The sequence below is a fragment of the Psychrobacter sp. AOP7-C1-14 genome, from assembly GCF_052376135.1.
Taxonomy (GTDB): domain Bacteria; phylum Pseudomonadota; class Gammaproteobacteria; order Pseudomonadales; family Moraxellaceae; genus Psychrobacter.
In genome coordinates, this window is record NZ_JBQSVH010000013.1 from 1 (window position 1) to 86779 (window position 86779).

The following is an 86779-nucleotide window of genomic DNA, read 5'->3' on the forward strand; positions in this document are numbered from 1 at the left end:
TGGTTGCTGCTCTAAATTATGCGGTGTATGCTCTTGTTGAGTCATTATCTAGCTCCAATTATGCTATTGCACTATGGTGGGCAACAGTTCATAGATAGAGCATAATAGAATAAATTGCTAATCGCAGACCTTGAGCATCTATAGTGTCATTTTACTAAGTAAAGTGATAAAACTAATCTTTAAACTGCTGTTTTCTATGTAAACTAATATGCTTAGATAGAGAACGTACTTCATAGCCTAAGTCTTCTTTTTCCTGTTTAAAATGATCAATAATTTTTTCTGATGCTTTGTCATTTGAGTAAATAAACTTCCCGTCCTCATTTTTTTTGCTGAAATGTTGGTCATGGTACTCTAATGCTTTCTCTTTTGGTTTGCTATAGTTGGCGCCTTTCTGTGCACCTCCCTTTGCTCCAATGGTTTTATAGTTACGTGATAGAACTTCATCTTCTCTAAGATATTGTTCAACATCGATTTTAGTAGTTATATTTAGTCCCCCATAAATTAACATTGCTACTTCATGTTGCTTGCAGGATATATGATAGAACCCTATATCATAAGCCAAAATTGCCAACTGCCTATGTAGTATTACTCTAAAAATTTCTACTAAATCGTAATTTAGTAATCTGGCTCTTTCTTCTATCTTATTTTCGTCTAGAGCATCATTTAATAGAGGGTTGGTATCTATATCTGATGCAAATTTCCTATGTATATTTTTAAAGGCAGACATAGCAAACATATTAAGACTACACTCACAATCATAGTCACATTCGCATTGGAATCTATGGTCAAAGTCATTATCTGCTTTGTAGTCTAGTTGGGTGTAGGCGTGATATACATAGTCATAGATAGCAATTTCTACTTTACTCAGGAAATAGAGGTTGTTTTGAGACTGGACTTCACTACAGGATTTCTGTAAGAAAATTTGGCTAGCAATCATATCAATTGTAGGCATTGCTAAGTTGTTCTTAAAGGCTGTATCTAATAATTCATATTGACGCATCTCATCTTCTTCATAAGACATAACCATACCTCTACACGCTTAATTCAAATTAAATGCAATGCTTGCTTAAAAAATACTGAGTTACTATCGTTCGTGTAATCAACGTCAGCTTTACTCAAAGGCCTAATATTTCTTTAATCATCATACAATCACCCACCAAATTTAGCACAAAAAAAGCCAACCATTGAAAACAATGATTGGCTTTTCTCTATTGCTACTATGTTTGGTCGGAACGGCAGGATTTGAACCTGCGACCACTACACCCCCAGTGTAGTGCGCTACCAGACTGCGCTACGCCCCGAGTGACTGACTATTTTACGCAAAATTATGCATATTGCAAGGGCTATTTATATTAGCCAAAATCTACCACATTATTCTACGCATCACAGCCAGTATCTCAATTGCATAAGCTGCTTTAACCCAACAATTCTTTTAGAATTTGGTTCACTTGCTGCGGGTTAGCACTGCCGCGACTGGCTTTCATGACCTGACCGACCAGACCGTTAAAGGCTTTTTCTTTACCGCCGCGATATTCTTCTACCATGGCTTCGTTTTTTGCGATAACTTCTTCTACCATCGCTTTGATAGCGCCAGTATCGGTTTCTTGCTTGAGGCCTTTGTCTTTGATGATTTTATCTGCTGCATCATCACCATCGCCGCCTTCGCGCTCATATAGAGCACTAAAGACTTTCTTAGCCAATTTGCCGGATAGTGTGTCATCTTTGATACGCTTGAGCATACCAGCCAATTGCTTGGCACTGATAGGGGAGTCGACGATGTCTTTGTCATCTTTATTCAGTGCGCCGAGCAAGTCGCCCATGACCCAGTTGCCAGCCATTTTGGCATCTTGCTGACCGATTTCAACCACTACATCTTCGAAGTAGTCAGCAATTTGACGACTACCAGTCAAGATACGCGCATCATACTCTGATAGACCAAGCGCTTCTTCAAAGCGTGCGCGACGAGCCACAGGTAGCTCTGGCATCGCTGCTTTGATTGCATCGACCGTATGCTGCTCGATACGGACAGGTAGCAAGTCAGGATCAGGGAAATAGCGATAGTCGTTGGCGTCTTCTTTGGTACGCATGGTACGCGTTTCATCACGCTCTGGATCATATAGCATGGTTGCTTGTACGACCTTGCCACCATCTTCAATGATATCGATTTGACGCTCGATTTCACGGTTGATAGCACGTTCGATGAAACGGAACGAGTTGAGGTTTTTGAGCTCCGTACGTGTACCGAGATCAGCATCTGGCTTGCGTACAGAGACGTTACAGTCACAGCGGAATGAGCCTTCAGCCATTACGGCATCCGAGATACCTAGCCATGTCACTAGCTGATGGATGGCTTTAATATAAGCTAATGCTTCGTGAGCTGAGCGCATATCAGGCTCAGAGACGATTTCGATCAGTGGTGTACCTGCACGGTTCAAATCCACACCAGTCATACCATCGACTGCGTCATGTACTGATTTACCAGCATCTTCTTCTAAATGCGCGCGAGTAATACCCATACGTTTAGGATATTCGTTCTTTTCACCTTCGTTGACCACGACATCGATGTAACCCTCACCGACGATAGGGTTGGCCATCTGAGTGATTTGATAGCCTTTTGGCAGGTCAGGGTAAAAGTAGTTTTTACGGTCAAACGTGTTAAACAAACCCAGCTCAGCATTGACACCGATACCGAATTTTAGCGCGCGATCGACCACGCCAGCATTTAGCACTGGCAATACGCCAGGTAGACCTAAGTCAACGATACTGGCTTGGCTGTTTGGCTCATGACCAAAGTCAGTTGGCGCACCTGAGAAAATCTTACTTTCCGTATTTAGCTGACAGTGAATCTCGATACCGATGACCACTTCATAACCATCGACGAATAGCTCTTTACGGACGGCATTGTTATCAGTAGTAGCTGTACTCATTATACCGTCTCCTTTGCGACGAGTGATTGTTGTAGGTGATGGTCGGTATGCTGCTGGAACAGATGTGCAGTCGTGAGCAGTTGACTCTCTTGCCAGTGCTTACCGATTAATTGCAAGCCAATAGGTAGTCCTTCTTTCGTCAAACCAACTGGCTGACTGAGTGCAGGTAAACCTGCTAGGTTGACCGCGATGGTATACACGTCACCTAAATACATCGTTGCAGGATCTAGGTCTTCACTAAGCTTATAAGCTGCCGTTGGTGCAGTTGGGCTAGCAATCACATCACAGCTAGCAAACGCTTCATCGAAGTCTTTAACGATTAAGCGGCGGATTTTCTGTGCTTTGGTATAGTACGCATCGAAGTAACCAGCTGATAGGGCGTAAGTCCCTGTCAAGATACGGCGCTGTACTTCAGGGCCAAAGCCTTCAGAACGTGAGCGAGTATAGAGGTCGATCAGGTCGGTTGGGTTCTCACAGCGATAGCCAAAACGTACACCGTCGAAACGTGATAGGTTCGATGATGCTTCGGCAGGCGCTAGCATGTAGTAAGTGGCAAGTGTGATCTCAGGATCAGTGATGTTCACTTCTACGATTGTTGCGCCTAGCTCTTCGTATTTTTTGAGCGCAGAACGTGCTGCTTGCTCAACCTCGCTATCGAGCCCTGTACTAAAGTATTCTTTGGCCACACCAATACGAAGACCATCAAATGGCTTGTCACCAGCCGCAGCTTCGGCATCATTGATATCTTGTACGTAGTCAGGCATCTCATATTTAATAGAAGTTGCATCGCGTGGATCATGACCAATCATTGGCTGGAGCAGATAAGCACAATCTTTGGCGCTGCGTCCCATGCTACCCGCTTGGTCAAGACTTGAAGCGTAAGCAATCATACCAAAGCGTGACACACGGCCATAAGTAGGTTTGATACCCGTTAGGCCACAGAATGAAGCAGGCTGACGAATAGAGCCACCCGTATCACTACCAGTCGCAACAGGGACAAAACCAGCGGCAACGGCAGCAGCACTACCACCTGACGAGCCGCCAGGGACACGCTCTAGGTTCCAAGGGTTCTGTACGGTGCCGTAGTGTGAGCTACTATTGTCTGAGCCCATCGCAAACTCATCCATGTTGAGCTTGCCTAAGCTAATCATGCCTGCTTTGTCGATATTAGAGACGATGGTCGCGTCGTATGGTGAGACAAAATTATGTAGCATCTTTGAGCCACAAGTGGTCAGTACGCCTTGGGTGCAAAAGATGTCTTTGTGCGCCATTGGTACGCCAAGTAGCGGACGCTTGTCGCCTTGAGCACGCATCTCGTCTGCTGCTTTTGCTTGTGCGCGTGCTGTCTCAGAAGTATGAGTGATAAAGCTGTTTATCTTGCCGTCTAGCGCGTCGATACGCTTGATATAATGTTCGGTTAATTCCGCGCTGCTAAATTGTTTGTCTTGCAAGCCAGTAATGAGCTGCTCGGTACTTAATAAATGAAGTTCAGACATAAGGTGTCGTCCGTCAAAATGTTAATAGCATAAAATAAAATAGGGTAATGACAAATACGTGATAGTGTTATTTAAACACTATTATTCAATTACCTGCGGCACCAGATACAAACCTTCTTCTACGGCAGGTGCGACTGACTGATTACGCTCGCGATTGATATCGTGTTTTGCCACATCAGCACGCAATTCTTGGCATGCCTCATGGATATTCGCTAATGGCTTGATGTCTGTGGTATCAACGTTAGATAGCGTATTCATCAGTTTTAATACTTTACTGATATCATCAGCATAGCTATCGGCTGTGCTTTCATCGACACCTAAGCGCGCAAGGTTGGCAACTTCTAGGATTTCTTCACGGCTGACGTTGCTATCAGACGTTGTTGGCTGCTGAGACATAGTTTCTCCAGTTAAGGACAGTTTTTTAGAGTAGTTGGTTACGAAAACGAAAATACGTAAGCGCTAAAATAGAAACAAATAGTAAGTGGGCTTATTATAAAGCATCTGACTCAAGTTTACAGAGTATGACGCTTGATTGATGCACAATCCTAACCAAGCGGCTTAATTGACAAAGAAGTAGTATTAAATAGGATATAGTGCCAGCCAAGTCATAATGCCAATTAAAGTACAGTGTTTTACGTAGATATTTACATAGAATTGCAAAACTGACCCCTAATTCATCATTGTTCCTCAATTGCTCTCCAATTGGGCGTCAAAATACGTTACAGTATGCATCTGCTGTTAAGCAAAACATTCCTCTGCCTGTAGAGCTTTGTTAGTTATCAAATTAAACGTTATTTCATTGAGTTGAATGATATTTATTACTAATTCAAACTTTGTAACAACTTTTGGCGTCTAATACGAAAATCCTTACTTACTGATGCAAATATCTATGTTTTTTTTGAGCTAAATCGGTATAATTTAGCCCAGTTTTTCATTTCATCGCTATTGTTTGGATTTTAACTTGTTGGGATGATAACTGTTGCCACAAGTAATGTTTAACGACGACCTGCTCAATACTGACGAGTAACACCTCAGTCAATCTCATTCGCCTCATTCGTAAGACGCTGGATATATTAGTCATGAACCTGTTTGGATTTTTATCAAATAATATCGCTATCGACCTCGGTACTGCGAACACCCTAATTTTTATTCCTAATAAAGGCGTCGTACTTGACGAGCCTACGGTGGTCGCATTACGAAGCAATCGTACTCAAAACCCGACCGTCGCTGCTGTTGGTATTGATGCCAAGCAGATGCTAGGGCGTACGCCTGCGAACATCACAGCAATTCGCCCATTGAAAGACGGTGTGATTGCTGATTTTGAAGTGACGCAAAAAATGCTTAAGCACTTTATCGCTAAAGTAAAAGCCAAGCGTTTTATGGCGCAGCCTAACGTCGTGGTTTGTGTACCATGCAAGTCTACTTTGGTTGAGCGCAAGGCGATTCGTGAGGCAGTATCATCTGCAGGTGCGAGCAAGGTACTATTGCTAGAAGAGCCGATGGCTGCGGCTATTGGGGCTGGCATGCCTGTTCATGAAGCCAGTGGTTCTATGGTGGTTGATATTGGTGGCGGTACAACTGAGATTGCGGTTATCGCACTGTCTGGCTGTGTGTATTCTGAGTCGATTCGTATCGGTGGTGATATGTTTGATGAAGCTATCATTACCCATGTGCGCCGTACGCATGGCTGTGTCATCGGTGAAACAACCGCTGAGCGTATCAAAAAAGAAGTCGGCTCTGCATTGAATGAAGACAGTCAACTAGAAGTGGAAGTCCGTGGCCGCAGCATGGCAGAAGGTGTACCAAAGACCTTTACCGTCAATTCAGAAGAAGTACAAAAAGCGTTAACTGATCCATTGAGCGGTATTGTTAGCGCTGTAAAAGTAGCACTTGAACAGACACCACCAGAGTTGTCATCTGACATCGCTGAGCGCGGTATCGTATTGACAGGTGGCGGCGCACTATTACGTGACTTAGATAAACTTATCTCTCAAGAGACAGGTTTGCCAGTGACGGTAGCAGAAGACCCGTTAACTTGCGTTAGTCGCGGCGGTGGTATCGCACTTGACTTCATTAACAACAAAAGTTTGAACATGATTTTTGTCTAAATCATCTTTATCCCTAATTGTCATATTCTATTGGTAATAGATGATAATAATGATTTATGTGACTGATAGAGCTGTAAATATATAAAATTAAAGGTAGCCGATTGTGCTACCTTTAATTGCATTCAATTGTGCTAGAACCCAATATCCTCGATAAACACTCATACTGTAAATAAGTGCTATTGTTCCTTTTAGACCTCTCAAATCAGACGACTTATGATTCCAAGTATTTTTGCTCGCCAGCCTTTATCACTTCGTAAGACTGCTATTGTGTTGATAGTAGCCTTAGTTTTGATGTGGTTCGATAGCAAAAACTCCGAATGGTTTGAGCCAGTACGTAGCACCAGTCATGCCGCTATGCAGCCTATTTATGAGTTGTCTCTATTGCCAAGCTATGCCAAGCATTGGGCTGGTGGTAGTCTGCAATCAAAGGAAGCACTGCGCCGCGAAAATATGCAATTAAACTCACAACTGATACACGCGCAGGCCAAGCTACAACAGCAAGACTATATCTTGGCACAAAACGCACGCTTGCAAGGCATCTTATCTACTACTAAGCCAGAGCAATTTGATCTTAATTTGGCGCAAGTTATCGGTACAGATACTAACTTGCTCAGGCAGATTGTGGTGCTTAATAAAGGTGAGCAAGACGGTGTACAAGTTGGACAAACGGTTATCGATGAAGATGGTGTATTGGGACAGATTATTAATGTCTATCCTAATACTAGCCGTCTGTTATTAATTACAGATGAGCAGCAATCAGTTGCTGTCACGGTCAAACGTACAGGTCAGCGTGCCATCGTCACAGGTCAAGGTATTCCGTCTTCACTAAGCCTCGATTATGTTTTCAAAACATCAGATGTACGAGTAGGTGATGAGCTGGTGTCGTCAGGGTTGGGTGGTCGTATTCCGGCAGGCTATCGAGTAGGTCGCATTGCACATGTCAAAGACGAGCAAACCGATAACTTTAGAACGATCGAAGTCACTCCAGCGGCTAACTTTATTGATAATGCCTATGTTTTGATACTCCAAGACAAAGTATTGAATGAGAATAATACGTCTATTTTTCCATAGCTAATGGTGGCACTAGTCTCTACTCTCATTATCAAATAAATGGCTTATCAATACTTCAAAATTTTTCATTTACAGTGCTTCCCACTTATAGTATGCACCTTGTCAATACCCAATCAATACTATAATAGCAATCATCAAACACTCGCTAAGGTAAGTACCCATGTCGTATCCTGACTCTGAGAACTCAACGGTACTATTGATAGTTGTGATTGTTCTGAGTTTTATCGTGGCCTCATCACTCAATGTCTATCCATTAAGTCCTAGCATGGCAACACTGCGTCCCATGGTAATGATCATGGTGTTGATTTATTGGTTGTTATTTCAACCACGTTATGTTGGTATTTTTACTGCATTTACAGTTGGTCTGATTGCTGACTTACTGATGGATACACATTTAGGACAGCAAGCTTTTGCCGCTGTGGTTGTCGCATTGGTTATCAAAATTACCAGTATCTATGTGAGGCGGTTGAACACGATTAGCGCATGGTTGATTGCCAGTTTGGGGTTGATCGTCTTCCAGTTGATGCTATGGATACTACAGATGTTTATTCAAGGCGTCTTTGTCGCGCAGTCCTCTTTGTCGCTATTAATGAGTATTCTTAGCTGGCCGCTCGTGCTGTTTGCTTTACGCAAGTTTTCGCGTTAATGATCAATCATTATAGCTGCTGTTCAGATTAACGGCTTGTCTGATAGTCATACCGTATGACACATCCTAAATTTATAATTGAAGAGAATAACGATGGATATCATTTTAGCGTCGGGCTCTCCGCGTCGTCGTGAGTTACTGGAAAGAGCACAGTTAGACTTTACTATCTTAAGTGTAGATATCGATGAGACTCCGTTAGATAACGAGTTGCCAGCAAAATATATTGAACGTATGGTGGCAACCAAAGCTGATGCTGCGCTACAGAAATTAAGTGAGACGTTCCAAGCGGATCACGATAGTCTGACGTCACCGTTTATTATTTTGACTTCTGATACCATCGGCGTGCTGTCAGATGGCAAAACAGTACTAGTAAAGCCCTCCAATCGCGAGCATGCATATAGCATGTGGCAGCACATGTCTGATAATGTCCATGAAGTATGGACAGCAGTTCAAGCGACGCAAGTACAGCTATCACCTATAGCAGAACCAAGCACATCAAAAACTACAACGCCTTTCCAAATTATCAATCAACAGCGAATTACTGAGCGTACGGAAGTGACTTTTATACCATTGACGACACAAATGATGAGCGACTATTGGGATAGTGGTGAACCAGTTGATAAAGCAGGAGGGTATGGCATCCAAGGACTGGGCGCAGCCTGGGTCAGTCGTATCAATGGCAGTTATACCAGTGTTGTTGGTCTGCCATTAGCGCAAACACTAGCACTAATCAAAAAGATGACAAAAAATAGTGTCGACACTGTCAACTCGTAATATTTGGATGTGCACATAATGACACGGTAGGGTAATGGGCAAGAGCAAGTCGCATTTGTTACACTGTCAATCTAATAGGCGATGACCGTCTGATAAAAAAGCTGAGAGATAAGAGAAAAAACTATGTCCGAAGAGCTGCTGATTAATATTAGTCCAATGGAGTCGCGTGTTGCGGTTTTAGACAATGGTATTTTGGGCGAGATTTATATTGAACGACATCATAAATTGGGGTTGGTCGGCAATATCTATCTGGGGACGGTCGTACGTGTTTTGCCTGGTATGCAGGCAGCCTTTGTAGATATTGGTCAATCGCGGACCGCATTTCTACATGTCAATGATATGCAGCGTGAACCACGCCCAATTGTAGAAAAAAACAAAGCGGCTAAAATTACTAAGCATGAGATCAATGAGGACGATGCGACTACCAACGCTGCTGCTGACAGCTTGGCTGTGACACCGCCCATTGTTAGTGCGCAAAGTACAGAGATAGTACCAGCGTCTAAGACATTGATTCAGCATCGTCTGCATGAAAGCCAGCGCATTTTGGTACAGGTAACCAAAGATCAGTTAGGGAGCAAAGGCGCTCGTTTAACAACCAATATCTCCTTGCCATCGCGTTATCTAGTATATTTGCCATCGAGTGACCATATTGGTATCTCACAGCGGATCGACGGTGATGAAGAGCGTACCCGATTAAAGACAGAACTTAGTAGCCTAATGCAAACTGTCAATTTAAAGGGTGGTCTTATCGCCCGTACAGCGGCTGAGCGCGTCCCTGTCAATAAGCTAGAAGAGGACATCTATTATCTCTTGCAGCTGTGGCGTACTATCTGTGCTCGTCGCCAAGAGATTAATCACCATCAGAGCTCGGAGCTGATCTACCAAGAACTGTCGCTACCATTACGCTCTATACGTGATTTGGTTCACGCTGATACCGAAAAGGTCATTATTGATAATACGCAAACCTATGAGCAAGTAAGATACTTTGCCAAAGAGTTTGTTCCGTTTGTCTATGATCGAATCGTGCATTATACCGCAGAGCAATCATTGTTTGATGTACACCGTGTCGAGGACGACTTACGTGATGCATTAAAGCGCCGTGTCGATCTAAAATCTGGTGGTTATCTGATCATTGATCAGACAGAAGCAATGACTACGATTGATGTTAATACAGGGTCTTTTGTGGGTGGTCGCTCATTAGAGGATACGGTCTATAAGACCAATTTAGAAGCCACACATGCTATCGCCCGTCAGCTGCGCCTACGCAATCTAGGCGGCATTATTATTCTAGACTTTATCGATATGCTAGAACAACAGCATAAAGACGACGTGTTAGAGAGCTTGCAAGCACAGTTGACCCAAGACTACGCAAAAACTAAGATTACGCAAGTTAGCGAACTTGGATTAGTAGAGATGACACGTAAGCGCACGCGTGAATCTTTAGGTCAGCAGCTTTGTGAACCGTGCTCAACTTGTCAAGGTCGCGGGTTTGTCAAAACAGCGGAGACAGTTTGTTTTGAGATTTTCCGAGAAATCATGCGTTGTGCTCGCACTTATAATTCACCCAAAAAGTTCACGGTAGTGGCCCATGCGGCAGTCATTGATTTACTACTCACTTCAGAGTCAGACACGGTAGCTGATCTGGAGTACCTGTTAGGCAGAGTGATTACTTTTGATGTAGAAAACCTGTATACCCAAGAACAGTATGATATTGTTTTAGATTAACTTTATTTAAAATAGATAATAATTTTCGATAAAAATATCTATATGATTAGAGGCTAATTAAAAAGTGAGTGTCTTTAATCACGCTGGAGATTGCTCTTGCAATACCTAAAATACTATGTATAATATACCCCACTGAATTATATATGCGCAGCTGACTAGAAAGGCTGGCGCTATGACAGCTAGAGCATCGTTTCTAGCACTATTTCATTATGCCTTTGCTGCTTTCCAATATATAGGAGGGTCGGCGGGGCTTTAAACTATTTTGCTTTTGGCACGCTATAAGTTCGGATAAAGAACTCATTCTGGTTAAGAACAGAAGGCCGCTTTAAGTGAATATTTAACCAAACTGCTTTTGATCATAGTCTTGCGATGCAAGAATGGCGAAAGCACATATTAGGAGCTTGCTGGCATGGCTAACCAGAGAATCCGTATCCGTCTTAAGTCTTTTGATCATCGTCTGATTGATCAATCTGCACAAGAGATTGTTGATACTGCAAAGCGCACCGGTGCGCAAGTTTGTGGTCCTGTACCGTTGCCGACTCGCATTGAGCGCTTCAACGTTCTAACCTCACCACACGTTAACAAAGACGCTCGTGACCAGTACGAAATCCGTACTCATAAGCGTATGGTTGATATCGTTCAGCCAACTGACAAAACTGTGGATGCGCTAATGAAATTAGATTTAGCGGCGGGTGTTGACGTTCAAATTGCTTTGGGTTAATGCACATTAAACACCCAACCCATTAATATAAGATATAAAGAGGTCTAAAATGGCGATCGGTTTAGTCGGTAAAAAGTGCGGCATGACCCGTGTCTTCACTGAAACAGGCGCATCTATCCCTGTAACAGTTGTTGAGGTCGATGCAAACCGCATTACTCAAGTAAAAAATACTGATGTAGATGGTTATCAAGCCATCCAAATTACCACAGGTACTCGTCGTGACAGCCGTGTAACAGCTGCACAAAAGGGTCACTTCGCTAAAGCTGGTGTTAAAGCTGGCCGTGGTGTTTGGGAATTCCGTGCTAACGAAAGCGATCTTGAAGGTCGTGAGATTGGTGGCGAGATTCTAGCTGACTTGTTCGAACAAGGTCAGATTGTTGATGTGACAGGAAACAGCAAAGGTAAAGGTTTCCAGGGTCCTGTTAAGCGTCACAACTTTAGTATGCAAGATGCTACTCATGGTAACTCAGTGTCTCATCGTGCGCATGGTTCAACTGGTCAAAACCAGTCACCAGGTAAAGTATTCAAGGGCAAGAAGATGGCGGGTCAGATGGGTAACAAACGTGTTACCGTTCAGGGCCTAGAAGTGATTTCGGTTGATGCCGAAAAAGGGTTACTTGTCATCAAGGGTGCTATCCCAGGTGCCACCGGTGGCGATGTTATCGTACGTCCGTCAGTCAAAGCCTAAGCAAGGGGATTAACGTGGATTTAAAAACAGTTACAGGTGCGGCGGTTGAGCTTTCTGATACGGCATTTGGTCGTGAATTCAACGAAGCACTAGTGCATCAAGTCGTCACCGCTTATTTAGCTGGTGCTCGCCAAGGTACACGCGCACAAAAAACACGTGCCGAAGTTTCTGGCGGTGGTATTAAGCCATGGCGCCAAAAAGGTACTGGTCGCGCTCGTGCGGGTTCTATTCGTAGCCCAATCTGGCGTTCAGGTGGTCGCGCATTCGCTGCAAAACCACAAGATTGGTCACAGAAAGTAAACCGTAAAATGTATCGCGGTGCGATGCAGTGCATCCTAGCAGAATTGATTCGCCAAGAGCGTTTGATTTTGGTAGAAGAGTTGAGCGTTTCTGGGCCGAAAACCAAAGAACTGATTGCTAAGTTGAATGATTTGAAGGCACCTCGTGCGCTTATCGTTACTAAAGAAGTTGAAGAAAACTTATACTTAGCTGCTCGCAACATTCCACATGTCAATGTACTTGGTACAAACGAAGTGGACCCAGTGAGCTTGATCGCATTTGATAAAGTGATCATGTCAGTTGAAGCTGCGAAACAATTTGAGGAAGCACTAGCATGAATAACGCAAGACTTTATCAGGTCTTAAGAGGGCCTGTATTCTCAGAAAAATCTCAAATGCTTGGCGACTCACTTGGTGTGCAGGTATTTAAAATTGATTCTAATGCTACTAAGCTTGAAGTCAAAAAAGCAGTTGAGTTGATGTTTGAAGGTGTTGAAGTTACTAAAGTAAACACTTTGAATGTTAAAGGTAAGACAAAGCGTTTTGGTAAAAGCATCGGCCGTCGTAACGACTACAAAAAAGCCTATGTTACCTTAAAAGCTGGTCAAGATGTACAAATGGCTGATGCTGGTGAAGACGTAGCGAATACTACTGATTCTACTAGTGAAACAGCGAATAACGAATAAGGATTACACTCATGCCTATCGTAAGAGCAAAGCCAACATCACCAGGCCGTCGTTTTGTTGAAAAAGTAGTGCATCCACACCTTTATAAAGGTCGTCCGTATGCAGCGCTTCTAGAATCAAAAAGCAAGTCAGGTGGTCGTAATAACAATGGCCGCATTACTACTCGTCACATTGGCGGTGGTCATAAGCAACATTATCGCGTTATCGATTTCAAACGTACTAAAGACAATATCCCAGCAACGGTAGAGCGTATTGAATACGATCCTAACCGTACTGCTCATATTGCTCTACTTAAGTATGCTGATGGCGAACGTCGTTATATTATCGCTGCTAAGAAACAAGTAGTTGGCGATACAGTAATGTCAGGCGAGACTTCTCCAATTCGTCCAGGTAACTGCTTACCGCTAAAAAACATCCCATTGGGTACTGTGATTCACAATATCGAACTTAAAATCGGTAAAGGTGCACAGATGGCTCGTTCTGCGGGTGCTAGCGTTCAGTTACTAGGTCGTGACGGTGTATATGCTATTTTACGTATGCGTTCTGGCGAAACTCGCCGTGTACACGTAAATTGCCGTGCTGTTATCGGTGAAGTTTCTAACACTGAAAACAACTTGAAATCACTTGGTAAAGCCGGTGCTTCACGTTGGCGTGGTGTTCGTCCTTCTGTTCGTGGTGTCGCTATGAACCCGGTTGATCACCCACACGGTGGTGGTGAAGGTCGTAACAAAGGTCGCCATCCAACCAGCCCTTGGGGTCAGAAGTCTAAAGGACTTAAAACGCGTAGTAATAAGCGTACTGACAACATGATCATCCGCCGTCGCGCCAAGAAGAAATAAAGGAAGAATTTCATGCCTCGTTCATTGAAAAAAGGTCCATTCATAGACGCGCACTTATTTGCTAAAGTTGAGAATGCATTAGACACCAACTCACGCAAGCCAATTAAGACTTGGTCGCGCCGCTCGATGATTCTGCCACAAATGGTTGGCCTAACTTTGTCTGTTCACAACGGCCGTACTCATGTACCGGTTATCGTGAGCGAGCAGATGGTTGGTCATAAACTAGGTGAATTTGCCCCGACTCGTACGTATCGTGGTCACGGCATTGACAAAAAAGCTAAGAGATAAGGTGCTTACCATGGAAGTAACTGCAAAATTACGCGGTGCCGCCATATCGGCACAAAAAGTTAGACTCGTTGCTGATGAAGTTCGTGGCAAATCTATTGAGCGTGCTTTGGATATCCTAACGTATAGCAATAAAAAAGGCGCTGTGTTTGTTAAGAAATGTCTTAACTCAGCCATCGCTAATGCCGAACATAATCACGGCTTAGATATTGACGACCTAAAAGTCGCTACTATCTATGTTGATGAAGGCATCACGCTAAAACGTATCCTACCACGTGCCAAAGGCCGTGCTGATCGTATCAGCAAGCGTACTTGTCACATCACTATAAAGGTAGGAGAATAAGTTATGGGTCAAAAAGTACATCCAATCGGAATTCGTCTTGGTGTTGTAAAAAAGCATAACGCAAACTGGTATGCTAACCCTAAACAATACTCAGAATACCTAATCAACGACATTCAAGTTCGTGAATATCTACGCAAAAAGCTAGATAACGCTATGATCAGCAACATCATGATTGAGCGTCCTACTGGCGCTGCTAAGATTACCATCGCCACTGCGCGTCCTGGTATTGTTATCGGTAAAAAAGGCGAAGATATCGAAAGACTTCAAAAAGAATTGACCAAAATTATGGGCGTACCTGCTCAGGTCAACATTGAAGAAATCACATCACCTGATCTTGATGCACGTTTGGTAGCAGACGGTATTGGTAGCCAACTTGAGCGTCGTGTTATGTTCCGTCGTGCGATGAAACGCGCCGTACAGAACAGCATGCGTTCTGGTGCTAAAGGTATCAAGGTTGAGCTGTCTGGCCGTCTAGGCGGTGCTGAGATTGCTCGTAGCGAATGGTACCGTGAAGGTCGTGTGCCATTGCATACACTCCGTGCTGATATTGACTACTCGTCAATTCGTGCAGAGACAACTTACGGCACCATCGGTGTTAAAGTTTGGATTTTCCGTGGCGAAATCCTTGACGGTATGAACAGCGTATATAATCCCGTCAAAGAAGAGCAGACTCGTGCGCCAAAACGCCGTGGTCGTGGAAACCGTCGAAACTCAGACAGAGGTTAAACTATGTTACAGCCAAAACGTACCAAGTTTCGTAAAATGCACAAAGGTCGTAACACTGGGCTAGCTCATCGTGGAAGCACCGTTGCATTCGGACAAATTGGTCTAAAATCTTTGACGCGTGGTCGTATGACAGCTCGTCAAATCGAAGCAGCACGTCGTACCATCACTCGTAAAATTAAGCGTGGCGGTAAGATTTGGATTCGTGTATTCCCAGACAAGCCAATTACCAACAAACCATTAGAAGTACGTATGGGTAAAGGTAAAGGTCCTGTTGAGTATTGGGTATGCGAAATCAAACCTGGTAAAGTGCTATATGAAATTGAAGGGGTATCTGAAGAGCTTGCTCGTGATGCTTTAACGCTCGCTGCAGCAAAATTGCCCTTTAAAACTACCATTGTTAAGCGGACGATAATGTAATGAAGATCAGTGAATTACGTGATAAATCATTAGAAGAACTGACCCAGTTACTTGATGAAAAGCAACTTGATGCTTTCCGTATTCGTATGGCTAAAGCAACTGGTCAGTTGGGTAATACCCATGAAGTTAGAGCCAATCGTCGCACGATTGCCCAGCTTCAGACTTTGATTAACGAGAAACAACGAGGCGACTCATGAGCGATAACAATCAAACAGCTACCAATGCTAGCGTATTGACAGGACGAGTTGTCAGCGACAAGATGGACAAGTCCATCACGGTTTTGATTGAGCGTCTGGTTCGTCATCCTTTGTATGGTAAACAGCTTCGTCGTTCTACGAAAATCAAAGCACATGATGAGAATAATGTTTGCCAACAAGGCGACCTTGTCCGCATCAAAGAAACGCGTCCAATCTCAAAAACTAAGTCTTGGACTTTAGTCGATGTGGTTGAAAAAGTAGAAAAAATCTAAGTAAATTGCATTAAAAGCCAGAAGCTGTTAAAATAGCCGCCTTTTTAGGGATGCTGATTGCGCCGAGCGTATATCACTCACATTAAGAGTAAGTGGCGGTTATTTATATCAAAATGCCGTCTACTCATACTGTGCTAGCGGCAGCAACTGGTTTTTATTGCTCATACGTGTGGAGTAACGCTATGATTCAGGTTGAGTCAATGCTGGAAGTTGCAGACAATAGCGGTGCAAGGCGAGTTCAGTGCATTAAAGTACTGGGTGGTTCTCATCGTCGTTATGCATCAGTTGGCGACATTATTAAAGTAACGGTTAAAGAAGCCATTCCTCGTGGTCGTGTTAAAAAAGGCGACGTGATGAATGCAGTAGTTGTACGTACCAAGAAAGGCGTTCGTCGTCCTGATGGTTCTGTGTTACGTTTTGATGACAATGCTGCGGTATTGTTGAACCAAAACAAAGCGCCGATTGCAACTCGTATTTTTGGACCGGTAACTCGTGAACTACGTGGTGATCAGTTTATGAAAATTGTATCACTAGCACCAGAAGTATTGTGAGGTAATCCATGTCAAAATTACGTAAAGGCGATACAGTTATCGTGATTGCTGGGAAAGACAAAGGCAAACAAGGTACTGTACAAGCTGTAAAAAACGATCGTATTAAAGTTGAAGGCGTTAATATTGTTACTAAACATCAGAAGCCAAATCAGGCTACTGGCGTTGAAGGTGGCATCGTTAAGCAAGAAGCTTTTCTGCATATCTCAAATGTCGCAATCTTAAATGCGCAAACCCAAAAAGCAGACCGTATTACTTATCAGTTTGGCGAAGACGGCAAGAAACAACGCGTCTATCGTTCAAACGGTGAAGTAGTGGCGACTGCGTAAGACACTAAGGGTGTAATGGTAATGGCAAGATTAAAATCTTTATATAACGATAAATTGAAACAGCAAATCAAAGAAGAGCTTGGTTTGGACAACGTGATGCAAGTGCCTAAAATCACTAAAATCACACTTAATATGGGTGTAGGCGGCGCGTCTCAAGACAAGAAATTGCTTGAAGGTGCTGTAGCTGATATGACTGCAATTGCTGGTCAGAAACCTGTAGTCACAAAAGCGCGTAAATCTGTTGCTGGCTTCAAAATTCGTGAAGAATGGCCAATTGGCTGTAAAGTAACGCTACGCGGTGAGCAAATGTACGAATTTTTAGATCGTCTCGTTGCCATTGCAATTCCTCGTATTCGTGATTTCCGCGGTTTTTCACCTAAAGCCTTTGACGGACGTGGTAACTACTCATTGGGTATTAAAGAACAAATCGTATTCCCAGAAGTAGATTTTGACAAGATTGACCGTATCCGTGGTATGGATGTGACAATCACCACGTCAGCTCAATCTGATGAAGAAGGTCGTGCGTTGCTTAAAGCATTCGGCTTCCCATTTAAATAAGGTAAAGACGTTATGGCAAAGAAGAGCATGATTAACCGCGAATTAAAGCGCGAAAAAATGGTTGCTAAATATGCTGAAAAGCGTATCAAGCTAAAAGAAACTATCAGTGATATGACTGCAAGTGACGAAGCTCGTATGGAAGCGATGTTAGAGCTACAAGCTCTTCCACGTAATTCATCACCAGTACGTCTGCGTAATCGTTGTGCTATCACCGGTCGTCCTCACGGTTACTTCCGCAAGTTTGGCTTATCACGCAATATGCTGCGTGAGCGTGTCATGCAAGGCGATGTGCCTGGTGTTCGTAAAGCAAGCTGGTAAGGAGTAACTATATGAGTATGCAAGATACCGTTGGGGATATGCTAACCCGTATTCGTAACGCACAAATGGCTAACAAAGTATCGGTAGCAATGCCGAGCTCTAAATTACGTAAATCAATTGCTGATTTACTAGTTAGCGAAGGTTATGTGGCTAGCGCTGTTGTTGCTGAAGAAGAAAACAACAAAGCAACCCTTACTATTGAATTGAAATATTTCGAAGGCCGTGCTGTCATCGAAACTATCCAACGTTATAGCCGTCCTGGTTTACGCCAGTTCCGCGGTAAAGACGCTATCCCTACTGTTAAGCAAGGTATGGGTGTTGCTATCGTATCTACTAGCCAAGGTATCATGAGCGATCGTGCTGCACGCGCTGCTGGTATCGGTGGTGAAATCGTTGCATTTGTTGCCTAATTTGCATTTATTGCTTCAGGTAATATGACGATAAAGTCTATTTGTTTCTCCCTAAAGTTATACTAATTTATTATTAATCAGTATAGCTTTAAGATCTAAGTATTTGATGTTAATAAAATTAAATGATGCTTAATGAGAACAACTATGCTAAACTAGCAGGCTTTTTAGCCTGTTAGTTTTTTCGCTAATATAAAGAAGTTAAATTTTTTAAGGAATATTCCTATGTCTCGTGTGGCTAAAGCCCCAGTGACGCTGCCAAACGGCGTAAGCGTTACTTTGAACGATCGGCAGGTCGAAGTTAAAGGCAAGAACGGTACTATGTCTTTACGCCTGCATGAATTGGTCGAGCTGAAACAGGAAGATGATGCTATCATTTTCTCACCTACAGTCGATTCAAAAGAAGCTATGATGCACACTGGCACCATGCGCGCTCTTGTTAACAACTATGTTACTGGCGTAAACGAAGGCTTTGAAAAACGTCTTCAATTGATTGGTGTTGGTTATCGCGCGCAAGTTACTGGTAGCAAAGTAACCTTGAATGTTGGTTATTCTCATCCAGTAGAATATACGTTACCTGAAGGTGTATCAGCTGAAACCCCAACGCAAACTGAAATTGTTTTAAAATCAAACAATAAACAGCAGCTTGGTCAAGCAGCGGCTAACATCCGTGGTTTCCGCCCACCTGAGCCTTATAAAGGTAAAGGTATTCGTTATAGTGACGAGCATGTGATTCGCAAAGAAGCTAAGAAAAAATAAGGTGAGTTGAAATGTTTGATAAAAAAGCAGCTCGTCTGCGTCGAGCTAAGAAAACACGCGCACATATCCGTTTCTTAGGCGTTCATCGCTTAACGGTTAACCGCACGTCAAAACATATTTATGCCCAGATTATCTCTCCAAATGGTGGTGAAGTGATTGCTCAGGCATCTACCTTAGACAGCAGCTTGCGTTCAGGCGCGACTGGTAATGCTGATTCAGCAACGTCTGTAGGCCAAATGATCGCAGAACGCGCAAAAGCAGCTGGCATTACTAAAGTTGCCTTTGACCGTAGTGGTTTTAAATATCATGGTCGAGTTAAAGCTTTAGCAGAAGCTGCTCGCGAAAACGGATTGGAGTTTTAATCATGGCTAGAAATGATAAAAATGATAAAAATGAACAGACTGACGGTCTAGTAGAACGCTTAGTTACCGTTGATCGCGTAGCGAAAGTTGTTAAAGGTGGTCGTATTTTCTCTTTCACTGCATTGACTGTAGTGGGTGATGGCAACGGTCGTGTAGGTTTTGGTCGCGGTAAAGCACGTGAAGTGCCAGCTGCTATCCAAAAAGCACTAGAAGCTGCTAAACGTAATATGATTACTGTTGAGCTAAATGATGCAACTTTGCATCATCCGATCAAAGCACGTCATGGTGCTAGTAAAGTCTACATGCAACCTGCATCTGAAGGTACCGGCGTTATCGCTGGTGGCGCAATGCGTGCTGTATTGGAAGTTGCTGGTGTCAAAGATGTTTTGACTAAATGTTATGGTTCTACCAATACTGCTAACGTTGTTCGTGCAACGTTTAACGGTTTACGTGATATGTCAACTCCAGAAAAGATGGCAGCTAAACGTGGTAAATCTGTAGACGAAATCTTGGGTTAACTTAGACTAGGTGAGTTACGATGAAAAAAATGAAAGTCACTCAATTTAAATCGGGTGCCCATCGCCTAAAGAGCCACAAAGCGAGCTTGAAAGGATTGGGTTTACGCCGTATTAATCATACTGTAGTAGTAGAAGATACTCCTTCGACTCGTGGTATGGTAAATCGCGTTAACTACATGGTAAAAGTGGAGGAAGCGTAATGGGTCTTAGATTAAATGAATTATCACCAGGTGTTGGCGCGAAAAAAACTGCCCAACGTCGTGGTCGTGGTATCGGTTCAGGTCTTGGTAAGACTGGTGGTCGTGGTGTGAAAGGTCAGAAATCTCGTTCAGGTTCTAGCGTACGCTCAGGATTTGAAGGTGGTCAAATGCCTTTATATCGTCGTCTACCAAAATTTGGTTTTACCAGTAAACTGGCTATGAAGACTGCAGAAGTACGTCTTTCTGAACTGAATAAAGTTGAAGGTGATGTAGTTAGCCTTGAAACACTTAAAGCTGCTAACCTTATTCGTCACGATATGACACGTGCTCGTGTAATGCTATCAGGCGAAGTTACTAAAGCTTATACTTTTAAAGGTATTAAAGTGACTAAAGGTGCTAAGCAAGCTATCGAAGCTGCTGGTGGTAGCATCGAGGAGTAGTAACGTGTCAAAACAATCAATGTCATCGGCTGGTATACCGCTTAATCCATTTGCATTTATACGTAAGTATGATGAGCTATGGACGCGTTTATTATTCTTAATCGGCGCATTGATTGTTTATCGTTTAGGGTCACATATTCCAGTTCCGGGTATTAACCCAGTTAACTTGGCTGATCTGTTTTCGCGCAACGAAAACACCATTTTGAGTATGTTTAACATGTTCTCAGGTGGTGCACTAGAGCGTATGTCCATCATGGCACTTGGCATTATGCCATATATCTCAGCATCAATTATTGTACAGATGATGTCTGCAGTAGTGCCATCGCTTGAAGCCCTCAAAAAAGAAGGTGAAGCGGGACGACGCAAGCTAAACAAGTATACCCGTCAGGGAACGCTTGCTTTAGCACTAGTACAGTCATTAGGAATGTGTGCCGGGTTAATCAGTCAAAACCTTACTTTATCTACTGGTCTTACTTTTTATATTCCAGCTGTTACTTCTTTGGTAGCAGGCGCAATGTTCTTAATGTGGCTCGGTGAGCAGATTACAGAGCGTGGCGTAGGTAATGGTATTTCAATGCTCATTTTTGCGAGTATTGTGGCTGGTACGCCAGGTATGATTTCGCAGTCTATCGAACAGGTCAATCAAGGTCAGATGAACTTGATTGTGCTATTTATTTTTGTACTGCTAGGTATCGCGGTTACTGCAGGTATCGTTTATATTGAACGTGCTCAGCGCCGTGTTCCTGTTAACTACGCGCAAAAACAGCAACAAGGTCGCAAAATTTATGCTCAGCAGCAGTCACATTTGCCGCTTAAGCTAAATATGGCAGGGGTTATCCCAGCTATTTTTGCAAGTTCTCTATTGTTGTTTCCCGCAAGTTTAGGGCAGTGGGTTGGTCAATCGACTGATCCCACCTTCGTACAAAAAATACTTCAAAATATGGCATTAGTGTTGTCTCCAGGGCAACCGCTATATTTGGTACTGTTTGGCGCAATGATTATCTTCTTCTGTTATTTTTATACGGCATTGGTATTTAGTCCGCGTGAAGTAGCAGAAAACCTTAAACGTAGTGGTGCGTATATCCCAGGTATTCGCCCAGGACAACAAACTCAGCGTTACCTCGATCATGTATTAAACCGACTGACCTTTATTGGCGCGATGTATATGACGGTTATTTGTTTAATGCCAATGGTCGTCCAGTCATCGTTTGGTGTGCCGTTTCAACTCGGTGGTACGTCTTTACTGATTATGGTGGTTGTGGTAATGGATTTCATTTCGCAGATTCAAGCGCATTTGATGACCCATCAATATCATGATCAGACGTTAATTCAATCGCCCACTCAACCTTAAATGAGCGGTACGATATTTCAAGGAGCATGCTATGAAAGTTCAAGCATCAGTTAAAAAGATTTGTGGTAGCTGTAAAGTTGTGCGCCGTAAAGGCCGTGTACATATTATTTGTACAGCAGAACCTCGCCACAAGCAACGTCAAGGTTAATATTTAGTATTAGAAAACCATTAGGTTTCATTACTAATTAAATTAATACTTGAAAAATAACGGCGGATGCGATATCATCCGCCACTTGCCGTGTTTATACAAAATCTTTTATAATAGAATCGATGAGCAGACTTATAGTCACAACATCGAGACTGGCTATAAAAGCTCTAGTATTAACAGCAACAAATCTGAAGAGTAAAGCCTTATCGTTAGATAACGCTTATTTTTCTTTAATGGAGAGAAATCAATGGCTCGTATTGCCGGCGTAAACATTCCGGATAATAAGCATGCTGTTATTTCACTAACTTACATCTTTGGTGTAGGTCGTACGACTGCTCAGAAAATCTTAGAAGCAGTTGATATTGCCCCTACTACTAAAGTTAGTCAGTTAGATGATACACAGTTAGATGCTATCCGTGCACAAGTTGCAAACTACATGACTGAAGGTGACCTTCGTCGTGAAGTTTCAATGAACATCAAGCGTTTAGTTGATCTTGGTTGTTACCGTGGCATCCGTCATCGTCGTAACCTACCAGTTAGAGGTCAGAACACCAAGAACAACGCTCGTACTCGTAAGGGTCCGACACGCCCTCTCAAAAGATAATTAACTTAGGAAGCTAAAAGATGGCAAAAGACACTCGTAGTCGCAAAAAGGTGACTCGTCGTTCAGTATCGGAGGGCATTGCCCATATCCATGCGTCTTTTAATAACACCATTGTTACGATTACCGATCGTCAAGGTAATGCATTGGCTTGGGCCACTTCAGGTGGACAAGGCTTCCGTGGTTCACGTAAATCTACACCATTTGCAGCTCAGGTTGCAGCTGAAGTCGCTGGTAAAGCGGCCCAAGAATATGGTGTTAAGAATATCGATGTTTTGGTCAAAGGACCAGGACCGGGTCGTGAGTCTGCGGTAAGAGCACTAGGTGCATTGGGTTATAAAGTTAACAGCATCTCTGATGTAACCCCAATCCCACACAATGGTTGCCGTGCGCCGAAAAAGCGCCGCGTCTAATATTAAAGACGAAGCTTTTTATATTAAAAGCTTATAGGAGACATAACAATGGCCCGCTATATTGGACCAAAACTGAAATTATCACGTCGTGAAGGTACGGATTTAGGCCTTAAGTCTGGCGTTAAACCGTATGACGTAAAAACGAAAAAAGCTGGTCGTCCACCAGGTCAACATGGCGTAAGCCGTAACAAGACCTCAGAATATGCTCTACAGTTGCGTGAAAAGCAAAAAGTTAAGCGTATTTATGGTGTACTAGAGCGTCAATTCGCTAACTACTATAAAGAAGCTGCTCGTAAGCGTGGTGCTACTGGTGAAAACCTACTAGCAATGCTTGAGAGTCGTCTAGATAACGTTGTATATCGCATGGGCTTTGGCTCAACTCGCGCAGAAGCACGTCAGCTAGTTAGTCATCGTACTATTATGGTAAAAAAAGCTGGCCGTGATGAGTTTGTTCGCGTGAACATTCCTTCAATTCAGCTTCAAGATGGTGATGTCATCGCTATCCAAGAGAAATCTCGCGAACAGCTACGTATTAAAAACGCTATCGAATTAGCGACACAACGTGGTATTCCAGAATGGCTTGATGTTGACCACAGCAAATTGCAAGGCACGTTTAAACATGCGCCTGATCGTATTGATCTACCTGCTGAAATCAACGAAAGCTTGATCGTTGAGCTATACTCTAAGTAATGACGTAACGCTCAATGTTATGAATATAGCATTGAGCAATTAACGTTAATTAAACCAGTTTAATAAATCGAGGTGACATCATGATGCTAAATGCAACTGAGTTTCTAACGCCGAATGCCATTAATGTGGATACGGTTAACGAAACGATTGCGAAAGTCACGCTCGAACCGTTAGAACGCGGCTTTGGGCATACCCTAGGTAATGCTCTGCGTCGCATCTTGTTATCTTCATTACCTGGCGCTGCAGTCATTGAAGCTGAGATTGATGGTGTTGACCATGAATACTCAACGCTTGAAGGTCTGCAAGAAGACGTACTTGATTTGCTTTTGAACTTAAAAGGCTTAGCAATTACGCTTCATGACCAAAATGAAGTATTTTTGACCTTGGATAAACAAGGTCCAGGCACTATTACTGCTGCAGACATCGCGTTGCCGCACAATGTTGACATCATCAATCCAGAATTGGTCTTGGGTACATTGAGCGATCGTGGTCATCTTAAGATGCGTTTGCGTGTAGTGATGGGTCGTGGATATGAGCCAGCAAACCAGCGCCGTGAAGATGGTGATACTAAAGCAATTGGACGCTTAAAGCTTGATGCAAGTTTTAGTCCTGTGCTTCGTGTTGCTTATCAGGTTGAGAACGCTCGTGTAGAGCAGCGTACTGATCTTGATCGTCTTATCATTGAGCTTGAAACTAATGGCACTATAGATCCAGAAGAAGCAATTCGTAAAGCAGCCACTATTTTACAACAACAGATTTCTATCTTTGTTGACCTAGAAGCTGAAGAAGCGCCTGAGCCTGTGAAAGAGAAAGAAGAGGTTGATCCGGTGCTATTACGCCCTGTGGACGATCTTGAACTAACGGTTCGCTCAGCCAACTGCTTGAAAGCTGAAAACATTTACTATATCGGTGATTTGGTACAGCGTTCAGAGACTGAACTTCTAAAAACCCCAAATCTTGGTAAGAAATCATTGACAGAAATCAAGGACGTATTAGCGTCTAAAGATTTAGAGCTCGGTATGCGCCTAGATAACTGGCCACCAGCTGATTTACGTGTTGATGATCGCTTTTCTTATCGTAGCCGTTAAACTTTAAGGATTTTTGACTATGCGCCATCGTAAGAGTGGAGTCAAGCTGGGTCGTACCGGCAGTCATCGTAAGGCAATGTTTCAGAACATGACCAACTCATTATTTGAGCATGAACTGATCAAAACAACTTTACCAAAAGCTAAAGAACTACGCCGCGTTGCTGAGCCATTGATCACTATGGCTAAAGAAGACAGCGTTGCGAATCGTCGTTTAGCATTCAGCCGTATGCGTAGCAAAGCTATGGTAGGCAAATTATTTGGCACGTTAGGTCCTCGTTACCAGACGCGTCCAGGTGGTTACTTGCGTATCGTAAAATGCGGTTACCGTGATGGTGACAATGCGCCAATGGCTTATGTTGAATTAGTTGATCGCGACTAATTTTGCACTTAAGACATATTTCAAAAAAAAGCTCCAATTGAATTGGAGCTTTTTTTTATCTTAAATTTGACCAATCACGTTATTAGCTGTTTAGATTAATAACGAATCTACATCGGCTGCGCCTTGTCTAATGACCTCGGGAATGCTACTAGTCATATCTACGATAGTAGTAAGTTTGGTCGTTTTTATACCTGCGCTGATCAGTCCATCAATTTGGTTATCCAGTAAGTCTTCAATCTCAAATGGGTCGTCCAAAATATCGTCTCTATCAGGCAAGATTAAAGAGCTGGTCAAAATAGGTTCATCCATTGCTTCTAATAATGCTTGAGCAATAGGGTTGCTAGGTACACGAATACCAATAGTCTTTTTCTTTGCATGCGCCAGTTTTTTCGGTACGTCTTTGGTGGCATTAAGAATAAAAGTAATAGGGGCAGGGGTATGGGCTTTAAGCTGTTTGAACTGTATATTGTCAACTGTTGCGTAGTTAGCAATTTCGCTTAGGTCGCGGCATAGTAGTGTAAATTGGTGTTTATCATCAAGTTGACGAATTTGTTTCAGCTTAGCTAAAGCATCTTTTGCACCCAAACGACAACCAAAAGCGTAACTGGTATCAGTAGGGTAAATGATTAATTGATCTTTGCGTAATAGGTTAGCGGCTTGCTCAATGAGACGTGGCTGCGGATTATCGGGATGAATATAGAGAACTTCCATAGTGGTTCCTTATTTTATAATTATTGATTCTTAATTGAGAAAATTTTTTTCCTGATGGATTAGATGTGATTCAATCACTGAATATTTTAGAAAGTTTGCTTTATAAATGAAGTAGATTGATATCTTAAAAAATATCACCTCAGTTATCAGTATAGCTTAAAGCAGATATAAGTTTAGTGGCGAGGCGTTACCAACCGTAGAAAATCGTTAATAAGTAGGGAAACTCAGTAAGTGACATTAAGTGCTGATTTCAGATGAAGACGTCTTACAAATGCTAAGTAATACAGTTAATAAAGTCTTAGCGTCACGTGGCAGCGTATGAGGTTTGGATATATAGCTTTCTACCTGTTTATAAACATCACTGGCGAAGGTGCTACTGCTAGTATCGAAGTCGGCAAACAAGTTATCTTGTGAAACTTGGAAGTGCCGTCCACAGGCCAAAGTAAACAAACACTCCAATGCTTGAGGTTTAATTTCTACACGCTCAAATGCTTGTTGTTGAGCCGCTGATCGTCCATCTGGGGCATACCAGTAGCCAAAATCGGACAGTTGCCTGCGAGCGTCACCAGCTACGCACCAATGACTAATTTCGTGAAGCGCGCTTGCAAAAAATCCATGGGCAAATTCAATTCTCGCAGGTTTATTACCTTGAGCAGGAAAATACTCAGGCTCATTATCGCTACGAGCCAATATAACTTGCTGATCAGAAAACAAAGTATTAAATAGCTGTATCAGCCAATCGGTAGCTAATCGTTCGTTAGTAACTATCGATTCTGTTGAGTGAGTACTATTGGGCTGAGTAGTAGACAATTCTTGCCATTGATTTCTCCACTCGGTTAAATCTACATTTGTATCAAAATATAGTTTACCACCAGATATACTTCTAGTTTGGCTTCCTAATTTAGTAAGCTGCTGAAGCAATGAACTTTCTACAGAAGAATGAAGTAAATCAGAGAAATCAATTTTATTATTGGATAGGTTCATAGAGAAGACACTGACTTAATAGATACTAAAGACAAAAAACTTTAGGTAAAAAGGTAAGTAGTAAAGGAGCTTAAACAAATTTACTATCAAAAAATCTTAACATACTAGCGCTAGCAGAATATGGTACTTTCCGTTAGTATGGCAGGCAATATTATACACCGTTTTGATCAATGAGGCCGCGCATGTCAAACACTCCAGAAACTAAACCGTCAGCATCGCACAATGACAATAAAAAAGCGCCTGTATCTACTGGCATGCCTGAGCACATTTCCTTAGATAAATGGGCAGACACTGGTTATGAATGGTCAGGAGAGGTAAAACCAAACTCGTTTGACCGTCTTGTTACTACTCTAAGTACTGAACATGAACAATCAAGCATACAGCTTAATGCCAACTTGTATCGTCACAACAATGTCTTGCATCTAGCATTTACGTTAACTGGTGAGGTTTGGCTAACTTGCCAGCGCTGTTTGCAACCAATTGCTATAGACTTATCCGATGACTATGACATCGCGTTACTCGAAAATGACAGTCAGATACGTTTGGTTGATGAAGAGCAAGACTATTTGTTGCTGGATGAAATTGTGACCGAGCAATCTCCAGAGCGTCTATTACCATTTAAGAAGTTGGTAGAAGATGAGATCTTGCTCAAAACACCAATGGCACCAAAGCATGACGACTGTGAAATGTCTGTTGAGCAGTTTGGCGAGATACCAGAAGAAGAGGAAAGCGAAAATCCTTTTGCTGCTTTAGCTTCGCTAAAAGGCAAACTATAAGCACCAAAACTATCTACTCGATGCATTTGAAAACCTTTTATCAGCTTTGTACAGAAGAGTGCGAGGCAGGGCTTTATTAATTTAATAAACATGCGTATAATGTCCGGTTTATTGCATTCGAGCAACCTGTTGCTTGCTGACAAAAACTAACTGGATAAATTTTTTATAAAATTCTGCCTTAGTTAGTATTTTATGTGAGTGGCAATCTATTTAACTAATGATGCTTAAGACTTAGGTTGTTATGATTACATAGCCTCTGTCAGTATCGACTTAAGCTGAATTTCAAGCTTATCCCTTTTAAGTATAGGAGCTATATCATGGCTGTTCAAAAAAGTCGTAAAAGCCGTTCTCGTCGTGACATGCGCCGTTCACATCACCGTATGGAAATTGCTGAACTAAGCGTAGATGCTACTACTGGTGAAAAACATCGTCGTCATCACATGACTAAAGATGGTTTCTACCGTGGTCGTCAACTGTTCAAAGTCAGCCAAGACGCCTAAGACATTGGCTCTATGACAGCTTAGGCGAAGATGATAATAGTACTGATGACTATTATTATTTTTGCCTAGTTGTTATTAGTCAATAAGTTTTGAGCTAAAAAAAGCCAAGTTATTTCGCTATCATATATTATGTGGCTGGATAACTTGGTTTTTTGTCATTTGTAGCTAGACTCATTGCTCAATTTGCTTATTATTTTTAGTAGATTTGAAAATGTGCTGATATAATCTGCCCCTCTAATTTGGGCAGCGTTACTATTGCTGTTTGGTTTGCATCCGCTATGATAATAGTGTTTGTCAGTGTATAGTTTACTGACAATCCATTTTATTGCATAAATACTTGCAGTAGCGGCTTTGTATAACATCTAATAATATAATACACCCCATTGTTTTTAGGGATATTTCTAATCAGATAAGGAATATTGGTTATGGCTTCTGTACCCGATATGGTAAAAAAGCAACCCGCTCGTATCGCAGTCATCTTCCCTGGTCAAGGATCTCAAGCAGTCGCGATGACGAGTGAGCTTGCTGAAATCTATCCAGAGATACGCGATACATTTACCGAAGCGAGTGATGCGCTTGGTGAGGATTTGTGGGCAATCTGTCAGGACGAAGAAAAACTCAATCAAACTCAATACACTCAGCCTGCGCTTTTGACAGCTAGCATTGCTATTTGGCGTGTCCTACAACAAAAAATAGAAGAGACACCTTGTTATTTAGCTGGTCACTCTCTGGGTGAGTACAGTGCCCTGTGTGCTGCCAATGTTATATCGCTGGGTGATGCAGTCACTTTAGTACATAAGCGTGGCCAGTTGATGCAAGAGGCCGTTGTGGGCGTTGATACTGCTATGGCTGCAGTATTGGGACTAGAAGATAACCGAGTCGAAAACTTGTGTGAACAAGCCACCGAGCACGTTGAAGATGCCGTGGTTGGTGCAGCCAACTTTAATAGTCCAGGACAAGTGGTTATTTCGGGTAACGCTGCTGGTGTTAACGCTGTTGTTGATAAAGTCAAAAACACTGGCAAAAAATCTGTTCCTCTGAAAGTGAGTGTACCGTCTCATTGCGCTCTTATGGAACCTGCTAGCAATGCATTGGCTGAGATATTAGCGGATATTAAGTTTGATCAAGCAACCATTCCAGTGATACAAAATCGTCATGCGCGCGTTGAAACCAGTGCGGTAGGTATCAAACAAGCATTGACCGAACAGTTAAGTGAACCTGTCTTATGGTCAAAAACCATGCAAGAGCTAGCTGATAAACAAATTAATATCTTAATTGAATGTGGCAGTGGTAATGTACTGAGCAATTTGGCGAAGCGTCAGGCACAGCCAATCGCAAGCTATCCTACTGACAAGCCTGCCCGTCTAGAAAAATTATTGGAGGTGTTATCATGAGCCGTACAATTACATTAGTAACTGGTGCTAGCCGAGGTATTGGTAAGGCAGTGGCCAAACGTTTTGCCAAAGAAGGGCATTTTGTCATAGGAACCGCGACCACAGAGAAGGGCGCTGAGCTGATCGATGATTATCTTCATGATACTGGCGGTATTGGTCGTGTTTTAGACGTACGTGATACTGCTCAAATTGATAAGTTGTTTGAAGAGATTGAAAGCGTTTATGGCGCGGTACAAGTATTGGTCAATAATGCAGGTATTACCCAAGATGGTTTACTGATGCGCATGAAAGATGATGACTGGGAAAATGTCATCGATACCAATTTGACCTCAATATATCGCATGAGCAAACGTGCCGTACGTGGCATGATGAAAGCACGCCGCGGTCGTATTATTAATATTACTTCTGTCGTTGCTCAAATGGGCAATGCAGGCCAATCTAACTATGCTGCGACTAAAGCAGGCGTAGAAGGGTTTAGCCGTACGCTTGCACGTGAAATCGGGTCACGCCAAGTGACTATTAACTGCGTGGCACCAGGTTTGATCGAAACGGATATGACAGATGAGCTTGATGAGCGCCTATTGAATTCTATGCTAGATGCTGTACCTATCAGTCGTCTTGGTCAGCCAGAAGACATCGCTGCAGCGGTACATTTCTTAGCTAGCGATGAGGCCAGCTATATCACAGGGGCTGTTATTCCCGTCAATGGTGGTATGTATATGTAGTCAATATAAGAGCGTTACATAGTTATAATAAAAAACTGTGTGAACGAGTGTAAACTATAATAAAGGGTGCTATAATGACGGATACTTTTGAGTCAGAGCCCTGTATGATAGCAGGGCTTTATTAGACATCAGACAGACTGTATAACATGTCATAAAGTACTCAGACAGCAATACTAGTCTGGCAAACGCATTTTATATATCATGCTATAGAGTTTAAATAAGACGCTATGGCAGTTTATTAAAAATAATAGATGATAACGGAGTGATCTACATGAGTAATGATATCGAGTTAAGAGTAAAAGCAGCAGTAGCTGAGCAACTAGGCATGAATGTTGAGGAAATCAACAACGATGCTTCATTTATGGAAGACCTAGGTGCCGATTCTCTAGACCTAGTTGAATTGGTTATGTCATTTGAAAGTGATTTTGGTATCACTATTCCTGATGAAGATTCTGCAGAATTGACTACTGTTCAAAAAGCAATCGATTACGTACAAGCTCAACTATAATTTGCTACTTATTTAGCAGATTTATAATGCCGCCTATCTTATTAGATAGGCGGTTTTTTTATGGGCATGTGATTGTTACTTTTGAATGTAACAATCTAATTTAACATTGGCTACGTCAATTCAACATTATTCAACATACTATTACTATCTACCTCAGTTTACTTTATTTATACTCATAATGGTGATTCATAGAAAAAAGCACTAGTCAGATATTTAGCGTGTTGTTCGACTATGTGTTTTACTAAAATAAAGATAAATAATAATATTTCAAGGAGTAGATATATGGGTATGTTTAGCTTTGCAAAAGACATCGGTGATAAGATTTTTAACCGTGATGATGAAAAGCATGACGCTAAGACAGAAACAAAAGCAGATGTTAATACACCAGTCGAGAGTAGTGAGCCGAGTGCGCAATCAGTTGCTAATATTTTGTTGCGCCGTATTCAGCAGCAAAATCTTGATATCAGTAATCTAAAGATTAAATATAATGGTTCTACAGATACTGCAGAAATAAGTGGTAATGCTAAAACCCAAGCTGATCGTGAAAAGGCTATCATCGCTATTGGTAATGTACAAAACGTCGCAAAAGTTATCGACAACATCGACATTGAAGAAGATGCACCTGAATCTACAATGTACACGGTAAAATCTGGTGACAGCTTGTCTAAGATTGCTAAAGAAGTTTATGGTTCATCTGGCGACTATATGAAAATATTTGAAGCGAACAAGCCAATGTTGTCTGATCCAGATAAAATCTATCCAGGCCAAGTATTACGTATTCCAAAACCATAGTATTTGAAAAGACGATTATAAAAACAATATATTTCAAATATAGTAGTTTAATTAAAAAAGCCTCTTATTATTAAGAGGCTTTTTGCATACTATACATTTCAAACAACTATCTTGTCTTAATAGAATTTGATGACCGTAAAATGGTATTAATTAACCGAATCCAGCTTACTCTGTTGCTCGTCTAAGGCCCATTCGATATGCTCATCTAGCATGTCATTGTGCATGGTTAGTTTTGAATTCAACTGTTCGATCACTTCTAAGCTGGCATTAGCATTGCCAAGTCCAATAGCGATATTACGTAAAAAATTTACATAGCCAGTGCGTCTTAATGGGCTACCTTGGGTGTTCTTCATAAAATCATCCTCTTCCCACTGCCACAGTTCAAGTAAGCTACTATTATCTAACCCATGCCTTGGGGCGAAGTCATCAACGGTAGTAAGATTGGCATAGCGATTCCAAGGACAGATTAGCTGACAATCATCACAGCCGAAGACCCGATTGCCTATCGCGCGTCGATACTTGGTATCTATAATGCCATCATGCTCGATAGTCAAATAGGAGATACAAGCCGAGGCGTTGAGCTCATGGGGCGCTACAATCGCTTGAGTAGGGCATATATCAATACAAGCGCTACAACTACCACAATGCTCCTTGACTGGTTTGTCATCGGGCAGCTCAAGGCTCAAAAACAGCTCGCCGAGTACAAAGAATGAGCCAGCTTGTTTGTTTATAAGTAGCGTATGCTTACCTGTCCACCCAAGACCTGCTGCATCGGCAATAGGCCGCTCAAAGATAGGCGCCGAGTCGCTAAAAGGTCTAAATACAAATTTTTTTTCTGAACCGATATCTAGATGTTGCCATTCAGGGAGCATCGTTTCTATCTTTAAGGCCAATTGCTTTAGACGACTACGCATGATTTTATGGTAGTCGCGGCCTCTTGCATAACGCGCAATGATACCTTTATTGGGATTGTCGTTATCAGTGACAGCGCGCGGCGTCGGTGCTTGAGTTAGGTAATCCATACGTACACTGATGATGGTTTTTGCGCCCTCGACTAGTTGGTCAGGGTGAGCGCGTAGATCATGATTGTTGTGCATAAACTGTAGTTGACCTTCATAGCCTTTAACAAGCCACTTTTGTAGCTGTTCAATTTGCTTAGCAAATAAAGGATGGTGTACGGATAAAAAGCCACAATCAGCAAATCCTAATGTTTGTGCTTGCGCTGTAATCCATTGCTTAACATCTGCTACGGTTGCAAACACAGTTGGGTTCGTAACGGCAATTTTGTTTTTATCAGTAGACATAGAAAGTAGGTGCTTATTAGGTGATTTCTCGTTTATTTCAGTCAGGTTGTGTATAGCTGATAATCAGAGATAATGTGAATACCGCTATGATAAGCCAGTGAGCAATGAGTGCAAGTATAAAAGACAATAAACTCACATTCATATTGATACATAAGCCGCCGTAAGCTTTTGATAAGCTGTTATCAGAGATGAGCAACCAAATTCAGATAAAATAAGAAGTTAGTAGAAATACCAAGGATAAGTTATGAAAAATAGTGCCAATTTATCACTTATAAAAAATACGAAACCAATTGCGTTATATAGTAGTAAGCAGGTTTATGCAATGGAGCAGGCTTGGTTTGCAGAAGGGTACGATAGCTTTGGTTTGATGAAACAAGCAGCTTGGCAAATGGTGCAGCAAATAGAGCAGATTCATGAGCAAAGAGAGGTTAGTGCTAGCCATTCTGCCAGCACTAACGTTTATCACCGTAGTGCTCATTCACGTCGAGTGAGTATCTGGGTAGGGAAAGGTAACAATGGTGGTGATGGCTGGCTTATTGCTCACTATTTACAGCAAGCTGGCTGGCAAGTAGAAGTAATAACGGTTGGCTGTAGCGAAAATGATTTGAATATTGATGTACAGTCAGTAGCTTCTAAAACTCCTAGCGATAAAGACGGAAGTGATAATCGTATAACTGACGCGACAAAAGCATTACGGATAACACTAGCGAGCAGTTGTAACTATCAACGATTTGAAGACATGATTGATCACAATGATTGGGATAAAATAGGTTTACCAGCTGATATTTACATCGATGCACTGTTTGGTATTGGCTTAGATCGTGCACCAGAAGGCGCTTATAAATCAGCTATTAGTACTTTTAATCGTCTTACTCAGCAAAATGACGCACTGGCAATTGCAGTTGATATTCCGAGCGGATTAGTAGCCTCTACTGGTGAAGTGTTCGAGCGCATAGCAATACAAGCTGATGTGACTTTGTGCCTGATTGCCTGTAAGCTTGGTCTACACACTAAAGATGGTACAGACTACAGCGGAGACATAGTCGATATACCGTTGATACCCTATCAAGTGGCGCTTCACCAGACAGCTAAATATCATATGATAGCTGCGAAAACTTCCAATCAAGCATTTGAGCCAGTTGCTACGCTGCTGACGGCTGCACATAGTATGAAGCCGCGCCGCCAAAACAGCTATAAAGGCAGTTATGGACATGTGCTGGTCATTGGTGGAAATCGCGTTGATGGTTCTCAAGGTATGGGCGGTGCTGCAATACTGTCTGCGGCCAGTACGATGGCGACAGGTGCTGGGAAGATTACCGTTGCCTGCCATGAGAATTTTCATGGGTCATTGCTGACCTCACTGCCAGATGCGATGACTATTAATTTGCATGACGCAAGCGGCGTAAAAGACTTAATTAAACAGGCCAGTGTCGTTGCTATTGGGATGGGACTTGGTCGTGACCAAAAAGCCAAAGCGTTATTTATTGATTATTTACAGGCTGCGATAGCAGACGAAAAGTTAATTGTGATTGATGCCGACGGGCTTTATCATTTGGCGTCACTGCAAATAGATAACCATAAGCTGGTAACAGAGTTAAGAGAATATAGCGCTCATCATCGGGTTTGCTTGACACCACATAGTGGCGAAGCAGCTAGATTGCTTGATCAAAAAGTCGGTGAGATTGAGTCAGATAGACTACAAGCTATAAAACAGTGTGCTATGACATATGGTGGTGATTGGGTGCTAAAGGGGGCAGGGTCGTTAGTGTTAGAGCAAGAAAAGGGAAAAGAGCAAGTATACGTCTGTAATGTAGGTAATGCTGGCATGGCAACCGCTGGTATGGGTGATGTGCTCTCTGGGGTGACCGCTGGACTATTGGCACAGCAAGATTTATTAGCAGAGGCACGTAGCTTACATCAAGCAGTTCTTATACATGGGTTTGCAGGAGATGTATTAGTCAATCAAGCTAATAATAACTACAGCGACACCAATACATTGTTAGTAGGGCAACGAGGGCTACAAGCTCAGGATATGCCAGCAGCCATTCGTCACGTAATGCAGCTTATGATAGTTTGATATTTGCTATCAAGAGATCTAACTAGGTAGAAGAATTAGAGCAATACTGCGTGATCGCTTGCTGTACGCGCTCGCGCTTAAGCTCAATCTCACGACCATCTAGATATTCACGTTTACCGTTAGCATCCATTTCGTATATACGTCCGCCTACATTTAGATTGGTCAAATTGTTACGCAATGACTGGCAGCGTTGAGCATTAGCCTGAGCTTCTTGTTCTTTAATACGTGCTTCAAGTGCCGCCACTCGCTGATCTTCTGCAGTTTGGGCGTTGCTGCTCTGGTTGGGATCTGTTTTTCCTGCCATTTGTCCTGCGTTGTTTTGTCTACCGTCACTACGAAACTCAATCAGTTCGACATTGCTGCCAGTTTGCGGTGCATGTTGGCTATATTTAACTTCACCGTGCGCGCCAATAGATTTATAAACTTGTATAGCCTGACTGGAATTCATAGATAGCATTAGCATACACGCAGTACTCATCAAAAGTTTAGCAGTAGTATTTATCTTAGACGCATACGCCATAGTAGCGAACCTCATAATTAATAAAAATCAAATGTATATGAGTGTAAATATAACACTTGAACGTTTTATTGGTAGTAATAATGTATCGACATCTGATTCTAGCAAATAATACTTATCAATGTATATTAATTAATAACTAATAGTTTGTAGTGGGCTTTAGAAGTTTTTCTTGACAATAACTCGCAAACCGTCGAATATAATAGCAGTTGATTGGTCAGTGAGCGGCTTTTATGATGTGGCCGTGGCACTTGAGAAATAAAACTACGAAGTACTTATCAGTAGCTTACGCAGTTTTATTTCCTTTGTGATAATGATATAGCAAGCATGGTGGCACAATGACTACTATTGTTAGCGATACATTGTCTCCGGACTTATCTGTCTACAATGACTAAGATAAACTTATTATTTGAAATGTGCTTTTAGTAGTTGTATCAAATGCGAACTAGTATGCCTCAAAGAACCGCTCAAGCCTATTGTAATTTTTAAAGATCTTACTGTTTGGCATTGGCTTTGAGGTTTTTTTATAGTTTGTACTAATGCATCTGTATAAATAAATTCACAGTAGATACTTACTAGTATGAATTATTCAATAATAAGCGCCTTCTTTTATAGATGCACTCGCATCTTGTCACTGTATATCGATAAACATCTATCACAGAGCTGACCTAAAATACACTGCTATGTTTGATTGGTATTGTCGCACAAGACATTTCTGATGAAACTGACTAGGCAGATATTCTTGATATGGACAAGAATTAGCGATAATTCAGGTAGTGGGAACAATGACGATAAGTGATTGTTTTTGCTCATAGAATCCCGCAAATTCTCGCCGCAAAAAAAGGTGATGACAGTGACGCAAACCACGCAAAGTCCGAACATGACGGGACACACCCAAACGGGTAATGCCGCCAAAAATTTTGAGCAAAAGCAACAACGTCTTGCAGAAGGTAGTGCACAGCCTGTGATGCTATCGGGTGCTGAAATGCTGGTGCAAGCACTGACTGACGAAGGTGTCGAGTACATCTTTGGTTATCCAGGTGGTGCCGTCTTACACATTTATGATGCACTGTTTCAGCAAGAAGCAATCGAACATATCTTGGTACGCCATGAGCAGGCGGCCGGTCATATGGCAGATGCGTATTCGCGAGTAACGGGTAACACGGGCGTTGTATTGGCAACCTCAGGACCTGGTGCTACAAATACTGTGACGGCGATCGCAACAGCTTTTATGGATTCAGTACCGATGGTCGTGATTTCAGGTCAGGTACCAAGTAGTTTGATCGGTGAAGATGCCTTCCAAGAAACAGATATGGTTGGGGTATCTCGTCCGATCGTTAAGCATAGCTTCCAAGTACGCCATGCTAGCGAGATTCCTGCGATTGTCAAAAAGGCATTCCACATCGCACAATCTGGACGTCCAGGCCCTGTTGTTATCGACGTGCCAAAAGACATGACTGCGCCTAGCGAAAAACACGCATATGAGTATCCAGAAGAAGTATTCATACGTTCATACCAGCCTTCACTAAAAGGTCACAGTGGTCAGATCAAAAGAGCTGTTGAGACGCTATTAGCAGCGCAGCGTCCTGTTATTTATGCAGGCGGCGGTGTGATTTGGAGTAAGGCGCATGAAGAGTTAACAGATCTTGCGCATCGTCTGAATTTACCAGTGACTAATACCTTGATGGGTCTTGGTACGTTCCCTGGCTCAGATCGTCAGTTCTTAGGTATGCTAGGTATGCATGGCACTTACGAAGCCAATATGAGCATGCATCATGCTGATGTAATTTTGGCTGTCGGCGCGCGTTTTGATGATCGTGTGACCAACAACGTTAAAAAATTCTGCCCTAATGCCACCATCATCCACATCGATATCGATCCAGCGTCAATTTCAAAAACGATCATGGCGCACATTCCTATCGTAGGCGATGTAAAATCTGTCTTAACGGACATGCTAGATATCGTTGGTCACGATAAGCAATTAGAGCAACACGCATTGCTAGACTGGTGGTCACAAATTAATGAATGGCGTAAGCGTCATGGCTTACGCTATGACACCAGCACAGACAATGGCATCAAACCACAGAGCGCAGTACAGGCGCTATGCAAAGTCACTGATGGCAAAGCTATTATCACTAGTGATGTTGGTCAGCATCAGATGTTTGCAGCTCTTTACTATACTTACGACGAGCCTCGCCAATGGTTGAACTCAGGCGGCCTAGGTACAATGGGTGTTGGCTTACCATATGCAATGGCTGCAAAACTTGTTAACCCTGAGCGTGATGTGGTGTGTATTACAGGTGAAGGCTCTATTCAGATGAATATCCAAGAGCTATCGACTTGCCTACAGTACAATCTACCAGTCAAGATCTTGAACCTGAATAATGCGCAGCTTGGTATGGTGAAGCAGTGGCAAGATATGCTATATGAAGGTCGTCATGCCCAGTCATATATGAACTCCTTACCAGATTTTGTCAAATTGGCTGAAAGTTATGGTCACGTCGGTATCAAAATCACTGATCCTGCGACCATGGAAGCACAATTGGCTGAAGCAATGGCTATAAAAGACAAACTGGTATTTATCGATGTTTACGTCGATCGTAATGAGCATGTATATCCAATGCAAATTGCTGGACAAGCTATGCGTGATATGTGGTTAACAAAAGGGGAGCGTACCTAATGCAACAACAACATCTGATTTCGGTATTGATGGAAAACGAAGCGGGTTCGTTGTCGCGTTTAGTCGGCTTGTTCTCACAACGTGGCTATAATATCGAAACATTGAACGTCGCGCCTACTGATGATCCAAGTATCTCACGTCTGACGGTCACGACCATTACCTCACCTGAGAGAATTGAGCAAATCACCAAACAATTGCATAAGTTGATTGAAGTGGTTAAAGTGCTTAATCTGACCGAAAATGTACACGTTGAGCGTGAATTGATGCTTATCAAAGTTCGTGCAACAGGCAGTATTCGTGAAGAAATTAAACGCAGCGCAGATATTTTCCGCGCACAAATCGTTGATGTAAATTCGAACTTATATACGATTCAAATTGTGGGTGATAAAGCCAAACTTGATGGATTTATCGATGTGCTTGGCCGTGAGCGTATTATGGAAGTGGTTCGCTCAGGTGTCATCGGTATTGCCCGTGGTGAAAAAACACTCAGCATTTAAGTATTTATTAAAACCAGTTTAATTAAGATTTATTTTTCTAATCAACAGAGCGCTTATCTTGGTTATTATATTGACTGTAGCATAAGCGCTTACTATCCATGGCAAGCCATGATTGAGAACAAGGACTCTATTTATGAACGTTTATTATGACAAAGATTGTGATCTATCAATTATCCAAGGTAAAAAAGTTGCTATTATTGGTTATGGTTCACAAGGCCATGCACATGCGCTTAACCTACAAGACTCAGACGTCGATGTAACTGTTGGTCTACGCGCCAACTCAGGTTCATGGAAAAAAGCAGAAAATGCTGGTCTAAAAGTTGCTGAAGTAGAAGACGCGGTAAAAGCAGCTGACGTCGTCATGATTTTGACGCCTGATGAGTTCCAAAAAGAGCTTTATAATGATGTGATCGAACCAAATATCAAAGAGGGCGCTACGTTAGCTTTCGCTCATGGTTTCGCCATTCATTATAACCAAGTTGTACCACGTGGTGATCTTGATGTCATCATGGTTGCTCCAAAAGCACCAGGTCATACTGTACGTTCAGAGTTTACTAAAGGCGGCGGTATCCCTGATCTTATCGCTATCTACCAAGATGCTTCTGGTCAAGCCAAACAGTTAGCATTATCGTATGCTGCTGGTGTTGGTGGTGGTCGTTCAGGTATCATCGAAACAACGTTTAAAGATGAAACTGAAACGGATCTATTCGGTGAGCAAGCCGTACTTTGTGGCGGTGCAGTAGAGCTAGTTAAAATGGGCTTTGAGACGCTAACAGAAGCGGGCTATGCACCAGAAATGGCTTATTTTGAATGTCTACATGAGCTAAAGCTTATCGTTGATTTGATGTATGAAGGCGGTATCGCTGACATGAACTACTCAATCAGTAACAACGCTGAGTACGGCGAATATGTTACTGGTCCTGAAGTCATCAACGAGCAGTCACGTGAGGCCATGCGTAATGCACTAAAACGCATTCAGTCTGGTGAATACGCGAAGATGTTCATCTCTGAAGGTGCAACCAACTACCCATCAATGACGGCTCGTCGTCGCAACAATGCGGACCATCAGATCGAAACCACTGGTGCTAAGTTACGTGGCATGATGCCATGGATCGGTGGTAACAAAATCATCGATAAAGACAAAAACTAAGGCTTATATAAATAAAAGTCTGCTTTATAATTAAGTTGCCCGTGTTATCACTTGATAGCACGGGTTTTTTTATGCGGATTACTCCATAGGTTTTTTGAACTTTGATTTGAATAAGGATTATTGGTTGAAAATCAGTAATCACTACCCAATATAAGCAGGCATCTTAACGTTGGTCAGAGCGTCTTTACTGCCAACATTCGTCATTGTTTTCATCCATTTTTAAGTATGCGAAGCAGGTAAATGCTTCATTCTCACTTTCTATAGATAATAGGTTGTATGCTGTGCAAATATCTTATCCAGACTGGCTAACGCCGCAATTCGTATATATTACTCTTAGCGCTGTGGTAGCAGTTTTAATTTGGATAGAAGGAGAGATGCTCAAACAGACCGATGGTAAACTGCCTCAATCTAAATTTTTCAAAGTCAGTTCATTGTTAGATACCTTATGGTTCTTTATATCAGTGGTGGCTTTATATGTCATTGATTTGACCCCGTTAGCGATTGCGGTTCCTGCGGCGTATGGTATCTATACGACCTTTGGCTGGATATATGGCACCAAGTTATTGAAGCGCAAAGGTATTCCTGATTCTCCTAAAGATTTAGTCATTCCACCCAAATATATTGCCTACAGTCAGTCATTTTCGTTGGTGTTCTTTGCGCTATGTTTGCTCGTATTGAGTTCAGCATGGTTACCAACATCACCGTTACAATAGTCAGTATCTCAACATACTATTTTTTGTGCGGATTTAATTGCTTATAGGTGTGTCTATAAGTATTCAGCGTACCTATAGATAAAAACCTTTTTATATCAACAAGATACGAAACTAGGTGCTATTGATGTTAGCTTAATGCAATGGTTAGTATTTATTTACAAAAATCAGCAATTTAGACTGTTACTCCTATGGAAAGCTGTTATAATCAGACTGTACTCAAAATATTTAAGGTAAAAAATCCAAGTTTTCTTTGTGATTACTTCATATTTTTGATCGCTGCATTTAGCAGAAAATATTAGGGTATATGTCAATTAATCGGTGATGACACAAGTCTCGCCAACAGTTAAAGAGTCAGGAAAATTTATGTCAGATAAAGTTGAAGGCACTGTAAAGTGGTTTAATGAAGCTAAAGGTTTTGGTTTTATCGCTCAAGACAATGGCGGACAAGACGTATTTGCTCACTACAGCGCTATCCAAGGTAACGGTTTCAAAACTTTAGCCGAAGGCCAAAAAGTGTCTTTCATCTTAGGTGATGGCAAAAAAGGCCCACAAGCTGAGCAAATCGAAGCTATCTAATCTTATGAATTATTGAGCTAACTGAGTTTCAGTTGGTTTGATTTCTACAAGACTATCAATTTGCATTGATTACTTTGTTTGTTAAAACAATAAAAATACTGTACCAACTTTAAAAAAAAGCAACCTCTCATCAGGTTGCTTTTTTTGTGCTTAAGTTGTTGATTTTATTAGCTGTTTATAAATGAGGTTAAGATTTGGTAGCCGTTTTGGTAGCCAGTTGCTTTAAATTTTTAGCTATTGGTAGCCATAGGGCGGTGTAATTGTTCATGGCTGTGTGAGTGGACATAGCCTGTTAAGTAAGATTTTTACGACTGCGAAATTAAAAGTTTAGGGGTTGCTTTTTGGTTTCATAGGGTTGTTTCTCTATTGACTGCACGCACTCAATAAATGCGCTTAAATGCGTGCGTTTTTAATGCGTTTCTGTGCATCTGCTAATTCACGCCATTGGCGGTTATCTGCTCAATAGGTTTTTGAAAGATATAAAAAGGCGTTTACCTGTCCGAAAAGTCGCTTATGCTGCCTCGTGTTACTTGTCTTGAAACTACCCATCACGGGCAGAATATGCCCCATGCGCGTACTGTTCCATAAACTAGCCCCTAACGTGTCCAACAATACATTTTTAGCCCCTCTTACGATGTCCGAAAACAGTCCCTTTTTATGGACTCCAAAAACTACCCTCTACGATGTCCAAAAACCTGCTCAAGTCCTTTTTAAAACAGTCCGAAAAACTACCCCTTTATGGACTCCGAAAACCCCTGTAACTTGGTTTTGAATGTAAGGTTTTGCTGGGTTCTAACGTGTCCGAAAACCTTAGTTTCTTTACACTATAAAAAGGGTTTGGTCTGTCCATTGAGTACCACTTGTTTAGTTTTAAACCTTAACATTTATTAACATGCTGGCATGTCATCAAACTGTTTTGAATGTAAACAAATGACAACATGCGGCACGGTGTCTGTTTATCTAAAACCTTAGGGTTTCCTTAGGTTGTTGAGCATTATAAAAAGACGTTCATACACCAATTAATCATAAAATTATTGCTACTACCTCTAACTTTGCACTGCCAAAACTGACATAACCCCTCAAAAGACACAAAAAAGGGCGCTATTTATTAATAACGCCCACATATTGCACTGCCAAAACTGACGAAACTAAATAAATGTTTTTAGGTTTGGATTGATAAAGTAACGCTCTGTTGGTCTGCCACCTTGTCCCGTGCTTTCCACCTGCTTGTAATTGAGCCAGTCATATTCTATCAGCACATCAAGCGCGGTCTGTATGGCATTGTCATCATTTAGCCCTTTCCAGTTCTTGCGCTTAAGACTTCGAGCCGTAAAGCCATAACTTAGCCAGTTGGTTTTGTCGGTTTTGTCACCTCCTTTTTTAACCATCTCTAATATTTTATTTGATAGTAAAGACGCTTTGAGGTGTGAATTATCAGTAATGCAGCTATAAACTCTCAGCATGTGCGACTCCAACATATCGCCCCATGCAATCGCTGCTTTGAGTGCGTCAAGGCTAACCCCTCCTAAACGTCTGCCTATCTCGATACAGTCCACCAGATGAAAGATGAGGGCTAACGCTGGTATCAGTCTGCCATACTTGAGCAAGTGCTGGGTTATTACGTCATGTTCTGCCTCATCAGCTTTGTTCTGTAAGTTGTTATACCAATCCATAAACACAGGATAGGCATTACTATCAAAACGAAAGTATGGGCGCTTGTAATATTCGTTTGGCTCATGTGCCCCGTAGCTCACTAGGCTATGAGTGTAAAGGTTGTCCATCGACTCAAACAAAGCATAAACGGCGTTACGGCTGTCCTTGTCCACGGCTATATCGTTTTCTTTTGCCCGTGCTATTGGGTCTGGGTAAACCATCATTTGAAAGCGTTGCATGAGTCCGTCATTGCCTAACCCTCGCATGGTTTTCTCTAAATACATTTCGAGCTTATCAGGCTGCAAGCCACCAATGACAGACAAACAATGATTTTCAATGAATAGCGAGCCGCGCCCTATTCTGTCCACCATTGCGCTACCTGTACCGTTAAAGCCCTCTAAATAAAACGCGCGCTTTTCTTGTTCGCCCTCCTTATCAAGACTGGCTAAAAAGCCTGACAGCTCATCACGAAACTGTAGTACGCCGTTATTGTTCTCGTTCTCGATTTCGCCTAGTTTCTCCATAGTAATATCGCCTACCATGTGGCGGCGTGGAGTAGGGACGTTGTTATCTTGCGCCTTACTCTCTGCTATGGCGGCTGCCTTTTGGTGCAAGTCATCAGGTGTTATAGGGTTGTCCGTGTCATCGGCTTGGGTAGCGAGCTGCTTAGCCATTTTCTTGAGTGCGTCATCGTCTGCCTTTGCTTTGCTGTCGTTGATGAGCTTTTGTGTTTCATATTCTTGTTTAGCGAGTTCATGAGCTGCCCGTGCTTTGCTGGCAAGATTATCAATCGGTTTCATTGCGGCGGCGATTGATGGACTTTTCTTACTTGAGGGTTGCCCAATGACTGCACCCCACAGGTTTGGCACTATGTCCCAGTCGTCATAGCGTTTAGGCATGATAGCTACCTTTGTACCAACAACACTACCCAATGCCACAAGCAAAGGCACTGCTACAAATTCCAGCGATACGTTGAGCCGTTCGGCGCTGTTCATTGCATAGTTGTAAAGCGGTTCAGGTAGCATGTTTTTGGTTATGCTGGTCACTGGTGGCAAGGTGTGATTGATTGGCTTTGGCTTTGGCCAGTCTGCAAGCTCCAAGTCGATTATCTGAGTATCATCAAAAGATAAGATTTCAGCATAACTTTTGCCACACTCAAGATGAGTCATCACACCCAATGGGGCTATAACTACTTTGACGTTGCACCCTGCAAACTGCTTTTTAATCTTGTCCTTGTGCTCAATGCTTGGGAATATCGTTACTTGGGTATCATGTGCAAAGTGTTTGACCGTATCAAGGAATAGGTGAGGGGTTGGACTCACTGCTACTATGATTTTCTCATGTGCAAAATGCTTAGCGAGCGTTATACCATCTTGATAATTATCAACGATGACAAGTTCATAATCATTTTTAGGTGTGCCAAGAAATAACGCGCATGGTTGGCTAGTGTCAGTGACAAAAGGTAAGCCGCTATCATTGGGCGTTATACACAAAAGACTTATTGCCTCAAAAATTCTATTGTGTAATATTACTCCTACTGTACCTGAGGTTTGCTGCTTTACCCCTGCATGTTCGCCTGTGGTCGGTGCGATTTCATGTTGAATGTCTAACAAACTATTGGGTTCTAACAGGTGATAAATATCAGTTAGCAGTTTGTCACCTTGTAATGTTTGCTCCGTTGCTGGGCTGTGGTCGCCCAAAACAGTAGTTACGCCCGTGTTGGTCGCATGGGCGTTTTGCTGTGTGGTAGTCATCTTTTACCCCTTGCTTGCGTCTGTTTCGGCTGGCGTGTGGCTCTATACTTCTTGTAGTAGCTTTTACGCTTGGCGTGCTTACGGCTTTGCTTTGGTGGGTAGGTTTTCACTGTGCTACCTCCTCAACAATAAAAACCTTTGGATTGTTTGGCTGGCATGCTACCAGTGAGAGTAGCAAGCCAATACCTATCACCCATGCCATAAAGATGATAAATCTCAGTAGTAAGCCGCGCTTATGTGGCTCATTGCGATTGTGTGCTCCGTGGTCGGTTGTTAGGTCATTTCTGTTATCGTTGCTCATTTCTTACGTCCTCCACGTTAAAAGCGATTTCTGCTATTTTTACAGATAGATTTTTTAGCGACTCTACTTGTCGGCTGCCTGTCGGTAATAAGTGACCTCGCATCTTAGTTTCTAGCTCTGCAAGTTCTGTCATGGTATTAATAATGGTTACATTGGCATGTAAAGTAGTGATTAACTGGTCGATAAAGTCATCAGTTATCATCAGGTAACCTTCTTTTTTTAGTCCGTCCATTACTTCATTTATAAAAGTGTTATCACTCATGGTCTATTGCCTCCGCTTGGTACGGTAATGCGTGTTCACAAAACATGTCGCTAACAATACCTGCCAGCTCGCTATTGGCATAAAGTGCGGCTTTGACTGCCACAAGTACGCCTTGACTAACATCGTCTTTTGTCTTGATAGCATCTAGCGCAGTGGCTAGGTGGTCAGTATCGCGGTAAATGTCCTGTATGCGGTCATACATAAGCCGTAAGTACAAACTATCTACGGTCACTAGGCGGCTGGCTGGGGTGTCGATTGATATGCTAGGGTGGTTATTCATTTAGTTCACCTCGCTGTTAGATAGTTCGCTTTCAAGTAATGTTGCTTCATCGAGCCAATACAGGCTAAAACGCTTGTCATTGTGCGTCACCATCTCGCTTTGAATGACTAACCCCGATTTTCTAAGCTCATGTATGCGTTGAGCAAGGCAAGTAATGCGGTAAAGGCGATAAGCGTCCCAAGTGGTTATTGATGAGCCTGTCATTAAGTGCGCTCTTATAATGTCGATTTGGGTCTTGGGTGTTTGCTCATTGGTAACGGGTGCGGTTGCTGTAGTGGTCATCGGTTACACCTCACTGTCAGTATGTTGGCTATCAATAAATGCCAGAATGTCGCTGTTCTTGAATAGCAAAATGCCATTGACGTTTGACGGCTTGATAAACTTGCCAGCTTTCCACCAACGGCGTAACGTTTGATGATGAATGCCTAAGATAGCGGCGGCTTGTTTGATACGCATTTGCCCGTCTGGGTGAATTGCTGGGGGTGTCGGTGTGCTGTGTGTTGCTGGGGTCATGCTATTAACTCCTAATGATTGCCATTGATTGGCGTGTTCTGGAGTTAACAGATTAGATTTGTTTTTAGATAACAAAAACCCCCTAAACCTAGCGGTTACGGGGGTTAACGAGGATTGATAGCGTTCAAGGATATTATTTTTTCATGGTTAGGGTGATTTCGCTGGGCGCATTCTTTGGGGTTCTACCTGATTTTTTAGCATGAGGCGGCGCAACTTCTGCTAGCCATGTTCTTATAGTTTCGTCCTCGCTAGGTAGTAAGTCATAATTAACCTTAATCATAATTGCTTTGATTTGCTGCACCATGTCGCCCGTTCTAATAGCCTCGCTTTTATCCAATGACCAAAGATAATCAGCGATTGCTTTGGCGCTACTTATGAAAATAGGTTTTTCAATATTTAGCTTAGCAATTCCCTTTAACTCATCAATGCTATCAGGCGCATCTATTTTATTTTTTAGCTGCTCGTTGAGGGCTGCATTATCAGCGTTCGCTTTCTCAAGCTGCGCTTTGAGTTCTTTTATCTCGTTTTGATTTTGCTTGTAAGTATTTCTAGCAGTGAATAACCTAGCGTTGAGGTCGCTATTCTCAGCTTGTGCGCTTTCTAATTTTGTGAGTAGTTCGCTGTCTTGTGCTGTAGGCTCATCGCTGACAGAAACGGGCGCAAGTGAGGCTATATAGCCGTCCAGTTCACGCTTCGAAAATCTGATTTCGTCCGCTTCAATATGTGATAGCCTACCTTTTTCAGCATCGTTCAGCCCGTTGGGGTTTTCATAGAATAAAAACAATCCATCATCATAATCTGCAAATTCTGCGGTTTTCCTTTCAATAACTCTATAAATCTTGACCCCGTCACTTGGTAGTTTCATATAGTCATCGTAACCACAAATTTCCTCAGTTAATAACCTATAAGTGAAGTAAGCAGCAATAACTTCTGTATGTAAAACTCCCTGATAATCTAATTCGCCCACATAGCCATGGTAATAAAAACAAGGTGTAATTTTCTTTTTCCTAGCTAAGTCTCTCAATTTAGTATTATCAACAGATAGTCCACTTTCATTATTAGGATTAATATTAGTATTGATTAGCTGAATTGTCTCACTTAACGTTAAGTAGTCATCTTCACGATTTTTTTTGTGTTGAGTAATGTCGTAAGTCCGCCCGTACACATCATGAACCATATCGTTAGCGGCTTGGCTTCCCTTGAAAATACCGTGTTTTGTGATTGGCTCAAATGCCATTACATCGGATTTTTGAAAGTAGGTTGTATTGGCGTCATTACCTAGACCTAGAAAATAACCATTATAAGGCTCAAAATTATAACTTTCGTCCATATAAAGTATGATTAAATTTTCATCAATATTATGGGCATCAAGATATTTGACTACCTCATCAGGTGCGCTATTGGTCGCATTTGCCATAGTATTTATAACATCTGCTACTAGAATATAATCGTCCTTTCTAGCCTCTAACTCTTTGATTAAAACACTCATATTTACACCCTACACCCTTAAAAAAAGTAGGAGTGAGGCGGTGACAGCATAAGGGTGTAAATTGCTGTCGTTCGGTTCATGACTACCTAGCCTCACAAGTGGAATGACAGCCCTTGAGCTGTCAAAACTGGTTAAAAACTGTCTAATATGGGGGTTTTGTCAGTTATGGCAGTGCTGTTTTAGGCTTGTTTCTCTTTTTTACTCTTAAAATCAGCATGAATAACGTTATCAAACTTGCCAGCCTTAATATCGTCTAAATAGTTCGCCCATTTGGTCATCATGCGCGTTCTATCCTCTATTGCCGTCATGCGGTTGTATGCTTTGCCGTACTTATTCAGCATTGCGTGACCTAGTGCCAGTTCGGTGATTAGCTCATCATAGCCCAGTCGTTCCATTAGCATGGTTTTTGCGCTGGCTCTAAAACCGTGGGGACTGTGAATGTGCTTGTAACCTTTGCCGTCATTCATTAATTCACTGTTTAGCACCTTGTTAACTTCTTGCATGTGGTGATAGGGCGCTTTTTTGCGTCTGCTATTATGGAATACATGTTTTTGTTCGCCTGTCAGTGGTTGCATACGCTCTAATATAGCCATAGCTTGCGGTGCTAATGGTATGACTATGCTGTCCACCATGTCGCCCCGTCCTTTGCTCTTTTGCGGCTCTAAATGCCACTGCTTAGCGTTTAGGTCAATGTCTGCCCACTGCATGGCGCAAGCGTCACCAATGCGGACAAACGTTAAAGACAGTAGCTGTAATATGCTTTTGTTATATAGCTGGCGTGCATCATCTAACTGGTCAATGTCGTTTAGCAGTTTGGCAAATGCGGTAACGTCATTACTTAACGCTGGGCGGTGTTTGACCTTGTGATTTTTTAGCGTTCCTTGTAGCTCGCTTGCTGGGTTGTACTCAATCACCATATGAGCTTTTGCAATCTGTAAGATACTTTTTAATAGTGTTCTTACTCTTAACCCTTTGTAAGTGTGCTTTTTTTGAATGCCATTAATAAACTTGATAACGATGCTGGGTGTTATGTCTGTAACTCTCATATGCCCTAGCTGACTCTCAATCGGTTTTAGCAGTTCTTTATTCTTGTTAATAGTGCCTATAGATAGGTTTTTGCTGTCTTGAATATCGCGCCATTCATTGATGAAGTGCTGCAAGGTGTTTTGGCGGTCTGTTATCTCTTTTTGCTTGGCATCGGCTCTATGCTCTATTGGGTCTATACCCTTAGCTAATAACTGCATGTTGTCGCTGTGGTATTGACGGGCATCGGCAAGGCTCAACGCTGGGTATTGTCCTAGCGTCATGTATGGGCGTTTGCCAGTAATGGGGTGGGTGTAACGGTGTCTAAAGTCGGCGGTAGCGTCTTGGCTATCTTTATGCGGTCTTATGCGTAGCTCTAAGCCTTTATAGCCAGCTATGGGGTGGTTGGCTGTCTTAGCAGTCTTGATAGTGTCTTTGATTGCTTTCTTGATTTGGGTGTCAGTTGTTAGGTCTGCTTTAGCCATTGTCTTATTACCTTTATTTGGTAGCCATTTTGGTAGCCATTTGGTAGCCGTTTTCACATTTGCACTAACGTTATCACAAGTGATATATTATCAGCAAAGGCACGTAAAATAAAGGGTTTGAGGTTATCAGGTTTTATCAGGCTTTATCAAAATATGACCTCTCATCAGGTTGCTTTTTTTATGGAAATTTTTCGATTACAAAGTGCTATTGATTTTAAGAATTAACATCGTCAGGTAATAACAGATACTGGTTTAATAGAGATGTAATGGATAAGGTTGTATTATGAAATGGGAAAATTGGCTTTCAATTGACTGGCAACAAGTGCTTGGAATTTCTTTATCTGCAGTAGGTTTTTATGTAGGGCTCATGCTGTTTACTCGGCTAATGGGTCTGCGTAGTTTTTCTAAGTTATCAAGCTATGATTTTGCAATGACAGTTGGTATCGGTAGTATATTGGCATCGACTGTGCTGTCAGATAAGCCATCTCTATTTCAGGGATTATTTGCTGTTGGGGTGTTATTTTTAATCCAGGGTATTATTTCAGTCATCAGGCGTAAGATAAAGCCACTAAAAGCGCTGATAGACAATCAAGCTATTATTATAATGGCTCACGGTAAATACTTAGAAGATAATCTAAAGGAAGCCAATCTTAGCACTAGTGATGTCCAAGAAGTTCTACGTAAAAATGGCATCAAAGCGAAAACAGAAGTATTTGCGGTAATTATGGAGACGACAGGTGATATGAGTGTCATTAAGAATAATAATGTCGAACCTGATTGGTCTTTATTTGATGATATACGTGACAGTGAATTATTAATTAATTCTAGTAAGAATGGTAAATCATAGGTCTAGATAGACTAGTTATTCTTATCTATTAACTTCAAAGAGATAAATAATAACAAAATATTAAGTAACCTCAAGGCTGAGAATGCTATAAAGGTACGAGTATTTAAGATTATTGCATCCAAAAGTCGTAGAACAAAGTGCTTATAGACTACCTATTGCAGAATGTTGACAAATTTATGACGCATTATTCACGGCGGTGTCTTGACCTTATCTGCCTGCTCACGCAAGATACATAGGTCTGATAATAACGGTTGGCTTAGCTTTAACAGACTTCATTAGTAAGAGGTACAATGCTAATATGCTCTTAGATATTGGCTCAACTTTCTTAATTAACTATATTCTGTTGATGTAGTAATAACCTTGAGCAGTATTTTGAACGACAATTTGAACCACAACGAAACTTTGGTTCTTAACTGATAATTTTTAACTCATAACATTAATAAACGAGGAACGTATGAAAGCATTAGTAGCGGTCAAGCGTGTCATTGATTATAACGTAAAAGTTCGTGTAAAAGCCGACAACTCTGGCGTTGACTTATCAAACACTAAAATGTCAATCAACCCTTTTGATGAAATCGCAGTAGAAGAAGCGGTTCGTCTAAAAGAAGCTGGCGTCATTGATGAGATCATTGTTGCTTCAATCGGTCCAAAAGAGTCACAAGAGCAGATTCGTGCAGCCTTAGCGTTAGGTGCTGACCGTGGTGTGTTAGTAGTAAGTGACGAAAAACCATATCCATTACAAGTTGCTAAGATTCTAAAAAATATTGCTGAAACTGAAAGCACTGATATTATCTTGCTAGGTAAACAGGCAATCGATGATGACAATAACCAAACTGGTCAGATGCTAGCAGCATTGATGGGCATTGGTCAGGGTACGTTTGCATCAGAAGTGAAAGTTGAAGGCGACAAAGTAAACGTAACACGTGAAATCGATGGCGGTCTACAAACGGTTGCTCTTGATTTGCCAGCAGTTATTACGACTGATCTACGTTTGAATGAGCCACGTTATGCTAAATTGCCTAACATCATGAAAGCGAAGAAAAAGCCACTTGATGAAAAAACGCCAGCTGATTTCGGTGTTGATATGACATCTAAGCAAGAGATTATTAAAGTTGTGCCACCTGCTGATCGTAAAGCTGGTATTACAGTAGGTTCAGTAGATGAGTTGGTTGAGAAGCTAAAAAACGAAGCTAAAGTAATCTAAGACTTCGTTACGGCATATCATGTACAGAGTTACCTGTTTGATTAGGTTGATTTAATATTCGCCATACCCGTAATTTTGTACACAGACAATCTCATGACGTGAATAGACGATACGAATAAAAAAGGACTAAAACCATGGCAATTTTGGTATATGCAGAACATGACAATGCCAGTCTAAAAAAGGCAACTTTGAACACTATCGCTGCTGCTAAACAAATGGGTGATGACATCCATGTATTGGTTGCTGGTAGTGCTGCACAAGCAGCGGCTGACGAAGCGGCAAAAGCGGAAGGCGTGACCAAAGTACTATTGGCTGACAACGCTGCTTATGAGCATCAATTGGCAGGTAACGTGGCGCTATTGGTTGCTGACATTGCTGGTGATTACAACCATATCCTAGCGGCTGCAACCACGACTGGTAAAAACTTCATGCCACGCGTTGCAGCGTTACTTGACGTAAGCATGCTGTCGGAAATCTCAGGTGTGGTAGATGCGCAAACGTTTGAGCGTCCTATCTATGCAGGCAATGCGACAGCAACAGTGAAAACAACAGAAGACAAAGTTGTCCTAACCGTACGTACCACTGCGTTTGACCCAGTGGCAAGCGAAGGCGGTTCAGCGACTGTCGAAACTATCGATAACGTACAAGAAACTGGTAAAGCTAGCTTCGTTAACGAAGAAATGGCTAAGTCAGATCGTCCAGAGTTGACCTCAGCTGGTATCGTGGTTTCAGGTGGTCGTGCATTGGCCAACGGTGAAAACTTCACTAAATACATTGAGCCATTAGCTGATAAGCTAGGCGCTGCTGTTGGTGCTTCACGTGCTGCTGTCGACGCAGGATATGTACCGAACGATATGCAGGTTGGTCAAACGGGTAAAATCGTTGCACCGCAGCTATATATCGCAGCTGGCATCTCAGGCGCGATTCAGCATTTGGCTGGTATGAAAGATTCTAAAGTCATCGTTGCTATCAACAATGACCCAGAAGCACCTATCGCTAGCGTTGCTGATTACTTCTTAGAAGCGGATCTATTCGAAGCACTACCTGAGCTAACTAGCAAGGTTTAATATATATTCAAAGAACGACTAAACCGCTACGGTGTTACCCTTCTTAGATGTACTACTTATACAATCTGCAGTCGGCTGCCTTGTATCGGTTTTAGATTTCTTTGACTATTATCAGTAGTAGACGTATAAGAAAAAACCCACTATCAATTGATAGTGGGTTTTTTTATGCTTGATAGGTAGGGTTTTAATAACGGTTATAAATGAGTGCTAAGAGTAATTTCTTTGACGTAAGGTTTCATACAGACATAGAGACCCTGCAATTGCTACATTTAAGCTCTCTTGACCATTCGGCTGCGGTAAGGCTATCGGTGTGGCACATTGCATTAGATCGTCGCTGACGCCTTGGCCCTCGTGACCCATAACCCAAGCCACGGGCGTAGATAAATCGTGATCGTAAATGATAGTATCTGTGTGTGAGCTGGTCGCTAGCAGTGATACTTGTACTTGATCTAAAATATCTTGCGTACTCAAGCCTTCATAAATAGTCAGGGCAAACTGTGCACCCATACCTGCTCGTAGCGTCTTGGGAGACCAAGCTTGAGCGGTCGCACTGGTACATAGGATGTTGCGGATACCAACAGCTGCTGCTGTGCGTAGTAGCGTACCAACATTCCCACTGTCCTGCACGTCGTTCAAGATTAAGCAGTCTTCATCGATCATTGACAGGGTAGGTGTCGGTACTTTAATCATTGCCATGATATCGATGCCAGTACCTAAGCTGCGAATGCTCTCATAAAGTGAGTCTGACAAAGTCAGAATAGGTGTATAAGTGGGCAGACGAGTGAGTACCTGTTGAACTTCAGGGTGGCTACGCGCTGACTCAGACAGTAGTACCTGGGCGAAAGGGTAGTCACTGCGTAGCGCAGCATCTATTAAATGGACGCCTTCTATGACTGTCTGACCGTTCTTTTTACGTTGTCGTGCTTGTGACAGTAGTGCTTTTACAAGCTTCACGGTTGTGTTCTTATCTGAGGTAATCAGCTCGGTGGGATTTAATACCATAGTGGACCGCTTAGAGAAGAGTAAAGGAGTTGTTTAAATAATCAGCAAAATGTCTATTATTAATTTAGCATTCTGCTGGCTATTTCTAAAAAGTGCGTAAGACAGTTATTTTTCAGAATAATTTACGTGTAAGTCTTTTACGTAATCAACTTCGTTTTTGCTACCGAGTACCACAGGAACACGCTGATGGATATCAGTCGGTTCGATATCTAGAATACGATTGACGGCGTCTGTCGCACCGCCACCTGCGCGTTCAATCAATAGGCTCATTGGGTTGGCTTCATACATTAAGCGCAGTTTACCTGCTTTATGAGCATATTTGGTATCAAACGGATAAGTGAATAAACCACCACGGCATAAGATACGATGCACATCACCTACCATAGCAGCGACCCAGCGCGTATTAAAATCGCGTCCACGTACGCCAGTTTCACCAGCGATTAGTTCGTCAATGTATTGCTGCATAGGTGCGCGCCAATAGCGATAGTTTGAGCTATTAATAGCATACTCGCTCGTATCGGCATCGATTTGAACATTGTCTTCTATCAGCACATAGTCAGAAGTCTCTGGATCTAGGCTGAACATCACAACTTTATCAGCGATAGTCAGTGCTAGGACAGTAGAGGTACCATATAGCAGATAACCGGCTGCTAACTGTTTATTGCCTGCCTGCAGGTAGTCACTGTTTTCACTGGTCTGACCTTGATGCTCATACGGTAAAACAGAAAAAATCGTACCCACTGCCATATTGATATCGATATTTGATGAGCCATCTAATGGGTCAAATAAGACCAGTAGGCTACCATCATTATTAGCAGGAGTCGCGTCATCAAGCTCTTCTGAAGCCACACCAGCACAATGTGTGTTTTTTGCCAATGCATCTAGCAGTAAGTCATTGGCCAGTACATCAAGTTTCTTCTGATCTTCGCCTTGAACGTTTTGGTTACCGGCTTCGCCCAAAATATCTGCTAACGCCCCTTTTCTGAGCAATTGTGAAATCGTCTTACCGACATCAGTGACAGTGGTAATTACGTCGTTGAGTGCAGGGCTAGTGGCATGTTGGTTTAGATAGTCTGCTAAGGTCGTCATAAAGCTTCCTAATAAATGGTATGGAAATAAAAGAACGGATATATGTCAAAGTAAAGGAGTAGGCAGGATTCAGCACACCTAAAATAGGTAAATTCTCAAATAGCTAATACGGTATCTTTGTCCCGACCACAAAATCGGCTACACTATATCTATTGTTATTCATTTATAGTTTTGTCAGAATTATTCTCTATGAGAATACAGCATGTTTACTCATGCTTTCTGATTGTCTGCTGAGGCTATTTTTCGGTCGAATTTTATTACGGTAAATTGTAGCAAATAAGCGTCAAAATGTCCTTTGTATCTATGCCTATCAGTGATAAATGATCGAACAAAGATGAATAAGTGATTACTATAGACTCATATAAACCCACAATAAAGACTCGCCATTATGTCAAATTCTATCGATAGTAGCGCTACACAACCAGTCTCACCGACTGATTATGCAAAATTTGATCCCAATACGATTCACCAAAGGCTCAATACGTCACTGAGTCGTCCGCAGCTCAACACCGATGGCGGTATCAGGCATTTCTTAGGTGTTGAAGGTCTCAATAAAGCACAGCTCAAAGCTATTATCGCAAAAGCAGAGACTTTCTTTGATGAAAATGGACAGCTAATTAATCGTCCTGAGTTGGATGGCTATACAGTAATGAATCTGTTTTTTGAGCCATCGACTCGTACGCGGACGACATTTGAAGTGGCGGAAAAACGCTTGGGTGCCAATGTACTCAATATCGATATCGAACGCTCTAGCACCAAAAAAGGCGAGAGTCTACGCGATACGCTGTGGAATCTACAGGCGATGACCGCGGATATTTTTGTGGTTCGACATTCAGCATCGGGTGCCGCGCATTTTATGTCAACAGAAGTCACGCCTGATATTGCTATCATTAACGGCGGTGATGGTTGGCATGCGCATCCTACTCAAGGAATGCTCGATATGTTGACCATCCACCGTGAGGCACCGCGTCCATTTGAGGAACTGTCTGTTGCAATCGTTGGTGATATTAAACACTCACGTGTAGCACGTTCTGATATCAGTGCATTGCAAACATTAGGTGTGACAGACATCCGTGTTTGTGCGCCGCGTACTCTACTGCCTAAAGGTATCGAGCGTTTTGGCGTAAAAGTATATGAAAACATGGACGAGTGTGTCACTGACTGTGATGTGATCATGGGCTTGAGAATACAAAACGAGCGTATCGGTTCGCCACTATTAGCATCATCAAGTGAATACTATAAGCATTATGGAATTACGCCAGAGCGAGTAGCGCTCGCCAAGCCTGATGCATTGGTGATGCACCCAGGGCCAATGAACCGAGGTGTTGAGATTGCCTCTAGTGTGGCTGATGGTGCACAATCTGTTATCTTAAAGCAGGTAAATAACGGTATTGCCATTCGAATGGCAGTCTTATCGCTTGCGATGGAAGGTCAACGTGCTCATCAAGCGGCTGGCAAGTAACCGTCTACCACGCGACTTATTCTCATTTATTTCATTTATTGATACGGTAATAACGTTATGTCCACCATGCTTAATACGGATGCACCCATTTTTAACCATTTACCAAAAGCATTCAAAGATGCACTGCCGCAATCCGCAATAGAAAAACTGTCTACATTCGATTCTGGACGTGAGACGTGGTTACTACCACCACTAGTAGATCTATGCGCACGCTTGCGTGAGCCAGGCCAACAGCAACACGGTACGCTAAAATCAGAAGGCAGTGCTGCCCGTGGTAATGGATTCTTGCATGTGGTTACACCGCCCGATACCAATCCTATTTTAGAAAACGGCTCACTCTTAAAAGGTTTACGCGAGCGCGCCTTGAGTGATGGCGGTATTTACTTACATATCTTGGGTGCGTTGACCACAGGACTAGAGGGCGAACGACCGTCTAATATCGCAGGGCTCAAAAAGGGCGGCTGTATCGCAGTATCCAATGCGCGTAGACCTTTTCGCAATGACTTAGTATTGCTACGCACACTAGAGTATGCGGCAACCTTTGGTATGAAAGTATTCTTTTATTCTAATGAGCCAAGTCTATCTGGAGATGGCGTAGCACATGAGGGCTATATCGCCTCTTACCATGGTCTGCAAGGGATTCCTTGGATTGCGGAAACTGTTGCCTTGTCTACGCAGCTATTAATGGTTGAAGAGACCGGAATCGCTGCTCATTTTAGTCAGCTATCCTGTAAGTCTTCCATTGAGCTTATGCGTTGGGCAAAAGACAAAGGTCTGCCTGTTACGTGTGATGTTGCGATGCATCAGCTTTACTTAACCGATGACAATCTTGAGGGCTTTAATGCTCAGGCGTATGTGTTACCACCGCTACGTAGTAACACTGATCAGCAGGCAATCCGCCGCGGATTAAAGGATGGTACTATCGATGCTATCTGTAGTCATCATGAGCCACTAAATAGTACGGCTAAAAAAGCACCGTTTGCTGAAAGTACACCCGGTATTTCAAACTTCGATACTTTTATGGCGTTAGCTTGTCAGCTAGTACATGATGAGGTATTAACCTTGGAGCAACTCGTTGATAAAATCTGCCTGAATCCTGCAAAAATCGCTGGTATTAGTGAGCAATACGAAGCGATAGGCGGTGCAGTATTAGTCGACCCCAATCTTGAGTGGCAAGTAACCGCGCAATCTATGCTGTCAAGTGGTAAAAACACGCCGTTTTTCAATCAGCAGTTGCAAGGACGTGTTGTGGAGACATTCTTTGGTTAATCTGCCCCGACAGGATAACCATCTGCCGCCATCCTCGAAAGATAATGGGGTTGCCATGAATGGTCAGCAAGAAAAACCGCGCAGTACAGCGAGTGAGTCTATTAAGGCGGTGGCCATTTATGAGGCAGTGAAAGGTGTTGGTGCGTTACTAGGAGCAGGGGCGTTATGGTGGTGGCATACCAATCTTGAGCATTGGCTGACGACGGTCACGGTTACTTGGCAGCGCAGTTTCGGTCATCTGCTTGGCCCGCAAATCGACAGTGCTGTACGTATTGCTCAGCAGGCAAGTAAAAACTGGCCGATGTTTTTGTTATTGATATTTGCTTACGCCAGTTTGCGCTTCCTAGAAGCGTATGGCTTATGGCATGACAAAACATGGGCATATTGGTTTGGGGTATTAGGTTATGGGATATTTATTCCTATAGAAATCTATTATCTGATCGTTAGCCCATTTGACTGGTTTAAGCTTGGAATATTGGTCTCTAATCTGCTCATTGTTATCGTAGTTTATCGCAATATGAAACGTAAAGGTTTGATATAGCGTTTAAATTAAAACAAAAAATCCAGCATAAGATAATTATCTTATGCTGGATTTTTTATACCCACTATATTTGCGCTTTACACATCTACTGTCTTTTCATCGGTACGAATGCTTTTAGCGACTTTCCCAACGCTCAGACCTTGTACCAAGATAGAGAAAATCACTACTGCATAAGTGAGTGCCAATAAAATCTCGCGTTCAGTCCCGATTGGTAGCTGCAATACTAACGCGACTGAGATTCCTCCGCGTAAACCGCCCCATGTCAGAACTTTCCATGCGCCCGTGGGCAAGTCAAGCTGACGGTGAAAGCTCTTGGTTGTCATACCAACAACGATAAAACGTGCAGCGAGCGCAATAAAAATCGTCAAACCACTTGCGATAAATAAGTTGCCGGAATAAGCAATCATCACCACTTCTAGACCGATAAGCACAAACAAAATCGCGTTTAAAATCTCATCGATTAATTCCCAAAACAAATCAATATAGTGACGTGTCTTATCACTCATCGCCAGCTCGCGACCACGATTACCAACCATCAGCCCCATCATCACCATGGCTAGTGGCCCTGATAAATGCCAATGACTGGCCAGCGCGTAGCCACCGATAACGCCTGCTAATGTCAATAACACCTCTTCTTGATAGCTATCAATACTCTTGAGCAAGCAATATAAAATTGCACCAAGTACCAGTCCGAATACCACGCCGCCGCCAGCTTCGACTGCCAATGTATGTGCGACGTAGTTGGCAGTCGGGATATCGCCACTAGATAAAATACCCAGCAATAAAACAAAGATAACCACGCCGATACCATCGTTAAACAATGATTCGCCCGCGATGACGGTCTCGATGCTTTTTGGCGCACCTGCTGATGACAGGATACCCATGACGGCAATAGGATCGGTAGGGGAAATAAGCGCACCAAACAATAGACACCACAGAAATGGCAGATCAAAACCGAACAATGGCAACATAAAGTAAATCGCGGTCGCGATGAGCATCGCTGATATGATCGTACCAAGACCAGCAAGGATGCCAATAGGTAACTTGTAGCGTCTTAAATCACCAATATTGACGTGTAATGCGCCTGCGAATAGCAACATCGACAGCATGCCGTCTAGTAATACTTCGGTAAAATCAAGCTGTTCTAATAAACTGACTTCGTAATCAATCAACTGATCAAATCCTAAAAAGCCCAAAAATATCGCACCGATTGACAGTAAGATAGAGATGACCATGACACCAATAGTGGTCGGTAAACCAATAAAGCGGTGATTAATATAGGTTAATGAAGCAGTGATCGATAAGAATATGGCGCTGATTTCTAGTATGGTGAGGCTGGTTGCAGATGCCATAAGGAGTAGATCTCATATAAATATAAAAATTATCCAAAGCGCGTGGCTTATAGAGACGTTATAAGTATTTTTAGCTACAGGTATTGTGATGATAGTTAATGTGTTTACAAGGGCTGATACGGCCATCTATTTAAACGATTAGTTGGTCATATCATTAACTAGACTGTGTCTGTAACGCTTGACGAATATCGGCTTCAAACTCACTGACATAATTGAAGTGCTTGTGCTGTGCATCATTATCAAGGATGAACTCCTTGGCTTGTTCACACATAGCAATTAAATCATCGACCAACTCTTGATAATTCAAATTCTCTTCTCCCGCTCGTTGAATCAGATGTAATTCATGTAATAGCGTTTGCTGCTGCGCGCTGTTTACCCGTGCATAATCCAAATTGACCATTGCCTGACATAATGCTTTTAAAACCATCAAGTCAGTCGCTGCATAACGACGTATCTCGCCAAGCGATATATTGATAAAGTCAGAAATCTTGGGGGTGTGAGTGACTAGTGTCAGTATTGCCAGTCGTTTTTGCTTAACAGAGGTTTCAGAAGTATCGTCGGTTTCTGACTGCGGTATATGAAAATGATAAGGGCTTGGCGGCTGACGACGCATCATAATGCTCAGACAGCTGGTCAGAGACTGGACGCAATTGACCGCAGTCTTTGGATCATTAATACCGGGGGATAGTGCACGCACAGCAATTTCCGTCATCTGGCCCAAGCTATAGGCAATATCGTTAGAGTGCGCCAATCGTTGCTCAAGTCGCAGGCAACCTGCAAGACGTTGCCAAAACAGTCCATCAGGCGCTCGCGGTATCACAGCAAGATGCGGGGTTGCTGTTCTTTGTTGGTTATTTGGATGAGACGCAGGTCGCTGATAGAAATAACCAATGATATTTCTGTCAGTAATGTAATTACCAATATTGACATGCATCTGTACCACGCCGCCGTACTCTTGTGACAAGGCAATCAATGACTCAAGATAAATCTGTTGTAGATAACCAGTTTGGGGTGAGTAGATAGGCATGGCAGGCCAGTTTTGGAACTGCTCGATATCATGGTGCTCAGCATCGCGTTGATGTTGGATATCGCACCTATCGTTGTACCAGTAATGAATGTTTGCAAGCGCATCGTTGCTAGCGTTTTGAATGACGTGTGACGCTTGAATGGCATGAACCATATGCTGCACAAAATAAACCAAAAGTAGGGCACAGACAATCGCCATGATAATGGCAAAAGTCACTGCTAACTGGGGTACACCAAAAGCCACATCAGATTTATGGATAGACTTCAACACCAGCAAGCTATAGCTAAAGGTACCGATAAAAGCGCCAAGGACAAACTGATTTGGGGTGTCAGTCAAAAAATTACGTAGCAGTCTTGGACCAAACTGTGAGGATGCCATCGATAGTACTGCGATCGTAATCGAAAACGTCGTACCTGCCACGCCCAATACGGCACCAGCAATAGCGGTCATAATAGCGCGTGCAGCTTCATCATCACCAGTGAAAGCAAAGGAGATCTCTTTTACCGTTTCGCGATCGAAATTTTGGTCAATAGCGACTAATAAAGGGGCAAGTAAAATACCGACAATAACGCAAGCTGTCGGGATAAACCAGTAGGTACCGATAAGCCATTGCCAAAAATTATTTAAGCGATCAGGAAAGTCGGTTAGCGTTTGTATCGACCACAACTTTGTGAACTGCTTAAGCCTAGTTTGACTTGCATTAATAGTACGTGTCCAGACACTGTCTCCATTATCTTTGTTCACTGTGATTAGCCTTAGGGTTATCTGCTTCTGTAATAATAGCGTTTTTATGCGCACGTCTGGTCGTATCTGTCTCGCTATGACTATCACTTGTCCCTAGAGGTATGAGGGCTTCATTGTCGTGATCATCATATTCAATATCACTGTCTTTATCATAAGCCATAGGTTCAAGATGCGGTGAAGATTCGAGGTTTGCGTTATTACTGTTATAGATACTTGCACCATGTCCATCTAGCTTATCATGTCGTGATACATTTTCAGTTGCGTCAGAGGTTTTTCTAAATAACTTACCATCATCGTCATGTTTACTGATAGATTGTTTACGAGGTTCGCTATTAGCAAAGATAGTATTCAGTGGCAAGTATAATTGCCGTTTGGCATATGCTTCGGTGTTTTCAAAACGTTTTACCAGTAAACTCAGCCAAGGTTTCTGACCTTCTAATTTCATTTCATCCAACTCGTCCTTGATAGGAAGCGGATAGGGCAAGGTGCGATAGAAGTCCCACAATGTCATTCGACTCAAGTCTCTTTTGAGTACGTAGTCATCATCATCTGTCATGGTGATAAGATTACAGTCTTGCAGGTAATTGATATAGGTATACCATTTTGGCAGCTCTTTACGTCCTAAGACATTACGCAGGGCTTGCTCGCTAACGGCTTCACCTTTTAAATGGTGGGTATAGACTAAGTTCAACATATCTAACAAACTGAGTAATGGGTGACGAGGATAAACCTCTTCTGTCTCAAAAATCGTCAAGGTGTAACTAATTTCAACACCCAATAAAATCAAATTCCACGACAAATAAATCCATAGTAAAAAAATAGGCAATGCAGCAAAGGCGCCGTAAATCGCTTCGTAGCTGGTAAAGTTAGTCATTACTGTACCAAACAGGTGCTTCATTAATTCGAAAATAATAGCCACGAACACGCCAGCGATGGCTGCATTTTTTGCTGGTACGCGTGCCTTTGGAATAAACCAATACATACCGATAAAGCCTGCCGTCGTAATACCAATCGACACCATTTGTACCCAAAAGCTCCAGTCGATACCATAACCTGCAATTTGGCGGTTAAGAAAACTCAGACTCTGTACGGCACTTGACGCGATAAAAGCTGTACCCAGTACTAACGGTCCTAAGGTAACGATAGTCCAATAGCGCAGCATACTTTTGATACCGCCAGAGCGATCTTCCACTCGCCAGATCTGGTTAAACGCACGCTCGATAGTGGTCAATGTCATGATAGTCGTCAAGAATAAAATCATGGCACCAATAATGGTTAGGTTAGATGATTTTTCAGCAAAGTTATTGATGTACTCACTAACTTGCATGCTTGATTGAGGCAATAGATTGCTATAAATGACGTCATAAATCTGAGCTCTGACTGACGCGAGTGCTGGTACGGACGACAAAATCATCAGTAATACCGTCAATACGGGCACAATCGACAACATAGTGGTATATGTCAATGAAGCCGCTTTTTGTTGGCAGTTATCTTCAAAAAAGTGCCGAATTAAAAACCGTAAGAACTGAAACCAACACTGCTGTAAAAACGGGAATTTTTGAGATAATTTTTCCATGTCGACCATCAAGCAAAAGTAAGAGTGACAATAGTGTAACAAAGATGAACAGTTATCATCTGCGGTTTAATTGTGTCTACATGCACTATATAGAGCATCAGATACAATATAAGTTAGGTTATCAATCATGGTTATTTGCATGACAGTGAATGACTCGGGCATAATGTGCACATATTCAACAATGCCAGTTAGTCGTATATTTCACCGCATTTTTGGTGGTTAGTACGGTTAACGATTTTATAAGGAAGCTTTGCTAATGAGTCAGACCGCCCCTTATGTTTTAGTGCTTTATTATTCTAATTACGGTACGACTAAGACGTTAGCATATGCTATTGCTCAAGGTATTGAAGATGCTGGCATGACTGCGCGTATTCGTACGGTACCGACAGTGGCACCTGAAACCACATCAAGTAAGCCTGCGATACCTGATGAGGGTGACTTGTACTGTACGATGGACGATCTTAAAAACTGTAGTGGTCTTGCGCTTGGTAGTCCAACGCACTTTGGTAATATGGCAGCGCCTATGAAGTATTTTTGGGATAACACCGTGACCTTATGGCTGGCAGGAAACCTACAGAACAAACCTGCATCAGTGTTTACGGCTACAGGTTCTATGCATGGTGGTCAAGAGACTACATTGCTGACAATGATGTTGCCGCTGATGCATCACGGTATGGTCATCGTAGGTGTACCTTATGCAGAGCCAGCACTGAATCGTACGCATCGCGGTGGTACGCCTTACGGTGCCAGCCATGTCAGCGGTGCATCGCATGATCAGCCAATATCTGCTGACGAACGAGATTTGGGTATTGCGCAGGGTCGCCGTTTAGCGATTACCGCAGCGGCATTAGCACAGGCTAAATGGAACCGATAAGCAATTTTTATAAACCTGCTATCTCGAATTGTCTAAGTCTCAAAATCTACGAGAGTTACATTATTAATGTTCAGCAGTATATTATTCATTTAGGAAATCAAAATATCTAATGGCTACCACCCGCTCTACTACAAAGCCTCAAAAAACGGCTAAGCCTATCACACCCATTGCACGGCGTTTGATGGTGACGTGGTTAATTTGGCTCGTTTATAGACTGCTCGGATTGCCTATCTTTATTAGTATCTTTAATCCTAGTAGCCCTGATATCGTTGGCGGTATTGCTTGGCAGGCATTATGGCTCGTGCCAGCATTGATTCTGACCCCTTGGATATTGCGCGGTCGTTCACCTTATGCACTGTTGATAAGCAGTATGTTTACCCTAGTATATTTGGGTGCGAGTGGGGTGGTGCTATTTACGCGTATATATGGCAGCAGCTGGGCTGAAATTGCTGTGTATGCAATGGACTTCTTATTACTGCTGGCCATTAATGTTTGGCTATTCATTTTACTCAAACGTTTGCCTTCAATGAACAACGTTGTGAAGAAACCCCGTCAGTGATTTAGTCTATTTGATACTTATTAAGTTATATCTAACCATTTAAAACCATAAAAAAGCGGCGCTCCAAATAGAGCGCCGCTTTTTTTATTTATCACTTTAAAAATAAGTAGATTAGTTGGCTTTAGTCAATTCTAAATCCATTTTCTTACCGTCGTTAATTTGGCTAACTTTCACAGGTAGGTAGTCTAAGCTTGGTGCTAACCAAAAGCTGGTAGAGCGACTATTGTCATCGTGGATGCGGTCAACACGAACCGTATCAAATGTACCTGCTGGTACGGTAATTTTAGTGTTGCCTGATTTTTTAAATGGTGTCTTCTCGATTTTGTTTTTCTTCGCCATGTAATAATTACCAGAGAATTTACCGTTTAATAAATCTTGGCGAATCTGTACCTCAAGGCTTAAATCATCAAAGGCTTGTTGCGACATATTCATAGTCGTCGACTTGCCTTTATAGTTACTGGTAACTTTTTTGCTGCTCGGACTAAAGTCTAGTTTATGTGTGCGACCCATGCCGAGTAGTTTGTAAGTGGTGCTAGCTTGCGTCGGACTGACATTGTTGCCATTAATCGTAAAGGTGCTGTTTTGCGAAGCGCTAGCCACACCAGCAACGCGAGCCTTAACCTTATACTTCCAAGTATTACCAGATTTGCTTAGCGTACGGGTTGCTGTGCCTTTGTATTTGTCTTCGACGGTAAAGCTATAATTGGCAGTTGATGGTTGAATAGTTTTTGCGCTAGCAAGGGTAGGTGCGGTCATACTTAAAGCTCCAACTGTAGAAATACTAATACCCGTTACTAAGGCAGATAAAAATTTAGATGGACGGCGTTTTGCGTTATTAGCCGACTTATTAGCATTGCCGCTTGATAGTTTTTTGTGCATTGATGAAAAACTCATAGATACCCCTTCATTAATTTATTGCCGATATAGCAACTTTTTCGTTCGTTCTTATTATGTTTACCAGACTTATAATGGTCATACGCTGTTACATTTTCAAGCGTGGTGTTATACCGCTTCGTGTAGTGCGTGTAGCAAATGTTTCTATAGCCAATTTCGTATTAATCAAAATATAGGCTTAGATAGATAATATTTTTGAATATCGCTATTTCTTATCCTTTGTTTGATTAGTCTCTCGACCTTAATAAACATTATTCATTGATATGGAATGTTGATCGATAAATTTTTGCAAAATAATCTTGTAAATTTTTGGGCTTTACACTTGAACCAAACTCATCTTGCCCCCACTTTTTGATACAAGCTCAAGGCTTATCTACAAAGCATTGTTTTTGGCAGTGTTCCCTATAGATACTGGTGTTGAGACATTAATTCAAATAAACCCTTAATTTTATCAATCAACTTTTGGAGTCATATCGATGAACATTCGTCCTTTACATGACCGTATTGTCGTCCGCCGCATAGAAGAAGAAACAAAGACTGCTGGTGGTATCTTGCTTCCTGGTTCAGCACAAGAAAAACCTTCACAAGGTGAAGTGCTTGCTGTTGGTAATGGTCAAGTTCGTGACAACGGTGACACTCGTGCGTTAGATGTAAAAGCTGGCGACAAAGTGTTGTTCGGTCAATATGCTGGTCAAACTGTCAAGGTCGACGGTGAAGAATTATTGATTATGAAAGAGTCTGATGTATTGGGTGTGCTAGAAGGTTAGTCCTTGTGAGTATTATTTTATACTCAGCACATTTGAATCACAGTTTCTGATAACCGCTTTTGATAAGCGAATATCAAATCAATCAATTGTATTCTCATACTTATAATATTGGAGTAATTTAACATGGCAAAAGACGTAAAATTCGGCATTGATGCCCGTAAACAAATGATGGACGGCGTAAACGTTCTAGCGAACGCAGTACGTGTAACATTAGGCCCTAAAGGTCGCAACGTAGTTATCGACAAATCATTTGGCGCACCTACTATCACGAAAGACGGTGTTTCAGTTGCCAAAGAAATCGAGCTAGAAAACAAATTCGAAAACATGGGCGCTCAGCTAGTACGTGAAGTAGCGAGTCGTACTAATGATGTTGCTGGTGATGGTACAACTACTGCGACTGTATTGGCTCAGTCTATCTTGCAAGAAGGCATGAAGTCAGTTGCTGCTGGCATGAACCCAATGGATCTTAAACGTGGTATCGACAAAGCGGTACGCGAGGCAGTTAAGGAAATCCATAATCTATCAACACCAGCTGACGATCACAAAGCAATCGCTCAAGTGGGTTCTATCTCTGCAAACTCAGACACCAAAATCGGTGAGCTGATCTCGCAAGCGATGGAAAAAGTTGGTAAGCAGGGCGTTATCACTGTTGAAGAAGGTTCAAGCTTCGAAGATACCCTAGAAGTTGTAGAGGGTATGCAGTTTGACCGTGGTTACATCAGCCCATACTTCGCAAACAAGCAAGATAGCCTAACGGCTGAATTTGAAAACCCATATATCTTATTGGTTGACAAAAAAATCAGCAACATCCGCGAAATCGTGCCACTACTTGAGCAAGTCATGCAGCAAAGCAAGCCATTGCTAATTATTGCTGAAGATGTAGAAAACGAAGCATTGGCAACACTAGTTGTAAACAACATGCGTGGCGGCTTGAAAACTTGTGCTGTTAAAGCACCAGGTTTCGGCGATCGTCGTAAAGCAATGTTAGAAGATATCGCGACTCTAACTGGTGGTACGGTAATCTCTGAAGAGATTGGTCTAAGCTTAGAGACTGCTACTCTAGAACAACTTGGTACCGCTAAGAAAGTCACTGTCGGTAAAGAAAACACCGTTATCGTTGATGGCGCTGGCAACAAAGCTGACATCGAAAACCGTGTTGAGTCTATCAACCGTCAGATCGCTGAATCTACTTCTGACTACGACAAAGAAAAGCTACAAGAACGTGTTGCTAAGCTAGCAGGCGGCGTAGCAGTGATCAAAGTCGGTGCAGCAACCGAAACAGAAATGAAAGAGAAGAAAGACCGTGTTGACGATGCGCTACATGCAACTCGTGCAGCAGTTGAAGAAGGTGTTGTACCTGGTGGTGGTGTTGCCTTGGTACGTGCGATCAGCGCATTGTCTGAACTTCAAGGTGAGAATGACGATCAAAACGCAGGTATGAATATCCTTCGTCGTGCGATGGAAGCGCCATTGCGTCAAATCGTGACCAATGCTGGTGAAGAAGCATCAGTTGTGGTTAATGAAGTGAAAAACGGCAGCGGTAACTATGGTTACAACGCGGCAACTGGTGAGTACGGTGACATGCTAGAGATGGGTATCCTTGATCCAGCTAAAGTATCACGCTCAGCACTAGAGAATGCAGCATCTGTTGCAGGTCTAATGCTAACCACTGAAGTGATGATCACTGATCTACCACAAAGTGATGACGGTATGGCTGCTATGGGCGGCGGTGCTGGTGGAATGGGCGGTATGGGTGGAATGGGCGGCATGATGTAATTTATGCCTCGACTAAATTTGTACGACGTTGTTAACCTCGCTCGATGTACATTGAGTACACTCTTTACTTGGTTGCCTAGTCGTACTGCTTTAGTCAATCTATAAAGCGCTTTGCACTAGATTTATAAATATTCTGTGGAAGTGTTTGAACTGCCAAAAGCTCTGCTATCGAAAGGTAGCAGGGCTTTTTTGTGTTTTGTTTATTGGAAAGCTTTATCTTTAGATGATATCGAAATCGATATGCTAACTTGTTGGAGTTCAATATTTTCATGACTTATCAAATAAATTTCAAATTAGCTACTTTTATCTTTATATCGAAATTTTATACAGCAAATCAATAAATGTTACATAAATATTTCTATTTGTATATAATGCACACTCTTAAAACTAAACTATTTTTTACTTTACGTGTTTACATTCAATATATTTAAGAAAAGGAGTATTTATTGAACATTAACTCACCTGCCATTTTAGTAGTAATGGTTACAGCTTTAATTATGAGTGGCTGCGCTAGTAAGTCTACGAAGATTCCTATAACTTACGTGTCGCCAAACGAATATGCCAGTCTTAGTTGTACTGCTCTCGAAAATGAAATGAGAGATATATCGCAGAGAGTGGCCACTATTACTGGCCAAGTAGATAAAGAAGCCTCAGCTGATGCATGGCAGATGGGCGTTGGATTGGTGCTGTTTTGGCCTGCACTTTTCTTTTTAGAGGGAGGAGACGGTGCACTACAGTCTAACTACGCTCTTTTGAAAGGTAAGTATGAAGCTGTTTCAACGCAATACAATAGAAAGGGATGTGCTGACACGACTCAAGAGAGTAGTAGTTAATTCTACTCTAACATATCGTATCTATGAGCTTTCGATCAGTAATACTAAAAAACCCTGCTAATTTTAGCAGGGTTTTTTAGTATTATTAACATCAATTTAAATTTTCAATTAATAATCTATTAGGATATAGTTGATAGAGCGAATATATTCGCTGATGGCGTTTTGGTTCAGAAGTAATAAATTAACTCAAAAGGAATTCACAATGAAGATTTTATCGATTGCAATGGTAGCATCAGCCTTAGTGTTAGCTTCTGCTAGTAGTTCAGCGGATCCTGTTGTTCAGAAAGATATGGTGAAAGTTCAAGCTAGTCAATCCGTAGATATGCAGATGCCATCTGACAATAGAACTAATAGTTTGAGCGAAAGACGAATTTATAAAAAGACAGTGGATTCATCTAGACAGGTTGGTTGGGCTACAGAAGGGTCTAGAAATGCCAAGATTCAAAAAGCATCAAAAGATATTATTAATCAACTCAAAAAAGAAGTAGATGAAAAAACGCCTGAGGAGTTCATAGCGTTAATAAAGAGAATGGAGTCTAATAGTAAGTTTTCATTCAATTTAACACAAGCTATAGGAACCCAAGACAAAGAAGAAGCAAACTCTCTATTAATGAAAGCTACAGGCAGTAAGATGTATATAGACTACACAGATATCAACTCTGAAATATTAACTTTGAAAATCTGTGCCTCTATAAACGGAGTAAGGCGTTGTTTTCCAAGTCAACGACCAGGCAAAGGTCGTATTAAATGTCCTACATTTTAAATAATCATTCAGCAAATTAGTATTCATAGACCATATAAAATAGAGAGATTAAGCATGCTAACGCTATATGGTCTATAGCGTTAGCAAATAGTACTCAATAAATTTAACCTTAACTACTTTTCTTAGCATATATCCTAAGCAATAGATTAAATCTACTGATCCATCGTATTCTTTCTAAACATAAGTCTTATCATCATACACTTTTTTATAATAGCAATATTCTGTCAAATTTGAATGAACTCACTATGGTCTTGCTACTCACGAATGATCGAGCAAGATACTGTCTTCCTAATCAATATAAAAGAACCTCACACAAAAATAGGTAAAGTTGTCTTATTGATTACCTTTCTCACTGATAAATGCGTGTGTATGTCTTTTACGCTAGCAAGCTTATTTAGCTTACGTGTGAACCGCTCATAACCATCGAGATTGGGGCTTACCACTTCTAATAAATAGTCATAAGAACCCGATACCACATGTCCATTAATGACCTCGTCCATATTGGACAAGGCTTGTTCGAAAGCTGCAATAGAGTCTTCTTGGTGATTGTTGAGACTGACCTCCACAAAAAAACTCATCGTAATGCCCGCTTTGGCTTTATTTATGTTCGCTTGATAGTTCTCTATATAACCTTCGTCCTCTAGACGTTTTAGGCGTCGTGCGCAAGGAGATGGTGACAGTCCTATGCGTTCGGACAGTTCCGCCGTAGATAAGCGCGCTTCTCTCTGGAGTACTTCCAAGATATGGCGATCAATTTTGTCCATAATTTACCTTTTGGCTTTTTAAGCCAATAATTTTTGTTTAATTAGCATTATCCACCAAATAATTGCAAAATTGCAATGAATAAATAGAGATAAAAGCGCGTATTTTAATCGATAATTGGTCTTTGTATACCAGCATAAGACACGACTATGAATACGATATTCCATCCCTCATCACGCAAAAATCCTTTGTTTATTATGTCGCCACTAACCAAAGGCTATGTGGCTATGAGCGTCGTATTATTAATTTGGTCAGGATTTGCGTTGACTGTCCGAGCGGTTGGGGCGTCGTCGTTAAGTATTGCGGATGTCATGCTCATTCGCTTTAGTGTACCGCTAGTCTTATTGACTCCTTGGATACTCTCTAGTGTGAATGAAATCAAAAGCATAAGACTGCCAGATATCATGTTTATTTTACTTGGTGGCGTGCCTTTTCTTTTATTGGCTGCTTTTGGTGCCAGTACGGTGCCAGCAGCTTACGTTGGCACTATTTTGACAGGGACACCAGTCTTCTTTGCCGCATTATTGTCCTTTATTTTTTATCGTCAGCGAATATCATTAAGGAAATTTGCCGCATTAGTCCTTATTCTTTTTGGTATCGCTACTATGATTGGCGGACGTGCACAGGCAGTACCCAATAGCCTTCTGTATGGTGTGGGGTTATTGTTGATGGCAAGCCTGATTTGGGCGGGTTATACCTTGGGATTAAAAAGCACCAAGTTGAGTCCAATAACCATCGCTATCGTGCTTTCTTATACCTCTTTTTTTCTGACATTAGTGATGGTTCTGTCTGGTATGGTAGAGACGAATATAGGGTCTGTATCTTTTGATGACGCGCTTCCATTTATCCTAGTACAAGGCCTTGGTGTAGGGGTGGTATCAACCATTGCATTTTCTTATGCTGTCAAACAACTAGGCTCCATTCGTACCTTATTACTTGGCTCTTTGTCCCCAGGACTAACTGCCATACTCGCTGCGCTGATACTCAATGAGTCTCTATCAGTTATCATGATATGCGGTATCATACTCAGTACCATTGGCGTCACCTGGTCTAATCGAGCAAAATAAATTAATTAAGGAAGTATCATGATGCTAAACAATATGCCTGTTATTAATGGTGATCCACTGTGGGCATTGTTAGGTAGGTTTCGCGCTGACCAGCGTAAACACAAAATAGATTTATTGGTTGGTGTTTATCGAGACGAGTATGGCAATACACCCGTGATGAAAACAGTGCAAGACGCAGAAATACATCTTGCTCATGAAGCTCATTCAAAGGCTTATGGCATGCTATCGGGTAACGCTAATTTTAATCAACAAATGGCAAAATTTGTACTGGGTGAGAGTCCCAGTCTAAAGAACCTATGCACGATTCAAACGGTTGGGGCATCAGGTGCGTTACGACTCATCGCTGACTTAGTCGCCACGCTCTCTCCAGATTCAACTGTTTGGATCAGTAACCCTGGTTATATCAATCATCGTCCGCTGATGGAAGGTGCTGGGTTAACGGTTGATACGTATCCGTGGCAAAATAAAAATGGTCAATTAGATATTGATGCGTGCTTTGCCGCGCTGGAAAAAGCTAAAGAGGGAGATGTGCTGTTATTACATGCGTGCTGCCACAACCCTACCGGTATAGATCCTTCTTTAGAGCAGTGGCAACTGTTCTCTGATAAGTGTAAACAAAAAAATATCGTTCCGTTTATTGATATGGCATACCAAGGTTTTGGAGATGATCCTGATAGCGATGCTGCAGGGCTCCGTTTAATGATCGAAGATGCTGAGCTTGCATTTATCGCCGCCAGCTGTTCAAAGAATATGGGACTGTACAACGAGCGGACGGGTATTGCCACGGTGGTCACGACGAACCATGAGCGACACGCAGATATACAGACACTCTTAGAAACCATTACACGCGCCAATTATTCCATGCCGCCCAATCACGGTGCCGCAGTTGCGTCTTATTTGCTAGACAACCCAGACGCTTGGCTAGTCGAGCTGGCAAGCTACCGTGATAGGGTAGATACCATTCGCCAAGCATTGGGCGCAGCTTTAAAGGATAGAGGTGCACCTGCAGAGTTTTTGAACATCTCGCACCAAAAAGGTATGTTTTCTCTATTACCACTAACCGAAAATCAGATGCTCATATTGCAAGATGAGTTTGCGATTTACGGTATGCCAAATGGCAGAATCAATATTGCCGGTTTGAAAATGACGGAAATCTCTCAATTGGCTGATGCTATCATGTCGATTGTTTTACGTTAGAGAATAACTTTTATGGCTCAGTGAAATGGTTTTAACCATCAGTCGCAACAGTAAGAAGGACACAACTATTTATACTTTATATTAGGATAAAGGTGGCGCTAACATGGCTACCCATGCTGTCTTTGAAGAATTGGGCACGTCTTATGAAATGATAGAAATAGACCTGTCTAAAAACATGCAAAAATCAGCTGAGTATTTAGCCATCAATCCCAATGGTAAGGTACCTACGCTAGTGCATCAGGGGCAGATTATTTATGAGTCTGCGGCAATTTTGGCGTATATGTTAGATCAGCATCCTGAGTCTGGGCTAGCACCTGACACAGGATCGGCTAGGCGCGGTGTCTATTACCAGTATTTATTTTGGATGTCTTCTACACTACAAGAAGCCGCTAGTCGCTGGGCACATCCTGAGCAGTACATTAATGACGAGCACAATTTTCAGCAAGTACAGGATAAGGCAAATGACACGCTAACTCACTGCTGGAATGTTATTGAAAAGGAGTTAGCTAATAATGGTCCATGGTTGTTGGGTGATACATTAAGTGGGGCTGATTTTCATTTATTTATGGTTGCTCATTGGAGTCGGCGATATGCAAGTCGAGCACAAGGCTGGACACACCTAAATGCACACTATCAAGCCATGCTAAACCGCGCCTCAGTACAGAAAATGATGGTACAAGAAGGATTGTTATAATCTGTTCATATGTTCGATCAAAAGATAGGTGATGAATGGGCTAGAAGCACTGAGTACCAAGCTTTGAGTGACTTCTAGCGACTATAGTAAATATATTTCTACATCAAGTTACTGATTCACCGCATCACGTCTAAATGTCCAAGTCTTATCATCAGAAGCGTCTTCACAATAATAGTATCCCGCCAAATCAAATTGCTTTAGCTGCTCAGCACGAGTCAACTTATTATCAGCGGCATACTTGACCATTAAACCACGTGCTTTTTTGGCATAAAAGCTAATCACTTTATATTGCCCATTTTTTTCGTCTTCAAATCGTGGGGTGATAATGTCAGCATTCAACGCTTTTTTCTTTACCGCTTTAAAGTACTCGTTTGAGGCCAGATTCACCAATACCTTGTCATCGCTATCATTTATTCGTGTATTGATAACGTCAGTTATTTCCTCACCCCAAAATTCATAAAGGTTGTCACCACGCTCGTTTTTCAGCTTGGTACCCATCTCTAAGCGATACGGCTGAATCAAATCTAACGGTTTAAGCACACCATACAGTCCTGACAGAATTCCCAAATGCTCATTGACATAAGTAGCGGTATCTTTGTCCATATCATACATATCGAGCCCAGTATAGACATCACCATCGAACAGGTAACCTGCAGGCTTGGCGGCATTATCGGAAGCCTCATTAGTGAACGGTTGCTCTTTGCTCCAACGCCATTGTTGATTGCGTGTGGCATTAAGCTGAGCCAAATCATCAGATATGCTCATTAGCTCTTGTAGGTCAACTGGCTCTTTTGATTTTAGTATTTTCATCAGTTCTTGTGAGCGTTCGATCAGCTCGGGTTGACTATAGTAGTTGCCTAAGTTTACTGGTATGGCGTCTGTTTCGTTCAGAGACTTGGCAGGGGAGAGTAAAAAATACATGGCTATTCCTTATTGTAATGAGTCAATAGTCCAAATTAACAATGGAGATATCAAAGTGTTTATCGTCTCTATTATACGGTAGTTATAGGAGAAAATTGACTGACTCATCACTGTTTTAGGTTTTTTATATCATGCTTAGAATGTGTATAAATTTAAAGAGTTATAGCAAATATCGATAGAGTAGATTGTACAAAATGCTGCGTATTTCTGAAAAATAAAAATTCTCAATATAACAATAAAGACTGAGATATGACACAAATCAATAAATTTTTCTTTTACTTGCGCGTCATCATTAGACAATGAAACTTGATGAATGATATCTCTATAATAAAAAGGCATGATGGAAAACTATCTATCATTTATTAAATTGATAACCTTTGGTCGCTGTCATGGATTAGTCATGATCAAAGGGTTTTGTCCCCTGTGCTTTTTAGATGTGCGTTGAGGGTATTAAAGGTAGTCGTGAAACGTAAATATAGTCATTGGACGTAAGTAAGGAGACGGTATGAAAATCGGTGTAATCAGTGCAGATATCACGAGCGAGAGCCGTGTAGCCATAACCCCAGACGCAGTCAAAAAGTTGCGCAAACTTGGGTTTGAAGTCGTCGTTCAGTCAGGTGCAGGTCAGGCAGCATATTATGCTGATGCGTTGTATCAGGCTGCGGGTGCCGACATTGCCAGTAGTCGCACCGAGGTGATTAGCCAGTCTAAGATTATTACCACCGTCAATGACCTACCAGCTGAAGCCGCCCAAAGCTTGTCGTCTGGTCAGATCGTCATTGGCATGCTCGACCCGTATCGCAACACTCAGCTTGACACTTATGCGGCCAAAGGCGCGACTGTATTTGCGATGGAATTATTGCCTCGTACTCTGTCACGCGCACAGAATATGGATGTACTGTCATCACAAGCCAACCTTGCTGGTTATAAAGCCGTATTGCTGGCGGCCAATGAGTATTCGCGTCCTTTCCCAATGTTTATGACCTCAGCAGGGACAGTCAAACCAGCCAAGGTCGTTATCTTGGGCGTTGGTGTTGCCGGTTTGCAGGCGATTGCGACAGCGAAGCGTTTGGGTGCAGTGGTAGAAGCCAGTGACTTACGTCCGACTGCTCGCGAGCAAGTGGAATCACTTGGTGGTAAATGGCTTGATGTGCCGATGAGTGCAGAAGAGGCTGAAACAGCCAAGTCTACCGGCGGTTATGCGTGGACGCCATCAGAGCAATATGTCAAAGACCAAGCAGCTGTCGTAGATAAAGCGCTCAGCAACGCTGACATCGTGATTACTACAGCGCAAATTCCTGGTCGTAATGCCCCGCGCCTGGTACATGGCGCAACGCTTGCCAAAATGAAAGCAGGATCTGTATTGATTGATATGGCTGCAGGTACAGGTGGTAACGTCGAAGGCAGTGTGCCGAACGAAACCATCACCACAGATAATGGTGTACGTATCGTCGGTGCTGCCAATATTCCGTCACAGCTCGCAGCACAGTCTTCAGACTTGTATGCAAACAACTTGGTTAACTTTATCACGACATTGATTGCACCTGCTGGCGATGACGCTTCAGCTAACTTGGCACTTAACTTAGACATGGAAGACGAAATTCAGGACGCACTGGCAGTGACACATGATAGTCAGGTACGACTAGCCAAACGCTAGTTTAACTATTTACTACCACATACTTTGTCACTACACATTTGCCAGTAATGAATAAATTTTTAGGAGGATTAGATGATTGCCACTATTTTAGCTGCAGCACCAGCCGGTGCAGCCATGAGTAGCACACCATTTGTAGCGATTTTCACTGTATTTGTGCTCGCTGTTTTTGTTGGATATTACGTCGTTTGGGGCGTTACGCCTGCATTGCACACGCCATTGATGGCAGTAACCAATGCTTTGTCAAGTATCGTCATCGTGGGTGCGATGCTACAGACCGTCAATATTGATGGCTCAATGTTTACGCCGACCAGTCTGCTTGGTGCCTTTGCGGTATTTTTGGCCAGTATTAATATTTTTGGTGGTTTTGCCGTGACTGAGCGCATGCTTGCAATGTTTAAACCGAAAGTGAAAAAAACACCAGTAGCAACCACTGATGTTGGAGGTGACGCATGAATGATTTATCAACAATGATTGCGGCAAATGCAGATTGGTTCTATCTAGTCGGCGCTATTCTTTTTGTCTTAACGTTACGTGGTTTATCTAGCCCAAAGACAGCGATTCGTGGTAACCGCTTTGGTATGGCAGCAATGGCAATTGCTGTTGTGACCACTTTCTTTCTAGCAGAAGGCCCTGTGCTTTGGTTAATCATCGGTGCGATGATTTTGGGTGCGCTTGTTGGCATGTGGAAAGCGAAAACAGTCGCGATGACTCAGATGCCAGAAACGGTTGCTTTGATGCATTCATTTGTCGGTTTGGCAGCGGTTGCGATTGCACTGGCGACGGTATTGCACACTGAACAGCAGCATGGTGCCGTTGCTCGTGTAGAGCTATTTATCGGTTGTTTCATCGGTGCGATTACTTTCTCAGCTTCAGTCTTTGCCTTTGGTAAACTGGCAGCGAAAAGCTGGGCTAAAACACTGGTCGGCGGCTGGGTAAAACCTGTGCAAGCGCTATTATTCATTGCGATGATTGGTTTTGGCGGTGTGTATTTCGTTACTGATTCATTACCAGCATTTTATGCGATGGCAGTGATTGCGGTTATCTTTGGTTGGATGTGGATTGCGCCAATCGGTGGCGGTGATATGCCAGTAGTGGTATCACTATTGAACTCTTTCTCAGGTTGGGCAGCAGCAGGTATTGGTTTCACCCTTGGCAACTCGATGCTGATTATCGCAGGTTCGCTGGTCGGTTCATCAGGTGCGATTTTGTCTTATATCATGTGTAAAGCCATGAACCGCTCACTACTTAACGTCTTGTTTGGTGGCATGGGTACGTCAGCCGTGGCAGCAGGCGGAGATGATGGTGCGCCAAAGAACTACAAAGCAGGCTCAGCAGAAGATGCAGGGTTTCTCATGTCTAATGCCAGTAACGTGGTTATCGTACCAGGTTATGGAATGGCACAAGGCCGCGCACAGAATGCAGTAAAAGAGTTGTATGAGCTATTAAAAGAAGAAGGTGTTAACGTTCGTTTTGCCATTCACCCAGTTGCGGGCCGTATGCCAGGGCACATGAACGTCCTACTGGCTGAAGCGGATGTACCTTACGATGATATTTTAGAAATGGACGAGATTAACTCAGACTTTGCGAGTACAGATGTGGTCTTGGTTATTGGTGCAAACGATGTTGTGAATCCATCTGCGAAAGATGATCCTACCTCACCAATCTTTGGTATGCCGATTCTAGAAGTCAGCAAAGCCCAGACGGTCATGGTCATCAAGCGTTCAATGAGTACTGGTTATGCAGGTCTGGATAACAGCTTGTTCTACATGGACAAAACAATGATGATATTTGGTGATGCCAAGAAAATGGTCGAAGAGATGGTACGTACTATCAATGGCGGCGGTCATTAATCTCTAAGCTATGTTTTTAGTTATTATTGTTTACAGATAAGTTTTTAAATAAAGAAAGTCACTGAGGTGGCTTTTTTGCGTTAAAGTGGGCGGCACTTATGAACCGACTATAGACTGAGATTGTTTTCAGTTACGTTCAGTTTTTAATGAGTACAATATTAACAGTGCCTTATATACTTAGTATACGATTTGCATCTGATTAGCTTGTTAGACAATTTGAACTGCTATCAACGATAGACCACCACCAATTATAAATACGATGAAATAAGAGAAAGATTTATGAACATGCTACTGCGTTTTTTTATTATGGTCAGCTTACTTAAACAACAGCTCAAGCATCAATCGACGAGTGAGACTATCAGTCTAGAGACATTAACTGCACCGACCGTCCGCCATTATCGAATTTTGCCACATGATATGGGATTTCGCGATCACTTGCCCAATTATCGTTATTTATCATTTATTGAGCTAAACGTGACACGCTGGGTAAAGGCGTGCTGCCACCAGAAAGGCATCAAGCCGCTGAATTGGGTGATTGCCATGCAGGAGATGATCTATCTTAAGCAAATTAAATTTTTGGATAGAATGACACTGAGTAGTGCGGTCGCAGGATGGGATCATAAGTATGTCTATTTTGAGCATCGATTTTTTGTAAAAAATCAGTTGATGGGCGTTGGTATGACCAAGTTTGTCTTTACAGATAATAAAGGTATGCGTACACCAGAAGTATTAGACATGATGGGCGAACAGTTAACAGACACCATTAACACATGGAATGAGCATCAAGTCGCTGTAAAATCGGCTAAATCAGCCTAAACGACATCGCAAAACAGTATGGAAAAGCAGCATCGTAAAACAACTTGGCTATAATCGTTTGCTGAATTTTGGTAGGATAGAGCCCATAAGTCGTCAGTATTAGGACGATAGCCTCTAAAACGATAGCATCGTTTTTAAAGTGACGATTCCCAACACTACTAAAAATAAGGTACCGTTATGACACCACAAAAATTAAAATGGACAGACAGCTTAGACATCGCGATTGAGCTTTATGAGAAATTCCCTGAGACAGATCCACAGTATGTCCGCTTTACTGATTTGCATCGCTGGGTCACCGAGCTTGAAGGCTTTGATGATGACCCACAACGCTCAAACGAAGGTATTTTAGAAGCCATTCAAATGAATTGGATTGATGAAGCAGATTAATTGCTTAGGTCTGCCAGTATTAACATAGATAGAAAATAAATAAACAGATAGAAAAGGCCGCATCATGACATCACAAATTAAAGAGCTACCAGAAGCGATAGCTTGTAGCGGTATCAGCGTTCGTACTACCAACAACGCTGAAATCAGCCATGACACTGCCAAGCTCGGCAGATTATGGCAAAAATTTTACCAAAATTATGCGAGTGAACTCCCTGAAGGTGAAGACATTTATGGTGTCTATCACAACTACGAAAGTGATGATCTAGCAGGGGCGTTTGACGTTGTAGCCAGTTGGAAAAAAGTTAGCGAGCAACAAGATGCTCAGTCAGGTAGCGAGAGCGTAGCTAATGCCACTAACCTAGTAACGGTTGAAATTCCTGCAGGAAAGTATTTGGTATTTTCTCAAGAAGGACACATGCCAAACACTGTGATGAATGCATGGGAAAGTGCTTGGGAGTATTTTAATGCCGCAGACTGTGAGCATACCCGCACTTTTAAGGTAGATTTTGAGCATTATATCGATGGTAATCTAGAGTACGGTCAAGTTGATGTTTATATTGGTATAGAATAAAACCAGTATGAAATAAATCTATTAAAGCAATAAAAAGCGCCAAGTCTGATAGTAGACTTGGCGCTTTCTTAATTTTATCAATGATGATTAATCTAAGAGTAAGTTCTCTAAAATGCCTTCGTAAACCTGCGCAAGCTTTCCTAAATCATCGACTTCTACTTTTTCATCTACTTGGTGAATCGTCGCATTACGTACACCCAGTTCGACCACTTGTGCACCAGTTGGCGCGATGAAGCGTCCATCGGAAGTACCACCAGAAGTTGATAGCGTTGTATCGATATCGGTCACTGTTTTGATGGCGTTTTGACATGCCGAAACCAGTTTTCCTTCAGGAGTCAAAAACGGCTGACCAGATAATTTCCAATGAATATCGTAGCTCGCTTTGCTACTGGCAAAGTGCTTATCAAAAATAGCATGCGTTTTTGCTTTTAATTCCTCTTCAGTGGTCTCTGTCGAAAAACGGAAGTTAAAGACAACGTTTAAGGTTTCAGGAATGACGTTGGTTGCGCCCGTGCCACCGTTAATATTTGATATTTGCAACGACGTGGCTGGGAAGTAGTCATTACCATTGTCCCATGCGGTAGAAGTCAATTCAGCAAGGGCAGACATCGCTGCATGAATCGGATTAGAGGCCAGATGCGGGTAAGCAACATGACCTTGTTTTCCAGTCACGGTAAGCTCAGCACCGAGTGAGCCACGGCGACCATTTTTAATGATATCACCTAACGTATCGGTACTCGATGGTTCGCCAACGAGACAATAGGTGATTTTTTCTTGACGCGCTTCTAAAGTCTCAATTACTTTGACCGTACCATTTATTGATGGGCCTTCTTCATCTGAGGTGATCAAAAAGGCAATAGAACCATTGTGTTCAGGATGGTTGGCGACGAAACGTTCGGCTGCGATAGTAAAAGCGGCAATGCCCGTTTTCATATCGGCGGCACCGCGCGCCCATAAATACCCGTCAGCGATGGTTGGTTTGAAAGGAGGGTAGGTCCAGTTTTTTTCGTCCCCTGTTGGTACGACATCAGTATGACCAGCAAAACAAATGACAGGACCAGTGGTACCGCGACGTGCCCACAAGTTCTTTACTTCGGCATGTTCACCACTTTGATCTCTATCACCAAAATACATAAACTCACAGTCAAACCCTGCGTTACCTAAGCGCTCTGACAAGATATCTTGGCAACCATCATCGTCTGGTGTCACTGAAGGGCGCTCCAACAGTGCAATACTTAAATCTAAGGTTTCTTGCTGATGAGTTGTCTGTTGAGATGCGCTTGATTGGTTATGAGAGTCAGACATGAATAAGCCTTTTGTATAATAAATTAAAATGGTAAATATAAATGAATAGTAGAGGATAAATGCTAAATGGCTATTTCGACAAAGGGTACAAGACCATCACGGCGCATCCAGGTGGCGATAGAGTAGCGTTGGCGATGTGCAGTTTGTACTTGATGACGTAAGTCGCTGTCAAAAATAATCAGTCTATTGGCAACTGGCATAACCTCATGATGAGTACCATGCTTATCAACGACCTCTAGCGCACCGCCATCAGTTGCTTCCCAGTCATCATTAAGATAAAAAACTGCTGAGATAACACGCTCATCACGTCCAGCAGGATTGTCACTGTGCCACTGATAACCAAACCCAGTCGGATAGCACGCATAATGTGCTTCACTATGGCGAATACCAGCGAACAAACTAAGATTGAATAGTGAGGCCAAAGTATTGATGCTTTGTAGATAAAAATAACCAGCAAAGAAGTTTTCAGTAATCCAGCGTATTCTATCACCGCGAATATCACTGATGCGAACACCAGCGGTTAGCGCTGCATCACGATAGTCAATAAAACCACTCTCTGCTTGTAGTGCTAACAACGCCGTATTATTGAATACATCATCAATGATGAGCCAACCGTCAGTGACAAAGGTATCGAGCCGTTTATCTGTCAGCTTATCTTCCCAGTTCACCGCAAAGTCAGACATCTGTAATACATGCTGAGTAGGCGCTTTTTGATTAACATCGTCAGCGTCTGGCAATAGTAGTGGTGGATTATCCTGACCTATTGGATGATCAACGACCAACGCTGTTTTGTTAAGGTTGCTAATAATCTGCGTCATTTTATCTCATTATTCTCAGTCAGCTGTCAATATACCGTCATTCAATGCGCTTTTATTGAAAGCACTTACTAAAACCACATTATCTTTTACTCTGCCTATGCTACCATAGATGCAATTTTTCTTATTTAAACTTTTGAGATTATGAACTATAAACACGCCTACCACGCTGGTAACTTTGCTGATGTGGTCAAACACATTTTATTGGTACAACTGCTCAATCAATTGGGGCAAAAAAACAAACCTTTTTATGTGCTTGACGCTTATGGCGGCCGTGGACTGTATTCACTAAGCAGTGAAGAATCGCGCAAAACAGGTGAGGCCAAAGGTGGTATTCAAGCTATTCTAAAAGCAGATACCGAAAAGGCTCCAGCTGCTATCAAAGACTATATGGAAGGCATCAAGCAAGCCAAATTCACTTATGACAATAAGGTCTATCCTGGTTCGCCTTGGTGGATTGCTCATCATATCGAAAAGAATCCAGATGCTGGCGTTCGCGGTGAAGCTTTTGAAGCAAAAGCTAGCGAATATGATGCTTTGAACTATCAGCTACACAAATTACCAATCGGTATTCATCATCGTGATGCCTTTGAAGGTATTACCGCTGTTATTCCGCCAAAAGAAAAGCGTGGTCTGATTCTGTTAGATCCTCCTTTTGAGCAAGAGCACAAAGACTTTACGCGTCTTATTGATTTGCTAGTGGCGTCTTACAACAAATGGCCACAAGGTACTTATGCGCTTTGGTTCCCTATCAAAAACATCGAAGCCGTTGAGCTGTTTTATAAAAAGCTGAAACGTACTGAGATGAGACGTCAGTTAGTTTGTGAGTTAAACATCTATCCTAACGATATTGCAGTAGGTCTGAACGGTACTGGTATGTTAATTATCAATCCGCCATGGCAGTTCGATAACCATGCGCGTGAGATATTACGTTTCTTGCAGCCAATACTAAAAGTTGATGATGCACCAGACTTGACGCCTGATAGTGCGACCAACGTACGCTGGCTCGTCGGCGAATAGCAATAACGGCCAACAAGGATATTAAGATGACGACTCAGCCACCTATCGGCCAACCGAATAATGCGCCTTTGAACAACGAATCTTTAAACGATGGCTCGTTGCAGGACAATGCAGCAACTCAGCCTCCGTTTGTTGATGAGCATGAGTTTAATATTCGCCTAGCGGATAACGATAGTTACGATGGTTTGACATTTGAGGTGATTGAAGCTGAAGTAGCTGAAGGTAAACGGGTAGTTAGTCGCGGTGTCTATTTAGCACCTAATTTGATTACAACCTTATCACTACTGTCAGGTTTTTACTCGATTTTAGCGAGTACCCAAGGCGAGTTCTATAAAGCAGCTTTGGCTATCTTTTTATCTGGTATTCTTGACGGCGCAGATGGTCGTGTCGCGCGGATGCTCAATGCGCAAAGTCCATTCGGTGAGCAATATGATTCCTTAGCAGATATGCTAGCGTTTGGTGTTGCACCTGCTATTTTGATTTATAGTTTTGCATTAGAGCCGTTGGGTCGTATCGGTATTGGCTGTGCATTTGTCTTTACTGCTTGTGCCGCATTTCGTCTTGCACGTTTTAACGTTCAGGTTGGCATCGTTGATAAAAAGTACTTTGTTGGTTTAGCCAGTCCACTTGCTGCTATATTGGTGACATCTGCTGTCATGGTTGCAGTCGATCATAACGAATGGATTGGTCAATACGATACAGCTGTCATGCTATTGTTTGCAGCTTGGGTTGTGACTTGCGGTCTATTAATGGTCAGCAATGTCAAATACTATAGCTTCAAAGAGTTTGACAAAAAGAAAGTACCTTTTGTGGTACTTATCATAGGGGTGTTAGTCATGAGCATCGTGCTTTATGACATTCCTGTTGGTATTCTAGCTATTGGTATTATTTATGCGTTGTCGGGCATATTCACGACATTGAAAGCTAAAGCCTGGCGTTAATATGAGTGAAACACTCTGCTGTATTCTAAATAACAGTTAGAAAGCTAAGATAAAGCCATAAAAAAACCGCTTATTAAAAAATAAGCGGTTTTTTTATGGCTTTTATTTCGTGCAGGTAAATATTATTCATGAGTATAGCCTTACAGGCTATGCATGAATATATTTTGATCTCATATTAGTGGTTTATATCTTATTTACCGTTTATCCGTAATATAATATTTATTCTTTACAAATTACGAATACTTTTGTTACATTAAAAACATAACGAATACCAAATATATACATTTATTATTTATTCAAATTATGGAGGTTTGTCCTTGTCCTAAAAAGTCGAGATTTCTAGGTAACAGCTTAAAAATGGTTTCATGTAATTTTAGAAAAATAATTCTTCCTCTACTCATTTGCTACAACAAAAAACAAATTTTTTTGTACGACAATATAGTCAAACATCTTACTAGCAATACTAAATACATTTAGGATACTCTCATGTTAAATCATGTTTACCGCGTTGTTTTTAATCGTTCTACAGGTTGCTATACAGCCGTTAGTGAAATCAGCAAGTCGGGTGGAAAGTCTAGCAACACAACATCAGATCAAGTTGGTAATGTGTCAGCTAGCAAGCCAAGCGCATCGTTACGTCGCCATACCATTGCTATTGCAATTGGCTCAGCGCTAGGGTTGACAGCGATAAACGCTCAGGCAGATGTATGTTGGACAGATGGGTCTATAACAGGAGGGAGTATCTCCCCATCATCGGAATCTATAGCCTGTGGTTTTTCAAACGATGCATTAGGCTTCCGTAGTACTGCAATAGGTTATGACAACACAGCTTCAAATATTTATAGCTCAGCTGTAGGTACTATAAATATCTCTTCTGGTGAAGGTAGTTCAGCGATAGGTTCTTACAATAGCGCATTAGGGAATGCTAGTTCAGCTATAGGTTCAGAAAATTACGTCGAGGGTTTTAGAAGCTCAGCCTTTGGTAACGAAAATAGAATAACAGAAGGTTTTGGATTGGCGGCAGGTCGCCTTAATCAGGTTGAAGGCTATGTTGGTACGGCCGTAGGCTATAGTAATAAAGCAATTGGTGGAGCTAGCTCTGCAATAGGTAACGAAAATACAGCTTCCGGAGTTCGTAGTTTGGCAATAGGTAGCGACAACTCGTAGTACTGCAGTCGGTAGTCTAAACGTAGCTTCTAAGTTGCGTAGTTCAGCGCTAGGTTCTAATAATACCGCTTCGGGAGAACGTAGCTCAGCAGTGGGGTATGGTAATACTGCATCAAGCAATGATAGTTCAGCAGTAGGGTCGAATAATAGATCAAATGGTATAGAAAGCTCGACGTTTGGACGAAACAATACAATAGCAGAGACTGGGGCATATAGCATTGCTACAGGCTATTCAAATACAACTTCAGGTGTTGCAGGCACAGCAGTCGGTTATAGAAATACTACCTCAGGTAATAATAGCTCAGCATTGGGTTTTACTAACATCGCATCAGGTGTTGCAAGCGCTGCGGTTGGTCATACCAATGAAGCAAGTGGCGAACGTAGTTCAGCACTGGGTTACGATAATACTGTTTCAGGAGATGATAGCTCAGCGATCGGCGCTTATAACGAAGCATCAGCTCAGAATAGTACTGCTATGGGAAGTTATAACGCTGCCCAAGCTGAAGCTAGTTTAGCAATAGGTAGCTATAACACGGCTTCAGGCTTCGCTAGCTCATCAATAGGGGTCGGTAACAATACTTTAGGAATTGCTAGCTCATCAGTAGGTGTCGGTAATGAAGCTTCAGGTAACGTTAGCTCCGCACTAGGTGGTTTTAGTAGAGCGACGGCTAGCGGATCTACTGCCATCGGTAGTGGCGTTGAGTTTGTAGTGGTTGCTGTCGAGGGGGCTATTGAACAAGCGGACTTTACTGCGGCTGTTACCCCTGTTCAAACTGGTGACGATGGTCGACGTTTTAAAGATGATGGTAATGGTGGTCAGATCTTTGAGTTTGCGGACAGTGACTATGAAGCTCTAGGTAATAGCGCAACCGCGAGCGGTATCCGAGCAACCGCTATCGGTAATACGTCAGTGGCGAGTGGTCGTGACAGCTTATCTATGGGTACAGGCGCAACTTCGAACATTCGTAACAGTATCGCTTTAGGCAGTCAGAGCACGACAACAGTAGATGCAGGCGTACAGGGATTTGGTGCTGATGCTAGAACCGATGCCACATGGCAATCGACCTTAGCCGCAGTCAGTGTTGGTGACACTAGCGATGCTGATTCTGCCAACTGGCAGACTCGTCAAATCACAGGGGTAGCCGCAGGGACAGCGGATACTGATGCAGTGAACATTGCTCAGTTAAAAAGATTAGAAACAACAGGTGTTTCTTATTTCGGTGATGTAGCAGCCGCTTTAGGTGGGGATGCACAGTTCAGTAATACAGGCGTATTCCAAGTACCCACATATAAAATAAGCAATGCTAACTATAGTAACGTGGGTGATGCATTTGCTGCAGTTGATGGCAAGTTGACAGATTTGCAAACACAGATAAATACGATTGAACTAACACCTGGACCTAAAGGCGAACAAGGTGATACAGGAGCAATTGGTCCGCAAGGTCTAGCAGGATCTGACGGTATCAATGGTCAAGATGGCGCGCAAGGTCCTCAGGGTGAACCAGGCACGACAGGTCAAAACGGTGTTGATGGTTTGAATGGTGCTGATGGCACTAACGGTAAAGATGGTGTTGATGGTTTACAGGGTCCAATCGGTCCGCAAGGTCCAGCAGGATCTGACGGCATCAATGGTCAAGATGGCGAGCAAGGTCCTCAGGGTGAACAAGGGCCAGCAGGCCAGGATGGTGTCAATGGTGCTAAAGGCGACTCAGGTATTAGCGAAGAAGCAAAAATTGAATTAGAAAGTAAAATTGAAGACAGCCAAGCTCGCTTCTTTAGCGTTAATGGCTCTAGCGAAAGTGAGAATGCAGGTAATTACAGTGGTACTGGCGCTACTGCTGACGGTGCAATAGCAATTGGGGTTAATGCTCAATCTAAAGGTAAGGACAGCATCGCTATAGGCACTAACAATACGGTGACTGGTGATCAATCTACCAGCGTGGGTAATGGCAACATCGTTTCAGGTGAACGCTCAGGTGCGTTTGGAGACCCGAATACTATCGGTGGCAGCGCTAATTATGCAGTTGGCAACGACAATATTGTTGGTGATACTACTAGTAATTCAGTAGTGCTAGGTAGTAATGCAACAGTTGGTGCTACAGCGGCAACAGTTGGTAATGATAGTACACCAACCTTTGCTAACGAGACTAATGCCTCAAACTCTGTTGCTATCGGTGAGTCGGTGAACATCCAAGCAGCTAATGCAGTAGCTATCGGTGCTAACAGCAGTACGACTCATAGCAATGCGGTAGCATTAGGAGCAAACTCACAATCAACAGCAGACAACACCGTATCGGTAGGCAATGCAAACAACCAACGCCGAATTACAAATGTTGCCGCTGGTATCAATTCAAATGATGCAGTTAACGTTTCTCAGCTTAACCAAAATCGTGCTGAAGCCTTTGGTTATACAGATAGAAGAATAAACGATTTAGAAGGTGAGACTCACTCAGCAGTAGCGGGTGCGCTTGCTTTCGGTGCTCTACGTTATCCCAACACGCCAGGTAAAGTCAGTGTTGGTCTGGGCGGTGGTACATGGGAAGGTGAGACAGGATACGCGTTTGGTGTCGGTTACACAACCTCCGACGGATAGTTTTCTGTCAGTAGCGCTTTTGGTGGTAGTGGCAGCCAAAATGGAGGCAATGTTGGTGTAAGCTATACTTTTGACTAATATATAGATCTAAGAAATAAGGAAGTACTTGTACTTGAGCCTACTATTGTCTTTAATAGTAGGCTCAATCAATTCCGTTTATGAAGTTAATATATTTTTAAAAACTATTCTTGTTTTCTATCTAAAAGTCCGTATAATGCCACCCAGTCGAAAGGGAAGTAGATGGTTAGTTTGAATGATATAAATTATTTGAATTAAATAAAAAATACTTCTTGACTAAATAATTAAAGGGTCTATAATACGCCCTCATCAAGACGGACAGGACAACTTATATGTAGATTACATATAACTAACCTGGTTAACTTGTTGAAACAAAATTA

The 86779-nt window shown here is 42.3% G+C and carries 96 protein-coding genes and 1 tRNA gene; 70 read left to right on the forward strand and 27 right to left on the reverse strand.

Annotated elements, in window-relative coordinates:
* Positions 1–172 precede the first annotated feature (172 nt).
* The 5 genes from ACT3QN_RS09300 to gatC form a co-directional block, all read right to left on the reverse strand.
* The gene (locus ACT3QN_RS09300) at positions 173–1021 is read right to left on the reverse strand and encodes a hypothetical protein (RefSeq protein WP_444529174.1); all 849 of its coding nucleotides are present in this window, start codon (positions 1019–1021) and stop codon (positions 173–175) included.
* A 203-nt stretch (positions 1022–1224) separates the two neighbouring features.
* Positions 1225–1301, reverse strand: a tRNA-Pro gene (locus ACT3QN_RS09305).
* 114 nt (positions 1302–1415) lie between these two features.
* Entirely contained in the window at positions 1416–2927 is a 1512-nt protein-coding gene (gene gatB / locus ACT3QN_RS09310) for an Asp-tRNA(Asn)/Glu-tRNA(Gln) amidotransferase subunit GatB (RefSeq protein ID WP_444529175.1), read from the reverse strand.
* On the reverse strand, positions 2927–4423 hold the full coding sequence (gene gatA / locus ACT3QN_RS09315) for an Asp-tRNA(Asn)/Glu-tRNA(Gln) amidotransferase subunit GatA (protein ID WP_444529176.1): 1497 nt from the start codon (positions 4421–4423) through the stop codon (positions 2927–2929). The genes gatB and gatA overlap by 1 nt, the downstream gene beginning before the upstream one ends.
* An 81-nt stretch (positions 4424–4504) precedes the next feature.
* Positions 4505–4819 (reverse strand): Asp-tRNA(Asn)/Glu-tRNA(Gln) amidotransferase subunit GatC, encoded by a 315-nt coding sequence (gatC, locus tag ACT3QN_RS09320; RefSeq protein WP_201569441.1) that lies wholly within the window; start codon positions 4817–4819, stop codon positions 4505–4507.
* A gap of 674 nt (positions 4820–5493) precedes the next feature.
* On the opposite strand from gatC, the gene ACT3QN_RS09325 reads away from it, so the two are divergent.
* The 33 genes from ACT3QN_RS09325 (at position 5494) to rplQ (ending at position 25308) form a co-directional block, all read left to right on the forward strand.
* The gene (locus ACT3QN_RS09325; protein WP_444521394.1) at positions 5494–6531 is read left to right on the forward strand and encodes a rod shape-determining protein; all 1038 of its coding nucleotides are present in this window, start codon (positions 5494–5496) and stop codon (positions 6529–6531) included.
* A gap of 213 nt (positions 6532–6744) precedes the next feature.
* Positions 6745–7602 carry a rod shape-determining protein MreC gene (gene mreC / locus ACT3QN_RS09330; protein WP_444521367.1) on the forward strand — a complete coding sequence of 286 codons (858 nt, stop codon included), beginning with the start codon at positions 6745–6747 and terminating at the stop codon, positions 7600–7602.
* Positions 7603–7762: 160 nt separating this feature from the next.
* Positions 7763–8248, forward strand: a complete 486-nt coding sequence (gene mreD / locus ACT3QN_RS09335; protein ID WP_444529177.1) for a rod shape-determining protein MreD — start codon at positions 7763–7765, stop codon at positions 8246–8248.
* A 93-nt stretch (positions 8249–8341) separates the two neighbouring features.
* Positions 8342–9022 (forward strand): Maf family protein, encoded by a 681-nt coding sequence (locus tag ACT3QN_RS09340; protein ID WP_444529178.1) that lies wholly within the window; start codon positions 8342–8344, stop codon positions 9020–9022.
* Between the two features lie 123 nt (positions 9023–9145).
* Positions 9146–10747, forward strand: a complete 1602-nt coding sequence (locus tag ACT3QN_RS09345) for an Rne/Rng family ribonuclease (RefSeq protein ID WP_444529179.1) — start codon at positions 9146–9148, stop codon at positions 10745–10747.
* Between the two features lie 409 nt (positions 10748–11156).
* The gene (gene rpsJ / locus ACT3QN_RS09350; RefSeq protein WP_010196670.1) at positions 11157–11468 is read left to right on the forward strand and encodes a 30S ribosomal protein S10; all 312 of its coding nucleotides are present in this window, start codon (positions 11157–11159) and stop codon (positions 11466–11468) included.
* Between the two features lie 49 nt (positions 11469–11517).
* Positions 11518–12156 (forward strand): 50S ribosomal protein L3, encoded by a 639-nt coding sequence (rplC, locus tag ACT3QN_RS09355; RefSeq protein WP_444521371.1) that lies wholly within the window; start codon positions 11518–11520, stop codon positions 12154–12156.
* Between the two features lie 14 nt (positions 12157–12170).
* Positions 12171–12773 (forward strand): 50S ribosomal protein L4, encoded by a 603-nt coding sequence (gene rplD, locus ACT3QN_RS09360; RefSeq protein WP_444529180.1) that lies wholly within the window; start codon positions 12171–12173, stop codon positions 12771–12773.
* Complete coding sequence (rplW, locus tag ACT3QN_RS09365) at positions 12770–13120, forward strand: 50S ribosomal protein L23 (protein WP_444521373.1); 351 nt, start codon at positions 12770–12772, stop codon at positions 13118–13120. Before rplD ends, rplW begins: the two co-directional genes overlap by 4 nt.
* An 11-nt stretch (positions 13121–13131) precedes the next feature.
* The gene (gene rplB / locus ACT3QN_RS09370; protein WP_444521374.1) at positions 13132–13959 is read left to right on the forward strand and encodes a 50S ribosomal protein L2; all 828 of its coding nucleotides are present in this window, start codon (positions 13132–13134) and stop codon (positions 13957–13959) included.
* A gap of 12 nt (positions 13960–13971) precedes the next feature.
* On the forward strand, positions 13972–14247 hold the full coding sequence (gene rpsS, locus ACT3QN_RS09375; RefSeq protein WP_010196682.1) for a 30S ribosomal protein S19: 276 nt from the start codon (positions 13972–13974) through the stop codon (positions 14245–14247).
* A gap of 10 nt (positions 14248–14257) precedes the next feature.
* Complete coding sequence (gene rplV, locus ACT3QN_RS09380; protein WP_021813373.1) at positions 14258–14587, forward strand: 50S ribosomal protein L22; 330 nt, start codon at positions 14258–14260, stop codon at positions 14585–14587.
* Positions 14588–14590: 3 nt separating this feature from the next.
* Positions 14591–15313: a 30S ribosomal protein S3 gene (gene rpsC, locus ACT3QN_RS09385; protein ID WP_057758704.1), complete on the forward strand. Its 723-nt coding sequence runs from the start codon at positions 14591–14593 to the stop codon at positions 15311–15313.
* Positions 15314–15316: 3 nt separating this feature from the next.
* Positions 15317–15730, forward strand: a complete 414-nt coding sequence (gene rplP / locus ACT3QN_RS09390) for a 50S ribosomal protein L16 (RefSeq protein WP_025644399.1) — start codon at positions 15317–15319, stop codon at positions 15728–15730.
* Positions 15730–15927 (forward strand): 50S ribosomal protein L29, encoded by a 198-nt coding sequence (gene rpmC / locus ACT3QN_RS09395; protein WP_025644397.1) that lies wholly within the window; start codon positions 15730–15732, stop codon positions 15925–15927. The genes rplP and rpmC overlap by 1 nt, the downstream gene beginning before the upstream one ends.
* Entirely contained in the window at positions 15924–16199 is a 276-nt protein-coding gene (gene rpsQ, locus ACT3QN_RS09400; RefSeq protein ID WP_021813375.1) for a 30S ribosomal protein S17, read from the forward strand. Before rpmC ends, rpsQ begins: the two co-directional genes overlap by 4 nt.
* 182 nt (positions 16200–16381) lie before the next feature.
* Entirely contained in the window at positions 16382–16750 is a 369-nt protein-coding gene (gene rplN / locus ACT3QN_RS09405; protein ID WP_010196702.1) for a 50S ribosomal protein L14, read from the forward strand.
* A gap of 8 nt (positions 16751–16758) precedes the next feature.
* On the forward strand, positions 16759–17076 hold the full coding sequence (gene rplX, locus ACT3QN_RS09410; RefSeq protein ID WP_444522822.1) for a 50S ribosomal protein L24: 318 nt from the start codon (positions 16759–16761) through the stop codon (positions 17074–17076).
* A gap of 21 nt (positions 17077–17097) precedes the next feature.
* Positions 17098–17634, forward strand: a complete 537-nt coding sequence (gene rplE / locus ACT3QN_RS09415) for a 50S ribosomal protein L5 (protein WP_444522821.1) — start codon at positions 17098–17100, stop codon at positions 17632–17634.
* Between the two features lie 12 nt (positions 17635–17646).
* Positions 17647–17952, forward strand: coding sequence for a 30S ribosomal protein S14 (rpsN, locus tag ACT3QN_RS09420; protein ID WP_193006033.1), 306 nt, complete (start codon positions 17647–17649; stop codon positions 17950–17952).
* 11 nt (positions 17953–17963) lie between these two features.
* Positions 17964–18362, forward strand: coding sequence for a 30S ribosomal protein S8 (rpsH, locus tag ACT3QN_RS09425; RefSeq protein WP_101204864.1), 399 nt, complete (start codon positions 17964–17966; stop codon positions 18360–18362).
* A gap of 222 nt (positions 18363–18584) precedes the next feature.
* A complete protein-coding gene (gene rplF / locus ACT3QN_RS09430) occupies positions 18585–19118 on the forward strand; it encodes a 50S ribosomal protein L6 (protein WP_444521377.1) in 534 nt (177 codons plus the stop codon).
* Positions 19119–19129: 11 nt separating this feature from the next.
* Positions 19130–19480, forward strand: coding sequence for a 50S ribosomal protein L18 (gene rplR, locus ACT3QN_RS09435; RefSeq protein WP_057758713.1), 351 nt, complete (start codon positions 19130–19132; stop codon positions 19478–19480).
* Positions 19481–19482: 2 nt separating this feature from the next.
* The gene (rpsE, locus tag ACT3QN_RS09440) at positions 19483–19998 is read left to right on the forward strand and encodes a 30S ribosomal protein S5 (protein WP_057758716.1); all 516 of its coding nucleotides are present in this window, start codon (positions 19483–19485) and stop codon (positions 19996–19998) included.
* Between the two features lie 20 nt (positions 19999–20018).
* Positions 20019–20198, forward strand: coding sequence for a 50S ribosomal protein L30 (gene rpmD / locus ACT3QN_RS09445; protein WP_057758718.1), 180 nt, complete (start codon positions 20019–20021; stop codon positions 20196–20198).
* On the forward strand, positions 20198–20638 hold the full coding sequence (rplO, locus tag ACT3QN_RS09450; RefSeq protein WP_444521379.1) for a 50S ribosomal protein L15: 441 nt from the start codon (positions 20198–20200) through the stop codon (positions 20636–20638). Before rpmD ends, rplO begins: the two co-directional genes overlap by 1 nt.
* A gap of 19 nt (positions 20639–20657) precedes the next feature.
* The gene (gene secY / locus ACT3QN_RS09455) at positions 20658–21989 is read left to right on the forward strand and encodes a preprotein translocase subunit SecY (RefSeq protein ID WP_444522862.1); all 1332 of its coding nucleotides are present in this window, start codon (positions 20658–20660) and stop codon (positions 21987–21989) included.
* 31 nt (positions 21990–22020) lie between these two features.
* On the forward strand, positions 22021–22137 hold the full coding sequence (gene rpmJ / locus ACT3QN_RS09460; protein ID WP_010196721.1) for a 50S ribosomal protein L36: 117 nt from the start codon (positions 22021–22023) through the stop codon (positions 22135–22137).
* Between the two features lie 247 nt (positions 22138–22384).
* Entirely contained in the window at positions 22385–22741 is a 357-nt protein-coding gene (gene rpsM / locus ACT3QN_RS09465; RefSeq protein WP_444521380.1) for a 30S ribosomal protein S13, read from the forward strand.
* Between the two features lie 20 nt (positions 22742–22761).
* Entirely contained in the window at positions 22762–23151 is a 390-nt protein-coding gene (gene rpsK / locus ACT3QN_RS09470; protein ID WP_045454458.1) for a 30S ribosomal protein S11, read from the forward strand.
* Between the two features lie 48 nt (positions 23152–23199).
* Entirely contained in the window at positions 23200–23841 is a 642-nt protein-coding gene (rpsD, locus tag ACT3QN_RS09475) for a 30S ribosomal protein S4 (protein WP_444521381.1), read from the forward strand.
* Positions 23842–23921: 80 nt separating this feature from the next.
* On the forward strand, positions 23922–24929 hold the full coding sequence (locus ACT3QN_RS09480; RefSeq protein ID WP_021813386.1) for a DNA-directed RNA polymerase subunit alpha: 1008 nt from the start codon (positions 23922–23924) through the stop codon (positions 24927–24929).
* A 19-nt stretch (positions 24930–24948) separates the two neighbouring features.
* A complete protein-coding gene (gene rplQ / locus ACT3QN_RS09485) occupies positions 24949–25308 on the forward strand; it encodes a 50S ribosomal protein L17 (RefSeq protein ID WP_021813387.1) in 360 nt (119 codons plus the stop codon).
* Between the two features lie 90 nt (positions 25309–25398).
* On the opposite strand, the gene ACT3QN_RS09490 is transcribed toward rplQ, so the two are convergent.
* Both ACT3QN_RS09490 and ACT3QN_RS09495 read right to left on the reverse strand, forming a co-directional pair.
* Complete coding sequence (locus ACT3QN_RS09490) at positions 25399–26019, reverse strand: L-threonylcarbamoyladenylate synthase (RefSeq protein WP_444529181.1); 621 nt, start codon at positions 26017–26019, stop codon at positions 25399–25401.
* A 237-nt stretch (positions 26020–26256) separates the two neighbouring features.
* Positions 26257–27003 carry an elongation factor P hydroxylase gene (locus tag ACT3QN_RS09495; protein WP_444522819.1) on the reverse strand — a complete coding sequence of 249 codons (747 nt, stop codon included), beginning with the start codon at positions 27001–27003 and terminating at the stop codon, positions 26257–26259.
* A gap of 182 nt (positions 27004–27185) precedes the next feature.
* Here ACT3QN_RS09495 and ACT3QN_RS09500 point away from each other — a divergent pair, with 182 nt between their 5' ends.
* From ACT3QN_RS09500 to lysM, 6 genes are all read left to right on the forward strand, one after another.
* A complete protein-coding gene (locus ACT3QN_RS09500) occupies positions 27186–27779 on the forward strand; it encodes a YceD family protein (protein WP_444522818.1) in 594 nt (197 codons plus the stop codon).
* 317 nt (positions 27780–28096) lie between these two features.
* Positions 28097–28279, forward strand: a complete 183-nt coding sequence (rpmF, locus tag ACT3QN_RS09505) for a 50S ribosomal protein L32 (RefSeq protein ID WP_057758809.1) — start codon at positions 28097–28099, stop codon at positions 28277–28279.
* A gap of 425 nt (positions 28280–28704) precedes the next feature.
* Positions 28705–29673 carry an ACP S-malonyltransferase gene (gene fabD, locus ACT3QN_RS09510; protein ID WP_444521385.1) on the forward strand — a complete coding sequence of 323 codons (969 nt, stop codon included), beginning with the start codon at positions 28705–28707 and terminating at the stop codon, positions 29671–29673.
* Positions 29670–30398, forward strand: a complete 729-nt coding sequence (gene fabG, locus ACT3QN_RS09515) for a 3-oxoacyl-ACP reductase FabG (protein ID WP_444521386.1) — start codon at positions 29670–29672, stop codon at positions 30396–30398. The genes fabD and fabG overlap by 4 nt, the downstream gene beginning before the upstream one ends.
* Before the next feature lie 271 nt (positions 30399–30669).
* Positions 30670–30906 carry an acyl carrier protein gene (gene acpP, locus ACT3QN_RS09520; RefSeq protein WP_444521387.1) on the forward strand — a complete coding sequence of 79 codons (237 nt, stop codon included), beginning with the start codon at positions 30670–30672 and terminating at the stop codon, positions 30904–30906.
* A 282-nt stretch (positions 30907–31188) separates the two neighbouring features.
* Positions 31189–31698 carry a peptidoglycan-binding protein LysM gene (gene lysM / locus ACT3QN_RS09525; protein ID WP_444521388.1) on the forward strand — a complete coding sequence of 170 codons (510 nt, stop codon included), beginning with the start codon at positions 31189–31191 and terminating at the stop codon, positions 31696–31698.
* Positions 31699–31844: 146 nt separating this feature from the next.
* Here lysM and queG read toward each other — a convergent pair whose 3' ends face one another.
* Complete coding sequence (gene queG / locus ACT3QN_RS09530; protein WP_444529182.1) at positions 31845–33002, reverse strand: tRNA epoxyqueuosine(34) reductase QueG; 1158 nt, start codon at positions 33000–33002, stop codon at positions 31845–31847.
* A gap of 244 nt (positions 33003–33246) precedes the next feature.
* Here queG and ACT3QN_RS09535 point away from each other — a divergent pair, with 244 nt between their 5' ends.
* Positions 33247–35079 carry an NAD(P)H-hydrate dehydratase gene (locus tag ACT3QN_RS09535; protein ID WP_444529183.1) on the forward strand — a complete coding sequence of 611 codons (1833 nt, stop codon included), beginning with the start codon at positions 33247–33249 and terminating at the stop codon, positions 35077–35079.
* Positions 35080–35101: 22 nt separating this feature from the next.
* Here the strand turns inward: ACT3QN_RS09535 and ACT3QN_RS09540 are convergent, their stop codons facing one another.
* Positions 35102–35599, reverse strand: a complete 498-nt coding sequence (locus ACT3QN_RS09540; RefSeq protein WP_444529184.1) for a DUF4124 domain-containing protein — start codon at positions 35597–35599, stop codon at positions 35102–35104.
* Between the two features lie 964 nt (positions 35600–36563).
* Between ACT3QN_RS09540 and ACT3QN_RS09545 the strand changes: the two genes are divergently transcribed.
* From ACT3QN_RS09545 to ACT3QN_RS09565, 5 genes are all read left to right on the forward strand, one after another.
* The gene (locus ACT3QN_RS09545; RefSeq protein ID WP_444527220.1) at positions 36564–38276 is read left to right on the forward strand and encodes an acetolactate synthase 3 large subunit; all 1713 of its coding nucleotides are present in this window, start codon (positions 36564–36566) and stop codon (positions 38274–38276) included.
* On the forward strand, positions 38276–38773 hold the full coding sequence (ilvN, locus tag ACT3QN_RS09550) for an acetolactate synthase small subunit (RefSeq protein WP_444521770.1): 498 nt from the start codon (positions 38276–38278) through the stop codon (positions 38771–38773). The genes ACT3QN_RS09545 and ilvN overlap by 1 nt, the downstream gene beginning before the upstream one ends.
* 133 nt (positions 38774–38906) lie before the next feature.
* A complete protein-coding gene (ilvC, locus tag ACT3QN_RS09555) occupies positions 38907–39923 on the forward strand; it encodes a ketol-acid reductoisomerase (RefSeq protein ID WP_444521769.1) in 1017 nt (338 codons plus the stop codon).
* Positions 39924–40204: 281 nt separating this feature from the next.
* Entirely contained in the window at positions 40205–40636 is a 432-nt protein-coding gene (locus ACT3QN_RS09560) for a hypothetical protein (RefSeq protein ID WP_444529185.1), read from the forward strand.
* A 363-nt stretch (positions 40637–40999) separates the two neighbouring features.
* Positions 41000–41212 (forward strand): cold-shock protein, encoded by a 213-nt coding sequence (locus ACT3QN_RS09565; RefSeq protein ID WP_057758834.1) that lies wholly within the window; start codon positions 41000–41002, stop codon positions 41210–41212.
* A gap of 1148 nt (positions 41213–42360) precedes the next feature.
* Here ACT3QN_RS09565 and ACT3QN_RS09570 read toward each other — a convergent pair.
* From ACT3QN_RS09570 to ACT3QN_RS09605, 8 genes are all read right to left on the reverse strand, one after another.
* Positions 42361–44619, reverse strand: coding sequence for a YfjI family protein (locus ACT3QN_RS09570; RefSeq protein WP_443547798.1), 2259 nt, complete (start codon positions 44617–44619; stop codon positions 42361–42363).
* 106 nt (positions 44620–44725) lie between these two features.
* A complete protein-coding gene (locus tag ACT3QN_RS09575) occupies positions 44726–44920 on the reverse strand; it encodes a hypothetical protein (RefSeq protein WP_192994609.1) in 195 nt (64 codons plus the stop codon).
* Entirely contained in the window at positions 44907–45182 is a 276-nt protein-coding gene (locus tag ACT3QN_RS09580) for a hypothetical protein (RefSeq protein WP_192994608.1), read from the reverse strand. The genes ACT3QN_RS09575 and ACT3QN_RS09580 overlap by 14 nt, the downstream gene beginning before the upstream one ends.
* Complete coding sequence (locus ACT3QN_RS09585) at positions 45175–45462, reverse strand: hypothetical protein (RefSeq protein ID WP_192994606.1); 288 nt, start codon at positions 45460–45462, stop codon at positions 45175–45177. The genes ACT3QN_RS09580 and ACT3QN_RS09585 overlap by 8 nt, the downstream gene beginning before the upstream one ends.
* Positions 45463–45744, reverse strand: a complete 282-nt coding sequence (locus ACT3QN_RS09590) for a helix-turn-helix domain-containing protein (RefSeq protein ID WP_192994604.1) — start codon at positions 45742–45744, stop codon at positions 45463–45465.
* A 3-nt stretch (positions 45745–45747) separates the two neighbouring features.
* On the reverse strand, positions 45748–45975 hold the full coding sequence (locus ACT3QN_RS09595; RefSeq protein WP_226941090.1) for a helix-turn-helix domain-containing protein: 228 nt from the start codon (positions 45973–45975) through the stop codon (positions 45748–45750).
* A gap of 133 nt (positions 45976–46108) precedes the next feature.
* On the reverse strand, positions 46109–47464 hold the full coding sequence (locus ACT3QN_RS09600) for a coiled-coil domain-containing protein (protein WP_443547801.1): 1356 nt from the start codon (positions 47462–47464) through the stop codon (positions 46109–46111).
* A gap of 179 nt (positions 47465–47643) precedes the next feature.
* The gene (locus tag ACT3QN_RS09605; RefSeq protein ID WP_444529186.1) at positions 47644–49029 is read right to left on the reverse strand and encodes a tyrosine-type recombinase/integrase; all 1386 of its coding nucleotides are present in this window, start codon (positions 49027–49029) and stop codon (positions 47644–47646) included.
* Between the two features lie 226 nt (positions 49030–49255).
* On the opposite strand from ACT3QN_RS09605, the gene ACT3QN_RS09610 reads away from it, so the two are divergent.
* The 3 genes from ACT3QN_RS09610 (at position 49256) to ACT3QN_RS09620 (ending at position 52090) form a co-directional block, all read left to right on the forward strand.
* A complete protein-coding gene (locus tag ACT3QN_RS09610) occupies positions 49256–49819 on the forward strand; it encodes a DUF421 domain-containing protein (protein ID WP_444529187.1) in 564 nt (187 codons plus the stop codon).
* A gap of 454 nt (positions 49820–50273) precedes the next feature.
* The gene (locus tag ACT3QN_RS09615; protein ID WP_444522814.1) at positions 50274–51023 is read left to right on the forward strand and encodes an electron transfer flavoprotein subunit beta/FixA family protein; all 750 of its coding nucleotides are present in this window, start codon (positions 50274–50276) and stop codon (positions 51021–51023) included.
* 134 nt (positions 51024–51157) lie between these two features.
* On the forward strand, positions 51158–52090 hold the full coding sequence (locus ACT3QN_RS09620) for an electron transfer flavoprotein subunit alpha/FixB family protein (protein ID WP_444522813.1): 933 nt from the start codon (positions 51158–51160) through the stop codon (positions 52088–52090).
* A gap of 207 nt (positions 52091–52297) precedes the next feature.
* Here ACT3QN_RS09620 and ACT3QN_RS09625 read toward each other — a convergent pair whose 3' ends face one another.
* Complete coding sequence (locus tag ACT3QN_RS09625; RefSeq protein ID WP_444529188.1) at positions 52298–53092, reverse strand: TrmH family RNA methyltransferase; 795 nt, start codon at positions 53090–53092, stop codon at positions 52298–52300.
* Between the two features lie 105 nt (positions 53093–53197).
* Positions 53198–54181: a class 1 fructose-bisphosphatase gene (locus ACT3QN_RS09630; RefSeq protein ID WP_444529189.1), complete on the reverse strand. Its 984-nt coding sequence runs from the start codon at positions 54179–54181 to the stop codon at positions 53198–53200.
* Between the two features lie 388 nt (positions 54182–54569).
* Here ACT3QN_RS09630 and ACT3QN_RS09635 point away from each other — a divergent pair, with 388 nt between their 5' ends.
* The 3 genes from ACT3QN_RS09635 to ACT3QN_RS09645 are packed head-to-tail and all read left to right on the forward strand — an operon-like array spanning position 54570 to position 57453.
* Positions 54570–55643, forward strand: coding sequence for an aspartate carbamoyltransferase catalytic subunit (locus ACT3QN_RS09635; RefSeq protein ID WP_444522810.1), 1074 nt, complete (start codon positions 54570–54572; stop codon positions 55641–55643).
* A 57-nt stretch (positions 55644–55700) separates the two neighbouring features.
* Entirely contained in the window at positions 55701–56912 is a 1212-nt protein-coding gene (locus ACT3QN_RS09640; RefSeq protein ID WP_444529190.1) for a dihydroorotase, read from the forward strand.
* The gene (locus ACT3QN_RS09645) at positions 56905–57453 is read left to right on the forward strand and encodes a DUF2127 domain-containing protein (protein ID WP_444529191.1); all 549 of its coding nucleotides are present in this window, start codon (positions 56905–56907) and stop codon (positions 57451–57453) included. Before ACT3QN_RS09640 ends, ACT3QN_RS09645 begins: the two co-directional genes overlap by 8 nt.
* 77 nt (positions 57454–57530) lie before the next feature.
* On the opposite strand, the gene ACT3QN_RS09650 is transcribed toward ACT3QN_RS09645, so the two are convergent.
* The 3 genes from ACT3QN_RS09650 to ACT3QN_RS09660 form a co-directional block, all read right to left on the reverse strand.
* A complete protein-coding gene (locus ACT3QN_RS09650) occupies positions 57531–58805 on the reverse strand; it encodes a cation:proton antiporter (protein ID WP_444529192.1) in 1275 nt (424 codons plus the stop codon).
* A 154-nt stretch (positions 58806–58959) separates the two neighbouring features.
* Positions 58960–60576 carry a DUF2254 domain-containing protein gene (locus ACT3QN_RS09655; RefSeq protein ID WP_444529193.1) on the reverse strand — a complete coding sequence of 539 codons (1617 nt, stop codon included), beginning with the start codon at positions 60574–60576 and terminating at the stop codon, positions 58960–58962.
* The gene (locus ACT3QN_RS09660; RefSeq protein ID WP_444529194.1) at positions 60563–62152 is read right to left on the reverse strand and encodes a YihY/virulence factor BrkB family protein; all 1590 of its coding nucleotides are present in this window, start codon (positions 62150–62152) and stop codon (positions 60563–60565) included. Before ACT3QN_RS09660 ends, ACT3QN_RS09655 begins: the two co-directional genes overlap by 14 nt.
* A gap of 256 nt (positions 62153–62408) precedes the next feature.
* On the opposite strand from ACT3QN_RS09660, the gene wrbA reads away from it, so the two are divergent.
* Positions 62409–63026: an NAD(P)H:quinone oxidoreductase gene (gene wrbA / locus ACT3QN_RS09665; RefSeq protein ID WP_444529195.1), complete on the forward strand. Its 618-nt coding sequence runs from the start codon at positions 62409–62411 to the stop codon at positions 63024–63026.
* A gap of 109 nt (positions 63027–63135) precedes the next feature.
* Complete coding sequence (locus ACT3QN_RS09670; RefSeq protein ID WP_444529196.1) at positions 63136–63585, forward strand: hypothetical protein; 450 nt, start codon at positions 63136–63138, stop codon at positions 63583–63585.
* A 111-nt stretch (positions 63586–63696) separates the two neighbouring features.
* Here the strand turns inward: ACT3QN_RS09670 and ACT3QN_RS09675 are convergent, their stop codons facing one another.
* On the reverse strand, positions 63697–64479 hold the full coding sequence (locus tag ACT3QN_RS09675; protein ID WP_444522804.1) for a DUF3108 domain-containing protein: 783 nt from the start codon (positions 64477–64479) through the stop codon (positions 63697–63699).
* Positions 64480–64955: 476 nt separating this feature from the next.
* Here ACT3QN_RS09675 and groES point away from each other — a divergent pair, with 476 nt between their 5' ends.
* From groES to ACT3QN_RS09695, 4 genes are all read left to right on the forward strand, one after another.
* Positions 64956–65246 carry a co-chaperone GroES gene (gene groES / locus ACT3QN_RS09680; RefSeq protein ID WP_444522803.1) on the forward strand — a complete coding sequence of 97 codons (291 nt, stop codon included), beginning with the start codon at positions 64956–64958 and terminating at the stop codon, positions 65244–65246.
* Positions 65247–65369: 123 nt separating this feature from the next.
* Positions 65370–67022: a chaperonin GroEL gene (gene groL / locus ACT3QN_RS09685; protein WP_444521753.1), complete on the forward strand. Its 1653-nt coding sequence runs from the start codon at positions 65370–65372 to the stop codon at positions 67020–67022.
* 446 nt (positions 67023–67468) lie between these two features.
* Positions 67469–67855 (forward strand): hypothetical protein, encoded by a 387-nt coding sequence (locus ACT3QN_RS09690; RefSeq protein WP_444522802.1) that lies wholly within the window; start codon positions 67469–67471, stop codon positions 67853–67855.
* Between the two features lie 202 nt (positions 67856–68057).
* Positions 68058–68618, forward strand: a complete 561-nt coding sequence (locus tag ACT3QN_RS09695) for a hypothetical protein (RefSeq protein WP_444522801.1) — start codon at positions 68058–68060, stop codon at positions 68616–68618.
* A 308-nt stretch (positions 68619–68926) separates the two neighbouring features.
* On the opposite strand, the gene ACT3QN_RS09700 is transcribed toward ACT3QN_RS09695, so the two are convergent.
* Complete coding sequence (locus tag ACT3QN_RS09700) at positions 68927–69382, reverse strand: Lrp/AsnC family transcriptional regulator (RefSeq protein WP_444522800.1); 456 nt, start codon at positions 69380–69382, stop codon at positions 68927–68929.
* Positions 69383–69529: 147 nt separating this feature from the next.
* Here ACT3QN_RS09700 and ACT3QN_RS09705 point away from each other — a divergent pair, with 147 nt between their 5' ends.
* The 3 genes from ACT3QN_RS09705 (at position 69530) to ACT3QN_RS09715 (ending at position 72338) form a co-directional block, all read left to right on the forward strand.
* Entirely contained in the window at positions 69530–70447 is a 918-nt protein-coding gene (locus ACT3QN_RS09705) for a DMT family transporter (protein ID WP_444522799.1), read from the forward strand.
* Positions 70448–70465: 18 nt separating this feature from the next.
* Positions 70466–71644, forward strand: a complete 1179-nt coding sequence (locus ACT3QN_RS09710) for an aromatic amino acid transaminase (protein WP_444522798.1) — start codon at positions 70466–70468, stop codon at positions 71642–71644.
* A 103-nt stretch (positions 71645–71747) separates the two neighbouring features.
* Positions 71748–72338 carry a glutathione S-transferase family protein gene (locus ACT3QN_RS09715; RefSeq protein WP_444522797.1) on the forward strand — a complete coding sequence of 197 codons (591 nt, stop codon included), beginning with the start codon at positions 71748–71750 and terminating at the stop codon, positions 72336–72338.
* A 108-nt stretch (positions 72339–72446) separates the two neighbouring features.
* Here the strand turns inward: ACT3QN_RS09715 and yaaA are convergent, their stop codons facing one another.
* A complete protein-coding gene (yaaA, locus tag ACT3QN_RS09720; protein WP_444522796.1) occupies positions 72447–73259 on the reverse strand; it encodes a peroxide stress protein YaaA in 813 nt (270 codons plus the stop codon).
* Between the two features lie 505 nt (positions 73260–73764).
* On the opposite strand from yaaA, the gene ACT3QN_RS09725 reads away from it, so the two are divergent.
* The 6 genes from ACT3QN_RS09725 to ACT3QN_RS09750 all read left to right on the forward strand — a co-directional run bounded on the left by ACT3QN_RS09725 (position 73765) and on the right by ACT3QN_RS09750 (position 78540).
* Positions 73765–74916, forward strand: coding sequence for a Re/Si-specific NAD(P)(+) transhydrogenase subunit alpha (locus ACT3QN_RS09725; RefSeq protein WP_444522795.1), 1152 nt, complete (start codon positions 73765–73767; stop codon positions 74914–74916).
* A 72-nt stretch (positions 74917–74988) separates the two neighbouring features.
* The gene (locus ACT3QN_RS09730; RefSeq protein ID WP_444522794.1) at positions 74989–75369 is read left to right on the forward strand and encodes a proton-translocating transhydrogenase family protein; all 381 of its coding nucleotides are present in this window, start codon (positions 74989–74991) and stop codon (positions 75367–75369) included.
* Positions 75366–76766 (forward strand): NAD(P)(+) transhydrogenase (Re/Si-specific) subunit beta, encoded by a 1401-nt coding sequence (locus ACT3QN_RS09735; protein WP_444521745.1) that lies wholly within the window; start codon positions 75366–75368, stop codon positions 76764–76766. The genes ACT3QN_RS09730 and ACT3QN_RS09735 overlap by 4 nt, the downstream gene beginning before the upstream one ends.
* A 279-nt stretch (positions 76767–77045) precedes the next feature.
* Positions 77046–77582, forward strand: coding sequence for an acyl-CoA thioesterase (locus ACT3QN_RS09740; RefSeq protein WP_444522793.1), 537 nt, complete (start codon positions 77046–77048; stop codon positions 77580–77582).
* A gap of 177 nt (positions 77583–77759) precedes the next feature.
* Positions 77760–77969 carry a Fe-S cluster assembly protein IscX gene (gene iscX / locus ACT3QN_RS09745; protein ID WP_444522792.1) on the forward strand — a complete coding sequence of 70 codons (210 nt, stop codon included), beginning with the start codon at positions 77760–77762 and terminating at the stop codon, positions 77967–77969.
* 64 nt (positions 77970–78033) lie between these two features.
* Positions 78034–78540 carry a GyrI-like domain-containing protein gene (locus ACT3QN_RS09750; RefSeq protein ID WP_444522791.1) on the forward strand — a complete coding sequence of 169 codons (507 nt, stop codon included), beginning with the start codon at positions 78034–78036 and terminating at the stop codon, positions 78538–78540.
* Positions 78541–78627: 87 nt separating this feature from the next.
* Here the strand turns inward: ACT3QN_RS09750 and dapE are convergent, their stop codons facing one another.
* On the reverse strand, positions 78628–79845 hold the full coding sequence (gene dapE / locus ACT3QN_RS09755; protein WP_444522790.1) for a succinyl-diaminopimelate desuccinylase: 1218 nt from the start codon (positions 79843–79845) through the stop codon (positions 78628–78630).
* A gap of 62 nt (positions 79846–79907) precedes the next feature.
* Complete coding sequence (locus ACT3QN_RS09760) at positions 79908–80663, reverse strand: 2OG-Fe(II) oxygenase (protein WP_444522789.1); 756 nt, start codon at positions 80661–80663, stop codon at positions 79908–79910.
* Between the two features lie 141 nt (positions 80664–80804).
* Here ACT3QN_RS09760 and ACT3QN_RS09765 point away from each other — a divergent pair, with 141 nt between their 5' ends.
* The 4 genes from ACT3QN_RS09765 to ACT3QN_RS09780 all read left to right on the forward strand — a co-directional run bounded on the left by ACT3QN_RS09765 (position 80805) and on the right by ACT3QN_RS09780 (position 86381).
* A complete protein-coding gene (locus ACT3QN_RS09765) occupies positions 80805–81680 on the forward strand; it encodes a 23S rRNA (adenine(2030)-N(6))-methyltransferase RlmJ (protein ID WP_444522788.1) in 876 nt (291 codons plus the stop codon).
* A gap of 26 nt (positions 81681–81706) precedes the next feature.
* Positions 81707–82621 carry a CDP-diacylglycerol--serine O-phosphatidyltransferase gene (gene pssA / locus ACT3QN_RS09770; RefSeq protein ID WP_444522787.1) on the forward strand — a complete coding sequence of 305 codons (915 nt, stop codon included), beginning with the start codon at positions 81707–81709 and terminating at the stop codon, positions 82619–82621.
* A gap of 486 nt (positions 82622–83107) precedes the next feature.
* Positions 83108–83788, forward strand: a complete 681-nt coding sequence (locus tag ACT3QN_RS09775) for an ESPR-type extended signal peptide-containing protein (protein WP_444522786.1) — start codon at positions 83108–83110, stop codon at positions 83786–83788.
* Positions 83789–83822: 34 nt separating this feature from the next.
* Positions 83823–86381, forward strand: coding sequence for a YadA-like family protein (locus ACT3QN_RS09780; RefSeq protein WP_444529197.1), 2559 nt, complete (start codon positions 83823–83825; stop codon positions 86379–86381).
* The last annotated feature ends 398 nt before the right edge of the window (positions 86382–86779 follow it).

Bases quoted from the DNA above. Each gene is read 5' to 3' on its own strand.
- ACT3QN_RS09495 (WP_444522819.1), bottom strand. From the start codon at position 27,003: ATGAACCTATCCAATAATAAAATTGATTTCTCTGATTTACTTCATTCT.
- ACT3QN_RS09670 (WP_444529196.1), top strand. From the start codon at position 63,136: ATGGCTACCACCCGCTCTACTACAAAGCCTCAAAAAACGGCTAAGCCT.
- fabD (WP_444521385.1), top strand. From the start codon at position 28,705: ATGGCTTCTGTACCCGATATGGTAAAAAAGCAACCCGCTCGTATCGCA.
- ACT3QN_RS09345 (WP_444529179.1), top strand. From the start codon at position 9,146: ATGTCCGAAGAGCTGCTGATTAATATTAGTCCAATGGAGTCGCGTGTT.
- rplB (WP_444521374.1), top strand. From the start codon at position 13,132: ATGCCTATCGTAAGAGCAAAGCCAACATCACCAGGCCGTCGTTTTGTT.
- yaaA (WP_444522796.1), bottom strand. From the start codon at position 73,259: ATGTATTTTTTACTCTCCCCTGCCAAGTCTCTGAACGAAACAGACGCC.
- rplC (WP_444521371.1), top strand. From the start codon at position 11,518: ATGGCGATCGGTTTAGTCGGTAAAAAGTGCGGCATGACCCGTGTCTTC.
- ACT3QN_RS09340 (WP_444529178.1), top strand. From the start codon at position 8,342: ATGGATATCATTTTAGCGTCGGGCTCTCCGCGTCGTCGTGAGTTACTG.
- rplW (WP_444521373.1), top strand. From the start codon at position 12,770: ATGAATAACGCAAGACTTTATCAGGTCTTAAGAGGGCCTGTATTCTCA.
- rplQ (WP_021813387.1), top strand. From the start codon at position 24,949: ATGCGCCATCGTAAGAGTGGAGTCAAGCTGGGTCGTACCGGCAGTCAT.
- ACT3QN_RS09735 (WP_444521745.1), top strand. From the start codon at position 75,366: ATGAATGATTTATCAACAATGATTGCGGCAAATGCAGATTGGTTCTAT.
- ACT3QN_RS09600 (WP_443547801.1), bottom strand. From the start codon at position 47,464: ATGAGTGTTTTAATCAAAGAGTTAGAGGCTAGAAAGGACGATTATATT.
- ACT3QN_RS09570 (WP_443547798.1), bottom strand. From the start codon at position 44,619: ATGACTACCACACAGCAAAACGCCCATGCGACCAACACGGGCGTAACT.
- acpP (WP_444521387.1), top strand. From the start codon at position 30,670: ATGAGTAATGATATCGAGTTAAGAGTAAAAGCAGCAGTAGCTGAGCAA.
- ACT3QN_RS09535 (WP_444529183.1), top strand. From the start codon at position 33,247: ATGAAAAATAGTGCCAATTTATCACTTATAAAAAATACGAAACCAATT.
- rpsM (WP_444521380.1), top strand. From the start codon at position 22,385: ATGGCTCGTATTGCCGGCGTAAACATTCCGGATAATAAGCATGCTGTT.
- rpsS (WP_010196682.1), top strand. From the start codon at position 13,972: ATGCCTCGTTCATTGAAAAAAGGTCCATTCATAGACGCGCACTTATTT.
- gatB (WP_444529175.1), bottom strand. From the start codon at position 2,927: ATGAGTACAGCTACTACTGATAACAATGCCGTCCGTAAAGAGCTATTC.
- gatA (WP_444529176.1), bottom strand. From the start codon at position 4,423: ATGTCTGAACTTCATTTATTAAGTACCGAGCAGCTCATTACTGGCTTG.
- rplF (WP_444521377.1), top strand. From the start codon at position 18,585: ATGTCTCGTGTGGCTAAAGCCCCAGTGACGCTGCCAAACGGCGTAAGC.
- ACT3QN_RS09700 (WP_444522800.1), bottom strand. From the start codon at position 69,382: ATGGACAAAATTGATCGCCATATCTTGGAAGTACTCCAGAGAGAAGCG.
- ACT3QN_RS09750 (WP_444522791.1), top strand. From the start codon at position 78,034: ATGACATCACAAATTAAAGAGCTACCAGAAGCGATAGCTTGTAGCGGT.
- ACT3QN_RS09565 (WP_057758834.1), top strand. From the start codon at position 41,000: ATGTCAGATAAAGTTGAAGGCACTGTAAAGTGGTTTAATGAAGCTAAA.
- rplR (WP_057758713.1), top strand. From the start codon at position 19,130: ATGTTTGATAAAAAAGCAGCTCGTCTGCGTCGAGCTAAGAAAACACGC.
- secY (WP_444522862.1), top strand. From the start codon at position 20,658: ATGTCATCGGCTGGTATACCGCTTAATCCATTTGCATTTATACGTAAG.
- pssA (WP_444522787.1), top strand. From the start codon at position 81,707: ATGACGACTCAGCCACCTATCGGCCAACCGAATAATGCGCCTTTGAAC.
- ACT3QN_RS09545 (WP_444527220.1), top strand. From the start codon at position 36,564: ATGCTATCGGGTGCTGAAATGCTGGTGCAAGCACTGACTGACGAAGGT.
- ACT3QN_RS09760 (WP_444522789.1), bottom strand. From the start codon at position 80,663: ATGACGCAGATTATTAGCAACCTTAACAAAACAGCGTTGGTCGTTGAT.
- ACT3QN_RS09300 (WP_444529174.1), bottom strand. From the start codon at position 1,021: ATGTCTTATGAAGAAGATGAGATGCGTCAATATGAATTATTAGATACA.
- mreD (WP_444529177.1), top strand. From the start codon at position 7,763: ATGTCGTATCCTGACTCTGAGAACTCAACGGTACTATTGATAGTTGTG.
- ilvC (WP_444521769.1), top strand. From the start codon at position 38,907: ATGAACGTTTATTATGACAAAGATTGTGATCTATCAATTATCCAAGGT.
- ACT3QN_RS09595 (WP_226941090.1), bottom strand. From the start codon at position 45,975: ATGACCCCAGCAACACACAGCACACCGACACCCCCAGCAATTCACCCA.
- ACT3QN_RS09660 (WP_444529194.1), bottom strand. From the start codon at position 62,152: ATGGAAAAATTATCTCAAAAATTCCCGTTTTTACAGCAGTGTTGGTTT.
- ACT3QN_RS09725 (WP_444522795.1), top strand. From the start codon at position 73,765: ATGAAAATCGGTGTAATCAGTGCAGATATCACGAGCGAGAGCCGTGTA.
- rpsK (WP_045454458.1), top strand. From the start codon at position 22,762: ATGGCAAAAGACACTCGTAGTCGCAAAAAGGTGACTCGTCGTTCAGTA.
- rplV (WP_021813373.1), top strand. From the start codon at position 14,258: ATGGAAGTAACTGCAAAATTACGCGGTGCCGCCATATCGGCACAAAAA.
- ACT3QN_RS09640 (WP_444529190.1), top strand. From the start codon at position 55,701: ATGTCCACCATGCTTAATACGGATGCACCCATTTTTAACCATTTACCA.
- ACT3QN_RS09625 (WP_444529188.1), bottom strand. From the start codon at position 53,092: ATGGTATTAAATCCCACCGAGCTGATTACCTCAGATAAGAACACAACC.
- rpsE (WP_057758716.1), top strand. From the start codon at position 19,483: ATGGCTAGAAATGATAAAAATGATAAAAATGAACAGACTGACGGTCTA.
- queG (WP_444529182.1), bottom strand. From the start codon at position 33,002: ATGTCTACTGATAAAAACAAAATTGCCGTTACGAACCCAACTGTGTTT.
- ACT3QN_RS09540 (WP_444529184.1), bottom strand. From the start codon at position 35,599: ATGGCGTATGCGTCTAAGATAAATACTACTGCTAAACTTTTGATGAGT.
- rplO (WP_444521379.1), top strand. From the start codon at position 20,198: ATGGGTCTTAGATTAAATGAATTATCACCAGGTGTTGGCGCGAAAAAA.
- ACT3QN_RS09765 (WP_444522788.1), top strand. From the start codon at position 80,805: ATGAACTATAAACACGCCTACCACGCTGGTAACTTTGCTGATGTGGTC.
- fabG (WP_444521386.1), top strand. From the start codon at position 29,670: ATGAGCCGTACAATTACATTAGTAACTGGTGCTAGCCGAGGTATTGGT.
- rpmJ (WP_010196721.1), top strand. From the start codon at position 22,021: ATGAAAGTTCAAGCATCAGTTAAAAAGATTTGTGGTAGCTGTAAAGTT.
- ACT3QN_RS09695 (WP_444522801.1), top strand. From the start codon at position 68,058: ATGAAGATTTTATCGATTGCAATGGTAGCATCAGCCTTAGTGTTAGCT.
- rpsC (WP_057758704.1), top strand. From the start codon at position 14,591: ATGGGTCAAAAAGTACATCCAATCGGAATTCGTCTTGGTGTTGTAAAA.
- ACT3QN_RS09740 (WP_444522793.1), top strand. From the start codon at position 77,046: ATGAACATGCTACTGCGTTTTTTTATTATGGTCAGCTTACTTAAACAA.
- ACT3QN_RS09575 (WP_192994609.1), bottom strand. From the start codon at position 44,920: ATGAGCAACGATAACAGAAATGACCTAACAACCGACCACGGAGCACAC.
- ACT3QN_RS09610 (WP_444529187.1), top strand. From the start codon at position 49,256: ATGAAATGGGAAAATTGGCTTTCAATTGACTGGCAACAAGTGCTTGGA.
- ACT3QN_RS09580 (WP_192994608.1), bottom strand. From the start codon at position 45,182: ATGAGTGATAACACTTTTATAAATGAAGTAATGGACGGACTAAAAAAA.
- ACT3QN_RS09500 (WP_444522818.1), top strand. From the start codon at position 27,186: ATGTCAAACACTCCAGAAACTAAACCGTCAGCATCGCACAATGACAAT.
- ACT3QN_RS09710 (WP_444522798.1), top strand. From the start codon at position 70,466: ATGATGCTAAACAATATGCCTGTTATTAATGGTGATCCACTGTGGGCA.
- ACT3QN_RS09490 (WP_444529181.1), bottom strand. From the start codon at position 26,019: ATGGAAGTTCTCTATATTCATCCCGATAATCCGCAGCCACGTCTCATT.
- iscX (WP_444522792.1), top strand. From the start codon at position 77,760: ATGACACCACAAAAATTAAAATGGACAGACAGCTTAGACATCGCGATT.
- ACT3QN_RS09705 (WP_444522799.1), top strand. From the start codon at position 69,530: ATGAATACGATATTCCATCCCTCATCACGCAAAAATCCTTTGTTTATT.
- groES (WP_444522803.1), top strand. From the start codon at position 64,956: ATGAACATTCGTCCTTTACATGACCGTATTGTCGTCCGCCGCATAGAA.
- gatC (WP_201569441.1), bottom strand. From the start codon at position 4,819: ATGTCTCAGCAGCCAACAACGTCTGATAGCAACGTCAGCCGTGAAGAA.
- dapE (WP_444522790.1), bottom strand. From the start codon at position 79,845: ATGTCTGACTCTCATAACCAATCAAGCGCATCTCAACAGACAACTCAT.
- lysM (WP_444521388.1), top strand. From the start codon at position 31,189: ATGGGTATGTTTAGCTTTGCAAAAGACATCGGTGATAAGATTTTTAAC.
- mreC (WP_444521367.1), top strand. From the start codon at position 6,745: ATGATTCCAAGTATTTTTGCTCGCCAGCCTTTATCACTTCGTAAGACT.
- ACT3QN_RS09675 (WP_444522804.1), bottom strand. From the start codon at position 64,479: ATGAGTTTTTCATCAATGCACAAAAAACTATCAAGCGGCAATGCTAAT.
- rpmC (WP_025644397.1), top strand. From the start codon at position 15,730: ATGAAGATCAGTGAATTACGTGATAAATCATTAGAAGAACTGACCCAG.
- rplN (WP_010196702.1), top strand. From the start codon at position 16,382: ATGATTCAGGTTGAGTCAATGCTGGAAGTTGCAGACAATAGCGGTGCA.
- rpsJ (WP_010196670.1), top strand. From the start codon at position 11,157: ATGGCTAACCAGAGAATCCGTATCCGTCTTAAGTCTTTTGATCATCGT.
- rpsN (WP_193006033.1), top strand. From the start codon at position 17,647: ATGGCAAAGAAGAGCATGATTAACCGCGAATTAAAGCGCGAAAAAATG.
- ACT3QN_RS09590 (WP_192994604.1), bottom strand. From the start codon at position 45,744: ATGACCACTACAGCAACCGCACCCGTTACCAATGAGCAAACACCCAAG.
- rpmF (WP_057758809.1), top strand. From the start codon at position 28,097: ATGGCTGTTCAAAAAAGTCGTAAAAGCCGTTCTCGTCGTGACATGCGC.
- wrbA (WP_444529195.1), top strand. From the start codon at position 62,409: ATGAGTCAGACCGCCCCTTATGTTTTAGTGCTTTATTATTCTAATTAC.
- groL (WP_444521753.1), top strand. From the start codon at position 65,370: ATGGCAAAAGACGTAAAATTCGGCATTGATGCCCGTAAACAAATGATG.
- rpsH (WP_101204864.1), top strand. From the start codon at position 17,964: ATGAGTATGCAAGATACCGTTGGGGATATGCTAACCCGTATTCGTAAC.
- ACT3QN_RS09585 (WP_192994606.1), bottom strand. From the start codon at position 45,462: ATGAATAACCACCCTAGCATATCAATCGACACCCCAGCCAGCCGCCTA.
- rplE (WP_444522821.1), top strand. From the start codon at position 17,098: ATGGCAAGATTAAAATCTTTATATAACGATAAATTGAAACAGCAAATC.
- ACT3QN_RS09615 (WP_444522814.1), top strand. From the start codon at position 50,274: ATGAAAGCATTAGTAGCGGTCAAGCGTGTCATTGATTATAACGTAAAA.
- ACT3QN_RS09775 (WP_444522786.1), top strand. From the start codon at position 83,108: ATGTTAAATCATGTTTACCGCGTTGTTTTTAATCGTTCTACAGGTTGC.
- ACT3QN_RS09650 (WP_444529192.1), bottom strand. From the start codon at position 58,805: ATGGCATCTGCAACCAGCCTCACCATACTAGAAATCAGCGCCATATTC.
- rpmD (WP_057758718.1), top strand. From the start codon at position 20,019: ATGAAAAAAATGAAAGTCACTCAATTTAAATCGGGTGCCCATCGCCTA.
- ACT3QN_RS09630 (WP_444529189.1), bottom strand. From the start codon at position 54,181: ATGACGACCTTAGCAGACTATCTAAACCAACATGCCACTAGCCCTGCA.
- rplX (WP_444522822.1), top strand. From the start codon at position 16,759: ATGTCAAAATTACGTAAAGGCGATACAGTTATCGTGATTGCTGGGAAA.
- ACT3QN_RS09480 (WP_021813386.1), top strand. From the start codon at position 23,922: ATGATGCTAAATGCAACTGAGTTTCTAACGCCGAATGCCATTAATGTG.
- ACT3QN_RS09635 (WP_444522810.1), top strand. From the start codon at position 54,570: ATGTCAAATTCTATCGATAGTAGCGCTACACAACCAGTCTCACCGACT.
- ACT3QN_RS09620 (WP_444522813.1), top strand. From the start codon at position 51,158: ATGGCAATTTTGGTATATGCAGAACATGACAATGCCAGTCTAAAAAAG.
- ACT3QN_RS09715 (WP_444522797.1), top strand. From the start codon at position 71,748: ATGGCTACCCATGCTGTCTTTGAAGAATTGGGCACGTCTTATGAAATG.
- rpsD (WP_444521381.1), top strand. From the start codon at position 23,200: ATGGCCCGCTATATTGGACCAAAACTGAAATTATCACGTCGTGAAGGT.
- ACT3QN_RS09730 (WP_444522794.1), top strand. From the start codon at position 74,989: ATGATTGCCACTATTTTAGCTGCAGCACCAGCCGGTGCAGCCATGAGT.
- ilvN (WP_444521770.1), top strand. From the start codon at position 38,276: ATGCAACAACAACATCTGATTTCGGTATTGATGGAAAACGAAGCGGGT.
- rplP (WP_025644399.1), top strand. From the start codon at position 15,317: ATGTTACAGCCAAAACGTACCAAGTTTCGTAAAATGCACAAAGGTCGT.
- rpsQ (WP_021813375.1), top strand. From the start codon at position 15,924: ATGAGCGATAACAATCAAACAGCTACCAATGCTAGCGTATTGACAGGA.